The organism is Hyphomonas sp. NPDC076881 (assembly GCF_050269995.1).
Classification (GTDB): domain Bacteria; phylum Pseudomonadota; class Alphaproteobacteria; order Caulobacterales; family Hyphomonadaceae; genus Hyphomonas.
Map to the genome: position 1 here is coordinate 54,854 of NZ_JBNNJJ010000009.1, position 108,809 is coordinate 163,662.

123 protein-coding genes, 1 tRNA gene and 1 riboswitch (2 of these 125 running past the window's edge) are annotated in these 108,809 nt (G+C 61.7%); of the genes, 66 read left to right on the forward strand and 58 right to left on the reverse strand.

Annotated elements, in window-relative coordinates; translation table 11 throughout:
• Positions 1–409 carry the end of a M3 family metallopeptidase gene (locus tag ACQKI2_RS11275; RefSeq protein WP_427379771.1) on the forward strand. Its footprint begins 1,769 nt before the window's first position, so only the last 409 of its 2,178 coding nucleotides appear in the window; the start codon falls outside the window, past its left edge; the stop codon is at positions 407–409.
• Between the two features lie 80 nt (positions 410–489).
• On the opposite strand, the gene ACQKI2_RS11280 is transcribed toward ACQKI2_RS11275, so the two are convergent.
• The 3 genes from ACQKI2_RS11280 to pspF all read right to left on the reverse strand — a co-directional run bounded on the left by ACQKI2_RS11280 (position 490) and on the right by pspF (position 2,841).
• A complete protein-coding gene (locus ACQKI2_RS11280; RefSeq protein WP_427379772.1) occupies positions 490–957 on the reverse strand; it encodes a PTS sugar transporter subunit IIA in 468 nt (155 codons plus the stop codon).
• A gap of 26 nt (positions 958–983) precedes the next feature.
• On the reverse strand, positions 984–1,580 hold the full coding sequence (hpf, locus tag ACQKI2_RS11285; protein WP_427379773.1) for a ribosome hibernation-promoting factor, HPF/YfiA family: 597 nt from the start codon (positions 1,578–1,580) through the stop codon (positions 984–986).
• A 166-nt stretch (positions 1,581–1,746) separates the two neighbouring features.
• Positions 1,747–2,841 carry a phage shock protein operon transcriptional activator gene (pspF, locus tag ACQKI2_RS11290; protein WP_427379774.1) on the reverse strand — a complete coding sequence of 365 codons (1,095 nt, stop codon included), beginning with the start codon at positions 2,839–2,841 and terminating at the stop codon, positions 1,747–1,749.
• Positions 2,842–3,052: 211 nt separating this feature from the next.
• Between pspF and ACQKI2_RS11295 the strand changes: the two genes are divergently transcribed.
• The 5 genes from ACQKI2_RS11295 to ACQKI2_RS11315 all read left to right on the forward strand — a co-directional run bounded on the left by ACQKI2_RS11295 (position 3,053) and on the right by ACQKI2_RS11315 (position 4,922).
• Positions 3,053–3,184, forward strand: coding sequence for a hypothetical protein (locus ACQKI2_RS11295; RefSeq protein WP_255417544.1), 132 nt, complete (start codon positions 3,053–3,055; stop codon positions 3,182–3,184).
• A gap of 25 nt (positions 3,185–3,209) precedes the next feature.
• On the forward strand, positions 3,210–3,890 hold the full coding sequence (gene pspA / locus ACQKI2_RS11300; RefSeq protein WP_427379775.1) for a phage shock protein PspA: 681 nt from the start codon (positions 3,210–3,212) through the stop codon (positions 3,888–3,890).
• A gap of 113 nt (positions 3,891–4,003) precedes the next feature.
• Positions 4,004–4,261 carry an envelope stress response membrane protein PspB gene (gene pspB / locus ACQKI2_RS11305; RefSeq protein ID WP_427379776.1) on the forward strand — a complete coding sequence of 86 codons (258 nt, stop codon included), beginning with the start codon at positions 4,004–4,006 and terminating at the stop codon, positions 4,259–4,261.
• Positions 4,262–4,272: 11 nt separating this feature from the next.
• Positions 4,273–4,689 (forward strand): envelope stress response membrane protein PspC, encoded by a 417-nt coding sequence (gene pspC / locus ACQKI2_RS11310; RefSeq protein ID WP_427379777.1) that lies wholly within the window; start codon positions 4,273–4,275, stop codon positions 4,687–4,689.
• A 47-nt stretch (positions 4,690–4,736) separates the two neighbouring features.
• On the forward strand, positions 4,737–4,922 hold the full coding sequence (locus ACQKI2_RS11315) for a hypothetical protein (protein WP_427379778.1): 186 nt from the start codon (positions 4,737–4,739) through the stop codon (positions 4,920–4,922).
• 3 nt (positions 4,923–4,925) lie between these two features.
• On the opposite strand, the gene mnmC is transcribed toward ACQKI2_RS11315, so the two are convergent.
• Positions 4,926–6,737 carry an FAD-dependent 5-carboxymethylaminomethyl-2-thiouridine(34) oxidoreductase MnmC gene (mnmC, locus tag ACQKI2_RS11320; protein WP_427379779.1) on the reverse strand — a complete coding sequence of 604 codons (1,812 nt, stop codon included), beginning with the start codon at positions 6,735–6,737 and terminating at the stop codon, positions 4,926–4,928.
• Positions 6,738–6,841: 104 nt separating this feature from the next.
• Between mnmC and ACQKI2_RS11325 the strand changes: the two genes are divergently transcribed.
• From ACQKI2_RS11325 to ACQKI2_RS11365, 9 genes are read left to right on the forward strand one after another with little or no spacing between them, the layout of a single operon-like run.
• The gene (locus ACQKI2_RS11325) at positions 6,842–7,129 is read left to right on the forward strand and encodes a GNAT family N-acetyltransferase (RefSeq protein ID WP_035600404.1); all 288 of its coding nucleotides are present in this window, start codon (positions 6,842–6,844) and stop codon (positions 7,127–7,129) included.
• A 27-nt stretch (positions 7,130–7,156) separates the two neighbouring features.
• Positions 7,157–7,402, forward strand: coding sequence for a hypothetical protein (locus tag ACQKI2_RS11330; protein WP_427379780.1), 246 nt, complete (start codon positions 7,157–7,159; stop codon positions 7,400–7,402).
• Positions 7,399–7,677, forward strand: coding sequence for a GNAT family N-acetyltransferase (locus ACQKI2_RS11335; protein WP_427379781.1), 279 nt, complete (start codon positions 7,399–7,401; stop codon positions 7,675–7,677). Before ACQKI2_RS11330 ends, ACQKI2_RS11335 begins: the two co-directional genes overlap by 4 nt.
• Positions 7,678–7,681: 4 nt before the next feature.
• Positions 7,682–8,137 (forward strand): YcgN family cysteine cluster protein, encoded by a 456-nt coding sequence (locus ACQKI2_RS11340; RefSeq protein WP_035600397.1) that lies wholly within the window; start codon positions 7,682–7,684, stop codon positions 8,135–8,137.
• A gap of 53 nt (positions 8,138–8,190) precedes the next feature.
• Entirely contained in the window at positions 8,191–8,511 is a 321-nt protein-coding gene (locus ACQKI2_RS11345; protein WP_427379782.1) for an ArsR/SmtB family transcription factor, read from the forward strand.
• Positions 8,508–8,732: a hypothetical protein gene (locus tag ACQKI2_RS11350; RefSeq protein WP_427379783.1), complete on the forward strand. Its 225-nt coding sequence runs from the start codon at positions 8,508–8,510 to the stop codon at positions 8,730–8,732. The genes ACQKI2_RS11345 and ACQKI2_RS11350 overlap by 4 nt, the downstream gene beginning before the upstream one ends.
• On the forward strand, positions 8,729–9,136 hold the full coding sequence (locus tag ACQKI2_RS11355) for a DUF1801 domain-containing protein (RefSeq protein ID WP_427379784.1): 408 nt from the start codon (positions 8,729–8,731) through the stop codon (positions 9,134–9,136). Before ACQKI2_RS11350 ends, ACQKI2_RS11355 begins: the two co-directional genes overlap by 4 nt.
• 10 nt (positions 9,137–9,146) lie before the next feature.
• The gene (locus tag ACQKI2_RS11360; protein ID WP_427379785.1) at positions 9,147–9,557 is read left to right on the forward strand and encodes an SRPBCC family protein; all 411 of its coding nucleotides are present in this window, start codon (positions 9,147–9,149) and stop codon (positions 9,555–9,557) included.
• Positions 9,558–9,602: 45 nt separating this feature from the next.
• Positions 9,603–10,502, forward strand: coding sequence for a tyrosine recombinase XerC (locus ACQKI2_RS11365; RefSeq protein WP_427379786.1), 900 nt, complete (start codon positions 9,603–9,605; stop codon positions 10,500–10,502).
• Between the two features lie 7 nt (positions 10,503–10,509).
• Here ACQKI2_RS11365 and hemW read toward each other — a convergent pair whose 3' ends face one another.
• On the reverse strand, positions 10,510–11,682 hold the full coding sequence (gene hemW, locus ACQKI2_RS11370) for a radical SAM family heme chaperone HemW (protein ID WP_427379787.1): 1,173 nt from the start codon (positions 11,680–11,682) through the stop codon (positions 10,510–10,512).
• Positions 11,679–12,278: an RdgB/HAM1 family non-canonical purine NTP pyrophosphatase gene (gene rdgB / locus ACQKI2_RS11375; RefSeq protein WP_427379788.1), complete on the reverse strand. Its 600-nt coding sequence runs from the start codon at positions 12,276–12,278 to the stop codon at positions 11,679–11,681. Before rdgB ends, hemW begins: the two co-directional genes overlap by 4 nt.
• 143 nt (positions 12,279–12,421) lie before the next feature.
• On the opposite strand from rdgB, the gene ACQKI2_RS11380 reads away from it, so the two are divergent.
• Positions 12,422–12,952 carry a DUF2975 domain-containing protein gene (locus ACQKI2_RS11380; protein ID WP_291053464.1) on the forward strand — a complete coding sequence of 177 codons (531 nt, stop codon included), beginning with the start codon at positions 12,422–12,424 and terminating at the stop codon, positions 12,950–12,952.
• A gap of 15 nt (positions 12,953–12,967) precedes the next feature.
• Positions 12,968–13,207, forward strand: coding sequence for a helix-turn-helix domain-containing protein (locus ACQKI2_RS11385; protein WP_011648280.1), 240 nt, complete (start codon positions 12,968–12,970; stop codon positions 13,205–13,207).
• 56 nt (positions 13,208–13,263) lie between these two features.
• On the opposite strand, the gene rph is transcribed toward ACQKI2_RS11385, so the two are convergent.
• Complete coding sequence (rph, locus tag ACQKI2_RS11390) at positions 13,264–13,992, reverse strand: ribonuclease PH (RefSeq protein WP_427379789.1); 729 nt, start codon at positions 13,990–13,992, stop codon at positions 13,264–13,266.
• Between the two features lie 89 nt (positions 13,993–14,081).
• On the opposite strand from rph, the gene ACQKI2_RS11395 reads away from it, so the two are divergent.
• From ACQKI2_RS11395 to ACQKI2_RS11415, 5 genes are all read left to right on the forward strand, one after another.
• Positions 14,082–15,752 (forward strand): formate--tetrahydrofolate ligase, encoded by a 1,671-nt coding sequence (locus ACQKI2_RS11395; RefSeq protein WP_427379790.1) that lies wholly within the window; start codon positions 14,082–14,084, stop codon positions 15,750–15,752.
• Between the two features lie 76 nt (positions 15,753–15,828).
• Positions 15,829–16,125, forward strand: a complete 297-nt coding sequence (locus ACQKI2_RS11400; protein WP_427379791.1) for a metalloregulator ArsR/SmtB family transcription factor — start codon at positions 15,829–15,831, stop codon at positions 16,123–16,125.
• Positions 16,122–16,835 (forward strand): SdpI family protein, encoded by a 714-nt coding sequence (locus ACQKI2_RS11405; protein WP_427379792.1) that lies wholly within the window; start codon positions 16,122–16,124, stop codon positions 16,833–16,835. Before ACQKI2_RS11400 ends, ACQKI2_RS11405 begins: the two co-directional genes overlap by 4 nt.
• Before the next feature lie 54 nt (positions 16,836–16,889).
• Entirely contained in the window at positions 16,890–17,978 is a 1,089-nt protein-coding gene (hrcA, locus tag ACQKI2_RS11410) for a heat-inducible transcriptional repressor HrcA (RefSeq protein WP_427379793.1), read from the forward strand.
• Complete coding sequence (locus tag ACQKI2_RS11415; protein WP_427379794.1) at positions 17,978–18,544, forward strand: nucleotide exchange factor GrpE; 567 nt, start codon at positions 17,978–17,980, stop codon at positions 18,542–18,544. Before hrcA ends, ACQKI2_RS11415 begins: the two co-directional genes overlap by 1 nt.
• A 25-nt stretch (positions 18,545–18,569) precedes the next feature.
• Here ACQKI2_RS11415 and ACQKI2_RS11420 read toward each other — a convergent pair whose 3' ends face one another.
• The 4 genes from ACQKI2_RS11420 to ACQKI2_RS11435 all read right to left on the reverse strand — a co-directional run bounded on the left by ACQKI2_RS11420 (position 18,570) and on the right by ACQKI2_RS11435 (position 20,049).
• Positions 18,570–18,698 (reverse strand): hypothetical protein, encoded by a 129-nt coding sequence (locus tag ACQKI2_RS11420; RefSeq protein ID WP_427379795.1) that lies wholly within the window; start codon positions 18,696–18,698, stop codon positions 18,570–18,572.
• A gap of 36 nt (positions 18,699–18,734) precedes the next feature.
• Complete coding sequence (locus ACQKI2_RS11425; RefSeq protein WP_427379796.1) at positions 18,735–18,857, reverse strand: hypothetical protein; 123 nt, start codon at positions 18,855–18,857, stop codon at positions 18,735–18,737.
• 61 nt (positions 18,858–18,918) lie between these two features.
• Positions 18,919–19,764, reverse strand: coding sequence for a sterol desaturase family protein (locus tag ACQKI2_RS11430; RefSeq protein WP_427379797.1), 846 nt, complete (start codon positions 19,762–19,764; stop codon positions 18,919–18,921).
• A 45-nt stretch (positions 19,765–19,809) separates the two neighbouring features.
• Complete coding sequence (locus ACQKI2_RS11435) at positions 19,810–20,049, reverse strand: DUF2061 domain-containing protein (RefSeq protein WP_427379798.1); 240 nt, start codon at positions 20,047–20,049, stop codon at positions 19,810–19,812.
• 288 nt (positions 20,050–20,337) lie between these two features.
• On the opposite strand from ACQKI2_RS11435, the gene dnaK reads away from it, so the two are divergent.
• Entirely contained in the window at positions 20,338–22,233 is a 1,896-nt protein-coding gene (dnaK, locus tag ACQKI2_RS11440) for a molecular chaperone DnaK (RefSeq protein ID WP_427379799.1), read from the forward strand.
• A 224-nt stretch (positions 22,234–22,457) separates the two neighbouring features.
• Here the strand turns inward: dnaK and ACQKI2_RS11445 are convergent, their stop codons facing one another.
• A complete protein-coding gene (locus ACQKI2_RS11445) occupies positions 22,458–23,447 on the reverse strand; it encodes an NADPH:quinone oxidoreductase family protein (RefSeq protein WP_427379800.1) in 990 nt (329 codons plus the stop codon).
• 97 nt (positions 23,448–23,544) lie between these two features.
• Between ACQKI2_RS11445 and ACQKI2_RS11450 the strand changes: the two genes are divergently transcribed.
• Genes ACQKI2_RS11450 through ACQKI2_RS11460 form a run of 3 tightly spaced genes read left to right on the forward strand, consistent with a single transcriptional unit; the run spans position 23,545 to position 25,264 of the window.
• Positions 23,545–24,417, forward strand: coding sequence for an isoaspartyl peptidase/L-asparaginase family protein (locus ACQKI2_RS11450; RefSeq protein WP_427379801.1), 873 nt, complete (start codon positions 23,545–23,547; stop codon positions 24,415–24,417).
• The gene (locus ACQKI2_RS11455) at positions 24,414–24,734 is read left to right on the forward strand and encodes a hypothetical protein (RefSeq protein WP_427379802.1); all 321 of its coding nucleotides are present in this window, start codon (positions 24,414–24,416) and stop codon (positions 24,732–24,734) included. The genes ACQKI2_RS11450 and ACQKI2_RS11455 overlap by 4 nt, the downstream gene beginning before the upstream one ends.
• On the forward strand, positions 24,734–25,264 hold the full coding sequence (locus ACQKI2_RS11460; protein ID WP_427379803.1) for an RNA methyltransferase: 531 nt from the start codon (positions 24,734–24,736) through the stop codon (positions 25,262–25,264). The genes ACQKI2_RS11455 and ACQKI2_RS11460 overlap by 1 nt, the downstream gene beginning before the upstream one ends.
• A gap of 4 nt (positions 25,265–25,268) precedes the next feature.
• Here ACQKI2_RS11460 and ACQKI2_RS11465 read toward each other — a convergent pair whose 3' ends face one another.
• Together ACQKI2_RS11465 and ACQKI2_RS11470 are read right to left on the reverse strand one after the other, a co-directional pair.
• Positions 25,269–25,943, reverse strand: coding sequence for a ChrR family anti-sigma-E factor (locus tag ACQKI2_RS11465; protein WP_427379804.1), 675 nt, complete (start codon positions 25,941–25,943; stop codon positions 25,269–25,271).
• A gap of 90 nt (positions 25,944–26,033) precedes the next feature.
• On the reverse strand, positions 26,034–26,678 hold the full coding sequence (locus ACQKI2_RS11470; RefSeq protein WP_427379805.1) for a sigma-70 family RNA polymerase sigma factor: 645 nt from the start codon (positions 26,676–26,678) through the stop codon (positions 26,034–26,036).
• 108 nt (positions 26,679–26,786) lie between these two features.
• Between ACQKI2_RS11470 and ACQKI2_RS11475 the strand changes: the two genes are divergently transcribed.
• Complete coding sequence (locus tag ACQKI2_RS11475) at positions 26,787–27,302, forward strand: invasion associated locus B family protein (RefSeq protein WP_427379806.1); 516 nt, start codon at positions 26,787–26,789, stop codon at positions 27,300–27,302.
• A gap of 74 nt (positions 27,303–27,376) precedes the next feature.
• Here the strand turns inward: ACQKI2_RS11475 and ACQKI2_RS11480 are convergent, their stop codons facing one another.
• Positions 27,377–28,012 carry an OmpA family protein gene (locus tag ACQKI2_RS11480; RefSeq protein WP_427379807.1) on the reverse strand — a complete coding sequence of 212 codons (636 nt, stop codon included), beginning with the start codon at positions 28,010–28,012 and terminating at the stop codon, positions 27,377–27,379.
• A gap of 188 nt (positions 28,013–28,200) precedes the next feature.
• On the opposite strand from ACQKI2_RS11480, the gene rlmN reads away from it, so the two are divergent.
• On the forward strand, positions 28,201–29,370 hold the full coding sequence (gene rlmN / locus ACQKI2_RS11485) for a 23S rRNA (adenine(2503)-C(2))-methyltransferase RlmN (protein WP_427379808.1): 1,170 nt from the start codon (positions 28,201–28,203) through the stop codon (positions 29,368–29,370).
• Positions 29,371–29,381: 11 nt separating this feature from the next.
• Here rlmN and ACQKI2_RS11490 read toward each other — a convergent pair whose 3' ends face one another.
• Positions 29,382–31,616, reverse strand: a complete 2,235-nt coding sequence (locus tag ACQKI2_RS11490) for a spermidine synthase (RefSeq protein WP_427379809.1) — start codon at positions 31,614–31,616, stop codon at positions 29,382–29,384.
• Between the two features lie 109 nt (positions 31,617–31,725).
• Between ACQKI2_RS11490 and ACQKI2_RS11495 the strand changes: the two genes are divergently transcribed.
• The 4 genes from ACQKI2_RS11495 to ACQKI2_RS11510 all read left to right on the forward strand — a co-directional run bounded on the left by ACQKI2_RS11495 (position 31,726) and on the right by ACQKI2_RS11510 (position 34,138).
• A complete protein-coding gene (locus ACQKI2_RS11495) occupies positions 31,726–32,475 on the forward strand; it encodes a phosphodiester glycosidase family protein (RefSeq protein ID WP_427379810.1) in 750 nt (249 codons plus the stop codon).
• The gene (locus ACQKI2_RS11500; RefSeq protein ID WP_427379811.1) at positions 32,472–32,711 is read left to right on the forward strand and encodes a DUF2164 domain-containing protein; all 240 of its coding nucleotides are present in this window, start codon (positions 32,472–32,474) and stop codon (positions 32,709–32,711) included. The genes ACQKI2_RS11495 and ACQKI2_RS11500 overlap by 4 nt, the downstream gene beginning before the upstream one ends.
• A gap of 99 nt (positions 32,712–32,810) precedes the next feature.
• Positions 32,811–33,152 (forward strand): ArsC/Spx/MgsR family protein, encoded by a 342-nt coding sequence (locus ACQKI2_RS11505; RefSeq protein ID WP_427379812.1) that lies wholly within the window; start codon positions 32,811–32,813, stop codon positions 33,150–33,152.
• A 101-nt stretch (positions 33,153–33,253) separates the two neighbouring features.
• The gene (locus tag ACQKI2_RS11510) at positions 33,254–34,138 is read left to right on the forward strand and encodes an alpha/beta hydrolase family esterase (RefSeq protein ID WP_427379813.1); all 885 of its coding nucleotides are present in this window, start codon (positions 33,254–33,256) and stop codon (positions 34,136–34,138) included.
• Positions 34,139–34,146: 8 nt separating this feature from the next.
• On the opposite strand, the gene ACQKI2_RS11515 is transcribed toward ACQKI2_RS11510, so the two are convergent.
• Entirely contained in the window at positions 34,147–34,377 is a 231-nt protein-coding gene (locus tag ACQKI2_RS11515) for a hypothetical protein (protein WP_427379814.1), read from the reverse strand.
• A 102-nt stretch (positions 34,378–34,479) separates the two neighbouring features.
• Positions 34,480–34,591: riboswitch (TPP riboswitch) on the forward strand.
• Positions 34,592–34,628: 37 nt separating this feature from the next.
• On the opposite strand from ACQKI2_RS11515, the gene thiC reads away from it, so the two are divergent.
• Positions 34,629–36,497 (forward strand): phosphomethylpyrimidine synthase ThiC, encoded by a 1,869-nt coding sequence (gene thiC / locus ACQKI2_RS11520; protein ID WP_427379815.1) that lies wholly within the window; start codon positions 34,629–34,631, stop codon positions 36,495–36,497.
• A gap of 443 nt (positions 36,498–36,940) precedes the next feature.
• On the opposite strand, the gene ACQKI2_RS11525 is transcribed toward thiC, so the two are convergent.
• The 6 genes from ACQKI2_RS11525 to ACQKI2_RS11550 form a co-directional block, all read right to left on the reverse strand.
• The gene (locus ACQKI2_RS11525; RefSeq protein WP_427379816.1) at positions 36,941–37,294 is read right to left on the reverse strand and encodes a hypothetical protein; all 354 of its coding nucleotides are present in this window, start codon (positions 37,292–37,294) and stop codon (positions 36,941–36,943) included.
• A complete protein-coding gene (locus ACQKI2_RS11530) occupies positions 37,291–37,878 on the reverse strand; it encodes a hypothetical protein (RefSeq protein ID WP_427379817.1) in 588 nt (195 codons plus the stop codon). Before ACQKI2_RS11530 ends, ACQKI2_RS11525 begins: the two co-directional genes overlap by 4 nt.
• Positions 37,879–38,081: 203 nt before the next feature.
• Complete coding sequence (locus tag ACQKI2_RS11535; protein WP_427379818.1) at positions 38,082–38,513, reverse strand: YkgJ family cysteine cluster protein; 432 nt, start codon at positions 38,511–38,513, stop codon at positions 38,082–38,084.
• Positions 38,514–38,579: 66 nt separating this feature from the next.
• Positions 38,580–38,951, reverse strand: coding sequence for a DUF4168 domain-containing protein (locus ACQKI2_RS11540; protein WP_427379819.1), 372 nt, complete (start codon positions 38,949–38,951; stop codon positions 38,580–38,582).
• 166 nt (positions 38,952–39,117) lie between these two features.
• A complete protein-coding gene (locus tag ACQKI2_RS11545; RefSeq protein ID WP_427379820.1) occupies positions 39,118–39,942 on the reverse strand; it encodes a TIGR00282 family metallophosphoesterase in 825 nt (274 codons plus the stop codon).
• A 96-nt stretch (positions 39,943–40,038) separates the two neighbouring features.
• Positions 40,039–41,784 (reverse strand): hypothetical protein, encoded by a 1,746-nt coding sequence (locus ACQKI2_RS11550; RefSeq protein WP_427379821.1) that lies wholly within the window; start codon positions 41,782–41,784, stop codon positions 40,039–40,041.
• A gap of 69 nt (positions 41,785–41,853) precedes the next feature.
• Here ACQKI2_RS11550 and ACQKI2_RS11555 point away from each other — a divergent pair, with 69 nt between their 5' ends.
• Positions 41,854–42,573, forward strand: a complete 720-nt coding sequence (locus ACQKI2_RS11555) for a M48 family metallopeptidase (RefSeq protein WP_427379822.1) — start codon at positions 41,854–41,856, stop codon at positions 42,571–42,573.
• A 122-nt stretch (positions 42,574–42,695) separates the two neighbouring features.
• Here ACQKI2_RS11555 and ACQKI2_RS11560 read toward each other — a convergent pair whose 3' ends face one another.
• Together ACQKI2_RS11560 and ACQKI2_RS11565 are read right to left on the reverse strand one after the other, a co-directional pair.
• Positions 42,696–43,226, reverse strand: a complete 531-nt coding sequence (locus ACQKI2_RS11560) for a hypothetical protein (protein WP_427379823.1) — start codon at positions 43,224–43,226, stop codon at positions 42,696–42,698.
• A gap of 71 nt (positions 43,227–43,297) precedes the next feature.
• Positions 43,298–44,176: a motility-associated protein gene (locus ACQKI2_RS11565; protein WP_427379824.1), complete on the reverse strand. Its 879-nt coding sequence runs from the start codon at positions 44,174–44,176 to the stop codon at positions 43,298–43,300.
• 136 nt (positions 44,177–44,312) lie between these two features.
• On the opposite strand from ACQKI2_RS11565, the gene ACQKI2_RS11570 reads away from it, so the two are divergent.
• Entirely contained in the window at positions 44,313–45,584 is a 1,272-nt protein-coding gene (locus tag ACQKI2_RS11570) for an MFS transporter (protein ID WP_427379825.1), read from the forward strand.
• A 21-nt stretch (positions 45,585–45,605) separates the two neighbouring features.
• Here the strand turns inward: ACQKI2_RS11570 and ACQKI2_RS11575 are convergent, their stop codons facing one another.
• On the reverse strand, positions 45,606–46,940 hold the full coding sequence (locus tag ACQKI2_RS11575) for a lytic murein transglycosylase (protein WP_427379826.1): 1,335 nt from the start codon (positions 46,938–46,940) through the stop codon (positions 45,606–45,608).
• A gap of 111 nt (positions 46,941–47,051) precedes the next feature.
• On the opposite strand from ACQKI2_RS11575, the gene ykgO reads away from it, so the two are divergent.
• The 8 genes from ykgO (at position 47,052) to ACQKI2_RS11615 (ending at position 52,391) form a co-directional block, all read left to right on the forward strand.
• On the forward strand, positions 47,052–47,177 hold the full coding sequence (gene ykgO / locus ACQKI2_RS11580) for a type B 50S ribosomal protein L36 (RefSeq protein WP_011648318.1): 126 nt from the start codon (positions 47,052–47,054) through the stop codon (positions 47,175–47,177).
• A gap of 31 nt (positions 47,178–47,208) precedes the next feature.
• Positions 47,209–47,817: an HAD family hydrolase gene (locus tag ACQKI2_RS11585; RefSeq protein ID WP_427379827.1), complete on the forward strand. Its 609-nt coding sequence runs from the start codon at positions 47,209–47,211 to the stop codon at positions 47,815–47,817.
• A gap of 15 nt (positions 47,818–47,832) precedes the next feature.
• A complete protein-coding gene (locus ACQKI2_RS11590; RefSeq protein WP_427379828.1) occupies positions 47,833–48,429 on the forward strand; it encodes a tetratricopeptide repeat protein in 597 nt (198 codons plus the stop codon).
• Between the two features lie 5 nt (positions 48,430–48,434).
• Positions 48,435–49,385, forward strand: a complete 951-nt coding sequence (locus tag ACQKI2_RS11595) for an alpha/beta fold hydrolase (protein WP_427379829.1) — start codon at positions 48,435–48,437, stop codon at positions 49,383–49,385.
• A 101-nt stretch (positions 49,386–49,486) separates the two neighbouring features.
• Positions 49,487–50,578: a Fic family protein gene (locus tag ACQKI2_RS11600; RefSeq protein WP_427379830.1), complete on the forward strand. Its 1,092-nt coding sequence runs from the start codon at positions 49,487–49,489 to the stop codon at positions 50,576–50,578.
• A 94-nt stretch (positions 50,579–50,672) separates the two neighbouring features.
• A complete protein-coding gene (locus ACQKI2_RS11605) occupies positions 50,673–50,936 on the forward strand; it encodes a DUF2312 domain-containing protein (protein WP_199285915.1) in 264 nt (87 codons plus the stop codon).
• Positions 50,937–50,985: 49 nt separating this feature from the next.
• A complete protein-coding gene (locus tag ACQKI2_RS11610; RefSeq protein ID WP_427379831.1) occupies positions 50,986–51,483 on the forward strand; it encodes a hypothetical protein in 498 nt (165 codons plus the stop codon).
• Positions 51,484–51,509: 26 nt separating this feature from the next.
• Entirely contained in the window at positions 51,510–52,391 is an 882-nt protein-coding gene (locus tag ACQKI2_RS11615; RefSeq protein ID WP_427379832.1) for an SDR family oxidoreductase, read from the forward strand.
• Positions 52,392–52,527: 136 nt separating this feature from the next.
• Here ACQKI2_RS11615 and rpoN read toward each other — a convergent pair whose 3' ends face one another.
• The 11 genes from rpoN to ACQKI2_RS11670 all read right to left on the reverse strand — a co-directional run bounded on the left by rpoN (position 52,528) and on the right by ACQKI2_RS11670 (position 60,921).
• Positions 52,528–54,024 carry an RNA polymerase factor sigma-54 gene (gene rpoN / locus ACQKI2_RS11620; RefSeq protein ID WP_427379833.1) on the reverse strand — a complete coding sequence of 499 codons (1,497 nt, stop codon included), beginning with the start codon at positions 54,022–54,024 and terminating at the stop codon, positions 52,528–52,530.
• Between the two features lie 18 nt (positions 54,025–54,042).
• Entirely contained in the window at positions 54,043–54,777 is a 735-nt protein-coding gene (gene lptB, locus ACQKI2_RS11625) for an LPS export ABC transporter ATP-binding protein (RefSeq protein WP_051612506.1), read from the reverse strand.
• Between the two features lie 93 nt (positions 54,778–54,870).
• A complete protein-coding gene (locus tag ACQKI2_RS11630; protein ID WP_427379834.1) occupies positions 54,871–55,401 on the reverse strand; it encodes an LptA/OstA family protein in 531 nt (176 codons plus the stop codon).
• 1 nt (position 55,402) lies between these two features.
• Positions 55,403–56,065: an LPS export ABC transporter periplasmic protein LptC gene (gene lptC, locus ACQKI2_RS11635; RefSeq protein WP_427379835.1), complete on the reverse strand. Its 663-nt coding sequence runs from the start codon at positions 56,063–56,065 to the stop codon at positions 55,403–55,405.
• A 101-nt stretch (positions 56,066–56,166) separates the two neighbouring features.
• Complete coding sequence (locus ACQKI2_RS11640; RefSeq protein WP_427379836.1) at positions 56,167–56,781, reverse strand: ribonuclease D; 615 nt, start codon at positions 56,779–56,781, stop codon at positions 56,167–56,169.
• A 49-nt stretch (positions 56,782–56,830) separates the two neighbouring features.
• Positions 56,831–57,295, reverse strand: coding sequence for a YaiI/YqxD family protein (locus tag ACQKI2_RS11645; protein ID WP_427379837.1), 465 nt, complete (start codon positions 57,293–57,295; stop codon positions 56,831–56,833).
• Positions 57,292–58,326, reverse strand: coding sequence for an SO2930 family diheme c-type cytochrome (locus ACQKI2_RS11650; RefSeq protein WP_427379838.1), 1,035 nt, complete (start codon positions 58,324–58,326; stop codon positions 57,292–57,294). Before ACQKI2_RS11650 ends, ACQKI2_RS11645 begins: the two co-directional genes overlap by 4 nt.
• A gap of 13 nt (positions 58,327–58,339) precedes the next feature.
• A complete protein-coding gene (locus tag ACQKI2_RS11655) occupies positions 58,340–59,587 on the reverse strand; it encodes a parallel beta-helix domain-containing protein (RefSeq protein WP_427379839.1) in 1,248 nt (415 codons plus the stop codon).
• Positions 59,588–59,704: 117 nt separating this feature from the next.
• On the reverse strand, positions 59,705–59,947 hold the full coding sequence (locus ACQKI2_RS11660; RefSeq protein WP_427379840.1) for a DUF1150 family protein: 243 nt from the start codon (positions 59,945–59,947) through the stop codon (positions 59,705–59,707).
• Between the two features lie 325 nt (positions 59,948–60,272).
• Positions 60,273–60,348: transfer RNA gene (locus ACQKI2_RS11665), tRNA-Ala, on the reverse strand.
• A gap of 54 nt (positions 60,349–60,402) precedes the next feature.
• Entirely contained in the window at positions 60,403–60,921 is a 519-nt protein-coding gene (locus tag ACQKI2_RS11670) for a TIGR02300 family protein (RefSeq protein ID WP_427379841.1), read from the reverse strand.
• Positions 60,922–61,050: 129 nt separating this feature from the next.
• On the opposite strand from ACQKI2_RS11670, the gene aroA reads away from it, so the two are divergent.
• The 6 genes from aroA to mscL all read left to right on the forward strand — a co-directional run bounded on the left by aroA (position 61,051) and on the right by mscL (position 67,247).
• On the forward strand, positions 61,051–62,370 hold the full coding sequence (gene aroA / locus ACQKI2_RS11675; protein ID WP_427379842.1) for a 3-phosphoshikimate 1-carboxyvinyltransferase: 1,320 nt from the start codon (positions 61,051–61,053) through the stop codon (positions 62,368–62,370).
• A 54-nt stretch (positions 62,371–62,424) separates the two neighbouring features.
• Positions 62,425–63,516: an NADH:flavin oxidoreductase gene (locus ACQKI2_RS11680; RefSeq protein ID WP_427379843.1), complete on the forward strand. Its 1,092-nt coding sequence runs from the start codon at positions 62,425–62,427 to the stop codon at positions 63,514–63,516.
• 45 nt (positions 63,517–63,561) lie between these two features.
• A complete protein-coding gene (gene cmk, locus ACQKI2_RS11685; RefSeq protein WP_427379844.1) occupies positions 63,562–64,200 on the forward strand; it encodes a (d)CMP kinase in 639 nt (212 codons plus the stop codon).
• A gap of 144 nt (positions 64,201–64,344) precedes the next feature.
• Positions 64,345–66,312 (forward strand): 30S ribosomal protein S1, encoded by a 1,968-nt coding sequence (gene rpsA, locus ACQKI2_RS11690; RefSeq protein ID WP_427379845.1) that lies wholly within the window; start codon positions 64,345–64,347, stop codon positions 66,310–66,312.
• 115 nt (positions 66,313–66,427) lie between these two features.
• Positions 66,428–66,727: an integration host factor subunit beta gene (locus ACQKI2_RS11695; protein ID WP_035597925.1), complete on the forward strand. Its 300-nt coding sequence runs from the start codon at positions 66,428–66,430 to the stop codon at positions 66,725–66,727.
• Positions 66,728–66,833: 106 nt separating this feature from the next.
• Entirely contained in the window at positions 66,834–67,247 is a 414-nt protein-coding gene (gene mscL / locus ACQKI2_RS11700; RefSeq protein ID WP_427379846.1) for a large conductance mechanosensitive channel protein MscL, read from the forward strand.
• A gap of 121 nt (positions 67,248–67,368) precedes the next feature.
• On the opposite strand, the gene ACQKI2_RS11705 is transcribed toward mscL, so the two are convergent.
• The 5 genes from ACQKI2_RS11705 to ACQKI2_RS11725 are packed head-to-tail and all read right to left on the reverse strand — an operon-like array spanning position 67,369 to position 71,387.
• Entirely contained in the window at positions 67,369–68,010 is a 642-nt protein-coding gene (locus ACQKI2_RS11705; protein WP_427379847.1) for an HAD-IA family hydrolase, read from the reverse strand.
• The gene (locus tag ACQKI2_RS11710; protein WP_427379848.1) at positions 68,010–68,735 is read right to left on the reverse strand and encodes a DUF3299 domain-containing protein; all 726 of its coding nucleotides are present in this window, start codon (positions 68,733–68,735) and stop codon (positions 68,010–68,012) included. The genes ACQKI2_RS11705 and ACQKI2_RS11710 overlap by 1 nt, the downstream gene beginning before the upstream one ends.
• 48 nt (positions 68,736–68,783) lie before the next feature.
• Complete coding sequence (locus ACQKI2_RS11715; protein ID WP_427379849.1) at positions 68,784–70,052, reverse strand: ABC transporter permease; 1,269 nt, start codon at positions 70,050–70,052, stop codon at positions 68,784–68,786.
• Positions 70,049–70,744: an ATP-binding cassette domain-containing protein gene (locus ACQKI2_RS11720; RefSeq protein ID WP_427379850.1), complete on the reverse strand. Its 696-nt coding sequence runs from the start codon at positions 70,742–70,744 to the stop codon at positions 70,049–70,051. Before ACQKI2_RS11720 ends, ACQKI2_RS11715 begins: the two co-directional genes overlap by 4 nt.
• Positions 70,745–70,751: 7 nt before the next feature.
• On the reverse strand, positions 70,752–71,387 hold the full coding sequence (locus tag ACQKI2_RS11725; protein WP_427379851.1) for a ZrgA family zinc uptake protein: 636 nt from the start codon (positions 71,385–71,387) through the stop codon (positions 70,752–70,754).
• A gap of 252 nt (positions 71,388–71,639) precedes the next feature.
• Here ACQKI2_RS11725 and ACQKI2_RS11730 point away from each other — a divergent pair, with 252 nt between their 5' ends.
• Positions 71,640–72,395: a ZIP family metal transporter gene (locus ACQKI2_RS11730; RefSeq protein WP_427379852.1), complete on the forward strand. Its 756-nt coding sequence runs from the start codon at positions 71,640–71,642 to the stop codon at positions 72,393–72,395.
• Positions 72,396–72,460: 65 nt separating this feature from the next.
• The gene (locus ACQKI2_RS11735) at positions 72,461–73,312 is read left to right on the forward strand and encodes a hypothetical protein (protein WP_427379853.1); all 852 of its coding nucleotides are present in this window, start codon (positions 72,461–72,463) and stop codon (positions 73,310–73,312) included.
• On the opposite strand, the gene ACQKI2_RS11740 is transcribed toward ACQKI2_RS11735, so the two are convergent.
• Positions 73,309–73,767, reverse strand: coding sequence for an Lrp/AsnC family transcriptional regulator (locus ACQKI2_RS11740; RefSeq protein ID WP_427379854.1), 459 nt, complete (start codon positions 73,765–73,767; stop codon positions 73,309–73,311). The genes ACQKI2_RS11735 and ACQKI2_RS11740 overlap by 4 nt on opposite strands.
• Positions 73,768–73,863: 96 nt before the next feature.
• On the opposite strand from ACQKI2_RS11740, the gene ACQKI2_RS11745 reads away from it, so the two are divergent.
• Positions 73,864–74,937: a PLP-dependent cysteine synthase family protein gene (locus ACQKI2_RS11745; RefSeq protein WP_427379855.1), complete on the forward strand. Its 1,074-nt coding sequence runs from the start codon at positions 73,864–73,866 to the stop codon at positions 74,935–74,937.
• Between the two features lie 11 nt (positions 74,938–74,948).
• Here the strand turns inward: ACQKI2_RS11745 and ACQKI2_RS11750 are convergent, their stop codons facing one another.
• Positions 74,949–76,247: a polyhydroxyalkanoate depolymerase gene (locus ACQKI2_RS11750; protein ID WP_427379856.1), complete on the reverse strand. Its 1,299-nt coding sequence runs from the start codon at positions 76,245–76,247 to the stop codon at positions 74,949–74,951.
• Positions 76,248–76,460: 213 nt separating this feature from the next.
• Here ACQKI2_RS11750 and ACQKI2_RS11755 point away from each other — a divergent pair, with 213 nt between their 5' ends.
• A complete protein-coding gene (locus ACQKI2_RS11755; RefSeq protein ID WP_114106709.1) occupies positions 76,461–76,844 on the forward strand; it encodes a hypothetical protein in 384 nt (127 codons plus the stop codon).
• Here ACQKI2_RS11755 and ACQKI2_RS11760 read toward each other — a convergent pair.
• Complete coding sequence (locus tag ACQKI2_RS11760) at positions 76,841–77,263, reverse strand: hypothetical protein (protein ID WP_427379857.1); 423 nt, start codon at positions 77,261–77,263, stop codon at positions 76,841–76,843. The two genes, ACQKI2_RS11755 and ACQKI2_RS11760, sit on opposite strands and share 4 nt — an antisense overlap.
• Positions 77,264–77,417: 154 nt before the next feature.
• Between ACQKI2_RS11760 and ACQKI2_RS11765 the strand changes: the two genes are divergently transcribed.
• The gene (locus tag ACQKI2_RS11765; RefSeq protein ID WP_427379858.1) at positions 77,418–78,296 is read left to right on the forward strand and encodes a CHAD domain-containing protein; all 879 of its coding nucleotides are present in this window, start codon (positions 77,418–77,420) and stop codon (positions 78,294–78,296) included.
• An 82-nt stretch (positions 78,297–78,378) separates the two neighbouring features.
• Entirely contained in the window at positions 78,379–79,437 is a 1,059-nt protein-coding gene (locus ACQKI2_RS11770; protein WP_427379859.1) for a phytase, read from the forward strand.
• 13 nt (positions 79,438–79,450) lie between these two features.
• Here ACQKI2_RS11770 and ACQKI2_RS11775 read toward each other — a convergent pair whose 3' ends face one another.
• Both ACQKI2_RS11775 and ACQKI2_RS11780 read right to left on the reverse strand, forming a co-directional pair.
• Positions 79,451–80,125 carry a DNA-3-methyladenine glycosylase I gene (locus ACQKI2_RS11775; protein WP_427379860.1) on the reverse strand — a complete coding sequence of 225 codons (675 nt, stop codon included), beginning with the start codon at positions 80,123–80,125 and terminating at the stop codon, positions 79,451–79,453.
• 10 nt (positions 80,126–80,135) lie between these two features.
• Entirely contained in the window at positions 80,136–81,269 is a 1,134-nt protein-coding gene (locus tag ACQKI2_RS11780) for an iron-containing alcohol dehydrogenase (protein ID WP_427379861.1), read from the reverse strand.
• Between the two features lie 286 nt (positions 81,270–81,555).
• On the opposite strand from ACQKI2_RS11780, the gene ACQKI2_RS11785 reads away from it, so the two are divergent.
• The 9 genes from ACQKI2_RS11785 to ACQKI2_RS11825 all read left to right on the forward strand — a co-directional run bounded on the left by ACQKI2_RS11785 (position 81,556) and on the right by ACQKI2_RS11825 (position 94,126).
• Positions 81,556–82,236, forward strand: coding sequence for an OmpW/AlkL family protein (locus ACQKI2_RS11785; RefSeq protein WP_427379862.1), 681 nt, complete (start codon positions 81,556–81,558; stop codon positions 82,234–82,236).
• 168 nt (positions 82,237–82,404) lie between these two features.
• The gene (locus ACQKI2_RS11790; RefSeq protein WP_427379863.1) at positions 82,405–84,240 is read left to right on the forward strand and encodes a dipeptide ABC transporter ATP-binding protein; all 1,836 of its coding nucleotides are present in this window, start codon (positions 82,405–82,407) and stop codon (positions 84,238–84,240) included.
• A gap of 69 nt (positions 84,241–84,309) precedes the next feature.
• Positions 84,310–85,512, forward strand: coding sequence for a threonine ammonia-lyase (locus ACQKI2_RS11795; RefSeq protein ID WP_427379921.1), 1,203 nt, complete (start codon positions 84,310–84,312; stop codon positions 85,510–85,512).
• A gap of 174 nt (positions 85,513–85,686) precedes the next feature.
• Complete coding sequence (locus tag ACQKI2_RS11800; protein ID WP_427379864.1) at positions 85,687–86,487, forward strand: FKBP-type peptidyl-prolyl cis-trans isomerase; 801 nt, start codon at positions 85,687–85,689, stop codon at positions 86,485–86,487.
• Positions 86,488–86,504: 17 nt separating this feature from the next.
• Complete coding sequence (cysQ, locus tag ACQKI2_RS11805; protein ID WP_427379865.1) at positions 86,505–87,293, forward strand: 3'(2'),5'-bisphosphate nucleotidase CysQ; 789 nt, start codon at positions 86,505–86,507, stop codon at positions 87,291–87,293.
• 22 nt (positions 87,294–87,315) lie between these two features.
• Positions 87,316–88,665 carry a phosphoglucosamine mutase gene (gene glmM / locus ACQKI2_RS11810; RefSeq protein ID WP_427379866.1) on the forward strand — a complete coding sequence of 450 codons (1,350 nt, stop codon included), beginning with the start codon at positions 87,316–87,318 and terminating at the stop codon, positions 88,663–88,665.
• Between the two features lie 88 nt (positions 88,666–88,753).
• On the forward strand, positions 88,754–90,607 hold the full coding sequence (locus ACQKI2_RS11815; protein ID WP_427379867.1) for an AMP-binding protein: 1,854 nt from the start codon (positions 88,754–88,756) through the stop codon (positions 90,605–90,607).
• Positions 90,608–90,687: 80 nt separating this feature from the next.
• A complete protein-coding gene (locus tag ACQKI2_RS11820; RefSeq protein WP_427379868.1) occupies positions 90,688–91,644 on the forward strand; it encodes an alpha/beta hydrolase in 957 nt (318 codons plus the stop codon).
• Positions 91,645–91,822: 178 nt separating this feature from the next.
• Positions 91,823–94,126, forward strand: a complete 2,304-nt coding sequence (locus ACQKI2_RS11825) for a TonB-dependent receptor (RefSeq protein WP_427379869.1) — start codon at positions 91,823–91,825, stop codon at positions 94,124–94,126.
• A 134-nt stretch (positions 94,127–94,260) separates the two neighbouring features.
• On the opposite strand, the gene ACQKI2_RS11830 is transcribed toward ACQKI2_RS11825, so the two are convergent.
• A complete protein-coding gene (locus tag ACQKI2_RS11830; protein ID WP_427379870.1) occupies positions 94,261–97,092 on the reverse strand; it encodes a TonB-dependent receptor domain-containing protein in 2,832 nt (943 codons plus the stop codon).
• A gap of 243 nt (positions 97,093–97,335) precedes the next feature.
• Here ACQKI2_RS11830 and ACQKI2_RS11835 point away from each other — a divergent pair, with 243 nt between their 5' ends.
• Both ACQKI2_RS11835 and ACQKI2_RS11840 read left to right on the forward strand, forming a co-directional pair.
• Entirely contained in the window at positions 97,336–98,763 is a 1,428-nt protein-coding gene (locus tag ACQKI2_RS11835) for a protein adenylyltransferase SelO family protein (RefSeq protein ID WP_427379871.1), read from the forward strand.
• Positions 98,764–98,830: 67 nt separating this feature from the next.
• A complete protein-coding gene (locus ACQKI2_RS11840; RefSeq protein WP_427379872.1) occupies positions 98,831–100,006 on the forward strand; it encodes a CaiB/BaiF CoA transferase family protein in 1,176 nt (391 codons plus the stop codon).
• On the opposite strand, the gene ACQKI2_RS11845 is transcribed toward ACQKI2_RS11840, so the two are convergent.
• The 10 genes from ACQKI2_RS11845 to pal all read right to left on the reverse strand — a co-directional run.
• Positions 100,007–100,765 (reverse strand): YebC/PmpR family DNA-binding transcriptional regulator, encoded by a 759-nt coding sequence (locus ACQKI2_RS11845; protein WP_427379873.1) that lies wholly within the window; start codon positions 100,763–100,765, stop codon positions 100,007–100,009.
• A gap of 89 nt (positions 100,766–100,854) precedes the next feature.
• Entirely contained in the window at positions 100,855–101,037 is a 183-nt protein-coding gene (locus tag ACQKI2_RS11850) for a hypothetical protein (RefSeq protein ID WP_427379874.1), read from the reverse strand.
• 181 nt (positions 101,038–101,218) lie between these two features.
• The gene (locus ACQKI2_RS11855; RefSeq protein ID WP_427379875.1) at positions 101,219–101,824 is read right to left on the reverse strand and encodes a hypothetical protein; all 606 of its coding nucleotides are present in this window, start codon (positions 101,822–101,824) and stop codon (positions 101,219–101,221) included.
• 43 nt (positions 101,825–101,867) lie between these two features.
• Positions 101,868–102,671 (reverse strand): hypothetical protein, encoded by an 804-nt coding sequence (locus tag ACQKI2_RS11860; protein ID WP_427379876.1) that lies wholly within the window; start codon positions 102,669–102,671, stop codon positions 101,868–101,870.
• Between the two features lie 126 nt (positions 102,672–102,797).
• Positions 102,798–103,451, reverse strand: coding sequence for a YajG family lipoprotein (locus ACQKI2_RS11865; RefSeq protein ID WP_427379877.1), 654 nt, complete (start codon positions 103,449–103,451; stop codon positions 102,798–102,800).
• A gap of 10 nt (positions 103,452–103,461) precedes the next feature.
• Positions 103,462–104,079 (reverse strand): hypothetical protein, encoded by a 618-nt coding sequence (locus tag ACQKI2_RS11870; RefSeq protein WP_427379878.1) that lies wholly within the window; start codon positions 104,077–104,079, stop codon positions 103,462–103,464.
• Positions 104,080–104,236: 157 nt separating this feature from the next.
• Positions 104,237–106,156 (reverse strand): ATP-dependent zinc metalloprotease FtsH, encoded by a 1,920-nt coding sequence (gene ftsH, locus ACQKI2_RS11875; RefSeq protein ID WP_427379879.1) that lies wholly within the window; start codon positions 106,154–106,156, stop codon positions 104,237–104,239.
• A 47-nt stretch (positions 106,157–106,203) separates the two neighbouring features.
• A complete protein-coding gene (gene tilS, locus ACQKI2_RS11880; RefSeq protein ID WP_427379880.1) occupies positions 106,204–107,304 on the reverse strand; it encodes a tRNA lysidine(34) synthetase TilS in 1,101 nt (366 codons plus the stop codon).
• Positions 107,292–108,245: a tol-pal system protein YbgF gene (gene ybgF / locus ACQKI2_RS11885; RefSeq protein ID WP_427379881.1), complete on the reverse strand. Its 954-nt coding sequence runs from the start codon at positions 108,243–108,245 to the stop codon at positions 107,292–107,294. The genes tilS and ybgF overlap by 13 nt, the downstream gene beginning before the upstream one ends.
• Positions 108,246–108,356: 111 nt before the next feature.
• Positions 108,357–108,809: the 3' portion of a peptidoglycan-associated lipoprotein Pal gene (gene pal, locus ACQKI2_RS11890; protein WP_427379882.1), read on the reverse strand. It continues 93 nt past the right edge of the window; only the last 453 of its 546 coding nucleotides appear in the window; its start codon lies beyond the right edge, outside the window; it ends in the stop codon at positions 108,357–108,359.

Sequence of the window (108,809 nt, forward strand, 5' to 3'; positions counted from 1 at the left end):
TTCGCTGATCGACCTTCACTGGCACATGCTGTCTTCGGAAGAAGCCGCGAAGATCACCAGCGCGCGCGACTTTGAACTGGAAGTTCTCCGCAAGTACAACATTCCCGAAATCATCGAGCCGCGTTACCGCTCGACCTATTTCTCCCACATCTTCGCCGGCGGCTATTCGGCCGGATACTACTCCTACCTGTGGGCAGAAATTCTGGATGCGGACGGCTTTGACGCCTTCAAACAGTCCGGCGACATCTTCAATCCGGAGATCGCCGCGAAGCTGAAACAATGGGTGTTCGAATCCGGCGGCCTGCGCGAGACGGACGAGCTTTACCGCAACTTCCGCGGCTCTGATCCGGGCATTGAGCCGCTGCTGCGCAATCGCGGCTTCGGTGAGCCCTCCCCTGCCGAAGGCTGATCCCGGCGCTCAGCCCGCAAACAAAGAACCCCGCCTCTTCGAGGCGGGGTTTTCTGTATCCGGAACATGGGAAAGACAGGTCAACTGCCTGTGACAGGATCCTTGCAGATCAGCGCCTTGATCTCGTTTTCATTACGCGCCTTGCGCAGGCCGTCGCGCACCGCGCTCTGGCGGAAGAACCGGCTGACCTGGGCCAGGGCACGCAGATGATCTGCCCCCGCTCCATCAGGCGCCAGCAGCATGAAGATGAGATCGCAGGGGCGGTCATCGATCGCTTCGAAATCGACCCCATGAGCGAGCCGCAGGAAGCCGCCGACAGGCGCGGCAAGCCCGGCCAAGCGGGCATGCGGGATGGCAACGCCTTCCCCCACCCCCGTAGAGCCGAGCCGTTCGCGTTCCATCACGGCGTCTTCAATGGCCCGCGCACCGATGCCGGTCGCCTCGCTCAGCGCCTCGCACAGGACGTGGATGGCCTGTTTCCGGCTGGTCGCCTCATGAAAGGGGATGATCACCCCACCTTGCAGCAGAGCACTCAGATCGGTGGCCATCAAACAACTTTCCGTGGCGCGTCGCGTTAATTCCGGGGCGTGTTGGCAGGGTCAACCCAACCAATGTGCCCATCGGGGCGGCGGTAGACCATATTAAGGCCGTCATGGCTAGCATTTCTGAACATCAGCGCCGGAACGTCCTGCAATTCCAACTGCATCACTGCCTCGGAAACGGTCATCGTGCGGATCTGAACCTTGGTTTCTGCAACCGTAAGGGGTGCCTCGCCGATCTCGACTCCCGTATCCACCGAATCTTCGGCGTCGTCGTCAGCGGCTTGGAACAGGATTTCAGGCGCCATTTCCGCCGGCAGGGCGGGCTGGCCATTGGTGTGGTGATCCTTTAGGCGGCGCTTGTAGCGGCGCACCCGCTTTTCCATCTTGTCGAGACTGACTTCCAGCGCCGCATAGGGGTCGTTGGCCTTGCCGGTCGACTGCAGGATGATGCCCGATGGCAGGTGGACATTGCAGTCCACTTCCACAAACGGGCCCTGCTGGGACACGAAGACATTGGCATCGCCGGTGCGGCTGAAATATTTGGAGACGGCCGCTTCAAGCCCTTCTTCGATCCGCCCTCGCAACGCCTCACCCAGTTCCATATGCCGACCGGTGATCTGAATTTGCATGGGCGTCTCCTTTGCTTGTGACCATAAGAGCTATCCTGAAGATAAGTATGCCTCAGGAAGCTGCCAGTGGCGACTCACTTCCGTAATGCGCCGCCACATCTGTCTGAAATCTAATGTGTTAGCGTCGCGCGGCTCTACGCAATTGTCCTGAGCGGGCGATGCCGGCTCATTCGGCGCGGCGGGCATAGCCATGTTTTTTGAGCAGACCGCGCAGCTGGTGATAGGTGAGGCCGAGCGCGTCTGCCGCCCGGCCCTGATGCCCGCCGGCGTCTGCCAGCGCGCCGTCGATCAGCTGCATCTCGAAAAGGCGGACGGCATCCTCAAACCCGCGCGCAGGTGTTGCCGGCCGCTCGGCAGGCTGAAATTCGCCGGGGCCCGCAGGGGTGGAGGTACCGATGAAAACGCCAACACCGTTGGAGTTTTTTGCCCCCTCATTGGAGGAATGGTTGGAGTTTTTCGGCGCCTCCTTCGGCCGCCAGGGAGAGGCAAACGGGTCGAGCGCCGAAGGCTCAAACCGCACCTGTTCCTGCGGGGCCGAAAGCAGCGCGCGATGGGTCAGCCGCTCGGCGAAATTACGCAGCTCGCGTATGTTTCCCGGCCAGTGCCAGGCCTCGATCGCCTCAAGCGCAGAGGGGGCAAAGCCGGGAAAATCCTGAGCCATTTCAACCGCCATGCGCCGGGCGAAGAATTGCGCCAGCAGGGTCTTGTCGCCATGCCGCGCCCGCAGCGGCGGCAGCGTCACCACGTCAAACGAGAGACGGTCCAGCAAGTCCCAGCGGAACGTCCCCGCCTCCGCCAGCGCCGGCAGATCGGCATTCGTCGCCGCCACGATCCGGACATTGGTGGTGAGCACCTTGGAGCCGCCAACCCTTTGAAATTCCCCATATTCCACGATCCGCAGCAGCTTTTCCTGCACCTGCTGCGAGGCTGTGGCGATCTCGTCGAGGAAGATCGTGCCCCCGTCCGCCATCTCGAACCGGCCGCGCCGCATCTCGGTCGCGCCGGTAAAAGCGCCGCGCTCATGGCCAAAAAGCTCTGAATCCAGAAGGGTTTCCGATAGCGCCGCGCAATTGACCTTCACAAACGGGCCTTCCCAGCGCTTGGACAGGAAGTGCAATCGCTCGCCCACCAGTTCCTTGCCGGTGCCGCGCTCCCCGATCACCAGCACCGGCCGGTCCAGCGGAGCGAGCCGGCTCGCCTGCTCAAGCGCGCTGAGCCAGGCGGCAGATTCGCCAATCAGATGCGTTGTGCGCTGCTCCATTTGGTCAAAATAGCCAATATAATTGGCTGTTTCCACCACCTTTTTGGCAAAATAGATCTGGAAACTCTTAAGACAGTAGCGGCAAAAAGATTTTTTAATATAAATATCAAGGCACTATGAAATTAATCCCAAACTGGCACGGCTCTTGAAATGGTATTGGCATCAGGGCGACGGGCGTTGCCAACCACTGAAAACCAAGGACGAACCAGAAATGAGCTACCAGGACGATCCCTACACACCGCGCACCGATGCTGGCCGCTTTGGCCGCTGGCTCGCCTCGCGCCGGGCGGAGACGTGGATGTTCTTTGCCGCAGGCGTGCTGCTCGGCGGCCTCTTCTTCTGATCTCCAGTCACGAAAGGAAATTCCAATGGGTCTCTTCTCCCGTCTCGGCGACATCATCAACTCCAACCTCAATGCGATGCTGGACAGCGCCGAAAACCCCGAAAAAATTGCCCGCCTGATCATCCAGGAAATGGAAGACACGCTGGTGGAAGTGCGCACCGCCGCTGCCCGCGCGATGGCCGACAAGAAAGAAATGGAGCGCGAAATCGCCCACTTCACCGCCACCCGCGACGACTGGGCCGCCAAGGCAGAGCTTGCCATCGACAAGGGCCGTGAAGACCTTGCCCGCGGCGCGCTGATCGCCAAGCAGAAATGCGACACCGAAATCGAGCGCCGTCATCATGCGATGAAAGTCGCCGAGGAAGCCTTCGACCGCCGCCAGGAAGACCTGACGAAGCTGCAGGCCAAACTCGACGAAGCCAAAGCCAAGCATCGCGCCCTGGTGATGCGCCGCGAAGCCGCCGAACAGCGGATCCGCATGCGCAGCCAGATGTATGATGGCCGCGCCGACGAGGCGATCCTCCGCTACAACCAGCTGGAGCGCAAGGTCGATGAGATGGAAGCCTATGCCGACACCATCCGCGGCCGCGAGCCGAGCCTGGAGCAGGAATTTGCCGAGCTTGAGCAGAACGAGTCCATCGAGAAAGAACTCGCCGCGCTGAAAGCCCGCAAAGGTAAAGCACCGGCGAAGAAGTCGGAGGGCTGATCAATGGTCTTTTCACTGGTCTGCCTCTTTGGCTTCCTGGCCGTCATCTGCACGCCGGGCCTGATCGCCCAGGCGCGTGAGGAACGCGCCGCTGCCGGGGGCGATGAGTAAACATGGACGAGAACCTCATCCCTCTGTTTGCCATCATCGCCATCTTTGTGGTGCTGCCGGGCATGGTGTTTCACTACATCACGCTCTGGCGGCGCCAGAAGACCCTGCAGCCGGACGATGAGCGGATGCTCGAGGATCTCTGGCGCTCAGCCAAGGCAATGGAGCGCCGCATCGAGACCCTGGAATCCCTGCTCGAAGCCCGCAACGCAGAAGGCCCTCGCCCACCTCCTCGCCCCCGCCGCACCACCTTTGACGAATAAGGAGACAGGAAATGTCCCGCCCTTACGACCCCTACCACTCCCCGAACCCGAAACGCTTCTACCGTTCCCGCCAGGATAAGGTTATTGCCGGCGTCTGCGGCGGCATCGCCGAGCGCTTCGGCTGGGAACCCATCCTCGTCCGTGTACTGTTTGTCCTGCTGACCCTATTCGGCCTCGGCCCGATCGCCATCGTGACCTATGTTGTCGTCTGGATGATCACGCCACGCATGCCCATCGGGTATGGCTCGATGAGCCCGGATGAAGACGCCTTCTGGCGCGGCGTGCAGGACCGCCCGCGCGCAACCTTCGGCACCATCAAGTATACTTTCATGGACCTCGACGAGCGCCTCAAGAATCTCGAGCGCGCCGTTACCTCGGATGAATGGCGCCTGCGCCAGGAATTCCGCGACCTCGAAAAAGGCAACTGACCGGGCTTATCGCCCACCCACACCTACTCCGTCTAAGGACCGGATCAATGAAACAGGGGCATCTCGTGCATAACAACTGGCTACTCGGCGGACTGGCCGTCGCAATCCTGGCGGCCACCGTCATCCTCAGCTCCCTCGCGGGCAACATGTCACTGGAAGTGGCGGGCCTCTCGGTGAACCTCGAACGCCACGAGAATGGCGGCGTCCGGGTCTTCTTCGTCCAGGCGCCCTGAGGCTCAGCGCGCCTTCTTCAGACGCCGGAGGATCTGCCGCGATGGGTTGACCGCGCTGAGAGAAGGCATATCCGCCGGCGCCGGGCCTCCGCAGAGCGCCGAAACCACAATTCCCGCGGCCCAGGGCGCCCAGGTAAAGCCCCGGCTGCCAAATCCCCCCACCACATGGACACCCGGCAAAACCGGCCAGGCTTCCGGCCCCCTCCCGCCATCCCAGAGCGCTGACATCGCTTCGGCATCCGGCGCCGGGCCAATCAGTGGCAGCCGGTCTGGCGTGGTCGCCCGCACAGAAGCGCGCGACACGGCCCCGCCCCTCTGCGCTTCATGCACCCACCAGGGGGAAAGCGCCTTGATCCCTTCCAGGTTTTCCGCCCGAGCTGCCTCGCTGACGGCAGCGCTGCCGTCTTCTCCGGCCGGCTCGAACGTTGCGCCCCAGAGGCGCTCCTGCCCAAGCGCGATACAGTAGGTGCCCGAAGCAATTGCCGAGGGCGGAGCCTCAACGGCGCCTGTCAGATGCTCCACCTGGCCCTGCCGCCCGGTGAGGTCGATGCCAGGCAGCAGCGTGCGCAGCGCCATACCGCTGGCGATAACGACGGCATCAAACGCCTCACCATTCACGCGCCGCGCGGCAAGGTCCACCTCGGGCGAGGCGCCCAGGCGCAATTCGATTCCCTCCAGCAGCGATGAGACGATCTGCTTTGGACGGAGGATCATCGCGCGCTTGTGCAGCAGACCGCCGCCGGCTATCGCCTCCAGGTCTTCCAGAGGAAAAGGCGGATCGGCCAGCAGCTTCTCAAACCGCTTCACCTCGGTCTCGTTTCGCGGCGGCTGGCGCACATCGGTCAGCGCGGCGCCGGGACGGCCGGAATAGAAATCCCGCGCGGCCAGATAGGCATCGATCAACAGGCGCGCTTCGGCCGTCTCGCCCGCATCCAGGCGCGGCATCATCAGGCCCAGCGGATTGCCGCTTGCCCCTGACGCTGCCTCCGGAGACGGATCAAATACGACAGCCTCAACACCCGCCCGCGCCAGCCGGTGAGCGACGCAGGCCCCCGCAATCCCCGCGCCCAGCACCGCCACCCTTCGCGGCGGGGCCGGCGCGGCCGGCTCACCCGGAAAGAAGGCTTCCAGCCGCTGGCGCTTGCGGCCATGGCCTTCGGCTTTGCGCACCTCAAACCCGGCTGCCGAGAGCCCGCGCCGCACATCGCCCGCCACGGTAAACGTCGCTGCCCGCGCGCCGGGCGCCGAGCGCGCCGCAATCAGCGGAAAAATCTCCTCGGCCCACATGCCGGAATTCTTTGCCGGGCTGAACCCATCGAGGAACCAGGCATCTGCCTGAAAATGGCTGAAAGGCAGCATCTGAGAAATTTCGCTCAGATGCAGGATGAGGTCGATGCCGTCTTCCTCAAAGAGGAGATGGCGCACGCCCCGCACCGGCCCCGGCCAGCGCGCCAGCAACTGATCTGCCAGCGGGCGAAGTTCCGGCCAGGTTTCAAACGCGCGCGCTACGTCTTCGGCTTTCAGGGGGAAGGCTTCAAAGCTGACAAAGCTGAGCCGCGCCTGCGGGTGCGGGCGATGCTGCCGCCAGAGCTGCCAGAGGGCGAGGAAATTGAGGCCGGTGCCAAAGCCGGTTTCGGCCACCGTGAACTGGCGCCGCCCCGCCCAGGCACCGGGCAGGCCGCAGCCTTTCAGAAATACCGCCCGCGTCTCGGAAAGGCCGTCCTCCACCGAGAAATAGACATCTCCGAACGCCGTGGCGACGGGAGTTCCATCCTCCCGCCACTCGATATCCGGATGGGTCAGCAGCCGCGTCATGCCCCTGCCCTAGCCCGCCGGGCCGGAAATGGAAACGGGGCCAGGCATTGCGCTTTTGCCACGCCTGCCCCACCTTCGGCCAAAGCCAGAAAAGGAGCCCCGGCATGAGCGACCTGGATGTCAAACGCGAGGACGGCCCAACCGGCGGGCGTTATCTCGTCACCATCGATGGCCATACCGCCGAGATGACCTATTCCAAGGCTGGCGCCACGCGCCTGATCATTGACCATACCGGCGTTCCCGACGCTCTGCGGGGCAAGGGCGCTGGCCAGGCAATGGTGCAGCGCGCAGTGGAAGACGCCCGCGCGGCCGGCATCAAGATCATTCCCCTCTGCCCCTTCGCCAAGGCGCAGATCGGGAAACACCCCGAATGGCAGGATGTGCTGGCCTAGGCACGCCGGGCTGAGGGAGGTGAAGCGATGGGTGTTCTGTTGAGGATACTGGGCGTGATCTGGATTCTCGCCGGCCTGATCTTTACGGTGGCCGCGGTCATCGGGGTCACGGCGGAGGCAGGCTCCGAGGCGGGTGGCGCCTATATTGTGGGCGCCTTCATTGGGGCGGGGCTGGTGATAACGCCCGTCTGGCTGACTGGCATTGCCTTCTTCCTCCTGCCCGGCTGGATCCGTAAACAGCTAGCCAGCAAACAGACGGATATTTTCGCATGAGCCAGGACATCACCCATGACGCGGCGCGCCAGCGCTACAGCCTGATGGTTGACGGTGTGGAAGCCTACCTCACCTATGAGCGCCGTCAGCCGGGCGTGCGCCACATCACCCACACCATCGTCCCGGATGCCATCGGCGGACGCGGCCTGGGCAAGAAGCTCGTCACCGCCATCATGAACGACATCAAGGCGGGCGGCGAACGTGTCACCTCCACCTGCTGGTATGCCAGCGGCGTGATCGACAAGACGCCCGAATGGGCCGCCCTGAAAGCCTGACGGGATGCCAAGACCCAAACCCTTCTGGAAAACCAAGACCCTGGAGGAAATGACCCCGGAGGAATGGGAAAGCCTGTGCGATGGCTGCGGCAAATGCTGTGTCGTCAAGCTGGAGGATGAAGATACGGGCGCGCTCGCCTATACGCGCCTGCACTGCAAGCTGCTCGACGGCAGCACCTGCCAGTGTTCGGATTACGCCAATCGCAGGCAGCATGTTCCCGACTGTGTGCAGCTCACGCCCGTGGTTGTCGAGCAGGTGGACTGGCTGCCGCGCACCTGTGCCTACCGGCTGATTCAGGAGGGCAAGCCCCTGCCCGCCTGGCACCACCTGGTCTGCGGTGACCGGGAGCGTATCCACGAACTCGGCCATTCCGTCCGTGGTCAGACCGTCTCGGAGGATACCGTCTTCGAGGAAGACGAGATCGACTGGGTGATCGACTGGGAAGGCACCGAGCCATAACTGATTGGCTATGAGTTGTTGACAGACCCATAATCACCTGGTTATGGGTTGATATGGTTGAGCACGGCGACATCTTCCGGGCCTTGTCCGATCCTACCCGCAGGGCGATCTTTGAGCGCCTGTGCCGGGAGGGCGAACAGTCGGTGCATGCGCTCACCGCCGGCGCCGGCATTTCCCAACCGGCAGTGTCCAAGCATCTCAGCGTGCTGCGGCAAGCTGGCCTCGTTTCCGGCCAGCAGGAGGGACGCGAGACGCATTACAGCCCCGAAATCGGCGCGCTGGCATCCCTCATCGACTGGACGCAGGAGATGCGCGCCTTCTGGGAACACCGTTTCGACAATCTCGAAGATCTCCTGAACAGGATGGACCAATGAACTGGAACAAGCTGATCCGGCAGGGGCATCGCTGGGTGTCTATAATCTTTACACTGCTGGTAGCGGGCCTCTTTGCAGCGCAGGGTTTCGGATATCAACCTGCGGAATGGGTTTTCCTAACCCCGCTGGCGCCGCTTGCACTGCTGGTGCTGTCCGGTCTCTATCTTTTCGTCCTGCCCTATGTGATGGGCGGGCGCCGCCGGAAACCTTCTCCGCAATGAGTGGCAAGCCCGCGCTCCTCTCCGGGGGCAATCCACAGATCCCGAAAGGGTTCGGGAACGCGCCGGTGCAGGCCTATATTACCGCCATGCCGGAATGGAAGCGCGGCGTGGGAGAACGGCTCGACGCCCTCATAGAAAAGGCTGTGCCGGGCGTCAGGAAGGCCGTGAAATGGAATTCACCCTTCTATGGGACGGAAGAAGGCAGCTGGTTCCTCAGCTATCACTGTTTCACCAAATACATCAAAGTCACCTTCTTCCGGGGCACGTCGCTGACGCCCATCCCGGGAGGCACGTCAAAACACCCGGAGGTGCGCTATCTCAACATCCATGAAGGCGGTCTCGACGAAGATCAGTTTACGGACTGGGTGAAGCAGGCAAGCCAGCTTCCCGGTGAGAAATTATAGGGCCTCCAATATGACCGAAACGCGCTCCCTCCTTATCGAACGTGACATCGCGCATCCTCCCGGGAAGATCTGGCGGGCGCTGACAACGCCCCACCTGATCGAAGAATGGCTGATGAAAACCGATTTTGTCCCGGCCACTGGACATCAGTTCGAGCTGCGCGCCGGCTGGGGCACCGTGACGTGCAGGATCCTGACCATCGAGCCCGAACGGCAACTGGCCTACACATGGGATGCAGGAGATGACGCCAACGGGCTGCGCAGCACCGTAACCTGGACCCTCACGCCAACGCCCACCGGCACCCGCCTGCGCATGGAACAAAGCGGCTTCCGGAAGGGCCAGCCGCATTATTATGGCGGCGCAATGGCCGGCTGGCCGCGCATGATCGATACGATCGAAGCCATCGCCGCCCGGCCGGACTAGACGCCCCTTCAGCCATCCTTAACGGCGCCGTGGCACTCTCGCGGGATGGACGTTCTGCCCGCCTTCCTCGACCATCTGACCCGTGAGCGCCGCACGGCCGCCAAGACGGTGGAAGCCTATGGCAGCGACCTTTCCTTCTTCCTCGCCTTCCTGCGTGTGCATATGGGCGGAGAGCCATCGCTTGCCATGCTGGCCGATGTACGCGCGCGCGATATCCGCGCCTACCTGGCCGAGCGGCGCCGCGAAGGCCTGTCCGACGCAAGCGTGGCGCGCATCCTCTCCTCCATCAAGGCGCTTTACCGCTGGGTGGACCGTGCCCATGGCATCAACAATGCCGAGGTGGGCTATCTGCAGGGCCCCCGCCGGCCTCAGCGCCTGCCTCGCCCGGTTTCCATTGATGCGGCCCGCGATCTCATCTCCGAAGCCGAGAGTGAGCCCGATCAGGAGCCGTGGATCAGCGCGCGGGACGCCGCGGTACTCTCCCTGCTTTACGGCGCAGGCCTTCGTATCTCAGAAGCCCTCAGCCTGACGGGCGCTGACCTTCCGGCCCCGGAGCGGCTGCGCATCAAGGGCAAAGGCGGCAAGGTGCGGATCGTACCGCTGATCCCTGCGGTGCGCGAAGCGATCCGTTCGTATGCGGAAATCTGCCCCTGGGCGCTGACGCGGGACAAGCCCCTCTTCCGCGGCGCCAAGGGCGGCGCGCTCAACCCCCGCCTGATCCAGGGCCTGATGCAGCGCATGCGCGCCTATCTCGGCCTGCCGGAAACGGCCACGCCCCACGCGCTGCGCCACGCCTTCGCTACGCATCTGTTGGCGAACGGGGCAGACCTGCGCGCGATCCAGACGCTGCTGGGCCATGCCTCCCTCTCCACCACGCAGGTCTATACCGGCATCGACTCCTCGCGCCTGCGCGAAGTTCACGCCGCTGCTCACCCGCGCGCCTGAGGCCGCCTCAGGGCGCGAGCTGCGCGGTCAAAGCGTCCGCCAGCAGCCGCCCGCTCTCGGTGAGGGAAAGCTCCGATCCCTGCATTTTGACCCAGCCCTGCTCGGCAAACACCGCCAGCTTGTCGCGGGGCACCTGTTTGCCGGAAACGAGCTCTACACGGCGCAGATCCACCCCCTCTGCTGCCCGCAGGCCCATGGCCAGCAACTCGCGCGCAATGTCGAGCGGGGGCAGCTTGCCCGCATCCGCCCAGCCTTCCTGCAGCATCTGCACGCCGGCTATATAGGCTTCCGGGCGCCGTTCGGCCTCGGTGGCATAGCGGTTGCCGCTGACCGAGAGACGGCCATGCGCGCCGGGGCCAACCCCGATCCAGTCTCCGCCCCGCCAATAGATGAGGTTATGACGGGACTGATGTGCCGGCGACGCGGCGTGATTTGAGACTTCATAGGCCGGCAGCCCGGCCCGGGCCGTCATCTGCTGGGTGAGTTCATAAAGGTCTGCCTGCGCATCATCCGGCATCGGAACAATATCGCCGCGTGCGGCCGCTTTTCCGAAGGCCGTTGCGGGCTCGAAAGTCAGTTCATAGAGCGACAGGTGGGGCGCGCCTAGCGCGAGCGCGTCGGCAAGTTCTGCCTCCCAGTTGGCGGGCGACTGGCCAGGGCGCGCATAGATGAGATCCATGGAAACGGACTCGAACACTTTCAGCGCCCGCTTCACGGCTTCCGCGCCCGCCTCGGCATCATGATCGCGGCCAAGGAAAGCCAGCGCAGCGTCCCGCATCGATTGCACGCCGATCGACAGGCGCGTCACACCCGCCCGGCGCAGCCCCGGAAGGTCCGCCCTCAGAACATCGTTGGGGTTGGCCTCAAGCGTTATCTCTGCGCCTTCCTTGATGCCGAACGTGTCAGACGCCGCTTTCAGGATTTCGGCCACCTGCTCGGGCCGCAGCAGGGCGGGTGTGCCGCCGCCGAAATACACTGTATCGAGCGCCCCATGCTCGGGCACCTTGCGGCGATGGGCATGAATATCGCCGACGATGGCTGACACCAGCGGCTCGGTTACCCGGTCCTTGGCGGCATAGACATTGAAGTCGCAATACGGGCAGATGCGCGCGCAATAGGGCCAGTGAACGTAGAGGCCAAAACCAAAATGCGGGCCGAACGGGGCAAAAACCTGGGTCATGCGAGCAGCGCGGCCCGGAGTTTTTCAACCGCCCGCGCCCTGTGGCTCATTGCATGTTTCCGCTCGGGCTCCATTTCGCCGAAGGTTTCCGTTTCACCATCGGCCACAAAGACAGGGTCATAACCAAAGCCCCTCTCCCCCCGCGGCGGCCAGACGAGCGTGCCATGCACCTCGCCCTCATAGACAGCTTCCGTGCCATCGGGCCAGGCAACGGCCAGCGCGCAGACGAATTTGGCTGAGCGGTCTGCCGATCCTGAGGCCTTGAGCTCTGCCTCCACCTTTTCCATCGCCCTGTAGAAATCGCGCGGCTCCCCGGCCCAGCGCGCCGAATAGATGCCCGGCTGGCCACCCAGGGCGGTCACCGACAGGCCCGAATCATCCGACAGCGCCGGCAGGCCCGTTGCCTTCATGGCGGCGCGGGCTTTCAGCAGGGCGTTGCCCGGAAAACTATTCTCGGTTTCTTCCGGTTCATCCAGACCGAGTTCCAAAGCAGAAACAACCTCAAAACCATGGGGCGCGAACAGATCTTTCAGTTCGGACACCTTGCCCTTGTTGTGTGTAGCTGCCACGAGTTTTCCGGGCACGAGGCGGGGCATAGCCGTAGCTTTATTCACAGATATGTGGCTCCATTCTTGCTTTATGCGCGAATGCATATATCGTTATTCGGTAATAACGGGACGGCGCACTGGCAAAGTTCCTCTTCATAAACCATCAACCGAACAGGGTGAAAAGGCCGGGTATGACAAAGACAGGCCGGAATTCCATGGCAGAGGCGATGACAGTGCTGGTCACTGTCGCGATGTGGATTGCAGGCGCTTTCGGTGTCATCGGCATTCCCGTACTCGCTCTGGGCCTGATCGCGAGCCTCTCCAATGGCGAAGCCTCCCTGCCCGGCATCGAGGCGCTGGCGGACGGTGTCTCGCCGGGCAGCTTCGTCATCGCGCTGGGCCTGCTCTGCGTCATCGTGCCGGGCGTGATCTTCATCTGCATCCAGATGCGCCGCATCCTGCTGACCCTGGTGGAGGGCGATCCCTTCGTGCCGGAGAATGCCGGGCGCCTGTCGCGCATTGGCATTGCCATTGCAGCGATGGAAATCATCCGGATTGCGACCCTCCTGGTGGTCCGCGCCATGCCCAGCCTCGTCGGAGACGCGCCACCAAAGCTCTCAACCCAGCTCATACTGTGGATTTCCGTGGCGGCGCTGTTCATCCTTTCCCAAGTCTTCCGGGAAGGCACCCGCCTTCGCGACGAAGAAAAAATGACGATCTGAGGAGCACAGACGGACATGACCATTCGCGTGACCCTCGACCGTGTGCTTCTGGAACGCCGCATGTCGCTGACCGAGCTTTCCGAGCGCGTGGGCGTTACCCTCGCCAACCTCTCCATCCTGAAAACCGGTAAGGCCAAGGCCATCCGCTTCTCGACCCTGGAGGCCCTCTGCCGCGAGCTGAAATGCCAGCCGGGCGACCTGCTCGTCTTCGACACCGAAGGCGAAGAAGACGAACGCCAGGTCGCGGCTGAATAGCGATCAATGGAATTAGATTGATTATCCAAAATCAATCTAATTCGGTTGACGCCTGCTTAGAGCCCCAGCGCAGCCCGCTGCGCAGCAAAGAGTTCGCCGCAGCCTTTCTCGGCCAGACGCATCATCTCATCCAGTTCCGGGCGCGACATGGGGCGGGATTCGCCTGTACCCTGGACTTCGATGAAGCCGCCATCAGAACTCATCACGACATTCATATCCGCCTCACCAGCCGAATCCTCGGGGTAATCCACGTCCAGCACCGGCATGTCCTGGAAGAGCCCCACCGAGATCGCGGCGGCCTGTTTCAGGATCGGCTCAGCCTTGATGACGCCTTCGGTCTGAAGATAACGGCAGGCCATGGCGAGGGCCACAAAGCCACCGGTGATCGACGCCGTGCGCGTGCCGCCATCGGCCTGGATCACGTCGCAGTCGATGGTGAGCGTGTTCTCGCCGAGAGCAGCCAGGTTCACCACCGAACGCATGGAACGCCCGATCAGGCGCTGGATTTCCTGCGTGCGGCCAGACTGTTTGCCTGCGGCGGCCTCCCGGCGCCCCCGCGTGTGCGTGGCACGCGGCAGCATGCCGTATTCGCCGGTCACCCAGCCCTCGCCCTTGCCCTTCATCCAGCCGGGCACGCCCTTTTCCCAGCTAGCGGTACATAGCACATGCGTGTGACCGAACTTGGCAAGGCACGATCCTTCGGCATAGCGCGTGACGCCGGTTTCGAGCGAAATCGGGCGCAGCTGGTCAAAAGCGCGGCCCGAGGGGCGAACAAGATTTGGCATCTTCGGGAATCCTTCTAGCTGATGGCCTGATTTGCGGGTTTTGCTGCGCCTGTCTACACCGGCAGCTGTCAACGGAGAGCAGAAGAGCGATGGCCACGGATATCGAGATTGCCCGCGCGGCGAAGAAACTGCCGGTCCAGGACATCGCCGCCCGCATCGGCGCAGCCCCGGAAGACATCATCCCCTACGGCCATGACAAGGCAAAACTCTCGGCAGCCTTCCTGCAGCGCCAGTCCGCCCGGCCGGATGGCAAGCTGATCCTCGTCACTGCCATCAACCCCACCCCCGCCGGCGAAGGCAAGACCACCACCTCCATCGGCCTGGCCGACGCGATGAACCGGATCGGCACGAAGACCCTCCTCTGCCTGCGCGAACCCTCACTCGGCCCCTGTTTCGGCATGAAGGGCGGCGCCACCGGCGGCGGCCTTGCCCAGATCGTGCCGATGGAAGACATCAACCTGCATTTCACCGGCGACTTCCACGCCATCACCTCGGCGCACAATCTCCTCTCCGCCCTCGTCGACAACCACATCCATTGGGGCGGCGAACCAAAGCTCGAAGCCGTGCGAACCAGCTGGCGCCGTGTGATGGACATGAACGACCGTAGCCTGAGGAATATCGTTTCCGGCCTTGGCGGGCCCGGCAATGGCGCCCCTTCCGAAACCGGGTTCGACATCACCGTCGCCTCCGAGGTGATGGCCATCCTCTGCCTCGCCACCGATGCCGAAGATCTGGAGGCCCGCCTCTCCCGTATCATCGTCGGCTACACACGCGAGAAAGAAGCCGTTACCGCCGCTGACATCAAGGCCACCGGCGCCATGATGGCGCTGTTGCGCGACGCGATGCTGCCAAACCTTGTCCAGACGCTGGAGAACAATCCCTGCCTCGTGCATGGCGGCCCCTTCGCCAACATCGCCCATGGCTGCAACTCGGTAATGGCCACAAGGGCTGCGCTGAAAATGGCCGACTATGTTGTCACCGAGGCCGGCTTTGGCGCAGACCTCGGCGCCGAAAAATTTCTCAACATCAAATGCCGCCAGGCCGGCCTTGCGCCCGATGCCGTCGTTCTCGTTGCCACCATCCGTGCCCTGAAGATGCATGGCGGCCTCGCCAAGAATGAGCTGGGCAAGGTCAGCTATGAAGCGCTGGAAAAAGGCCTCGCCAATCTCGCCCGCCATATAGAAAACCTGCGCAGCTTCGGTCTGCCGGTCGTCGTGGCGATCAATCGCTTCACCACCGATACCGAAGGCGAACTCCACGCCCTGCAGGCCTATTGCGAAAAACTCTCCGTACCCGTCGCGCTCTGCACCCACTGGGCCGAAGGCGGCAAAGGCGCCGAAAATCTTGCGCACAGTGTGGTCAAGCTGATCAAAGACGGCACCGCCGATTTCAAGCCGCTTTACCCGGACAATTTCCGCCTGCTGGACAAGATCGAAACCGTGGCGAAATCCATCTACCGGGCAGACCGGGTGGAAGCGACCCGGGCGGTGAAAAACCAGCTCGCGGCCTGGGAAAAGGCCGGCTTTGGCCACCTGCCCGTCTGCATGGCCAAGACGCAGTACAGCTTCTCGACAGACCCTGCCCTTCTGGGCGCCCCGGAAGGCCATGTGGTCCGTCTTCGGGAAGTGCGCCTCGCTGCCGGGGCGGGCTTCGTCGTCGCCATCTGCGGAGACATCATGACCATGCCGGGCCTGCCGCGTCGCCCCGCCGCCGAGCACATCCACCTCAATGCCCACGGCCAGATCGAAGGGCTGAACTGACACGGCCGCAAATCTATTTAGCTAAACCCAAAAATAGCGCTTGACTCGATATTAGCATAATTGCTAATTAGCAGACATGGAAAACAACGTCTTCAAAGCATTGGCCCATCCGGCCCGCAGGCAGCTTCTCGCCCTGCTTCGTAAAGGTCCCCGTCTCGCCGGAGACCTCGCCGCAGAGTTCGAGGCCAGCTGGCCGACGATGAGCCGCCATCTGGCGGTGCTGAAGGAGGCCGAGCTGATCACGGCGGAGCGGCAGGGAAACCAGATCCTCTACCGCGTGAACACAAGCGTTCTGGAAGACGCGGCCACCGCCCTGCTCGGGCTGCTTGGCCGTGACAATGGCGATGACGACCTTAAGGAGGCAGCCGAATGAAACCCTTTATCCGCACCGGCCTGATCGCATCGGCGATTGCGTTTCTGCTAACCTCGGGCATCGCGCTCACCACTTGGAATGCCCTGCCGGAAACCGGCGATATTCCGGTTCATTGGGGCCCGGATGGACAGGCAGATCAGTTTGCGAGCAAGAGCGGGGCATGGGTCTACCTGCTGATCCTTCCAGGCACCGTACTTCTGACCGGCCTCCTCCTCGCGCTCGTCCCGGCGATTGATCCGCGCAAACGCAATATCGATACCGGGCGGCGGGCCTATCTGGCGACATGGATCGGCGTCATGATGCTCTTGACCTTCGTTCAAGGCGGCATCGCCTTCGGCATGTTGGGAACCGGGGAGGAAACCCTTTACTCTGACACGATGGTCCGCCTGGTGATTGCCGCCTGCGGCGCCCTTTTCATCGTTATCGGCAATTACCTGCCGAAAACCCGCTCCAGCTTCATGTTCGGCATCCGCACCCCCTGGACCCTGTCTTCGGACATCGCCTGGGAGAAGACCCACCGCCTGGCGGGCCCATTGTTCATGGCCGCCGGCGCCTTGGGTATGGCGGGCGCCTTCCTCTTCAGCGGCATCTGGCTGGGCCTGCAACTGTCGGTCCTAGTGGTCTCCGCTGCCCTCATCGCCGCCGTCTATTCCTACTTCGTCTGGCGCAAGGCTGACGACCGGGATGCCGGATCCGGCCTCACCATCTAAGGCCGCCCCATCAACACTATTGAACCGCGCATGCACCGCCCTTAATCCAGAGACATGGCGGACCAGTCAGACATCCTCAGCCTCATGCAGCGGCTCGACCAGCGCTCCCGGAACATTTTCCGGGAGATCGTCGAGGGCTATCTGGCAACGGGCGAGCCGGTCGGCTCGCGCACCCTTTCCAAGGCGGGCATTGCCCTCTCCCCGGCCTCCATCCGCAATGTGATGGCAGACCTGACAGACCTCGGCCTGCTCGACGCCCCCCACATCTCTGCCGGCCGCGCGCCCACGCATAAGGGCCTCCGCCTCTTCGTCGACGGCTTTCTCGAATACGGCGACCCTTCCAGGGAAGACAAGAAACAGATCGACGACCGGCTGGCCTCGGCAGGCACTGACCTTGAAGCGGTGCTGGGGGAAGCCTCCGACATCCTCTCCGGCCTTGCCGGGGGGGCAGGACTCGTCGCCTCGCCAAAGCGCGACGCGGCGGTGCGGCATGTCGAATTTGTCCCCCTTGCCGGCGGAGACGCCCTCTGCGTCCTCGTCACCGAAGACGGGGACGTTGAAAACCGCATCCTCAAGGTGCCCGATGGCCTGCCTGCCACCGCGCTGATCGAGGCGGGAAACTATCTCTCCACGCGCCTCAAGGGCCGCACCCTGGCCGAGGCGGCCAGCGAAGTGCGCGCCGAACTGCAGGACCGGCGCGCGGCGCTGGACGCGGCGACCACAGCCCTCGTCGAAGCAGGCCTGGCCGAATGGGGCGGAGACGCGCCGGGCCGCGGCCGCAGCCTGATCGTGCGGGGCCGCGCCAATCTGCTGGAAGATGCCAAGGCCGCCCAGGATCTCGACCGGGTGCGGCAATTGTTCAACGAGCTGGAACGTCAGCAAAGCCTGCTTGAAATTCTTGACACAACGCGCGAAGCGGGCGGCGTGCGCTTGTTCATCGGGTCGGAAAACAGGCTTTTTCCGTTGTCTGGTTCAAGTGTGATCGTGGCACCCTATATGGGCGGCACAAAACATGTGATCGGGGCACTCGGTGTGATCGGGCCAACACGGCTCAATTATGCCAGGGTGATCCCGATGGTCGATTATACCGCAAAGGTCGTGGGGGAGATTCTCTCGTCCCGGCGCGGAAAGGATGGGAAGTGATGAGCGACGAAAACAAACCGGGTGAAGCCGCTGAAATCGACGCCGGTGTAAACCCTGAAGCTAAGGCCGAAGAGGCGGTTACGGCCGAGGAGCTGATTGCCCGCCTCGAGGCAGAGAAGGCCGACATGAACGGTCAGATCCTGCGCCTGCTGGCCGACCTCGACAACACCCGCAAGCGGGCTGACCGCCAGGTCAGCGAAGCCCGCATCTACGCCATCGAGAAATTCGCCGCCGACCTGCTCAGCGTGTCGGACAATCTCGCCCGCGCCCTTGATGCCCTGCCCGAAAGCGAGCGCGGCGGGCTTACCGATGCCGGGAAAAACCTCCTCGGCGGCATTGAGATGACCGCCAAGGAACTCAACACCGCCCTTTCCCGCCACGGCGTTGTACCTGTGGCGGCCGATCCCGGCGCGCCGTTTGATCCCAACGTGCATCAGGCTGTGGCACAGATCCCTTCAGAGCAACCCTCCGGCACCATCGCCCAGCTCTTCCAGCCCGGCTGGCGCATCGGCGAGCGCACCCTGCGCGCCGCCATGGTCGCCGTCAGCACCGGCCCGGCGAACTGAGAGGGATAAGGGCGAGGGTGCGGGATCAGTCCCACACCACCCGCCATGCCGTAATCGTGCCCGGCAGCCAGTTGGGCACGATCACCACATCGCCGAACACTGACAGGTCACTCTGCAGGATGCCGCCGGTCTGCGTATCCAGCAGCGTAGTCACCTGCCCGTCTTCGCTGACATAATGGATCTGCCCCGGCTAGCTCGACACCAGATACCCGCCGCCCGGCACCAGGCCCACACCGTCAGCATCCTTCATGCCGCGCGCCAGGATATCCTCGGCGTCAGCGCTGCGCAGTTCGATCAGATAGCGCTCGGTCATCGTCGTGATCGGGGGCGAGCTAGCCCTGCCCCGAGGGCGAACCCGCCGGCCGGGCGCCGTCTCAGGCTGCCCGGCTGCGGGCCTTGGCGCGCGGGCGCGCCCGATACGCCTTCAGCATCCGCGCCCAGGTCCGAAACGGGTAGAGCGTCTGCGTGACAAAATCATTCGGCGGATTATCGCTGATACCCGTGGGCACATCGATCGCCGAACCGGGATTGTACCAGGTTCCAAAAATCCGGTCGTAGAATGGAAAGATCGACGCAAAATTCTTGTCATACGCCTCAGGCACATTCGCATGGTGCCAACGGTGAAACTGCGGCGAGACGATCACATCGCGGAAGATGCCGTGATCCCAGTCCAGCCGGGAATGAACATAATACTGGTGCAGCCCCTTGATCAGCGCCAGGCCGGCAATCTCTTCCAGCCGGAAGCCCAGCCAGGAGGAGGTAAAGACCAGCGCAGCCGCAATCACCAGCTGCTCGGTGAAATGCCCGCGCGACCAGGACAGGAAGTGCAGCTCCGGATCGGAATGATGCACCGCATGAGAGGGCCAGAGCCAGCTGGTATGCAGGAAGCGGTGCACCCAGTAGATGCCGAAATCATAGACCAGCAGCGCCACAAGCGCTTTCAGCCAGATGGGCTGATCCTGCCACACCTCCGCCTGCAGTACCGGCAGGCCAAGCTGGGCGTAGGCAACGCTCAGCGGCGCGATGAGCACCAGATAGAGGGCGCCATTGAGGCTGGAGAACTGTAGCAGCAGGAAGTTGGTAACCGCCGACTGGCGCATCGATTTGGGCCAGTGCAGCGCGCCCCGCCCCCGAGACAAGAAGGCCAGCGCCGTGAACACGGCCGTCAAAACGGCCAGAAAGCCCACCTGCCAGGCTATCCCCTGCAGATATTGCAACATCTCTTCACCCAGCGGCCGTTTTATTGTTTTCTGCCGCCGGGTGTATCAGGCCGGGCTTAAGATTTCCTGATCCGGGCCAGGGTCCGGCGTGGCCGGCCCTGCAGGACGCTCCGCCTTAGCCCATGCGCGCTCATGCAGTGTATAGGCAACCGTCTGCACCAGCGGCTCGATCATCCCGATCGCCAGCGCGGCGTGCCAGCTGCCGGTCAGGGCAAAAGCGACGGAGATCGCCACGGCAAAGTGCATGGCGCTATAGGTCAGGGTCTTCAGGGCAGGGCGCGGCATGGGGGGAAACCTCATTCTCATGAGAGGACATATGCTCCCTTTGAGAATCATTTTCAAATTGGAACGGGTTGCCCGCGTCATAGAGCGCGCCTATGGGGCAAATCTGTCATGGCCTCTTGAGCCTGCCCCACAGTTCCCCATATCGAGGGCCAAAGAAGCGAGCGGATTTAACCACCCAACTCGCTGCTCAAAAACTGAACCCTTGATAGAGCCATTGGCGGCGCGGGGCTGCTGAGCAGACCGAACCCAAACGAAGCCAGTGGCGGCTGACGAAAGAGAGAGACATATATGAGCAAGATCATCGGTATCGACCTCGGCACCACCAACTCCTGCGTGGCCGTCATGGAAGGCGGCCAGGCCAAGGTTATCGAAAACGCAGAAGGCGCCCGCACAACCCCGTCGGTCGTGGCCTTCACCGAAAGCGGCGAACGCCTCATCGGTATGCCCGCGCGCCGTCAGGCCGTGACCAACCCCGACTTCACCTTCTACGCGATCAAGCGCCTCATCGGCCGCACCTTTGACGACCCCACCGCGCAGAAGGACAAGGAACTGTCCCCCTTCGCCATCGTCAAAGGCCCCGCCGGCGACGCCTGGGTGAAAGGCCGTGACAAGGACTACGCGCCCCAGGAAATCTCCGCCTTCATCCTCACCAAGATGAAAGAGACTGCAGAAGCCTATCTCGGCTCCAAGGTCACCCAGGCGGTGATCACCGTTCCGGCCTACTTCAACGACGCCCAGCGCCAGGCCACCAAGGATGCTGGCCGCATCGCCGGCCTCGAAGTGCTCCGCATCATCAACGAGCCGACCGCCGCAGCCCTCGCCTATGGCCTCGACAAAGGCGGCAACAAGACCATCGCCGTGTATGACCTTGGCGGCGGCACTTTCGACGTCTCGCTGCTCGAAATCGGTGATGGCGTGTTCGAAGTGCTCTCCACCAATGGCGACACCTTCCTCGGCGGGGAAGACTTCGACCTGCGCGTCGTCGATTTCCTGGCTGCCGAGTTCAAGAAGGAACAGGGCATCGACCTGAAGGCTGATAAGCTGGCCCTCCAGCGCCTCAAGGAAGAAGCCGAAAAGGCGAAGAAAGAGCTGTCTTCGGCCAGCCAGTATGAAGTGAACCTGCCTTTCATCACGGCAGACGCCACCGGCCCGAAACACCTCAACATCAAGCTGACCCGCGCCAAGTTCGAAAGCCTGGTCGAAGACCTCGTCCAGCGCACCATTGAGCCGTGCAAGAAAGCTCTGAAGGATGCTGGCAAGTCTGCTTCCGACATTGACGAGGTCGTCCTCGTCGGCGGCATGACGCGCATGCCGGCCGTCCAGGAAGCGGTGAAGAAATTCTTCGGCCGTGAGCCCCATAAGGGCGTCAACCCGGATGAAGTCGTCGCCATCGGCGCCGCGATCCAGGGCGGGATCCTGCAAGGCGACGTGAAAGACGTTGTCCTGCTCGACGTGACCCCGCTCTCGCTCGGCATCGAAACCCTTGGCGGCATCTTCACCCGCCTGATCGAGCGTAACACCACGATCCCGACGAAGAAGTCCCAGGTCTTCTCCACCGCTGAGGACAACCAGCCTGCGGTGACCATCAAGGTTGCCCAGGGCGAGCGCGAAATGGCCGCTGACAACAAGCAGCTCGGCCAGTTCAATCTCGAAGGCATTGCCCCGGCCCCGCGCGGCCTGCCGCAGATCGAGGTCACCTTCGACATCGACGCCAACGGCATCGTCTCGGTCTCGGCCAAGGACAAGGCCACCGGCAAGGAACAGCAGATCACCATCCAGGCAGATGGCGGCCTCTCCGAAGCCGACATCAAGAAGATGATGGCCGAAGCTGAATCCAACGCCGCCGGTGACAAGGCCCGCCGCGAACTGGTCGAAGCCAAGAACCACGCCGAAGCCCTCGTCCACCAGACCGAGAAGCAGATGGTCGAGCATGGCTCGAAAGTCTCCGACGCGGTGAAGGGCGAGATCGAAAAAGCCATCGCTGACCTGAAAGAAGCCGCTGCCGGCGACAACACCGCCGACATCTCGGCCAAGCATCAGGCCCTGATGAACGCCGCGATGAAACTCGGCGAAGCCATCTATGCGGCCCAGGGTGCTGGCGCCGCCGAAGGGGGTGACGCTCCGGCCTCGGGCAATGACGATGTGGTCGATGCCGACTTTGAAGAAGTCGACGAGCGCAAGTAATCCCCGGTCATCCGGTCACAAACAAAACCCCGCCGGAACGCTCCGGCGGGGTTTTTCTTTTCGCCGCTTTCCAGCGGTGGAAGGGCCGGAGGCGAGCGCCGCCTATCCACACCGGGCGGCTGGGTTATGCCTTCACGCCAGACCGCGCGCTCATTCCGTCCCCGGATGATTGGAGATGTGTTTTCCACCGGCCAACCTTGCGCTGCCCTAGGCAAAGCAGCTGGCTACATCGTCACGACGACCTTGCCTTGCGCCTTGCGGTCCTGCAGTTCACGGATGGCATCGGCGGCCCGCTCCATCGGATAGGTGTTGGAAACGTGCGGGCGGATCTTGCCGGCCTTGTAGAGGTCGAACAGTTCCTTCACGTTCTGCTGGTGGGCCTTGGGGTCTCGCGCCACTGCCGCGCCCCAGAACACGCCGCGCACATCGCAGCTTTTCAGAAGCGTCAGGTTCAGCGGCAGTTTCGGAATGCCCGCCGGGAAGCCGATCACCAGGAAGCGTCCTTCCCAGTTCATCGCGCGCACGGCCGGCTCGGCATAATTGCCGCCCACGCCGTCATAGATGATGTCGACCCCGCCGCCGGAAACGGCCTTGATGTCGTCTGAGAATTTCTTCTGCCCGTCCCGGTCCAGTTCGCGCTCATAGACAAGGCCCTTGTCCGCGCCTTTGGACAGGCAGAAATCCACCTTCTCCTGGCTGGAGCACGCTGCGATCACTTCCAGGCCCATGGCCTTGCCAAGTTCCACCGCCGCAATACCCACCCCGCCGGCAGCGCCCAGCACCAGCAGCTTCTCGCCGGGCTTGGGATCGCCCCGGTCCTTGATGGCGTAATAGGAGGTGCCATAGGTCATCAGGAAGGCTGCAGCCTCCTCGAACGGCATCCCTTCCGGGATCGGCATCACGCCATGGGCCGGCGCGAGGCAATATTCGGCCATGCCGCCATTGCCGGTGGAAGCCAGCACCCGGTCGCCCGGCTTCACATGGGCAACGCCCTCGCCCACAGCCGAGACAATCCCGGCCACTTCCCCGCCCGGAGAGAACGGGCGCGGCGGCTTGAACTGGTACATGTCCTGAATGATCAGCACGTCGGGATAGTTCACCCCGCACGCCTTCACCTGCACCAGAACCTGCCCCTTGCCAGGGGTTGGCACCGGCACATCCTCGATCACGAGTGTTTCTGGCCCACCGACCACTTTCGACAGTACGGCTTTCATATGCCTCTCCCTTCAAAGCTTGTTGTTTCGACCTTCAGACGGTAGCCATGCCGCGAGCAGGCGCCAAGCCTTACGCAAGGGGAAAGGACCCGTAACGATGTCGAAAATCTGGGCCATTGCCATCCATGGCGGCGCCGGACCGATCCCCGGCCGCGACTACGCCCCGGAAGAAGCCCACATCGCGGGCCTGCTGAAACGCGGGGCCGAGGCGCTCGCGAGCGGCGAAGCCGCGCTCGATGTCGTCGAAGCCATGGTCATCGATCTGGAAGCCTCTGGTCTCTATGTCGCCGGCAAGGGCGCCAGCCCGAATACGGCAGGCGAGTGGGAACTCGACGCCGCCATCATGGATGGGCGCACGCGCAATGCTGGCGCTGTCGGCGCGCTGCAGGGCTTTGAAAGCCCCATCCGCGCCGCTAGGGTCGTGCTTGGAAAAACCCCCAACGTCCTGATCGTCGGCAAGGGCGCGGCCGCCATCGCCGGCGCCGCAGGCCTTGCCCGCGTCACTGATCCGGCCAACTATTACGGCGCGGTGGATGAAGACACCGTCCAGGATGGCAGCGTCCAGATGGGCACCGTGGGCGCCGTCGCGCTGGATATCTATGGCGATATGGCCGCCGCCACCTCCACCGGCGGTGTTCTCTCCAAGACCCCTGGCCGGATCGGTGACACACCGATCATCGGCGCAGGCACCTGGGCGGACGAACGCTGCGCCATTTCCTGCACCGGCCTTGGCGAATATTTCATCCGGGCGAACGCCGCTGCCGATGTCTCCGCCCGCATCCGCTATGGCGGCGACACGCTCGCCCCTGCCCTCAGGGGGGCGCTTGATGATGTCAAACGTCTCGGCGGCAATGGCGGCATGATCGGCGTCTCCGCCAATGGCGACCTCGCAGCTGGGTTCAATTCCAGCGGACTGAAACGCGGCCTGGCTGACTGGAAAGGCCGTTTTGAAGTGGCAACCTTCCTATGACCGTACTTTTCTGGGCTCTCGCCGTCATCATCATCTTTGCCATCGCGCTGGCCGCGCAGATGCGGATGATGATCTCCATGGTTCTGCGCCGGGCGCTGGCCGCAAAGTTTGGCGGTGGCCCGAACGATGTGGAATACCGCGCAGCCATCCTGTCGCTGGGCCGGGGGCCTGCCGACACCGAAGCGGCAAAATATCTGGAGACGGACTATCCCAAACCGCTTGCCCATATGAAGCTCGCCCGCCGCGTCTCCCTGGCTGGCCCGCTCGCCCTGCTGATTGTTGTCGCGATCGGCCGCTTCTGGCTGGGGGCATTCTGATGCGGGGCTATTTCGCTATCGGCTCCGAGCGCATCTCCAAGCCGATGAACCTCGGCGCGCTGATGCGCACGGCCCATGCCTTTGGCGCGAGCTTCGTGTTCTCGATTGATGCCGAACGCAATCTCAAGGAAGCCTACGCTTCGGACACCTCCAAATCCGCAGGCCAGCTCCCCTATTACCAATGGGACTCGCTGGACGAGATGCAGCTGCCCAAAGGCTGTCAGTTGGTCGGGATCGAGCTGACCGATGACGCCGTGGAGCTGCCGGTCTTCCGGCATCCTCCGCAGGCGGCCTATATTCTGGGGCCGGAAAAGGGAAACCTCTCGGCCGCCGCCCTCGAACGCTGCGCGCATGTGGTGAAGATCCCTACCCGTTTCTGCATCAATGTCAGCCTGGCCGGCGCCCTCGTGATGTATGACCGTCATCTGTCAATGGGCGGTTATGGCCCCAAACCGATCATGCCGGGCGGCCCGGATGGGGGGCGCCGCAAACATGTTCAGGGGCCGGACAGAAAAAAAGCCGGCAGCTGAGCCCTCAGCGGACGCCGAGCAGCTTCTGCACCATGCCCATGACACCGGTGAAACGCAGGCCGCCATCCCGCACGGCAAGAGCGTAGCAAACCTCATCCGCATCCGCGACAGGCTGATGTGTATCGTCGGGGCCCTTCATGCTGACATCACCAGGCCCGTAAGAGCCCCGCTCATCAGAGAAGCCGCCGGCAAGCACCATGGTAAACTCGTTCCCGCCATGCGAATGCCGCGGGATCCTGGAGCCGGCCGCAATCCGGTAAAGCTCCACATCCATGGAAGAGCCCACATCGAGCTTCAGCCGCTTCAGGCCCAGACCCAGCATCTGCCAGCCCTGCCGGCCTGCTGCATCGAGCGCCGCAGACCGCACAGGCTCCGGCAGGCTGAGCAGCTCGTTAATTGCATCACCGGCCGATTTTCCGGCAGCGCGCTGAACCTCAGCCGGAAACTCAAGGGCGTCGATCAGGGCGAGCGTGCGCTCCAGCGCGCCGTCGCTCATCCGGGCCGCAGGCGCCGCTTCAAGGAAGTTGCCAGCGATCATCTCACTGACAGCAACCGAGCTGCGCACATCGGCGCGCATCAGGCTCTGTGCCTCCAGCATCATGGCAAAGGCAGGATCGATACATCCTGCTGCATAGGCGCTGTAAAGTTCGCTGAAGGAGTTTTGCGGGGCAGCGGTCATTGGCGTCAGGGGATCTCTATTCCTTTCAGCAAACATTGTCCGGTTTGATATTTCGTCAAGGAAACACAGCCGGAGATTGCAGTTGCCGGGTCAGATACCGCCTTCCAGTTCTCCTTTCAGCCGCATGAATGCCAGCCGGATACGGGATTTGACCGTGCCCAGCGGTAGATTGAAAGCTCTGGCGATCTCCGAATGGGAGAGACCATCATAAAAGGCGGCCTGAACCAGGATCAGCTGATCCTGCGGCAGGCTGGCCAACCGATGGCGCACGGCGGCGTCCAGCTGCTCGCGGGATACCGTTTCATCTGGGGTCTGGATCTCCGGCGGCTGCAGCACCGGATCGTCTGCATTGAGTTCAGGGCGGCGCTGGCGCCGCTGGGCGTCGATCCGGCGGTTACGCGCAATTCTGAAAATCCACGTGGAAACGGAAGCCTGGTGGCGGTCATACATTCCCGCCTTCTGCCAGACGGTGATCATCACTTCCTGCGCCAGTTCCTCGGCTTCGGCGTCCCCTGCCCCAAGGCGCAGCATGAACGCCTTCACGCGCGGAGCATAGTAGCTGAACAGTTCGGAGAAGGCGTTGCGGCACCGGCGTTCGGCAATGGCAGCCATCTGGTCTGCATGCCGTTCCCGCATGACCGGGTCTGCTATGCGGACGGTATGGTCGAACACGCGCCGGGCCTTTCGGGGATACGAACGCGCATTGTCTGTCTTCAGAAACCGTAAGGCAACCATGGCGCTTGTAATTTCCCTGTTGTGCCCGCGTCAGGTGTTTTGCTTGAGATAGCCCCCGGTGTATGGGTCTGGGAGCGTCGGAGGTAATGTGTGAGTATTTTATCTAACATGCAACAGAAAACGACACGTATCGCGCGGCCTCTCGGTCTCGTGATTCTGATGGCCGCCTTTTCGGGGATCTCGGCGGCCGAGCCAAAAGCGCTCGGACGGTTCAAGGACTGGGCGGTGTTCACCGAGGAAAAAGGCGGTGATCTGATCTGCTATGCCGCCACCGAGGCCAGCTCCAAGGCCCCCTCTTCGGTCAAGCATGGTGATGTCTGGTACTATGTGACCAGCTGGAAGTCCGGCCAGGCCAGGAACCAGCCGAGCTTCCGCGTCACCTATGATCTCAAGGCCGATAAAGCCCCCAAGACCACCATCGGGCGGTCCTCATGGCAGATGTTTGTCGCCGGCCGCGAGAGTTTTGCGGACGATGCCGATGATCCGCGCATTGTCGACGCGCTGAAGAAAGGTTCCAGCCTGACCGTCACCGCCCAGTCGGCGCGCGGAACGAATGTTACGTACCGCTTCTCACTCAGCGGCTCTACCGATGCGATTGCCAAGGCCGAAGAAGCCTGCCGCTGACCGGCCAAACGAAAAGCGGCGGTCTCCCGAAGGAGACCGCCGCCTGACTGCTCAGTTTCCTGAACCTGCTGCGATTACTGGGTAACCGGGGTCAGGATGATCTCAACGCGGCGGTTCTGAGACCGGCCCGCTTCGGTCGAATTGTCAGCCACCGGATAGTCGATGCCCATGCCGATAGCCGACATACGGACAGACTGGACGCCCTGGTTGACGAGGTAGCTGCGCACAGCGTCAGCGCGCTGCTGCGACAGGCGCTGGTTGAAATCGCGGGCGCCTTCCGAGGAGGCGTGGCCACGGATGTCAACGGCGGTCGAGGGGTACTCGTTCAGCGTGGCCGCAACCTGGTTCAGCGTCTGGAAGAAGGCCGGCTGGATTTGAGCGCTGCCCTGCTGGAAAGAGATGCCCGAGGGCATGGTGAGGGCGATCTGGTCGCCCTGACGCTCGACTTCGATGCCGGTGCCCGCGGTCTGCTGACGCAGTTTTTCTTCCTGCTTGTCCATGTAGACGCCAACCGAGGCGCCGGCGATGGCGCCAACAGCGGCGCCGATGGCGGCGTTACGCTTGTCGTCACCGCCTGCCATCATCCCGGCGCCTGCACCGAGGATTGCGCCGGCGGCGCCCGTGGTAAGAACGCGCTGGCTCGGCCCGGTTTCGCAGGCATGAACGATCGGCAGCATCAGTGCAGCCGCGATAAGAACTGATTTCTTCATGAGAAGGACTCCCTGTGGATGAAGTTGCGTTACCGCCTGTGCCATGACCAATATGAACGCTGGCCAACTGGGCGGTGAATTTTCTATTTCCCCTCTGAAATGAAGGGATTTTCGAACTCTGGCGCGTTAAACTCTGTCCATGTTCGCGCCGTTTTCCTTATGCGCCTGCTCATGCTATAGGCCCGCCCATGACAATAACCCTCGACCTCAGCCGCCGTAATAACGCTGTGCCTGGCAAGAAACGCCTGACGGGCCTTTCAGTTCCCGCGCTCAAAGCGGAGCTGGAGGCCCTCGGCCTGGAACCCAAACCCGCCAGCATGCGCGCGCGCCAGCTGCGCCGCTGGATTCACCATTTCGGGGTGACCGACTTTGCGGTGATGACCGACATCGCCAAGGATCTGCGCGCGCAGCTTGCCGAGAAGTTCGAGATCGACCGGCCGGATATTGCCGATCATCAGGTGAGCCGCGATGGCACCCAGAAATGGTTGACCCGCTACGCCCCCGGCATTGAAGGCGAAAGCGTCTATATTCCGGATGTCGGAAAAGCGGGCGCGCTGTGCGTCTCCTCGCAGGTTGGCTGTACGCTGAACTGCACCTTCTGCCATACGGGCACACAAGCTCTGGTGCGCAACCTGACCGCGCAGGAAATCGTCCAGCAGGTCATCATCGCCCGCGATGCCCTCACCGAATGGCCCTCCTCCAATGAAGACCGCCGGCTGACGAATATCGTCTTCATGGGGATGGGCGAGCCGCTCTACAATCTCGACAATGTGGCCGAGGCGATCGACACGATTTCCGATGGCGATGGCATTTCCATCGGCCGGCGCCGGATCACGGTATCGACGGCAGGCGTTGCCCCGAAGATCCCGGAGCTTGGCGCACGCACCGGCGCGATGCTAGCTATCTCGCTGCATGCCACGAATGACGATCTGCGCAACGAACTCGTACCGCTGAACCGGAAATACGACATCAAGACACTGTTCGAAGCGATCCGCGCGTACCCGGACCTTGGCAATTCCAAGCGCGTCACGTTTGAATATGTCATGCTGAAGGGCGTCAACGACACGCTCGCAGAAGCACGCGATCTGGTGAAACTGCTGAAAGGCGTGCCTTCGAAGATTAACCTCATCCCGTTCAATCCCTGGCCAGGCTCGCCCTATGAGTGTTCGGACTGGGAGACGATTGAGGCGTTTGCTGAAGTGCTGAACCGCGCCGGTTATGCTTCCCCCATCCGCACACCGCGCGGCCGGGATATTCTGGCCGCTTGCGGGCAGCTGCGTTCGGAAAGCGTCAAGGTGCGCGCCAGCGAACTGCGCAAGCAGCGCCTGGAGGCCGAAGGCTCAAAAGCGCAGGGCTAGCGCCCGCTGCCTCAGCGATGCCTGTGGGCCAGACGGTCCCAGATGGCACCGGGGATATTGGAATAGTCGTCCGTCCACGCACGGCCCCCATCGCTTTCTAGAACACTCCACGCGCCGGTGGAATCGAGAGGCGCCAGCGCAAGATCATTTCGGGCAATGGCCACCACTGCGCTGGATTGAGCGCGATAGCCCGTTTCCCGTACGGTGTGATATTGCATGCGGGCGGGCACGCCGAGTTCGCCGGCGACGCGGCCAACCACCGTTTCGAGCGCCATGTAGCGGTTGGAAACGTGCAGCAGCAGGACGCCGTCTTCCTTCAGGCGGGACAGATAGAGCGCAATGGCTTCCCGCGTCATCAGATGGGCGGGCACGGAGTCTGATGAGAAGGCGTCGATCAGCAGAATGTCGAACGCGCCTTCCGGCTCTGATGCCAGGGTGAGCCGGCCATCGCCCAAAACAATGTCCGCATCAGGCGTACACTCAGAGAGGTATGTGAAACGGTCCGGATCGCTGGCGAGGCGGGCGACGATGGGGTCGATCTCATAGAAGGTGTAGTGCTGCCCCTCCCCGGCATAGCAGGCCACAGACCCCGCCCCCAGGCCCAGCGCGCCGACCCTGCCGGGGCGCGTATGGCCTGCAAAGACCTGGCCGATGGGTGTTTCCGGCGCATAATAGGTAGCCGGCCGCCAGGCTTCTTCACCAAGAGCCTGCGCGCCGTGCAGCGTGGTGCCATGCACCATGACGCGGTAGCCGTCCCGGTCGTGGATCTTCACTACGCCAAAAAATCCGCGCTCTGAATAAGCGCCAATCGTCGGGCTCGTCGCGGCGGCTATTGCCCAGATTGCAGCGGCGGCGCCGACGCTGGCAAGCCGGGAGCGGCGCACCGCGTAAAGCGCCACGAGCGCCAGGACCAGAAGCACGAAGAAGGATCGCTCCGGTTCCCGCGCCAGCGCCGGGACTTCGTACACATACTGCGCAATGATCGCCAGACCGCCAGTAACCGCCGCCACCACGATCATCCAGGTCGGCCCAAGCCAGTAGCGCTGGGGCATCAGCAGCAGCGCCGCCAACAGCATCAGCGGATATTCGGCGACCGTGGTGAAGATGACAGGCACGAGCAGCGCATTGAACGCGCCGCCCAGGACACCCCCCAGCGACATCAGAAGATAGAACTCGGTGAGGCGGCCAGTCTCCGGCCGGTCATTCGCCAGAAGGCCGTGGCAGGCAACGGCAGCGAAGAACAGGGCCATCAGATGGACGACGAAGCTGAGCAGTGTCGGTACACCCGACACCTTCGTCAGCACAAAGAGGGCAAGCCCCGCGCATACCGGCAGGATGGACATCGCGGCCGGCAAGCTGATCGGTGGCCGCTTGGCGAAGACGACGATGAAACTGCCGATATAGAGCATCAGCGGAGGCGCCCAGAGAAAGGGCGCGCTGGCCACATCCGTAGCGATATGCGTGGTCACGCCAACGAGAAGGCTGGAGGGAACAAAGGCCAGAACAAGCCACCAGAGGCGCTGGCGCCAGAGGTTCCGGACAGGCCCGGCGCTGGCTGCCGTATCGATTGCAGCAGCGGTTGGGGCCCCCTCGGCGGGCGCGCGCATTGTCAGCAGGCCGCAGCCGATCAGCAGCACCAGAAGCACGCCATACCCGGCCGACCAGGCCATCGCCTGCCCCGCCAGCGGCGCGAGCGGCTCCAGCAGCAACGGATAGGCCGCCAGCCCGAGGAGAGAGCCGGCATTGCTGGCGGCATAGAGATGGTAGGGATCGTGGGCATCGTCCCGGCCCGTGCGTGCATACCAGGCCTGGATCAGCGGCGCGGTCGCCGAAATGATCGCGAAGGGCGGCGCAATCGAAACGGCAAAGACACCGATCAGCCAGAGCGCCGGGCGCGCGGGCTCTGGAGCGCCAAAGAGGCCGGTCAGTTCAAACGGCAGAACAAGCGCGGCGACAACGAGCAGCGCGCCATGCACCATCACCTGCCGGGAAAGCGACTTCACCAGATGCGTCAGCAGGTGGGCGTAGGCATATCCCGCCAGTAGCGCGGCCTGGAAACATACCAGCGACACATTCCAGACATTCGGAGACCCGCCCAGCAGCGGCGTTGCCATGCGGGCAAACATCGGCTGGACGAGGAAGACCAGCGCCGCTGACAGAAACACGGTCACGACAAAGGGCAAGCCGGCAAATTTGTGCAGGAGGGGACCGGAGGGCGGCGCGTGGGCGGCGGAAGGCTGGTTCATCGGAGGACCCCTTTAACGCAAGACTATCAAAGGGGGGTAAAGGACAGCTTTCACAGCATAAACACTTGGCGCAGTTGCGAATCCACGGCCGATGATTAACCTGTAGGGGATGCGTTTGCCTCCCTTTCTCCTGGCCCTCTGCGGCGCGGTTCTTTCAGCCTGCGGCAGCGCGGAAGAAGGCCCCTGCAAGACGCAAACCTTTGAAAACCTTCCGTATCTTGTCTGCGAGTTTGATGCCTCGCAGGATACAATCCGGCTTTTCCTGCGGGATGAGACCGGCACGCCCTTCGGCCAGTTTGACCGGCTGGCCAATCACGTTGCCTCTCAGGGGGGCAACCTCGTCTTCGCCATGAATGCCGGCATGTATCATGACGACCGCCGGCCCGTCGGCCTCTATATCGAGGACGGCGAAGCGGAGATGGGTTTGGTACGCTCGGCGGGGCCAGGCAATTTCGGCATGCTGCCCAATGGGGTCTTCTGGATCGATAATGGCCGGGCGGGCGTTTCCGAAACCCTTGTCTTCGATGAGCGGTTCAAGGATGCCCCGCCGCGCTTTGCCACCCAATCCGGCCCGATGCTGGTGATTGATGGCGAGCTTCACCCCGCGCTCAACCCCGACGGCACCAGCCTGCGCCGCCGCAACGGCGTTGGCGTCAGCGCAGATGGCCGTCATGTCTATTTCGTCATCAGCGATGTTTCCGTGAACTTCCATTCTTTCGCCCGCCTCTTCCGGGACGAGCTTGGCACGCCCAACGCGCTCTATCTCGATGGGGCGGTCTCAAAAGTGTATGTGCCAGCACTGGAGCGCGTCGAGACCGGGCTGGACATGGGCCCCATCGTTGGCGTCATCCGGGAATGAAAACGCTGGCCCTCTCGCCGGAACGCCGCCAGCGCCTTGTCGATGAGCTCTGCAAGCTCCTGTCGCAGGATTTTGACATCGCGCTAAGCCCGTTCCAGGCGGGCGAACTGGTGGACCGGATGACCACGCTGATCGGTCCGGCAGTTTACAATGAAGCTGTGCAGGATGTGCGTCTGCATCTGCAGCGCCGTCTTGATGATCTCGATGGCGAGGTTTTCGTGGACGATCCCGCCTGACTGCTAAGTGTTCCTTACAGGTCCGATAAGCCGGTTGCGGATCTGCCGGGACGGCCATATCTGCCTCCCAGAACCCGCACCACGATTGGAAGAGCCCCGATGACGCGCACGCTTTACGGCCTGAAAAACTGCGACACTTGCAAGAAAGCGATCAAGGAACTCGAAGCCTCCGGGAAACCCGCCGAGTTCGTCGATATTCGCGCTGAGGCCGACCTCTCCTCCAAACTGCCGCGCTGGATTGCAGCGGTCGGCGAAAAACTCGTCAATCGCAGCTCCACCACCTGGCGCAGCCTGTCAGACGAGGACAAAGCGCGCGCCTCCGGCGTTACCCTCGAAGGCTTGCTCCTGGGTAACCCCACTCTGATCAAGCGGCCAGTGATCGAGACGGATAATGAGGTGCTTATAGGCTGGACTGCGGAAACCAAGGCAAAGCTCGGCTGACAAGAACAACGAGGGCAAAGCGCCCAAAATTTCGGCCAAACCGCGCGACGGATGATAAAGCCGCCATACGTTGAACACGGACTGGCTGCCGGAGACGTGTGATGCGCCCTTTGATCGCGACCCTGATTTTAAACTGCGTTCTGCTCGGAGGGGTGGCAGCCGCCGCGCCGGGCCCCTCCCCCAAAGCCGAAACCCTTTCGGTGAAGGCAGGCAAGGACCAACGCGAGTTCATTCTCTACACCCCGCAAGACACCCGCCGAGGTATGCCCGTTGTGCTGGTTTTCCATGGCGGCGGCGGGGGCGCAGAATGGATGGCGTCAAAATCCCGCAAGCTGACCCACACCTTCACCGAAGCAGGCTATGCGGTGGTCTATATGAACGGCTCCTCGCGCCGGAATGGCGAAATGCTGCGGACCTGGAACGCCGCCCATTGCTGCGCCTATGCCCAGCGCCAGAACATTGATGAAACCGCCTACATCAATACGGCGATAGACGCGCTCGACCGCAACATAGGAATAGACCGTGCACGGATTTTCCTCGTTGGCCATTCCAATGGCGCGATGCTGTCCTACCGGGTCGCCGGACAGATGAAAGACGCCCCCCGCGCCATTGCCCCTATCAGCGGCGCCATCTTTGCCGACCAGCCCGCCCTTCCCGCGCGCACGTCCATCTTCATGTATCATGCCAAGGATGACGAGGTGCTGAGCTATTCCGGCAACCCCGACGACAAGGCCGAACGCTGGCGCACGGCGCCGCATCTCGGCTTCGAGAAGGCAGAGGCAGAACTGGCCCGCCTCAAAGGGTGCGGCGTGCCGGCAATCGCCTCGCCAGCGCCGGGCCTTACCGAAACACGCCGCATCTGCGCCGGGGGATCAACACTGCTGGCCCTGAGCGCCGAGACGGGCGGACACGAATGGGCTTCCCGCGCTGCGGAGGGCTATCAAATCGAGCAGGCCATGCTCGCCTTCTTTGAAAGCCTCAACTAACCGCAGCGTCAGTTCTCGTCGCGCTCGCTGGCAATATCGGCGGCGATGTCCTCAACCGCCGCGTCTGTCGCTTCCACCACCTCATTAGCCGCCGCGCTCGCTTCGGTCGCCGCCGCGCCCATCATCCGGTCCATCCGCGCGCCGGCAGATTCGAAGGATCCATCCACCAGGCGGAAAATCACCATGATGGCGAAGAACAAGACCAGAATGGCCGTCACAACTGCATGAAACGCTTTCATTGGTGTCAGATGCCCCTGCTCAACCTATTGAATTAACCAATGCGCATCCGCGCCAAAGGTTCCCCGCCCCCCTTTCCCCGGCCGCTCTTCTCCCCTATGGTTCCGCCATCCGAGGGGCGCGCAAGGCAAGCGCTGAGATGGGGCCGATACCGCTCCAGCACCCTTTGAACCTGATCCGGGTCGCGCCGGCGTAGGAACGGAAACCGAGACGCTAAACGCTCCCGGGTCTTCACAGATGTTTGGAGACCCAGATGAACAAGCCCACCAAGCCCGGCGATTTCGACGCCCCCAAAGTGACGACCGGCGCCCTGCCCGCCAGCCGCAAGGTCTACACTCATCCCGCCCCCGGCCTTGCCGTGCCCCACCGCGAGATTGACCTTCATCCCTCCGCCAACGAACCGCCCGTCCGCGTCTATGACACCTCCGGCCCCTATTCCGACCCCGAGGCCATCATCGACGTTGAAAAGGGCCTCCCCCGCGCCCGGCGCGACTGGATTCTCGAGCGCGGCGGCGTGGAGGAATATGAAGGCCGCGATGTGAAGCCGGAGGACAATGGCGGCGCCACCGGCAAATATCTCGCCCGCGAATTCCCCGTAAAGCACAAGCCCCTGCGCGGCCTGCCCGGACAGATGGTCACGCAATATGAATTCGCCCGCGCCGGCATCATCACCAAGGAGATGATCTATGTGGCCGAGCGGGAAAATCTCGGCCGGCAGCAAGCCCTCGAAAACGCCCGCGCGCAGATCGACCAGGGCAATTCCTTCGGCGCGGAGATCCCCGAATTCATCACGCCGGAATTCGTCCGCTCAGAGATCGCCCGTGGCCGCGCGATCATCCCCTCCAATATCAACCATGCCGAGCTCGAGCCCCAGATCATCGGGCGCAACTTCCTTGTGAAGATCAACGCCAATATCGGCAACTCCGCCGTCGCCTCCTCCATCGAGGAAGAGGTTGAGAAAATGGTCTGGGCGACCCGCTGGGGCGCCGACAATGTGATGGACCTCTCCACGGGCCGCAACATTCACAACACCCGCGAATGGATCATCCGCAACAGCCCCGTTCCGATCGGCACCGTGCCGATCTATCAGGCGCTGGAAAAAGTGAACGGCGTCGCCGAAGACCTCACCTGGGACGTCTACCGCGACACGCTGATCGAACAGTGTGAACAGGGCGTCGACTATTTCACCATCCATGCCGGCGTGCGCCTTGCCTATATCCACCTCACCGCCAAGCGCGTCTGCGGCATCGTTTCGCGCGGCGGCTCGATCATGGCGAAATGGATGCTCGCCCATCACAAGGAGAGCTTCCTCTACACTCATTTCGAGGAAATCTGCGACATCATGCGCGCCTATGATGTCTCCTTCTCATTGGGAGATGGCCTGCGCCCCGGCGCAATTGCAGACGCGAACGACGCCGCGCAGTTTGCAGAGCTGGAAACCCTTGGGTCACTGACGAAGATTGCGTGGGCGAAGGGCTGCCAGGTGATGATCGAAGGGCCTGGCCATGTGCCGATGCACAAGATCAAGGTGAACATGGACAAGCAGCTCAAAGCCTGCGGCGAAGCCCCCTTCTACACGCTCGGGCCGCTCGTCACCGACATTGCGCCCGGCTATGACCACATCACCTCCGGTATCGGCGCGGCGATGATCGGCTGGTTTGGGACGTCCATGCTCTGCTATGTGACGCCCAAGGAACATCTCGGCCTGCCCGACCGGAATGATGTGAAGGTCGGCGTGATCACCTACCGCATCGCCGCCCATGCGGCCGACCTCGCCAAGGGCCACCCGGCGGCGCAGCTGCGCGACGATGCCCTCTCCCGCGCCCGGTTCGAATTCCGCTGGGAAGACCAGTTCAACCTGGCGCTGGACCCTGAAACCGCGCGGGACTTCCACGACCAGACCCTGCCGAAAGACGCCCACAAGGTCGCCCACTTCTGCTCCATGTGCGGCCCGAAATTCTGCAGCATGAAGATCACCGCCGAAGTCCGCGACTACGCCGCCGGAATGTCCGAGAACGAACGTCTGGATTTGGAGCGGCAAGCCGCCGAAGCCCGCAAGGGCATGGAGGAAAAGAGCCGCGAGTTCATGGAGAAAGGCGGGGAGATTTATGTGGAGCGATAATGGTCACTTTTGCCGTTTATTTTTATCTGGCAGCAGGCTATATTAAATAGTCTGGAAAAAACTCAACAATAATACGCCTAAGCGTTACCAAGCTACTCGAATTCACACCTCTAGAGACTTTGACAATGTCCGAAGATTTGCAATCAAGGTACTTCGAACTGTCCTCAATCAACGAGTGATCATTTCGCTCGGAAAAGACAATTGCCTTATAGATCTTTGGGTAAATCAGAGCTTCGCCTAGCGAAACGGAGCAATCAAATTTGACCCTGCCAACTCCAAACTCGTAGTCGTCCGGAGCTCGTGTGAATGCCAACCACTTGTTCTGAAGTTTTGCTTTTCGGCTCGACGCTCGATTCCCGTTGCCGTGTGGACGACTAACTCTCTGGAGATACATTCCAGAGCTTAAAAACAAGGGTGCTTCGCGCGCGGAGTCCATAGCATCCCTAATCCAAATCGCTGAATCGAAGATTCGGCCTAGTGCGCCACAAATAGCCTTTGATCTGGTTTCCATTTCGTTTAATCAACACTAGTGCAGCGCGACTAGGTCGATCTGGCGCTTCGAAGTAAATGTCGCAGCCAGCCAACGGACGATTGTGAAGATCGTTGGGATCGCGTCCAGATTGGATATGAAGATAAACACCTCGCATTGCATCGTGAAAGCAATTGCGCTCCTCGACACTGAATTTGTTCAACTTTTCTGCAACAGAACTCAAAACCTCGGTTTGCAGAACCTTGGCTTCATATTCAGTTTGGATGGCAAAAGGTATATTGGACGCCGCGAAGTTCAACTCAATCATTCCTTATGAATACCGTCTGCGGCCTTAACCAAGGCTTCCTGAAGCGCTTCGCCATGCGCTAGCAAATCGGACACCGTAGACGGATTTGCAAGTCTTGTGGTTAGTGCAAATTGGTCAAAGCGCAATTCGGACAACAACGCAAGTTTTGTTTCCAAATCTGCAAGCTCCGGTTGTTCCAAAAACTTAACATGGATGCCTGAGATTTGCATAATCTCTGGAATATCAATGCGATATCGAGCCAAGACGCTTTCCAACGCAGCAGCTACGATTGGCAAGTCGGAATTCGGGCTAGCGCCAAAACGAATTAACTCTGTTTCGAGTTGCCTACCAAAGTCTCTGCATCTTTGACCAATACGGCGTTGGGAGTATCCTAGTGTGGCTAGGAAAGCGTCTCTTTCTTTGCTGGCAGCGTTGGCGGCAGAAAGTGACTGCCTGCGCCGCTCAGCAAACCAAAGTGCGACGGCAATTACCCCAGGAATACTTCCGCCCACGAATGCGGCAAATGGATTTACCCACCAGTGTGGATCTCGCTGAATGCTTGCCAACGGCTCAGCGACTTCTGCCGTAAGGCTGAGTAACGACATCGATCGCTCACTTCAATCCAAGATAAAAAATTACTTTCAGTTTAGAGTTTGTTTAGGCGCACGCAAGGGTTAATCACTGCTTGCCAACATTCGAAGGGCATCAATTTCCGACTGAGTGCAATTTTCTTACCTTCCTATTCGCGATAGATGCGTTTCGCGCTCGTCTTTGGACGACAATTATGAGAGCATTTTCGACCAACCTCCTAAGGACTGCCGGAGTTAATTGACTTTATGCGGCTTGCCGCGCGTGCGCGTCCTGTCCCCATAACCCCATTCGCGCGCCTCGCCTTGATGCATTCAAAGCTCCCGGCACGGAAGGCGCGGCAGGCTTCGGGGCGGTCTTCGTAGACGCTGCAGGCGGCTTTGCCGTTTGAGAGGTCAAGGTGGATGCAGTGGCCGCAGTCGAAGCGCACGAAGGTGCGCCCCTCTTCTGTGAAGAGACTTTCCGGTGGCAGGGAACGGGCGGCGTCCCAGGGGAGGAGTTCGAGATAGCGGGGGTTCCGGCTGAAACAGCAGGCGCCGCAGGACACACAGTCAAACGACACATCGGGCATGGGATTGCGAAAGAAGGCTCCACCGCCCGGCCCGCGCCTCTCGCAGCTCCCGGCAGCGCGGCGCGATTTACGCCAACACATTTTCCCATGCAAGAGGGGCCGCCCCTTCCGGAACGGCCCCTCATAAATGGCTGCTTATCGCCTGCCTCAGCTGCCGAATTCGGCCCGCAGCTTGGCCAGCGTCGCCTCGTCAGTTTCGGCCAGCTGAATAATCTCCGTATACCGCTTGAGCGTGATGCCTTCTGTCTGAATGGCGGCGGTGATCTGCTGCTCGGCCTTGGCCTGAACGGCGGCGGCCTCATCCTCGCTCTTGGCGGCCTGCAGCTCCAGCGTCATCTTGTTGGCCACTTCAGTCACCTTCTTGTTGGCGGCCACGAACTGGGTGGCTTCAGCGTCCGTCATCGGCGCGATGGCAACGGGCGCCGCCTCGGTGCCCTGCGCAATCGCCGCGCCCCCGCCCATGGCGGCCAGCGCCAGCATTGCCGAAACAGTGCGTGCCCGGAATTTCTGTAGAGCCATGATACGTTCTCCTCTCAGGTCTCTCCAAATGTCTGGCGTCAGCCAAACAAAAGCGGGCCATCGGCTCAACCCCTGAGGCGCCTTTCTGAGGGGATTGTAATATAATGCTTTGTCATGACATTCTGGACACGAACGCGCATCCTGAAGCGGCCACAACAGAACAGGCTTAGACCGCCGGCACCTGCGCGCTGAGCCGCCCGCCCATGCGGATCGGCTCCACGCGCAGGGCGAGGCCCGTACGATGATCCGTTTCCACAAAGGTTCCGCACAGCGTGCCCTCGCCGAGGGCTGGCTGGTACCGCTCTCCGGGCAGCTGGGTGGTGAACCGGTAAATCGACATTTCCTTCTGCATACCGATCACCGAATCATAATCCCCGCACATGCCGGCGTCCGTGTGATAGGCCGTGCCGCCATTGAGGATCATCGTGTCGGCGGTGGGCACATGCGTATGGCTGCCCACCACAAGGCTCGCGCGGCCATCGCAATGATGGCCCATGGCCATTTTCTCGCTGGTCGCCTCGCAATGCATGTCCACGATCACGGCATCGGCCACCGCGCCCAGCGGCATCTGGTCGAGCGCCGCATCCGCCGCCGCAAACGGGCAGGCCAGCGCCTGGCGCATGAAGACATTGCCCTGAAGCTGTACCACGCCCACCCGGCGCCCATCCGGCAGCATATAAAGCTCTGCCCCCTTCCCCGGCGCGCCAGCGCCCACGGGATAGTTCAGTGGGCGGAGCAGGCGGGGCTCGCGCTCGATATAGGTGAGCGCTTCGCGCTGGTCCCAGGCATGGTCGCCCAGCGTCAGGCAGTCGGCGCCCGCGCCGAAGAACTCCTCCGCAATCTGACGTGTGAGCCCGAAGCCACCGGCGGCATTCTCGCCATTGACCACGACAAAATCGAGCCGCAGCCGCGCGCGCAGGCCCGGCAGGTGCTCCAGCACCGCCGCCCGGCCGGGCTTGCCAACTACATCTCCAAAAAACGCCAGTCTCATGCGCTCAAGCCTATGACTCCATTGTCCCTCAAAGAAAAGGGCGCGGCAGCCTTCCAGCCCCGCGCCCTTTCCGGTTTTGCCTCAGCCAGCAATCGCTTATTTGTTGCCAGCGGAGAAGCCGAGCTTCGCCTTGTCCAGCTTCTTGGCGGGGTCAGACGGGTTGGAAGCTGCGTCAACGAAGGTCTGCGCCGTCACCGGCGTTTGCGGCGCCATGCTGATCGTCAGGGTCTTGGGATCCTGAACGAAGCTGGAGATCGCTGTTGCCAGTTCGGTAACGACGGCCACATCGATGCCGGTGCTGCCGGCCATCATCGGCGCCATGGCCATCACGCCCGAAATCTGCGCGCGCAGATTGGCCGGGTCTTCGCCCGACTGGGCAGCGTAGGCATTGAGGGCGCGGTTGAAGAAGCCTTTGTCGGCGAACGAGATTTCAAACTGGTGGAAGGCCAGCTTGCTCATCATCGCTTCCATCATCGCGTCCGGATTGGCCTCTAGCTGAGCGGCCGACGAGGCAGCAGCAAGTGCCTTGGAGCCTTCATACTTGGCCGAAACGTCCAGCTTGAAGCCATCATTAAGCTGCCAGTAGTTCTTGCCCTTCGGCAGGGTCACGACGTCCGCGTCCGGATCATACAGCTGCTCGCCGGCGCCGCTCAGCGTCAGCGTCTCATAGCCCAGCGTCGCCAGCGCGCCGGCAAACTGCTCCCCATCGGGATTATCGCGAGCAGCCACTGTCAGCGTGAACGGGTCGGTGGTGATCTTGGTCGCGCGGCCCTGGCCATCGCGGCCAACATAGGAATTGAACGAGGCCATATCGATGCTGGCGCCGACAATGTCTGCCTTCAGGCCCTTCATCAGCGCTGCGTCAAAGCCCGGATTGCCCGGGTCTGCCTGCATCGCCTCGGTCATGGCAGCCGGATCGGCCGAGCTGTTGGCGGCCGCGGCGATCAGGCCGTAGTCGAGACCGGCAAGACCAAAGCCGTCCAGCGTGATGTTCACGTCTCCGGAGGTTTCTTCGCTGAACTGGAAGTTCAGCTTCGACAGGCCAAGCTTGCCGGCCTTCTCTTCCTTCAGCCCGTCGATATAGAACGAGGCCAGCTCAAAGCCGCCCGTCCCGCTTGCGTCAACGATATCGAGGTCAACATCCTTGATTGCCCAACGGTCAAAAGACAGCGCGGCGCCTTCGGGAAGATCGGCCGGCTCGCCCTGCCCGAACAGGCTGGCGACCCAGGCGGCCGTTTCCGGCGACGGGTTGATCAGTTCGATGGTGCCTACCGTGCCCCGGCTTTGATCCTCAGAGCCTTCAACCGGGGTCACGGAAATGTCCGACAGTCGCATCAGCGAGAAGTTTGCCGCGCCATTGATCATGCCGAGGCCATCAAATTCCAGCTTGGCAGCCTTCACCACCGGCGGCGGGCCGGCCGGCTCGGTTGCGTTCATGCTGGCGCTGTACTCCTCCAGCGTCATTTCCGAGCCATCATCGGCAATGCCGTCGCCGTCATAATCCATATAGGAGAAGAGCTCAGCGATCTCTTCTTCGGTATAGAGCGGATCGCTTGAACCCGCGTCCCGGGGGATGGACAGGATCACATTGGTGAAGACCGCCTTGTCGCCATTGATATCCCGGCTATCGAAAGTCAGAATTCCGGATCCGGACTCAGCCAGAGAGAAAGCTGCCAGCGCCTGGGAGGCGGTAGCTGCATCTCCTTTCCGAAGCGAGACATCCGAAAGTTTAGACACATCAAATTCAACTGCCGCGAGAGCAGCCTCACCACTCGGCTTGTCTTTCTGCCCACATGCCGTAAGCAAAGTTATAGCGATCACGCCGGTGAGCAGATACTTCATAAGATGTCCCTCTGGTTTCGGTTTGGGGGGTGCGGTGTGGCCGCTGTGTTTAGTGCGGATTCTTTACACATGCTCTACAACAATGGCCAGACCATGACATTGAAGGCACCCGGCGGACAGCGGGTGAAAGTACGCCTTGAGGTCAATGCCAAGGCCAGGCGGCTGATTATCCGGCTCGACGAGCGCCGCCGGGAAGCTGTGGCGATTGCGCCAAGTCCACGGCAGATGGAAGCCGCCGCCGCTTTCGCGGCTGAGCGCGTGGACTGGATTTCCTCAAGACTTCAGCATCTTCCAGAAATTGTGCGGTTCGAGGAGGGCGCAATTTTCAACTATAAGGGGCATCCCTGCCAGATTTCAGGTGAGGGCGGAGGCCGGCTGGCCAAGCTTTCTGCAGGCGAGCCAAAAATCCTTTCTGTTCCGGGGGATGCCGAAACCATCCACATGCGGGTGGAGCGGTTCCTGAAGAAGCAGGCGCGCGCCGAACTGACACGCGCCGTCAAGCGCCACACAGAGACCCTCGGCGTTGAATATAAAGGAATTTCAGTAAAGGACACGCGCTCCCGCTGGGGATCGTGCACCTCTGATGGACAGCTTTCCTTCTCCTGGCGCCTGATCATGGCCCCGCCGGAAGTCCTCGATTACGTGGCCGCCCACGAATGTGCGCACCTGAAAGAGATGAACCATTCGAACAAATTCTGGTCTCTGGTGGCAAAATGCTGCCCCGACTGGAAGCGCCACAGATCCTGGCTGCGCGTTCATGGGGCAGAACTTCAGGCCGCTGGTGAATAATCCGTGTCAAGACGGATTTTCTGCACAAACCGGAAATAAATTTTCTCCCCAAGAGGGAGAATACCGATTCCATACCGAAGCCCGCCCCGGACACTCTGAGCATCTGGGTGTTTTCTAAGAACTCAGCTTTTGAGCTCAGATTTGGACTCAGGAAGAGAGAACTCAAACCCGATCGCTCGGGCCCCATAGGCCCCTTCACGATAGCGTTCGATGTTCTCTTTGAACCAGTCCTGGATATGGTCGAAGATATGCGCATTGAAGGGCCGGGCATCTTCCTCCGTGATCGGGAGGTGGAACTCGTATTCGGCGCCCTCCTCGATATGCACGATGAAGCTCTCGCCCGCCTTGCGGCAGTGCAGCGCCAGCCGCAACCAGTCCTGCGATTTGGTAACCCGCACGGCCAGGCCAAAAGAGACTGGTCCCAGCGGACGAAAACCGCGCGGCGGGATGGAGAAGGCCTGATCGCCATAGGAGCGCGGCTCAAAGGGACCGGCCGGGGGCACCAGATGCACGCACACGCCATCGCTGGCGCCCAGATAGTCGCAGAGGCCGGAACGGACCTCTTCCGCGAGGCGCCGGATACGGTTGTAGTTCTCCTCCGCCAGGGCCTGATAGACCTCAACAGTGGCGACAAGTTCATCGAAGCGGGACATGGTCAACAGCCTCATTCTGCAGATTGGAGCGGTTCGCTGGCGAGCCTAGCCTCTATGCCTTCCGGCGCCAATCAGGCAGCTGGTCTTCGCGCACCTGCCAGCGGGGTCACTGGCGCCCCGCTCATCCCGGCGACATCCGGCTGCAACGCCAGAGGCAGGGTCGTGCGTGCCATCTCGATGGCGAGCGACGGCGCCGCGCCCTCCCCAAAGCTGCGGAGGAGAACACGGATGGTTTCGAGGAATACGGCTTCCTCCTCGACAATCTGGCCATAGCGCGCGGCAATCGGCCCCACGAGGCCATAGGCCAGGAACACGCCGAGGAAGGTGCCCAGCAGCGCAGCCCCGATCATCGCGCCCAGAATGGCGGGCTCCTGATCAATCGCGCCCATGGTGCGGATGATGCCCAGCACCGCCGCCACAATGCCAAGCGCCGGCAGCGCATCGGCCAGCGTCTGCAGCGCGCCGACTGCCTTGGCCCGCTGCGCCATATGCCCGTCAATGGCCTCCATCATCCGCTGATCCGCCCGCTGAGGATCCGAGAGGTCCAGCGCCATCAGGCGGAAAGCGTCACAGATCAGCGTGCGCGCCGGGGCGTCTTCCAGAATGCGCGGCGCCGCCCGGAAAAGCGCCGACTCCTCCGGCATCTCGATATCGGCTTCGATAGCAACAAAGCCCCGGCGCTTGACAGCCCGCATCAGGGCGCCGGTCAGCGTGAAGAGGTCCGCATAGTCCGCCTTCTTCCAGCGCGCGCCCTTGAAGGCGCGCACAAAGCCGGCAAACGCCTCCCGCGCCACCGCAGGCGAATTTGCCAACATCACCGTGCCAATGGCCGCACCGCCAATCAGCGCCAGCTCAAACGGCAGCGCATGCATGGCGGCCGGCCCGCCCGTCAGCGCCAGGCCGCCTCCCACCAGCAGGAGCACAATGACAAGACCGGCAAGTTGGAGCACCGCGCGTCATTTCCCTTTCAAGACTCAAAAGCTGAGCCTACCCTTCATGCCCGGCGCGTCTTAAAGCCACGTTCACAAGGGGCATATTCGGGCGCACCGCACTCGGCAAAATCCATGGGGAGCGGGAAACATACTCATGCCAGGCACAAATGACCGGCTGCCCGATCAATCCCGCCCGGACCGCCGGGGCGCTTTCATCCTTCTCTTCTTCGCGCTCATGGCCATCGGGGCTGGCAACACCATGCTGCTCGCTGCGGTGCTGCCCCAGCTGACGCGGGAAATGCACATGCCGGACTGGATGGCAGGCGCGGTGTTTTCACTCTCCGCCCTGCTCTGGTCGCTCACTTCCCCCTTCTGGGGTAAGCGCTCCAACATCTGGGGTCGCCGCAAGGTCGCCGCCATTGGCCTGGCAGGCTATGCCGCCTCGATGTTCTTCATCTGGCTGACCGGACGGCTCGCCCTTTCCGGCATCATGACCAACATCATTGCCGTCTTCATTTGCCTCGCGCTGGCCCGCTCTCTGTTTGGCCTGATCGGCTCGGCGGCAAACCCCGCCGCGCAGGCCTATGTGGCTGACCGCACCAGCAAGGCTGAGCGCCAAAGCGAGATTGCGTTCCTTTCCTCCGGCTTCAGCGTAGGCAGCGTCATCGGCCCGGCCTTTGCCGCCGCGCTGGTGGCCTGGGTCGGTATCCTCTCCCCTGCCCTGGTAACCGCGCTGCTGGCGGGCACGATGGCCGCGCTCGTCTGGTGGCGCCTGCCGGAAACCCGCGCGCCGGTGGCCGACGCAGTGAAACTTGAAGCGGAGATCAGCGCCAAGGGCCTCTGGCACTCTGACCGGGTGCTGCCCTTCCTCGTCTATGCCGTAGCCATGTCGCTGGTCACCGGCGTGCTGACCCAGGTGTTCGTCTTCGCCGTGATGGATAAGCTCGGTGTCGCGGGCCGGGAAGCGGCGCAATACACGGGCCCGGCCTTCACCGTGGGCGCGGTAGCCGTGCTGCTCGCCCAGCTCGTGATCATTCCGCGCCTGCATCTGCGCAACAAGACGCTGATGTGGGTGGGCTGTGTGCCGCTGCTGATGGGCACACTGATGATTGTCTTCGCCAATGATTTTGCGAGCCTCATCCTGTCACAATTCCTGATCGGCCTTGGCCAGGGCCTTGCCCGGCCCGGTTTCTCCAGCGGCGCCTCCCTCGCCGTCTCGCCCCAGCTTCAGGGCAATGTCGCCGGCCTCGTCATCTCCGCCAATGGCATGGGCTATATCGTAACGCCCTTTTTCGGTCTGTTCTTCTACGAATATGTCAGCCGCGAGCTGCCGTTCTATCTCTGCGCCGGCATGCTGATCGCAATGTTCCTCTATGCCCGGTTCGGCATGAAAGACGGGCTGGGCGAGATCCGGGAAGACGACTGACGCCGCCCCCGGTGCCCAAGCCTAATTGATGGCCGGCGCGCCTGAGCGGACAGCCGCCAGCATTTCCTTGGTGGGATAGCCATCTGCCAGGAAGCCGCGTGCTTTCTGAAAGTTCTGCAGCGCCGTCTTGGTCCGCCGGCCAGCAATCCCGTCAGCGGTGCCCGCATCATAGCCCAGGGCATTGAGGCCGTCCTGGAGGTCACGGATTTCAACCACCGTCAGCGGCGCCAGATGTTTCGGCCAGGCGGCCACCGGGCCACCCTTGCCGATGATCATGTCCCCGGAAAGCCCCACTGCCAGCGCGTAGGAGTCGGCACGGTTATAGGTCTTGAACACGTTGAAGTTCTTGAACAGCAGGAATTTCGGCCCGCTGGCCCCGGCCGGCAGCCAGAACTCGGCAAAATCGGCCCCTCCGGTGTCGAAAGCGCCGCCCCGGATCGGGGAAAGCCCCGCAGCTACCCAGGTCGCCATCCGGCGCTCACTGCCATCCGCCAGGCTGAAATCAAACCCTTCGGGTGTCAGCACCTCAATTCCCCAAGGCTGGCCCTTCATGTATCCGGAACGGGCAAGATAATTGGCTGCTGAAGCGAGCGCATCTGCCTCGCTTTTCCAGACATCCTTGCGGCCATCACCATCAAAGTCGACCGCGTGGGCCACATAGGTTGACGGCATGAACTGGGTCTGCCCCATCGCCCCGGCCCAGCCGGCGATCAAATCACCCCTGAGAGCATCGCCATCCTTCAGGATTTTCATCAGAGCATAGAGTTCGGATTCGGCAAGACTGCGCCGCCGGCCTTCCACCGCCATGTTGGCCAGCGCGTTGGCCGCGTCATCCCGGCCAATGAAGCCGCCGAAATTCGTCTCCATCCCCCAGATCGCCAGCAGCGCCGAGCGGTCGACCCCATAGGCCGCCTCAATAGCGTCCAGGGTCGCGCGGGTGGAGGCGAGTTTCTGCTGGCCCTGGGTGATCCGGGTATTGCCCAGCGGCGTTGCCAGATAGTCCCAGATCGGCTTGGCAAATTCGGCCTGATCACTCGGCGCCGTCTGGGTCTGCAACGTGTCGGCAGTGCCCAGCCACATCGTGATCGGGCTGATATTCTCCAGCAACGACTTCACGAGTGCCCGATCATTGCCAGCGGCCATCGCACGGGCGGAAAAATCATCCCGCCAGGCATCCATGGCGGCATGGCCGGAAGATTTATAGACAATTGGCCCGGTTTCCGGCGCCGGAGAGGGCGTTCCCGTCACCGGGGGCTTGGGCGAAGGCGCTTGAGGCCCGGCGGCGCAGGAGGCCAGCGCCCCGCAGACAATGGCAATTCCCATCCATTTTGAACGGGCCAGTCCTGTGATAATCATGGCCTTTGCCCCTTTGGCGGCCTTCTCGCCGCAGTTACCGTCCTTGACTCGGCTATCCGGATTCATTACGCGCTCCGCTTTCCCAATTCCTAAACGTTCCAGGCCAGACCCATGAAAGTCCGCTCGTCTCTCAAATCGCTCAAGTCGCGTCACCGCGACTGCAAGATCGTGCGCCGTAAGGGCCGGGTCTATGTGATCAACAAAACCGACCCGCGTTTCAAAGCGAAACAAGGCTGACCCTTAGATGAACAGGGATTGAGGCGGCACCATGACAGCCCGCATCGCCCTGTTTGATTTAGGTGGCGTCCTCCTCGATTGGTCGCCTGCGCGGCTTTATTCCCAGATCTTCAGCAACGCGGCTGAAGCGGACCGGTTCCTTGCCGAAGTATGCACCATGGCGTGGCATACCGAGCATGACCGCGGCGTCAGCTTTGCCGACAATGCCGCCCCGCTGATCGCACAATATCCCCAATACGAATCCCAGATCCGCGCCTGGCACAGCCGCTGGGGCGACATGTTCGGCGGCTATATCACCGGCACCGACCGTCTCGTGGAAATGCTGTTCGGCCGCGAAGTGCCCCTTTATGGGCTCTCCAACATGCCCGCGGAAATCTGGCCCCAGATGTTGGACATGTTTCCGGCCCTTCATCGTTTCCGCGACATCGTGGTTTCCGGCCAGATCGGCCTGATCAAGCCAGACCCGGCCGTCTTCCATTATGCCCGCACCCGCATGGGTGATCCCGATCCCGGTGAGGTGCTGTTCATCGACGACCTGCCCCGGAATATCGCGATGGCAGACGCGCTGGGCTACCAGACCCACCTGTTTACCGGCGCTGCGCGGCTTGAAAGCGAGCTGATCCGCCAGGGACTTCTCTGACCATCAGGGGCTTCCATGACAGTTGATCTGAAGGTGGGCGTTGCCGGCGGCCGCCGGCGCGTCATATTGGAAACCATGATCAAGCAGCTTCTCCCTGCCCTTCTGCTGTTTGCGCTGGCGCCGCTGGCGCAGGCTTTTCCGTCCGACGAGATGTTCGAAAAGCTGAAAGCGGCCGAGGATGAGGCGATCGCGGCCGATGTCGCTGACGATATCTGGGCCAGCTGGCTGGAATCAGGCTCGCCCAGCGCAGATCTCGTGATGCGCCGGGCGGCCGAAGCGCTGGCCTATGGCGAAACGGAGCTTGCGCGCGACCTGCTGGACCGGGTGATCCTCATGCGGCCGGACTTTGCCGAAGCCTGGCACCGGCGCGCGGGCATCTTCCTGTCGGAAGAAAACTATTCCGAAGCGCTGCGGGACCTGAACCAGGCCCTGGAGGCAGAACCCCGGCATTTCGGCGCCTGGCTCGGCATGGGCTTTGTCCTCGAACAACTTGGCGGGGAAGCCGAAGCACTCGACAGCTACCGGGAAGCGCTGAAAATCTATCCGCTGATGCCGCAGGCCAAGGCGGCCGAGGCACGCCTCACGCTGAAGGCCGAAGGCCTGGAGCTTTGAAACCCATGCTCACCGTATCCCTCGTGGCCCTGTCGGGCCTCGGCCTTGGCGCCTGTGTCTCCAGTCTGGCCTATACCTCGAAGGTTGAAGCGGCCTACCCGGCTGAGGGGCAGCTGGTCGAGGTCAAGGGTCACGGTGTTCACGTCATCACACGGGGCCCAGAAACCGCGCCGGTTGTGCTGATGATCCATGGCGCCAGCGCAAATGCCCGCGAATTCACCTGGACGCTGGCCCCGCGCCTGGAAATGGATTTGCGCGTGTTGATGGCAGACCGGCCGGGGCATGGCTATTCCGAACGCTTTGACGGCGCCGATGCCCTTGCCGCCCAGGCAGGCCAGATGGCCGGTCTGCTGGATCAGATGGCACCGGGAGGCAAGGCTACCATCGTGGGCCATTCCTTCGGCGGCGCCGTGGCCCTGCGGCTGGCGCTCGACCGGCCCGACCTTGTCTCCGGCCTGGTGCTGCTGGCGCCCGTCACCCATGACTGGGGCGAAGCTGAAGGCGGCACCGCCTGGTACAATTCCTTCGCCGCCAATCCGGTGTTCGGGCCGGTCTTCTCGCAGCTTGCCCCGATAGCCGGGCCAGCGCAGATGAAAAACGGCATTTCCGGCGTCTTCGCCCCGGCGCCCACCCCGCTTGGATACTTTGAAAACTCCGGCATCGGGCTTTTCCTGCGCCCGCCAAACTTCCGCGCCAATGCCGAGGATATGACCCGGCTGAAGCAGGAACTGGCCGAACAATCCCGGCGCTATGGCGAACTTGCAGTGCCCATCACCGTATTTTCCGGCAGCAAGGATACGGTCGTTTCACCAAAACTTCATACCGCCCGGCTCAAGAAACAGGTTCCCATCGAACTAGTGATCCTGCCAGACGAGGGACATATGCCCCATCATGGCGAAGGCAGCGCTGTAGCCGGCGCCATCCGGCGGCTGGCCTTTAGCAGCTCGACAAGATGACCTGCTCAAGACCGACCCTCTTGTCACCTATTTGGTGATTTTCTTTACCTGACGCACAAATCATGTAAAGAAATCCGGAATTTCTTTACATGAGGTGGCGTGTGCCAAAGCCGACATATCCGCTTCCGGACCTACCCCCGCCCTTCAATTTTGACACAGTTCCGATTTTGCGAGCACTCGCAAAAGCAAACCGCGCACTTGCCGAATTAAAAGGGGCCGCCAAGGCAATCCCCAATCAGGGAATCCTGATCGATACTCTTGTTCTGCAGGAGGCTAAGGCAAGTTCCGAAATAGAGAACATTGTTACAACCCATGATGAACTTTTCAGGGTTGGCTTGTTTCCCGAAACTCCTGGGTCTCCGGCAGCTAAAGAGGTCGCGTTATACAGTGATGCTCTCAAGCGAGGGTACGACAATCTGCTAGAGAATGGTCTTATTACAAACAGATCCCTGATTGAGATGTTTCAACTTCTCAAGGGCAGATCAGACGGATTTCGGGCAACTCCAGGAACAGAACTCCGAAACGAGTTGACGGGACAAACCGTCTACGTTCCCCCACAGTCTCTCGCTGAGATTACGAGACAAATGAAATCCCTTGAATCCTTTATAAACACAGGTGACGGATCGGAGCTGGACCCGCTCATTCGAATGGCTGTCATTCACCACCAGTTCGAGAGCATACACCCTTTTCCAGATGGGAACGGTCGAATAGGGCGCATACTGAACGTACTTTACCTTACGCAGACCGGCTTGCTCGACATCCCTATCCTGTACCTCAGCCGGTACATCACCCGCTCAAAGGGGGAATATTACCGGCTGCTGCAAGCTGTCCGCAATGAAGGCGCATGGCAGGACTGGGTGCTTTATATGCTGCAAGGGGTAGAGAACACCGCCCAAACGACCCTCAAACTTGTGGAGGGGCTGCACCAATTGATGGCCAGCTACAAACAGCGTATCCGAAGCAATCTTCCGAAAATCTATTCGCAGGATCTCTTGAACAATTTGTTCAGGCATCCCTATACGCGGATCGAGTATGTTATGCAGGAGCTGGGCGTCAGCCGGCCTACAGCTACACGATACCTGATGCTTCTCGCCGAGGCTGGATTTGTCTCAAAGCATGAGTCTGGCCGCAATCATTATTACGTGAATCAGCCGCTCGTGGACATGTTCCTGCAAGTATCTGATGGAACATGACTCGCCATCTGCTCTTCACATGCCTGACGGCTGGCCTTTAGCCGCCAGACCCGCTAATAGCCTTCCTTTCGCCTCAGCCCGGAAAGGACACCCCATGGACGACAGCTTTGAGCTGACCAAAATCGACGAAACCACCCGGGAAAAGCTCCGCCAGACCGTCGCCAAGATCGAGCGGCTGGAAGAGGAGAAAAAGGAGGTCGCCGAGCAGATCAAGGAAGTCTATGCCGAGGCCAAGGCGATTGGCTTTGACACCAAGGCCCTGCGCCAGGTGATCCGCCTCCGGAAGATCGAGCGTGCCGAGCGCGAGGAACAGGAAATGATCCTGGAAACCTATCTCATTGCCCTTGGCGAGGCCTGAGACCAGAGGGACAATTGCGGCAACGGGCAAATTCGTCTGATGTGATCGCATGGCCAGAGAAGTCGATGAGCGCAAGAAGCGCGCGGCCCTGAGAAAGCTGCGAAAAGCCGCGATGCTGGCCGAAAAGGGCCTCGGGCCGCCCTTGTCGGACTGGGAACGCGAATTTCTCGAGGAGGTCGAAGGCCGGATCGAGAAATTCGGCTCCGCCTTTGCCGATCCCATGAAGGGCGCCGAAGGCGAGGCCCTCTCCAGCCTGCAGCAGGCAAAACTGCGCGAGATTGACAAGAAAGCCCGTGGCAAGCCCAGCCGCGGCCTGCAGACGCGCAAACCGATGGGCATGAAGCGCAAGCCTTTCCCGCGCGCACGCGACCCTGAAGCTGAAGCCGAAGTGCCTGAAACGGCGCCCGAGCCGCCCGCCAAGCCGAAACCCACCCTCGTGCCCGCCTCCAGCCTGTCCCCGCCAGAGCCCGGCAAGATCACCCGGCTGCGCCAGACAAAGCCCCGCCTGACGGTGATCGAGGGCGGCGCAAAAAAAACTGAAAACTGACCAGCGTTTCAGACGTATAGTCAGGTATGACCGATCTGACCGCACCCGCCCTCCCCCACAGCCTGCTCGTCACCGGCGCCTCTACCGGTATCGGAGAGGCCTGCGCCCGCCACATGGCCGCTAGAGGCTGGACCGTGTTTGCCGGGGTGCGCAGCCAGAAAGACGCGGACGCCTTGAAACAAGGCGCTGCCGGCGATCTGCGCCCGGTCATTCTGGATGTTACCCGGCCTGAACAGGTCGACGCGGCGGCCGGCAAAATCAGCGCCGCCCTTGGTAATCGGCGCCTCTCCGGCCTCGTCAACAATGCCGGCATTGCCAAGATGGGGCCGCTGGCGATCCAGCCGCTGGAGGATTTCGAGGCGCATTTCAACGTCAATGTGTTCGGCCTGCTGCGCGTGACGCAGGCCTTCGTGCCGCTTCTTGGCAGCGATCCGGCGCGCGAAGGCCCGCCCGGCCGGATCGTGACGATCACATCTGTCGGCGGCAGGATCGCCGCGCCTTTTCTCGGCGCTTACACCGCCACCAAACATGCAAATGAGGCGATGACCGACACGCTGCGCCGCGAACTGGCGATCTATGGCATCGATGCCATCGCCGTCGGCCCCGGCTCGGTGCGCACGCCTATCTGGGACAAGGCCGAAAAGGACAATGAAGGCGGCCTCTATTCCGGAAGCGATTGGGAAAAGCCTTTGGAAATTTTCGAAGAGACCATGCTGAAAGGCGGCAAGACGGGCTTGCCGCCTCAGAAGATCGCCAAAGTCGTTGAAGACGCGCTCAGCAATCCCAGGCCCAAGGCCCGCTACGCCCCGGTCCCAGACAAGCTGACCAACTTCACCATCGCAAGCCGCCTGCCCAAACGCTGGCTTGATGCAATTTTCATCAAGCGCTTTGGGCTGAAGAAGAAATAACGCTCCTCTTTTCCACTTCGTGAGAGCGGGGGAGCGGTAAATCCGGCGCTCAAAAAACGCACGCCCCCGGAGCAAAACAAAGACACAGAGGGGCGGCGCCCGAAGGGCTCAGCGACCCGCCGGGCAATTTCCGAAATTAGCCTGCCCTGCCGATGCGGCGGCGTTGGACGCTGGAGGGAATGTTGAGGCTTTCGCGATATTTCGCCACCGTGCGGCGGGCAATTTCGATCCCGAATCCGGTGAGGATTTCCACGATCTGGTCGTCCGAGAGCACATCTTCGGGCGCTTCTTCATCGATCAGTTGCTTGATCCGGTGGCGGACAGCTTCGGCCGAATGGGCCTCCCCGCCGCCGGTCGCAGGGATGGAGGCAGAGAAGAAGTATTTGAATTCGAAAAGGCCCCGCGGGGTGGCCATGTATTTGTTCGTGGTTACCCGGCTGACAGTGGATTCGTGCATCTCGATGGCATCGGCCACCTGTTTGAGATTGAGAGGCCGCAGATGCGCCACGCCATGGGCGAAGAACCCGTCCTGCTGGCGGACAATCTCGCTGGCCACCTTCAGGATCGTGCGGGCACGCTGGTCGAGAGACTTTACCAGCCAGCTGGCCGAAGCGGCACATTCGGAGATGAATTCCTTCTCCTTCTCGCGCATCGGCAAGGCCGTCACCTCAGCATAATAGGCCTTGTCCATCAGCACGCGGGGCAGATTGTCGGAATTGAGTTCGACGGCAAACATGCCATTGGGCAGTTCACGGACATACACATCCGGCGCCACGGCAACGGTTGTGTCGCTGGAAAAACCCGCGCCCGGTTTGGGCGACAGCTGGCGCAGTTCCAGAAGCATGTCCTGGATGTCGGCCTTGTCGACCCCGCAGACGTCCATCAGCGCTTTCATGTCATGCTTGGCAACGAAGTGGAGGTTATCCAGCATCGCCTGCATCGCCGGGTCGAGCCGCCCGCGATCCTTCAGCTGCAGGGCCAGGCATTCAGGCACGGAGCGGGCCATCACGCCGGTCGGGTCAAAGCCCTGGCAAACGGTCAGCACCGCCTCGACATTGGCAATGTCAGCGCCCAGCGCCTTGGCAACATCCTCCAGCGGCGCGCGCAGATAGCCCGTCTCGTCCATCTCATCGATCAGGCGCGCGGCAATCAGCCGGTCAGCTGCCGAAAGGCCCGCAAAGCTGAGCTGGGAATGGAGATGCTCGTGCAGCGTCACATCACCGGAAACATTGGCCGCATAGTCGAATTCTTCAGAGGCCGGACCATTGGAAGCGCCTGACCAGTCGGTGGTGGCAGAAGGCCCGCGCGCATCGGCGGCCAGGCCGGCATCAGAGCCGGTGCCCGGCTCGAACACATCTTCGCCCGGCGCGTCCAGCTGGTCCCGCGCTTCTCCGAGGCCAGAGCGTTCGTCCAGCGTCAGCTGCTCGCGGCTCTTGGGATCGCTCACTTCGGTGGTGGCAGGGCCGCCTTCATCCTCGATCTTCACGAGCAGCGGATTGCGCTCCAGTTCGGCCTCGATGAATTCGGAAAGTTCCTGGTTCGACAGCTGAAGAAGTTTGATCGCCTGCTGAAGCTGCGGCGTCATTACCAGGGACTGGCCCTGGCGCATGTCGAGTGACTGTTTCATGGCCATAGGCCGCGCCCCCTGAGATCAAGCGGCGAACTGCTCACCCAGATAGACCCTGCGCACATCCTCATTCTTCAGCACATCCTCTGGCGTGCCGGTGAACAGAACTTCACCATCATACATGACATAAGCCCGATCGACGATCTGGAGCGTTTCACGCACCTGGTGATCCGTGATCAGAACACCCAGGCCGCGTTGCTTCAGATAGCGGACTAGTTCGGAAATGTCGGAAATGGCGAGCGGGTCGATGCCGGTGAACGGTTCGTCCAGTAGCATGAAGCTTGGACGAGACGCGAGCGCGCGGGCGATCTCCACGCGCCGCCGTTCACCGCCCGACAGGGAGGTGGCTGGCTGGTTGCGCAGATGTTCGACATGCAACTCGCTGAGCAGGCCATCGACCTGTGCCATCCGCGCCGCCCGGTCTTTCTCGACCAGTTCCGCCACGGCGAGCACATTCTCCTCTACAGTCATCCCCCGGAAGATTGACGCTTCCTGCGGAAGATACCCCACGCCCAGACGGGCGCGCTGATACATCGGAAGGCGGGTCACATCCTCGCCATCGATGGAAATGGAACCGGAATCGGCTCCGATCAGCCCCATGATCATGTAGAAGCAGGTGGTCTTGCCGGCCCCGTTGGGTCCAAGCAGGCCGACGACTTCTCCCCGCGCAAGGGAGAGCGAAACATCGCGCACAACCTGACGCTTGCCAAAGGCCTTGGCGAGGTTGCTGACGACAAGGCCTTCGGCCGGTTCGCTCATGATCTGGTCATTCCCTTTACGTGGAGCGGTATCGCCGCCCTCTGCTACCCTAGACCGTCATGCTTAAGATCGGCTTCAGGATTCCGTCAAAATTCACCGGTTCGCCTGTGATTGGGTCTCCGGATCGATCACCATGCGGGTGCGCCCGCCGCCGCCTTCCAGCGTAGTGCGGCGATTGCCGATCTCCATCTTCAGACGCTGGCCCTCGGCCACGTCCCGGTCGCGCATCAGGGCCACATTGCCGGTCATGGTGATGGTATCGGTGGCCAGCTCATAAACCCCGCGGTCACCCTTCGCCTTCAGCTCGGGGGTGACGTAATAGACGTTCCCCTCGGCCACGATCGACTGGACCTCGCCAAAACCGGCCGCCACGCCCTGGGCGCTGGCGCCGGGGGCCGGCTGGCCGGTGAAGAGGATGGTGACGGTATCGGCCCGCAGGCGCGCTGTGCCCTGGCGGATATCGACATTGCCCACCAGCAGCACCTTGCGCTCCCGCTCGAGGCTCTCGGTCCGCTCGGAATTGATATAGATCGGCCCCCCCTCCGAAGAGATCTGCGCATGGGCTGGCACGCCCATCAAAAGGCCAAGCACAAGGCCGATACCGGCTGCCTTAAGGAGTGCCATCTTATTCACCTTCATGCGTTCCTGCCGATGGTTCGGACTTGCTGGGATAAATCACTGTCTGGACATTGCCCATGAAGACGATGCGGTCACCGCCATCAAGGATTTCATACGAGTCTGCCCGGATATCTCCAAGAGGGCCCCTGCCCTGCAAGGGCGAAAGGCCTTCCACACGGTCTTCGGCGACGTGCAGCCGGGCGCCCTGCGAATTGAAAATGTAACCGGCTGCATCCGAGATCCGCACATCTTCATACAGCTCCAGAATGCCGGTATCGCGGTCATAAAAGCCTGACGGGGCCTGAACTTCAGAGCCCTTCGAATCGCGCAGCACCGGGCCGATCAGGTCAACGGCCCCCTCGCGGGAGCGGCGGCGCTTGGCGGCTTCAGCCGTGATCGTGAAGATCTCGCCAGCCGCATCGCGCCCGGTAAAGCGAGGATTGATCATGGTCACGGCCTGGGTGTCGTCTACCGGCGGGGGGCGGCTTTCCTGATTGATGGCGCTGCGCACGATATAGCCGAGGAACAGGCCAATGGAGATGGCGGCAGCCGCCACCAGCACATAACGCAGATACTTCACCCGCGAAGACCGGCGCCGCGCCTGCGCCAGCGTCAGCTGCCGCCTGGGCGCCCAGAGCGAGATCGGATCATTGTGGCGGGTTGCGTCCATGGAGGCGGGCAAAATCCGGCTAAACTGCAGTCAACCGGGAGTCTTACCCGTGATGTCCGCGCTGTGAAAGCACGAGAAGGCAGGTATTGGCGGGACTTTGCTCAGCTGTGAGCAAAAATATCCTCGTCCGGCCATCCTGCCAGGTCGAGCTCGGCCCGCACCGGCAGGAAGGCAAAGCAGGCCTCGGCGAGTTCCTTGCGGCCCTCGCGCTCCAGCATGGCCTCAAGACCCGCCTTGATCTGGTGCAGATACAGCACATCGCTGGCAGCATACTGGATCTGGGCGTCGGTCAGCTTGTCCTGGCCCCAATCGGAGCTCTGCTGGGCCTTGGACATGTCCACGCCCGCCACTTCGCGGGCCACATCCTTCAGGCCATGCTTGTCGGTATAGGTCCGCGCCAGGCGCGAGGCGATCTTGGTACACCAGATCGGCGCGCAGGTGATGCCCATCCAGCGCTTCATCATAACCACATCAAAGCGGGCGAAGTGGAAGATCTTCAGCACCTTGGGATCGGTCAGCAGCGCCTTGAGGTTCGGGCAATCATAATCGCGGCTCAGCTGCACGATGTGCGCCTTGCCGTCGCCGGCCGAAATCTGCACGAGGGTGAGATTATCCCGCAGGGGGTTCAGGCCCATCGCCTCGGTATCGACGGCGATCACGGGGCCAAGGTCGAGACCTTCGGGAAGGTCGCCCTTATGGAGGGTGATCTGATTCATATAGCGGCCCTTATCACGGCGCGCGTTAAGCGCAAGTCAAAGGCGACGCTTACCCCTGCGCGCGCTTCGCCGCCACAATGGCTGCATCCAGCGCCGAAAGGAAGCGGGAACGGTCTGCCTTGCTGAAGGGGGGCGGCCCGCCTGCCCCGATCCCGGCAACGCCCACCCGCCGGTCTGCCATGATCGACCTTGTGGCCATGGCGGTGCCGATGGAGTCGTCCGTAAACGGCTTGCCTGAGGGGCTGATGACACGCGCCCCGGCCTTCAGGCTGCGATCGGCGAGGGGAATGTCCGCCGTCACGACAATCGCGTCCGGTCCGGCCGCCTCGGCGATCCAGTCATCGGCCGCGTCAAACCCGTCACTGACAATCTTGCGGGAGATCAGCTTGTGTTCGGGAATACGCAGATAGGAATTGGCCACGACGGTCACAGCCACCTGATGGCGCAGGGCCACGGTGTAGATCTCGTCCTTCACAGGGCAGGCATCGGCATCGACAAGGATACGAACGGTCATTCGGTCTCCATCGCCGCAATCCACTCCCGGATCAAGGCGAGGCTGTGAGGATCGGTGACGCTGCGGCCAAGCTCTGGCATGGCCACGCCCGGCTCGGTAGAGGCCATCCGGTAAAGCAGGATCGAGGCATCAGGGTCTCCTGGCACGATCACCTGTTTCAAACCGCCCGAGCCGCGCCCGGCGGCCACGGGATGTTTCAGGATACCGATCCGGGCCGGCCCGGTCTCTGTGGACGAAAGCCAGAGTCCGGAATTGGACGCCGATCCGTCCGCCTTGTGACAATGAGCACAGTTCACGTCCAGCCACGCCCGCGCCCGGAGGTCCAGCGGCGCAGACGGATCAAAGGCGGAGGGCTCTCCTGTCACCTCCTCCGGCAATCCGGAAAGGATGCCTGCCGCCGCCCAGCGCGCAAGCTGGTCCTCATAGGCAAGGTGGCGCGCCTTTGGCCCGATAGGGGCGATGTCCTTGCCTGCCTGATGGCAGGTCTTGCACTGGTTCTGATTGGGCACGGCATAGCGAAGCTCAAGCGGCGCCCCATCCGGGCTGATGATCTCGATGCCGATCCGCTTCCCGGCGGGGCTATAGACTGCCTCGGTCTGCGCTTCGTTCCAGATATAGGGATAGGCCACCCAGCCGCCCGCCTTGTGAATGAGCAGCCGCGTCTCAACCCGCCACTGGCCCTCCTCCGGCGCGCGCATGTCCGGGGCGAAGGCAAAGGTCTTCACCAGTACGGAACCAACCGGAAAGTCGAAGACATCGCTTTCCTTATAGGCCGCGCGCGCGCCTCCGGGCACGAACACGAAGCGGTGCTTGGCGGCGTGATCTGTAAACAGCGGATTGATCAGATCGTACGGCAGGACACCTTGCGCAGGCGCGGCCGACGCCATATCGGCAAACAGTCCGTAATCGGAAAGGCTGCGGGCGGGATCTTCCGCCAGGATCACACCAAGATCAGGCCCCGGCGCCCCCTTCCCTGCCGGCGAGCAAGCCGCCAGCAGGAAAAGCGGGGTAAGCAGGACCAGCCATCTCATGAATGCACGCGCCTCAGCGATCCGCGTGCGGCAGAACGATGGCGGCAGGCTCGGCTGCCGGGCTGGCAACCGGGCGCTCCGGGGAGGGCGCCATGGCGGCCGGGTCAATCGGATACCTGCCAAGACCGAAGCTGATGAAACCCACCTCCGGGCCCTCCAGCACGGAAAGGTTCACGGCCTGCGCCGCGCCCTCGCCCCACCGGTCCACCCCATCCCAGACGACTGCCGGCAGCGTGCCGCCCAGTGCGGCAGCCAGCGGCGCAAGGTCTCCCTGCGGATCATTGCCGCCGGCGCCATAGAAATTGTCGCGCAGCACCAGATCGCGCGGCAGCGGATTATACCGCTCATCCGTGAACGGCAGCGAATAGGACATGATCAGCACATGGGCTGAGCGGTTGTCGTCAAACTTGTTGTCGAACACATGCACATTCTGGTTGGCCATCACGATGACACCGGTGCCCGAAGGCACGCTTGCCACGATATTGCCAGCGGGCGCGAAGTTGCGCGTGTTGTTGCTGCTGATCTCATTGTCAAAGATGCGGGTGGAGTTGCCGCCGGTTACCGGAAGGTCGGGCAGGTCGAATACCAGAATGCCGCCGGTATTGTTGCGGGCAATGTTGCCATAGACATCGGCGTTCATCGAATTTTCGATCTCGATGCCGGCAACATTGTATTCGACCACGGAGTTGCGAACGATGATATTATCCGACTGGCCGACATAGATGCCGGCGTCGGAAGCGGCCCGCACGGTGACATTTTCAACCAGCACATTCTTAGACTCGACCGGATAGACACCATAAGCGCCGTTATTCTCGTCCGGCCCGCCGGTCCATTCCACGGTCAGATAGCGGTAGATGATCTGATCGGCGCCCTTGGACTTGATGCCGTCGCCCTTGGTGTTGCGCACGCCGAAATCCATCAGCGTCACATCATCAGAGGTAACCAGCAGGCCCTCGCCCGCACCCTCCTGGCCAGTGAAATCGAGGATGGTCTTCTCCTGACCAGCCCCGCGGAGGGTAACGCCGTCCACATCCAGTGACAGGCCATCGACGAGTTGGAAGGTGCCTTCCGGCAGCAGGATTGTCTCGCCGGGTTTGGCCGCGATCAGCGCCGCCTGCAGCGTTGCGCCGAAGTCGCCTTCGGCAGACAGGGGCGCGGGGACATCATTGATAGCGCCCGCCTTGTCGTTTGTGGCCGGTGTGCAGGCGGCCAGCGCCAGCAGAATGGCAGCAGCGCTCAGTGCGCCCAAGCGAATGGACATGTGTTCCCTCCCAGGAATTGTTATGACGCAAGTGTCATCTTCAATCCGGGGAAAAGCAAGGCCAGCGAATAGCAAAGGTGGGCGCAAAGCAAAACTTCGCGCCCGCCTGTTCCCTACTCAGTGAACGCTGAGCGGGTGGAGGTCATTGGCGTGGCAGGCGGCAAAGGCAGCATCACGCCCTTCCACAATGGCGAGGCGCTGGCCATCGGCGGAGGACACGATGAACAGGTCCTGCGGGTCATCAATGTCCGCGAGCGCGTCAGGCGGCAGAAGGCCGCTTACCTCACCCACATCCATCTGGCGGATATAGACGAAGGATTCGGTCTCGAACGGGTTCGTCTTGTTGAAGTCTGTCGTCATCAGTCCACTCCTTTCCGCGCCCCGGCGGGGTCGCTGGCAGAGGGCTCACTGGCCACCTTGCCATGCTGGAAAGGTGGGCCTGCATTGTGGCCGGTTCAAGCACCTTGATGCGGCATCATAGCGGCAACCCCTTAAGGACCGTTACCGGCCGCGCCATTGCCCGAAATGTGCCCAGCTTGCCCGCCAAACGGTCAGAATTTTCCGGAACTGTCCGGATTTGTCCGAGAATGTCCGGGCCTGGAGTCGGGTATGGCGAAAAACAAAAGGCCGCCCTTGCGGGGCGGCCTTTGCGTTCACTTTTCCGTGTGGTGGAAAAGAGGGGTCCTGGTGGAGCCAAGGGGAGTCGAACCCCTGACCTCTTGCATGCCATGCAAGCGCTCTCCCAACTGAGCTATGGCCCCGGACCGGGAAGCGGATGCACTAGACGAGCGCTGATCCGCTTTCAAGCCCCTTTTTCACCGATCGTCGTCTTCATCATCTGCGATTTCGAGGTCGTCATCACCGTCCTCGTCATCATCGATTTCGAAGTCTTCCTCATCATCGTCTGCGATGATGATATCGTCGTCTTCATCCTCATCGACGCCGTCCTCGGAGAAGCCGGAAGGCACTTTGCCTTCTTCGTCTTCATCTTCAGCGCCTTCCAGAACGATGTCGTCGTCTTCAGCGCCAAGTTCCTTGGCATCTTCCTCGTCGTCCTCGACCTCCTCGTCTGCTTCGACAGCGTCGTCCTCGTCGTCATCCCGGATGACGGCGTCTTCCTCTTCCTCGAGGTCTTCTTCATCCTCGTCTGCCGCTTTCACAGCAGCGCGGGCCGCTTTCGCCTTCACCTTGGTGATGGTCGTGCGGATCACTTCGTCTTCAGGGTCGAACTCGTTGCCGCATTTGGGGCAGACGGCCGGGCGTTTGTTCAGATCATAGAAACGAGACTCGCAGGACGGGCAGACCTGCTTGGTTCCGAGTTTGTCCTTGGACATGGGGCTTGCGCGCTCCTCTTGGGGCAAAAAGCCAATTGGAAGTTGGCGGCGCGCTTGCCATGAACGCCCCGCGCTGTCAAAGCCCCAATTTACATCTGCAACCCGCCTTTCTGACGAGACCTTTCCCCAATGGTATGGACCAGCCACCCGGTCAAACGCCTCGCCGGCGCCATTCGCGCGCCCGGAGACAAATCCTGCAGCCATCGCGCGCTGATCTTTGGCGGCCTTGCCGAGGGTGAAAGCCGCTTCACCGGGCTGCTGGAAGGCGATGACGTGCTGCGCACCGGCCATGCCATGCAGGCGATGGGCGCCACCGTGACACGGACCGGCCCAGGTGCCTGGGAAGTGACAGGCGTGGGCGCAAAGGGCCTCTCCTCCCCCAAAGGTGTTCTGGACTTTGGAAACTCGGGCACCGGCTCTCGCCTGCTGATGGGGGTGATGGCGGGCTATGACCTGACCGCCTCGCTGACGGGCGATGCCTCACTCTGCTCGCGCCCAATGAACCGGGTGCTCAATCCGTTGCGCCAGATGGGCCTGAAAGATACTGCCGGGCCGGATGGTAAACTGCCCTTCACGCTGACGGGGTCGAAATCCCTGAAAGCCATCCGCTATGCCCCGCCCCAGGCGAGCGCGCAGGTGAAATCTGCCGTGCTGCTGGCCGGTCTCAATGCTGAGGGAGAAACCGTCGTGGTGGAAGCCAAAGCGACGCGCGACCATACCGAACGGATGCTGCAGGGCTTTGGCGCCACGCTCTCCTTCACCATGGAACCGGGCGGGGCACATGAGATCGGTCTCAAGGGTGGCCAGCGCCTTCATGGGCTCGACGCCGCCATTCCGGGCGACCCCTCTTCGGCCGCCTTCCTGATCGTGGCGGGCCTCCTCTCGCCTCAGGGCGATGTGACCGTTGAGAATGTAATGTCGAACCCCACCCGGTCCGGCTTCTATGACGCGGTGGACCTGATGGGCGCCGGCCTCGGCGCCGAGGAACGCGGGGAAGCCGCCGGCGAGCGCCTGATCGACCTGCATGCAGGCTATGCTGGCCTGAAGGGCATCGCCGTGCCCGAGCGCCTCGTTGCGTCCATGATCGACGAATTCCCCATTCTCGCCGTGCTGGCCGCCTTTGCCACCGGCGAAACCCGCGTCACCGGCGCCGAAGAACTGCGCGTCAAGGAAAGCGACCGGATCGGCGCGGTTGTCGCCATGCTGCGCGTCAATGGCGTTGAAGTGGAAGAGACCGAAGACGGCTTCATCGTTGAAGGCTGCGGCGGCCCGCCCCCCGGCGGCGGCCTCGTCGAAACCCGCCATGACCACCGCATCGCCATGAGCGCGCTGGTGATGGGCACAGCGGCGCAGAACCCCGTCAGCATCGACGATATTTCGATGATCGACACGAGCTATCCGGAGTTCATGGGCCATATGAAGGCGCTGGGGGCGGACATTCGGGGCTGACCCCTGCCGCGAGGGCAAAATTGACGGATCGGATTCCCGCGCCAAAATCAGCCGATGACAACGCTGTTTGATCCCCTGACCTTCACCCGCGGCCCAGCCATGAAGAACCGCTTCATGCTCGCCCCGCTCACCAACATGCAGAGCCATGCCGATGGCACGCTCAGCGATGACGAGTTTCACTGGCTGGTGAAACGCGCCGAAGGCGGTTTTGGCCTGACGATGACCTGCGCGGCGCATGTCCAGGCCGACGGCCAGGGCTTTCCCGGCCAGCTCGGCGCATTCGATGACAAACACCTGCCGGGCCTCATCCGCCTTGCCAAAGCGCTGAATGATCAGGGCACCCATTCGGTGGTGCAGCTGCACCATGCCGGAATGCGCACCCCGCGCGAATTGATTGGCGGGCGCGCGCCGCTCTGCCCTTCGGGCGACACCGAAACCGGCGCTCGCGCGCTGACGCTGGACGAGGTGCAACAGGTGGCCGCCGATTTCATCGCAGCCGCAAAGCGCTGCGAACAGGCCGGCTTCCACGGCGTGGAGCTGCACGGCGCGCATGGCTACCTGCTCTGCCAGTTCATCAGCGCCGACATCAACAAGCGCGAGGATGAATATGGCGGCTCCTTCGAGAACCGCACCCGGCTGCTCCGGGAAATTATTGCGGGCGTCCGGGCAGGATGTGGGCCGCACTTTTCCCTTGGCGTGCGCCTCTCGCCGGAACGGTTCGGCATGGATATTGGCGAGATCCGCCGCCTTGCCAGCGAACTGATGACCAGCGGTGACATCGATTATCTCGACATGTCGCTGTGGGACACATTCAAGGAACCTGAAGACCCAAGCTTCAAGGGCCGCCCGCTGGTGGAATGGTTCACCGGCCTGCCCCGTGGCAACTGCCGCCTGGGCGCTGCCGGGAAACTCACGACCGGCGAAAGCTGCCGGCGCGCGATGGAGGCCGGGCTCGACTATGTCGTGATCGGGCGCGGCGCGATCCTGCACCATGACTTCCCGAAGAAGGTGGCGGCAGACGCAAACTTCCAGCCGATCGCCCTGCCGGTTCCCGAAGCGCATCTGGTGGCAGAGGGCTTAGGCCCGGTCTTTGTGAATTACATGAAGACCTGGAAGGGCTTTGTGGCCGAAGCGGCCACTGCCTGAGCCATAGCTTGACTTGACGCCGGGCGTGCATCACTCCCCGGCCTTATGATCATCGCAATCGACGGCACGACAGCTTCCGGCAAGGGCACCATCGCGCGGCGCCTCGCCGCCCATTACGGGCTGCCGCACATGGATACAGGCCGGCTTTATCGCGCTGTGGCTGTGGCCGCCCTCAAGCAGGGCGTCCCCCTGGACGCCGCCGGCCCTCTCGCCGACCTTGCCCGGATGCTGGACCTGACCGACTTCGTGGAGCACGAGTTGCGCTCCGCCGAAGCTGGCAAGGCCGCCAGCGTTGTGGCCGCGATCCCTTCCGTGCGTCAGGCTCTGTTCGAACTGCAGCGGGCCTTTGCGACCCGCGAGGGCGGGGCCCTGCTGGATGGACGTGACATCGGCACGGTGATCGCGCCGGACGCGGATGTGAAGCTTTGGGTGGACGCCGATGTGGGCCAACGGGGGGAGCGGCGCTGGAAGGAACTTGTCGGCAATGGCGAGGACGTGACGCTGGATCAAGTCATCGAACAGCTCAAGATCCGCGATGCCCGCGATCAGGGGCGGACCGACGCCCCCGCCGCGATGGCCGCCGATGCCATCTTGATCGATACGACTGATCTCACTATAGACGCGGCTGTGGAAAGGGCGATGGCTGCCGTTGAGGCTGCTCTCGCCAAGGGAAAGACTGCCTGAGGGGCGCCTGCAAAGGGACGCTTCAATCCAAACAGGCGGTGCCCGCTTCAGATACTGAAAGACCACGCGACGGGTCGGATGTGCGCAGGCGGCAATGGTGCCGGTCCTGCCTTTGAACCATTCGGCCCTCCCCCCGGAGACCCCATGACCAACCAAATGAACCCCTCCTCGGCCGATTTCGCCTCGATGTTCGAGTCCTCGGCAGCGGCATCTGCCATGCAGGAAGGCCAGGTTATCCCGGCCACCGTCCTGCGCATCGATAATGACTCCGTCGTCGTCGATATCGGCCTGAAAACTGAAGGCCGCATCCCGACCAAGGAATTCCTGCTTGAAGACAAGCAACCCGCCCCCGGCGACCTGATCGACGTTTACCTCGACCGGATCGAAAACGCGCTGGGCGAAGCCGTTCTTTCGCGCGACAAGGCCCGCCGCGAAGAGCGCTGGGTCAAGCTGGAGCGCAGCTTCTCCAAAGGCGAGCCCGTCAAAGGCGCCATCTCCGGCCGCGTCAAAGGTGGCTTCACCGTCGACCTCGGCGGCGTCAACGCCTTCCTCCCCGGCTCCCAGGTCGATATCCGCCCGGTGCGCGATGTCGGTCCGCTCATGGGCGAAGTTCAGCCGTTCGCTGTTCTCAAACTCGACCGCGTTCGCGGCAACATCGTTGTCTCGCGCCGCGCGATCCTCGAAGAGAGCCGCGCCGAACAGCGCGCCGAGATCGTTTCCGACATGGCTGAAGGCGACGTCCGCAAGGGTATCGTCAAGAACATCACCGATTACGGTGCGTTCGTTGACCTCGGCGGCATCGACGGCCTGCTGCACGTCACCGACATGTCCTACAAGCGCATCAACCACCCCTCGCAGGTGGTCGAAGTGGGCCAGGAAGTCGAAGTCCAGATCATCAAGATCAACCCCGAAACCCAGCGCATCTCGCTCGGCATGAAGCAGCTCGGCACCGATCCGTGGGACAACATCTCGTCCCGCTACCCGGTCGGCGGGCGCCTCAAGGGCACGGTCACCAACATCACCGACTACGGCGCCTTCGTGGAGCTGGAAGATGGTGTGGAAGGCCTGATCCACGTCTCCGAAATGAGCTGGACCAAGAAAAACGTCCACCCCGGCAAGATCCTCTCGACCTCTCAGGAAGTCGATGTGGAAGTGCTGGACGTTGACAGCGAAAAGCGCCGCATCTCGCTTGGCCTCAAGCAGACCATGGACAATCCGTGGAGCGCCTTCCTCGCTGCCAACCCGGTTGGTACCGAAATCGAAGGCGAAGTTCGCGGGATCACCGAGTTCGGCCTCTTCATCGGCCTCGGCCCGGACCTCGACGGCATGGTGCACATCAACGACATCGCCTGGGACAAATCCGGCGACCAGGCGATCGAAGCCTTCACCAAGGGCGACCGTGTCAAAGCGAAGGTTCTCGATGTCGATGTCGATAAAGAGCGCATCTCGCTGGGCATCAAACAGCTTTCCGGGGACCCGATCGAAGCGGCAGCCAGCGAGTCTGGTGGCGGGGGCGGCGGTCTGAAGCGCGGCGCAACCGTGACCTGCACCGTCACGGAAGTGACCTCGGGCGGCATCGAAGTCGAGTTCGGCACTCCGGCAGTGAAGTCCTTCATCCGCCGCTCCGACCTCTCCCGCGACCGCGCCGACCAGCGCCCCGAGCGTTTCGCTGTGGGCGACAAGGTCGACGCCAAGATCGTGACCGTGGACCGCGCAACGCGCCGCGTTTCGCTCTCGATCAAGGCTCTGGAGATCGCCGAAGAAGCCGAAGCCGTTGCACAATACGGCTCTGCAGACGCAGGCGCTTCGCTGGGCGACATTCTGGGCGCTGCGCTTGCCTCGTCGAAAGGCAAGGCGAAAGCCGGCGCAGACACCGGCGCTCTGGACGAGCGCGGCCGTCTGGACGCTCCGCAAGGCGAAGCTGACGACCTCAAAAAGCTGAAAGGCCTCGGCCCGGCTTTCGAGAAGAAGCTGAACGAAGCGGGTATCTACCACTTCTGGCAGATCGCTGCGCTCTCCGACGAGCAGATCGCTGACCTCGAAGAGGAACTGGCAATCCAGGGCCGTTTCGAGCGCGATGGCTGGAAAGATCAGGCTGATTCCCTCGCCTGAGGGTAGCCCATTTGAGGGCTGGCCCGGCTGAAACCGGACCGGCCATCTAAATTTCCCGAAATGTTTGCGGCGGGGGCCTAGCGCTCCCGCCGCAAATGCGTTTATTATCAATGCGATGCTCAAGTCCCAACTCATAGAGAAGCTCGCGGCTGAAAACGCGCACCTGCGTCACGAAGACGTCGAAAAGGTCGTGAACGTTATCCTCAGCGAGATTGGCGAAGCGCTGGCTCGGGGCGACCGGGTTGAACTGCGCGGCTTCGGGGCTTTCTCTGTGCGCAAGCGGGACGCCCGCAAGGGCCGCAATCCCCGCACCGGCGAGCCCGTGAAAGTGCCCGCCAAGGCAGTCCCCTTCTTCAAGGCCGGCAAGGAACTGCGCGCCCGCGTCAATGGCGGCAATGACCCCGAGGCGAGATAGGCAGCGCCTGTTTCGCGCGCCTGATGCAGCGCCTTGACGCTCGGGCCAAACCCCGCGAACTCTAATTCAAACTCTGGCTACATCCTGCCAAAGGGAAGGGGTTAATATGCTTAAGGAATTCAAAGAGTTCGCCCTCAAGGGCAATCTGGTCGATCTGGCCGTCGGCTTTATTCTTGGCGGTGCGTTCGGCACCATCGTCACCTCACTTGTGAACGACATCATGATGCCGCCACTCGGCATGCTGATGGGTGGCGCGGATTTCTCCGACCTCTTCATTTCCCTCAATGGCGAAGCCTACGCCTCTCTGGCCGCCGCATCGGATGCTGGCGCCCCGGTGATCGCCTATGGCAAGTTCATCAACGCGCTCATCTCCTTCACGATCATGGCATTCGCATTATTCTTCGTGGTCAAGGGCATGAACACGCTGAAGAAGAAAGAGGCTGCGGCCCCGCCGCCGGCACCGCCGCGTCAGGAAGTGCTTCTGGAAGAAATCCGCAACCTGCTGGCCAAAAACCAGTAAGGAATCCGCGGAAAACAGGGTTCGCAAAGTATTAAGCAGTCAGCTGCTACTTTGTGGATAGTAGAGTACCGCGTAGAGTGCGGAAGGGCGGCCTGTCGGGTCGCCCTTCTTGCTTTCAGGCTTAGGATGTCTTCTGCAAGCCGAGCGTCTGCTCCAGAAGATCATGCGCGCCCTCGGTGAAATGGAACGCCTGCCAGCCCCGGCGCCGGGCAGCGGCAACATTCTCTTCCATATCGTCCACAAGGAGGAGGCTTTCCGGGGCAACCTTCAACTCCACTTCGATATGGGCGAAATAGTCCGTATCCGGCTTAGCGATCCCCATCCGGCCGGCAGCGAAAATACGCTCCACCCGCTCACCGAAGCCCATTGCGGTTTCGATATAGGACGTACGGTGGATCTCGTTATTGGTCGCCATCACATGGCGTACGCCCCGCGCCTTGAGCGGTTCGAACAGCGCCAGGGTGCGGTGATCGGGCAATGCGTCACGCTCGAACCAGTAATCAAGGATCTCTGCAGCGCGTCCGGCAGCAGCATTGGCTTCAGCCCATTCGGTTACCAGCTCCACCAGGCAGGCCTGCCCTACCATCGCCTTCTGAAACCGGCCCGCGAAGAGGTAACTCGAGAAGGAGTGAAGTGAGAGCCCCAGATCCCGTTCGAAATTGCGGGACCAGGCAAAAACACCCTGTTCGATATTGCTATTGAGAACGCCGTCAAAATCCCAAGCAATGACCTGCACCGCAGCCGGATCGAACGGTGATGTCATCAGTAGGTGTATTCCTCGATGGCGGTCAGCGTGATCGTGTAGGCCGCATCCGCCAGCTCGCTTTCCTGCGTCTGGGTGTGGATAGTGCCTTCAATCCAGACGGCCTGGGCCAGATCCTTCATCTTGATCGGCTTCTCCGACATCACAAACACGGTCTGGTTCGGCGGCGGCGGCGGCGCATGGATACAGGCGCCGAAATAGGGCACGAGCAGGAATTCCTTGATCTGCGCATCGGCGCCATATTCGAACGGCACCGTGTAGCCAGGGATACGGATCTTCTTGCCGTTGAGTTCCTTGACTGTGTTGAATGTCCCGATCTGGACAGCCGTATCGGCCGCAGAGCCTTCGGCAATCCCTGCGCCGGAATAGAGCATGGCCATCTGGGCCTGATACATCTGGGCGAGGCGTTCCTCCTCCCCTTCCGGCATCAGGTCTTCCCAGCCGATCCTTTTCACCCCGCGGGCAGCGAGTTCGGCATCCTTGCGGGCCTGTTCCTCGGCGCGCTTCTTGGCAGCTTCAGCCCGCGCCGCGGCGCGTTCGGCGGCGCTCTGGCCGATCTTGTCGCCAACCTTGGGGCCTTCCGACTTGGCTTCGGCGGGCGCTTCCTTGGCGGGTTTTGCCGGGGCCGCTTCGGCTGTGCCGGAACTGGAGGCGCCGCCACAGGCGGCAGCAAGCGCAAAGGCAACGGTGGCGAAGGCAAAACCGGGGAGGGATGTCGTTTTCATACCTCCTGTTTAAAGCGCCCGCGCCCACAGTTCCAGAGCACAATGCTGTTACAATCGGACGCTGAGCCCGTCTGCCAGAGACCGGCGCATCGCCGCGACGGCCGGCACTGCGCCGATCACGAGGGAGGCGAGCGTGACCGCGCCCAGCACATAAATATCCAGCAGGCCGGGCCCTCCCGCCCCGAAAGCGACGCCGTAGCGGGCCTGCAACATAGGCGCGATCGCTGCGAACACGCCATGGACGATGACGATGCCGATCAAGGCCCCCATGAAGCCAATCAGGCCAGATTCGAGCACGAGCAGGGAAAAGATGTGCCCCGGCCGTGCGCCCGTCGCGCGTAAGATCGACATCTCCCGCCGCCGCTCATTCAGGCTGGTGAGGATAGAGGTAAGGATCGACACAAGGCCGACCGCAATCACGAAACCGGACACCGCCAGCAGGGCGCGCTCGGCAATCGACGTGACGCCCCAAAGCTCGCGCAACGCCTCCCCCGGGATGATCGCCATCAACGGCTCGCCGCGATTGGTGTTGATCTGCCGGCGTGTGGTCAGGATCGTGCCTTTCCGCTCCAGACCCACGAAGATCGCCGTCACAGTCTTGGGGGTAAGGTCGAAGGAGCGGATCATCTCGGTCGGGATGGAATCGGCCAGCGGGTTCTTGGCGCCGGTTTCCCAACCGACATGGATAGCGGTGATGGCTTCGAGCGAAACATGCACGGTCCGGTCGACTGGCGTTCCGGTCGATTTGAGGATGCCCGACACGCGGAAGGGACGATTCTCGTGGCCCGAGCCGAGATCGGCCGCGCCGATGCCGTGGGTGAGAATGAGCGGCGTGCCAATCTCGTATCCGAGTTCACGCGCCACATCCGCGCCGATCACGGCATCAAACAGATCATCGAAGATCGTACCTTCAGCCAATTCGAGCGGCTGCCCGCCGCCATATTTGTAATGCTGGAAATAATCGGTGTTGGTCCCCATCACGCGGTAGCCCCGATGGCTGTCACCCAGGGCGATCGGAACGGCCCAGGCAACATCCGGGCGCTCCGCAATCTGACGATAGGTTGGCCAGGAAACTTCGGCTGTCGCCGAGCCCATGCGGAACACCGAATAGAGCAGGAGATTGACCGTACCCGTCGGCGCACCAACGATCAGGTCCGTTCCGGAAATCGTGTTCTCGAACCCTTCGCGGGCACCGCTGCGGGCCTTTTCGACCCCAAGGAACAGCGCAACGGAAAGCGCCACGGCCACGATGGTTAGGAGTACCGAGCCCTTCCGGTTGAGAAGGCTTGCCCAGGCAAGGGAGAAAAGAGCGGTCATGCTGGCGCCCCTGCCCTGTTTATTGCGGTAAGATCGGCGGCCCGCGTGAACAGACCTGCGAGAGAGGCGTCATGGCTGACGAAGAGAAGGCTAGCGCCAGAGCGCTCGACCTCTTCAGACAGCAGATTGATGAAGCGGTCGCGCGCGTCCGCATCCAGGGCTGAGGTCGGCTCGTCCGCAATCACCAGGCTGGGGCTGCCGATCAGGGCGCGAGCGGCCGCAACGCGCTGTTGCTGACCAACGGAAAGATCCGACACGCGCCGCTCAAGCAAGCTCTCATCCGTCAGGCCAAGCCGGGCAAGCAGGCGGCGTGCCTCCGCCTGCGGATCATTTCCCGCTGCCTTGCGCCGCGCGGGAGAAAAACGCAGGGGCAGCAGGACATTCCCCGTGACCGACAGATAAGGCACCAGATTGAACATCTGGAAGATGACGCCCATCCGGTCCGCCCGCAGACGGTCGCGCCGTGCCGCCGGCAGTTTGCTCATATCCTCGCCCAGAACGCTGATGCGGCCCGCCTGGGGTTGGAGCACGCCGGCAATCAAGCCAAGAAGCGTCGATTTGCCAGAGCCAGACGGCCCCCGCAGAAATACGCGCTCGCCAGCCTCGACGCGGAAAACATCCAAGTCGAGCACTTGCGGGCCGCTCTTCCAAGCAAAGCGCAGCCCTTCGATATCGATTACGGGATCAGCCATACCGTTCTTATTTCAGGGAAAGCTCCGGGGAGGAAGGCGTCAGCTCTGCGGCTTTCTGGGCTGTGTCAGTCACAAATACGGCATTGACCTTCTCGAAGCCGGGAAACGCGCTGAAGCCAGCGAAACGCGCAGCGGTCACGCCGCCCGCATTAGCGCAGGTCCAGGTGAAGTTTACATGGCCATCGGCGTGACCGCTGGATGTGTCTACCTCGGCCGCAGGGGTCTCGGCCGTGCAGTTTCCGCCGGTCAGCGTGATGAAGCCAGGCAGCGCTGCGATCACTTCCGGTGTGAACACACCGTCTGCTTCGGAGAGGCCGAAATTGGCCAGCGGCGAAACCAGTTCTGCCGTCAGCTTGCTGCCCTCTATGACGAAGGCCAGATCCGCAATGCCGTGAACATGAGCCGCTCCGCCTGCATGATCATGGTCGTGATCTTCTCCCTCCTCATGGTCATGGACTTCGCCTTCGGCATGATCTTCTGCGTGCACGTCATGGCTGTCTTCAGCAGAAACTTCTGCCGGCAGCGCAGCGTCCGCCTCGACGGGGCCAGGCGCCGGCGGCGGCGTGCCTGGACCACAGGCTGCGAGCACCGACAGGGCAGCCCCAGCGAGCAATGGCAACGAAACACGGGCAAGATGGGTCATAAACAGCTCCTGATTTTTCCGGACTTGGCGGCGCGGCCCGAAGGAAAACGGCCCCGCGCCGCAAAAATTACTGGCAGGCGGCAGAGTGAAACATTATAACACTTTTCGCAAGGTGCCCGAGCGCACAAGCGCAGCCCTTCTTTAACCTCTGCCCCCTTTTCAGGCCGCAGCAAATCGGACACACGCCGCCGGATGCCCCTCTCTCTTCAGGCGCCAATCCTATTCGGACTCCTCGCAGCTCTGGTCACTTCGTTGGGCCTGATTGCCGTCGCTGTGCGCAGTGAGTGGACCGTGCGCCAATCCGGCCTGTTCTCTCTGGCGGCCGGGGGAATGCTGATCTCCCTGACGCTGCTGCACATCGCGCCGGAAGCCCTGGTGATGAACGCCCGCGCGCCGTATTTCATGCTCGCAGGCTTCTTCGGCGGGTTACTGCTGAGTTCTACGATCAGCACAATCTTCCCGGAGAAAGACGGAGGACGATCCCAGGCCTTGACGCCGTTGCTGGCGGTGGGGCTTCACTCCTTCCTGGACGGGGTGATTTACTCGGTCACGTTTGCAGCGAGTTTCGAGGCAGGCGTCTACGCCTCCACCTCGCTTATCATGCACGAATTTGCTGAAGGGGTGATCGCCTTTGCAATTCTTGCCCGGCACGGCTTCCGGGTTCGGGAGGCGGTGATCTGGGCGTTCCTGGCAGCCGGAGCGACAACCCCGCTGGGGGCATTGGTAAGCGGGCTTTTCCTCAATGGGCTCGGACCGGATGTTGTCGCCGCGCTTTACGCCCTTTCGGCAGGTCTGCTGGTCTATGTGGCGACCGGCCCCCTGATGCAGCCGCTGAAGGAAGAGCCGCCCCTCCGCGGCGTGGCGGCACTGGGCGCGGGCATACTGATTGCCATGCTGCTCTTGCTGACGCCGCTGCATGGCCATGGAGCGCATGATCACACCCATGATCATGATCACGACCACATCCACCTTCTGAAAGACCCTTCCGGCATCCATCCGTCCGACTGAGGGAACCGGCATAGGCCTTGCACCGTTACTCCTCAAACAGCGCCTCAAGGCGCGGGAGGCCGAGTATGGTTAATTTCAATTTCTGGACGAAACTCTCTTCTCTTTTCATGGCCTTGGCGGCGATATCGCTTTCGGCCCAAGCACAGGACGGGTGCGGCCTCAGAGATGTGGCGAGGTTTCAGACAGCCGTTCTCCAACCGGCAGAAGAGGCTACGCCCGCCTATCTAAAACGTACCGCAGAAAGCTTTATTGCCGACTGCCCCGACCGTTTTGAAGCCCGCGACGCTCATCTGATCGCAGCGCGTAGCGCCATGGATGCCGGCATCGCTGCCGATGCAGTGACGCATTACGACCATGCTATTGCCCGAGGCGCGCGTCTGTCCCCCGTTCAGCGGCTGGACCAGTCCGTTGCCTTGCTTGCGGCAGGCGAGGAACGGGAAGCACTTGAAGCGCGCAACCTTGCCATAAGTGAGTGGCTGGAAGCGTTGACCGCGCGCGGGATGACCAATTTTGACATCCGGAAATCACGCGGCGGCGTTATTCTGGCTGTCAGCTTCCCTCAGCAGGATCCCGCCGCCTCCGTGCAAGCGCTCTGGCTGGCTGTGCCCGATGGTCCGGGGTTGCCGGCAGCGGCGGTCCTGCGGCCTGATCCCATGCGCGCCTCATTGAGAGCTTTGCGCACCGGCCGGCCCCCCTCGGCGCTGACCATCCTGGAACAGCGCACCTGCCAAGATGCCCGCATTCTGCGGGAAACGGCGGCGCCCGCCGCTATCGAGAGCTTTGACCGGGCCGCAACCGAGGCTATGCGCAGCTATCTGCGTCAACCTGCGGGGCTGGCGAAAACGGCGCCCGGCGAGCCTTTGCCAAGCTGCCTGATGCCAGAACTTATGCTGCCCGTGCCGGCCGCAGCATACTAGAGCGGCAACTCGGTCGTGTTTTTCAGACACTCCATGGCAAAAGTCGCGCTGACATCCGCCAAGTCGACCTTAGCGATCAGCGCTTTGTAAACGCGGTCATAATCGGCCACGCTGCTGACCTGTACTTTCAGCAAATAATCGACATCCCCCGCCATTCGATAGAATTCGATCACCTCCGGGATAGACTGAACCGCTGTGGCAAAACGCTGGAGCCAGGCCGCAGAGTGATCTCGGGTGCGGATGGCCACGAATACCGTTTGGGCCAGCCCAACCTTTTCAGGATCAATCAGCGCCACCCGCCGGGAAAGGACGCCCGCCTCCTCCAGGCGCTTTACCCGCCGCCAACAGGTATTCACCGAGATGCTGACGCGATCAGCCATCGATTCGAGCGATATGCTGCCGTCTGACTGCAGCAGACGCAGAATAGCCCGATCAGTATCATCAACATTTTCCATAATTGGAGTTATTATTCAAAAATTTTTACCACGCAATGGCTCAGATTGATAGATTGGTGAGATGCATTTCCGCGAGCGCTATGAGATTCTCCTCATATGCCTCAGTCCGCTTCCGCTCTTAAGCAGCCAGCCCTCACGTCTCCCCACGCAGCGCCCGCTTGCCAGGAGGCGCGGCTGAAGGCGCTTTCCGCCCTGATCGGGCGCACGCCGATGCTTTCCATCCGCGTGCGTTTCAGGGGCCGGGAACGGGTGATCCACGCCAAGGCGGAGCACTATAATCTGACAGGATCGATCAAGGACCGGATGGCCCTGTCGATCCTCGCCTGCGCTTATCGCTCCGGCACGCTGAAGCCCGGTGACACGATTGCGGAAGCCACAAGCGGCAATGCGGGCATTGCCCTCACCGCGCTTGGCCGCGCCCTGGGCCATCCGGTTGAGATCTTCATGCCGGACTGGATGAGTAATGAGCGCAAGAACCTGCTGCGCAGTCTGGGGGCGAACCTCAATCTTCTCACTCGCGAGGAAGGCGGCTTCGTCGGCGCGATTGCAGCCACGGAGCAACTCGCCGCCAGCCGGGCCAGCGTGTTTCTCCCCTGCCAGTTTTCCAACGCCGACAATTCCGCCGCGCACACCAACACAACCGCTCGTGAACTGATTAATCAGCTGGCCTGCCTTGACATAGAGCCCGGCGCTTTTGTGGCCGGTGTCGGCACCGGCGGCACCGTGATGGGCGTTGGCCGCGCCCTGAAGGCTGCGTTTCCGAAGGTGAAAATTCACCCGCTGGAACCCCAGGAGTCCCCCACCCTCTCCACCGGCTACAAGGTGGGGCAGCACCGGATACAGGGCATCTCTGATGATTTCATTCCGGCGCTGGTGAAGCTGGATCAGCTTGACGAGGTGATTGCGGTGTCCGATGGCGACGCCATCCGCATGGCACAGCGCCTGGCGCGGGAACTCGGGCTTGGCGTAGGCATTTCATCCGGCGCAAATCTCATCGGCGCCCTGATCGCCGCAGAAAAGCTGGGAGAAGATGTGTGTGTCGCCACCGTCTTCTGCGACGACAACAAAAAATATCTTTCCACCGCGCTGGCCGGCGAAGAGCCCCACAAGGAAGGCCATCTCAGCCCCGAAATCGAATTGCTGGATTTCGAAGCGAATGTCTGCGCCTGAGGGCGCGCCTATTAGCGCTTTGACGCAGCCGGATCCGCAGCGGCTTCTTCCTTTTCCCGCACCGTGAAACGGCGCGTGAACTGAGTGACCCGCGGCGCAATCTCGGTTTCGAACCGGGACCCGTTGAACACGCCATAATGGCCAACGCCCGGCTGAATATAATCCGTACGCATATCTTCCGGGATGTTCTTGCAGATATCATGAGCGGCCTGCGTCTGGCCGATACCTGAAATGTCGTCTTTTTCACCCTCCACGGTCATCAACGCTACCGTGCGGACCGCGTCCGGCTTCACAAGGCGCTCACCACGGTACTTGTAGATACCGCGCGGCAGGTGATGTTCCTGAAATACCCGCTGGATAGTCTGGAGGTAGAACTCTTCCGTCAGATCAAGGACGGAGAGGTATTCATCATAGAACTCGCGGTGCTTGGCGGCGTTGTCGCCATCCCCGCCGACGAGATGATTGAAAAATTTCCAGTGCGCATCGACATGCCGGTCCCAGTTCATGTTCATGAACGAAGCCAGCTGCACAAAGCCCGGATAAACGCGGCGCAGAACACCCGGATAGGGCGCCGGCACGGTGTAGATCATGTTCTGCTCAAACCACTCGAACGGGCGTTCCTCGGCGAGCTTGTTGGGAACCGTCGGCGAACGGCGGGCATCAATCGGTGAGCCCATGAAGGTCATGCTCGCCGGAAGCGCTGGGTCTTCATCCTCGGCCATCATCGAGATGGCGGCCAGCACGGGCGGCCCAGGCTGGCAGACAGCGAGCACATGCGCCCCGCCGCCCAGATGGGTCAGCATCTTGCGGACATGATCGATATAGTCATCCAGATCGAACCGGCCGAGCCAGACCGGCGCCATGCGCGCATCCGTCCAATCGGCGATGTAGACGTCATGCGTCTCAAGGAAACCTTCAACGGTTCCACGCAGCAGCGTTGCATAGTGGCCAGACAGGGGGGCCACGATCAGCAGGCGAGGCAATGGCGCGGCATTCTTGCGGCGCGCCTGCGCCAGCTTCTCCGCATCCTTCTTGAAGTGAACAAGACCGCACCACGGAGACCGCCACGCGATCTGAGGCTCGACCGGGACATCTATGCTGTTGATGCGAACCGACGAGATGCGCCATTCCGGCTTGCCATAATAGCGCGTCGCGCTTTCGAACACGTCCGCCATTGCCGCGAGGGATTTGCCATAGCTGGTGTGGCCCATCGGATTGAATGGAGAGTTCAGCGCCGCGCGCCCAGCTCGCGCGGCAAGCCGCATTGGTGCCATCGCCACCCGGTTCAGTTCAACAAGGGAATAGAGCATCGTCGTTGCAACCCTCTTTGCTGCAGTGCAGCGTACGCCTCAAAAAACACTCCGGCAAATGTTTTCGCCAGCCGCAACTTGTCCCAAGGGAAAGGCGAGGGTTAACTGAAAGTCTTGAAAAATACTGAAACTTCCGGCCTGCGGCCCGTACAGAGTTAACATCCGGCAGGTAGGTATTCTCGTCAGGGGAGAATTCTGCCTGGAGCGTTGCTGATGTTTCTGACCTGCCAGCCCAACCCGCATGACGACGGCCGCATGACCCGGGCCCTCATCTTCGAAAACACGCCAGGCACCCGTTTCGCCATTGATGCCGAAACGCTGCACCGCCACCCGGAACTCCTGAAACCCTTCGGCCGGTGGCTGGACATCCGGCTGCGCATCCTGGACGCGCTGGCATATCTTTCCTGTCTGGTGGGTGTCATTGCCGCCCTGGTCGTCGGCTGGTGGATGGCCGGGCTTGGGCTGGTCATCTGTGTGATGATGCTCGCCGCCAACAGGAAAACGGCCGGCCGTCTGGCAAAATCTGCCGCGCAGCGATCATCGGAAAGCTTCCGGAAGCTGCATGAAATGGGCTGTCTGTGGCTGGTAATGGCTTAGAGGCCGAAAAGTCCCAGCACGGCTGCGGCAACGGCTGCGACCGTGAACATCAACGACAGCATGACCGAACTGCCCCGCTGTTCCTTGCGGCGCGTGCGGACGCCTTTGGGATTCTTGCCTTCCTTCGGCGCGAGCATCATCCGCGTCGAGAAGAACCCGAAGCTGGCCACCAGGGCGACCGTGCCGGCAATCCAGCTGGTGGCGAGCAGGAACAGCGCGCCGGACACCAGCATCATGCCCGCAATCGGCGTCGCCGTCCGGTACAGCAATTCGCGGACATGCGTGTCGGCCCGCGCCCCGGTCAGCTTGTCAAAGCTGCAATTGGGCGAGGCGATCGAGGCTACCCAAGAGGCCCCAATCGCCATGGCGCAGGTTATCAAGGCGATACCGTTGGAAAGGGTCTGAAGGCTTTGAAGCATGATCCCTTATCGCTGGATTCGCGGCAAAGACATGTAGATTTTTGACAAGTTTCTGTAGGATCGCACTCGCCTTGAGGGCGAGCAGATTGGCAGCCTGGCCCAGCTTGTGACAGCTTGCCTTTGCCGAATACGGACGGAGGGCAGATCGCACACCATGGCTTATCGATTGAAGCCCGGCAGTGAGCGCGTTGAAGAGGGCATCCGGCGCATCGCCGGGGAAGAGTTCGCGCGGATGGCGGAGGTTATCGCCGCTGCGGATCTGCCCGCCCCCCGGAAAGTTCACGAGGTGCGCAAGTGCACCAAGCGGTTACGCTCCGTGATCCGCCTCATCGGGCCGGCGTTTGAAGAAGCGCCGATGGAGAATGCAGCCCTGAGAGACGCAGCCCGCCAGCTCTCTGAAGCACGGGACTCAGGCGCCATCCTGGATAGCCTGCGGCGTCTGAAATTGCCGCCCGAAACGCTTGCCGATGCCGAAGCGGCCCTCGCGGGCAATACCGGTGCGCCCGGAGGCGGCGCGGCGACGGCCAGGCTTCTGAAAACCTTCGGCCGCGACATGCGGAGCGCGGCCAAACGCGCCGCCAGCTGGGAGATTCGCACGGAGGGGTTCGCCGCCCTGCAGCCCGGCCTCAAGCGCAGCTACAGGAAGCTGCGGCGAAACTTCTCGGAGGCGATCCGCACCGGGGAGGAAGAAACCATCCATGATTGGCGAAAAAGCGCCAAGAGCCATTGGCACCATACGCTTCTGCTGGGACGTATCTGCCCGGATGCCATGGACGGCCATGCCCGCATGGCAAACCGGCTCTCCGAAAGCCTGGGAGACTGGCGTGACAGCGGGCTGCTTGTGGCCGCGCTGAAAGCCCTGCCTGATGACCGGCTGGACAAGGACACTTTGAAAAAACTCCTCCGCGCGGCCGCACGCGATCAGAAAAGGCTTCTGAAAAAGGCCGAGCGGATCTCGCGTCTGCTGACCGCCGAAAAGCCGGCAGCCCTTGCTGCCAGGTGGGCCGCCTATTGGGAGACCAGCGAGGCCTGAACGCCGATTCGTCGCGATACTGTCATGCAGCAGCGATAAAGAAGGCGTCGAATCGTGTTTTGCCTGCTTTTCAGGAGCCCCCATGTCTTTCTTCCGGCCCGCCCTTGCCCTCTCGCTTGTCCTGACGGTCGGCGCCTGCGCGTCTGCACCTGTGGCTGTAACCGACGGTCAGAAATTCGTTATGGCCAGCATTGAAACAGCCCCTGCCGGCGCCAAAGGCGACGCTGCGGATGATCCGGCCCTTTGGAAACACCCGGCAGATCCCGCACAGTCCCTGATCCTGGGCACCAACAAGAAAGAGGGCCTAGTTGTGTTCGGGCTCGATGGCGCAGAAGTTCAGCGCCTGCCCATCGGCCTGATCAACAATGTGGATGTTCGTCAGTCTACGGACCGGCCGTTCGACATTGCTGTGGCCAGCAATGATCAGGTCAACGCCATCTCCGTCTTCCTGATCGACCGGGTGACCGGAGAGGTGAGCCATCGCGGCGACATTCCGACAAACACAGCAGAGCCCTATGGCATTTGCCAGGCCCGCGAGGGGGAAAGCGATCTCGCAGGCGTGACGTACAAGGACGGCACATTGCAGATCTGGTCGCTTTCGGTCGGCCAGAATGATCTCAGCGGAGACCTTCTGAAATCCGTCAAACTCGAGACGCAGCTTGAGGGCTGCGTCTTCGACGAAGCCAATGACCTCATCTTTGTCGGAGAGGAAGACAGAGGCCTGTGGACGGTCGCCTATCGCGAAGAAGCGCCCCAGCCCATGCTGGTCGACACGGTCGGCGGCGCCGCTGGCCTGGTGGCCGATGTGGAAGGGGTATCGATCTGGAGAGGCGCGAATGGCGCAGGCTGGGTGGTGGCCTCGGCGCAGGCAGCCAACCGCTTCGTAGTTTATGACCGGCAAGCGCCGCACGCGCCGCGCGGCAGCTTTTCAATTATCGCCAATGAAGCGCTGGACATAGATGAAGTAACCCATACAGACGGGCTGGACGTTTTTTCCGGCGCCCTGCCCGGCTTCCCCCGCGGGGTTCTGATCGTGCAGGATGACGGCAATCCTAAGTCTGGAGAGAACCAGAACTTCAAGGTCGTGAACTGGGCAGATGTGGAAGCCGCGCTCGGCCTGCCGGAGTTGGCCGCCGAATAGGCCCGCTACCGTGTCAGCCGGCACTCATCGCGAGAAGCCGGCTGATCTGCGCCCGCGGTAATCCGCTGTCGGAATGAAATTCATTGATCGCTTCCTGCAGGGCGGTGAGATCCCGCTTGCTGGTGGCCACCGGGTGGTCCAGAACACCCTCACGCACCAGAGCGGCGCAGACATCGGGCGACGCAATCCATGCATCCCATCCGGCGAAACGCAGGAAGTACTGTCCCGTCGCCCCGCCAAGGCGCGAGCCACGTTTGCTCAGGAGCGTAAGTAAGCCAAGCTGATCGGTCCCGGGCCAGCTTGCGAGAAAGCGGCCGAAACCGCCCTCCTTATGGTCAACATCTGCAACGAACCTGGCATTCTCCAGCGTTGCCCGGATCTTCTGTCCGTTGCGCACAATCCGCTCGTCCGCCAGCAGACGGTCCATCATCTCGTCACCGAAGAAGGCGAGCTTGCCCGGATCGAACCCCTCAAAGGCCTCCTCAAACCCCGGCCACTTGGCTTCTATGACCTTCCAGTTGAACCCGGCATTGAAGACGCAGCGCGTCATTACCGAGAGAAGCCGGCTGGCCGGCACCTTCTCCAGATGCATGACTGCGTGCGTGTTGCGCGACTTCTCAAGCGCCGCCCGCTCTCCCCCATGATGGCCGCCAGCCATCTTGAGAATCGGAGCAAAGGGGCGCGTCATGGAAGTTTCCTCAGCTTAGCGCGGTCTCATAAACTGCTGCGTAATCGTCGGCGCTCATCGCACGCGGGTTGCCCGCATGGGCAAGATCCACCAGAGCATATTCAACAATCCCCGGTCCATCCGATGCCGTCAGGCCCATGGCGCTCAGCGTGGGCGGAATGCCGATGGCATTGTTGAGATCCTGAATGGCATCGGCCAGATCCGCGCCGGCCTTGAGCCCCATCGCTTCGCGCAGGCGGGCATACTTTTCGTCCGCCGCGCCATTATGGAACCGCAAAATGTGCGGCAGGAAAACGGCGTTCAGCGTGCCATGGTGCAGCTTCTTCTCATGCAGCCGCCCGGCGGCATGGCTGAGCGCATGAACCCCGCCAAGCCCCTTCACGAAGGCAAGCGCCCCTTCATAGCTCGCCATCATCATGTGCCAGCGGGCCTCTTCATCCGAGCCATCCTTGACCGCGCGCTTCAGCATGCCCATCCCGAACGCGCGGTGTGCGCCGTCATAGCCGATAGCTTCCGCAGGCGGATTAATTGCCGGCGTGAGCACAGCTTCGATGCAATGCGTCAGCGCGTCCATACCGGTCGCGGCCGTGAGCCCGGCCGGAAGACCGATGGTAAGGTCCGGATCACAGAGGGCGACAAGCGGAATGAGATTGGGCGAGGCAAAGGTTTCCTTCCGCCCATTCTCCATGATGATGACCATGCCGATGGAGACTTCCGAGCCTGTCCCCGCCGTTGTGGGGATGGCGATCAGCGGCGGAATCTTGCCGACCAGCTTGGAGCCGCCCACGATCGCCGCGAAATTTTCCAGAGGCCCCTCATGGCTCGCCATCAGGCCAATTGCCTTGGCGTGGTCCATGGAAGAGCCGCCGCCCACAGCTATGATCCCGTCAGCGCCGGACTCCTTGTAGAGCGCGGTCGCAATCTTGGTTTGCGCCTCGGTGGGGTTGGGTACGGTTTCAGCAAAGACGCCGGCAGGGGCCACGTCGAGTGCGTCTTCGACCTTTGCAAGGATGCCGGATGCCTTGATGCCCGCATCCGTCACGATGAAGGGGCGCGTGATACCCCGTGCCTTTGCGAGTTTGGAAAGCTGTTTGAGCGCGCCAGAATCGAAGACGCACTGCGTGAGGAAGTTCATAACCGGCATGGGAAGCTCCAGAAGGCGGAAAACGCGCCATGTTCCCAAGTGCGCTGCGTCAAGGCAAGCCTTTCCCTAGGGCAGCACGCTGCTCACAGCGCCGCACCTCCCACGACAGCAGGCCGCAGTTAGTAATCAGCATCGCTGCCCCTGATTTTTATCTCAATACGGACGAGTACCTAAATGAGCGCATGTGACGCGCGGCCCGGAGCCGCGCGGCAAACTGGACAATTTCACCTTTAATTCCAGAGGCTTACCTGTTCCTCATCACTCACAGAAACAGCGGGTTTCGACAATGAAAAAGCTCCTCGCAGCCACCTTGATGGCAGGCACCGCCCTGATGGGATTTGCCGGCACGGCTTCGGCCGATGACAACCCCTGGATGGTGCGCGCCCGCGTCATCGGCGTTCTGCCCGACGAGTCCGGCGCCCTGTCCGTAGGTAACACGCGCCTGCAGGGTGACGTGGACATCGGCGACCAGTACGTCCCGGAACTCGACATCACCTACTTCTTCACCAAGAACATCGCCGCAGAGCTCATCCTCGGGGTGACACCCCATGATGTGAAAGCAACCAGCGTGACGGTGCCGGGCGCCCTGACCAATGCCAATATCGATCTGGGCGATGTCTGGCTTCTGCCGCCGACCCTGACACTGCAATACCATTTCCAGAACGGCACCCGTTTCAAGCCGTATGTGGGCGCCGGGGTCAATGCGACCTTCTTCTTCAATGAAGATGCCGGCCCTGTGGCGGACGGGATCGACTATGATCCGAGCTTCGGCCCTGCTCTTCAGGCCGGGTTCGACTATGATCTCGATGGCAAGGAAGGTGGCTGGGCGCTGAACGCCGACATCAAGAAGGTCTGGATCAACACCGATGTGACAGTCGATTTTACCACGGCTCTCGGTGCCAAGGTGAATGCGGACGTGGACATCAACCCGCTGATCGTGGGCGTGGGCCTCGGCTACAAGTTCTGATCTGGTCACGATCAGATCGGGGCAATACCAGCCTTCCATCCCAACCCCAGACTGGTATTGCCTGAACGAGAGCGCCGCGCCCGCTAATCAGCTGGCGCGGCGTTTTCTGCATCCTGAATCTGCTGCTGCCTCTTGCGCCCCGGCCCCGGCCCGTTACTCGTCATGGTCATGACACTTTTGACTGTGACCGGCCTGAAGGTCGATTTCGAGACGCCCGATGGCACCGTGAACGCCGTGAAGGGAATTTCCTTCGGCGTTTCGCCTGGCGAATGCGTTGGCATCGTGGGCGAAAGCGGGTCTGGCAAGAGCCAGTCCGCCCTGGCGGCCATGGGCCTGCTTGCCGGAAACGGCAGGGCCGAAGGCAGCATCCGGTTTGGTGACACCGAAATGTTGACAGCCTCCGTGGCACAGCTGCGCGATATACGCGGGGCTGAAATGTCGATGATCTTTCAGGATCCTCTGACAAGCCTTACGCCCCACATGACCGTCGGCGCGCAGATGCGCGAGATATTGGCGTTGCATAAGGGCCTCAAGGGCGCAGAAGCCAATGACCGCTGCATCGAGTGGCTGGAGCATGTGCGCATCCCGGAGGCAGCCCGGCGCATGGAACAGTTTCCACATGAACTGTCGGGCGGCATGCGGCAGCGCGTGATGATCGCCATCGCGATGCTCTGCGGGCCGAAGGTCCTGATTGCCGACGAGCCCACCACAGCGCTCGACGTGACCGTCCAGGCCCAGGTTCTGGAACTGATGGACGAGCTCAAGCGCGAAACAGGCACCGGAATTGTTCTGATCACGCACAATATGGGGGTGGTTGCCCGCATGTGTGACCGGGTGATCGTGATGCGCCACGGCGAGATCGTCGAGCAGGGCACAACTGACGAAATCTTCTATTCGCCCAAGCACGACTATACAAAAATGCTACTGGCGGCGGTGCCGCGCCTTGATATGCCGGACCCGCCGGGGCGTCCCCCGCTGTCGGCCCCGCCCGCCGCAGACGCCGCCCCCATCCTGCAGGTCGAGGATATGAAGGTTCACTTCCCAATCCAGATCAAGGGCGGCCTGCTTGGAAAGCGCAAACCCCTCAAGGCCGTGAACGGCGTAAGTTTCGACTTGAAGCCCGGCGAGACTCTGGGCGTGGTCGGAGAATCCGGGTGCGGAAAGTCGACGCTGGCACGGGGTGTGCTGCGCCTCATTCCGCCGACGGCTGGCACGGTTGCCTGGCTCGGCAAGGACATTGCCAAAGCCAGCCGCAGCGAGATGGACGGCCTGCGCGACGACCTTCAGATCGTTTTCCAGGATCCGCTTGCAAGCCTTGATCCCCGGATGACCATCGGCGCCTCAGTGGCCGAGCCTCTGCTGGTGCATGAGCCGGGCCTCTCCCGCGCCGAGCGCGAGGCGAAAGTGCGCGAAATCCTGCCGCGTGTCGGGCTCGATCCAAACCTCATCAACCGCTATCCGCACGAACTCTCCGGCGGCCAGAACCAGCGTGTCGGGATTGCCCGGGCGATGATCCTGAAACCCAGGCTCGTCATTTGTGACGAAGCGGTTTCCGCCTTGGATGTGTCGGTGCAGGCGCAGGTTGTTGATCTGCTGATCGAACTTCAGAAGGAGTTCGGCCTCTCAATGATTTTCATCAGCCACGACCTCGCCGTCGTCCGCCAGATCAGCCATCGGGTGATGGTGCTTTATCTTGGGCGGATTGTCGAACTCGCGGACCGGAACGCAATCTATGAAGATGCCCGCCACCCCTATACGCAGGGCCTGATCGCCGCAGTGCCGAATGCTGATCCGCGCGGCGAGCGCGCCCGGGAGCGTGTAAAACTGACTGGCGATTTGCCCAGCCCCCTCGACAGCCGCGCCGCTCTCCGTTTCCTCAAGTCGAAGCTGGTAGATGATCCGAATGTGGATCAGTACCAGCCACAACTCGTACAGGTGGCGGGCAACCATTGGGTGGCAGAGCACGACCCTGCCCCAGGCGCAGCAGGATTGCTTGTAAATTAATCCCCGCCCGAATAGGGTGCGGCCGCTTTGCCGGAACCCTTGACCATGCCTGATACCCTGACCTCTTCCCTGCCCGTCTCCCTGGCCGACATACAGGCCGCCGCCAAAGTGCTCGAAGGGCAGATTGAGCGGACAGAGCTCTCTCACTCCAAAACCCTCTCGGCGATCACAGGCGCGCAGGTCTGGGTCAAACTCGAAAACCGCCAATTCACCGCCGCCTTCAAGGAGCGCGGCGCCCTGAACAAGCTGGTGAAGCTTTCCGACAAGGAAAAGAAAGCCGGCGTCATTGCCGCCTCAGCTGGCAACCATGCCCAAGGCGTGGCCTATCACGCCCGCCGCCTCGGCATTCCTGCCACCATCGTGATGGCCGAGACCACCCCCTTCAACAAGGTGGAACATACCCGCGACCATGGCGCCCGCGTGGTGTTGGAAGGCATGATCTTTGACGAGGCCAAGGAATACGCCCTGAAGCTGGGTGAGAAAGAAGGCCTGACCTTCATCCACCCTTTCGATGATGCGGACATCATTGCCGGCCAGGGCACCATTGCGCTGGAAATGCTGGCGGACAATCCGGGTCTAGACACGCTCGTGGTTCCAATCGGTGGGGGCGGCCTGATCAGCGGCATCGCCATCGCTGCAAAGGCCCTGAAGCCTGATATCAAGATCATCGGTGTGGAAGCGGCAATGTATCCCTGCATGCATGCAGCGCTGCGCGGCAAGTCGCCCAAAATGGGCGGCGCCACGATCGCCGAGGGCATCGCGGTCAAAGAAGTGGGCCAGCTGACACGCCTGATCGCCCAGGAACTTGTCGATGACATTGTTCTTGTGGAGGAGGAGCATCTGGAGCGGGCGATCACCCTGTTTGTTGAAGTCGAGAAAACCATTGCCGAGGGAGCTGGCGCCGCAGGCCTGGCCGCTCTTCTCGCCCACCCTTCCCGCTTTTACGGGCGGAATGTGGGGCTGGTGCTCTGTGGCGGTAATATCGACACGCGCCTTCTCGCCTCAGTCCTGACGCGCGCGCTCGTCCGCGAGAACCGCCTGGCCCGTATCCGCATCGTTGGGGATGACCGGCCTGGCCTTCTGGCACTGGTGTCCAAGATCATCGGGGATCAGGGCGCCAACATCATGGAAGTGGCGCATAACCGGATCGCGCTGGATGTGCCGGCCAAAGGGGCCGAGTTCGACATTCTCATGGAAACGCGCGACAGCCAGCACACGCAGGAAGTCATCGACGCCCTGGCGCAGGCCGGATACCCGCCCCGCGCCATTTAGGGCACCCGTCCGGATCGCGTGACTAACCCACGAAACCAGCCTAGAGAGCACCCGACAATTCTGCCCTTTCAGGAGGCTAGCGCCATGTTCCGCGCCTTATTCATCGCCGCAGCTCTCAGCGTTTCGCTGGCCGCTTGCGCTCCGCAAACCCAAGGCGCAGCCGAGGAATCCGCTATGACGTCTCCTGTCGACAAATATCTTCCCTGGAACCCTGACGCCAAAGGGATCGTGACGACGGAAAGCGGCGTCCAGTATATTGTCGTGAAAGAAGGCCCCAAGGACGGCAAGAAGCCGGTCTCGTCTGACCGGGTCAGCGTGCATTATGATGGCCGCCTGCCGACCGGGGAAAAATTCGATTCCTCGCTGGATCGGGGCTCACCCGCAGAATTCCGCCTGGACCAGGTCATCCCCGGCTGGACCATCGGCCTTCAGGAGATGAGCGAAGGCGACGAGTTTGTCTTCTACATTCCCAATCGCCTCGCCTACGGCCAGCAGGCACGCGGGAATGTCATCAAGGCCGGAGATGATCTTGTTTTCTACGTGTCGCTTCTCGGCATCGTGGAACCCAAGAAATCAGACGCGGCCGCGTGGGCGAAATACTATCCTTGGAATCCGGAGCTTCCCGAAGTCCAGAAGACCGATAGCGGACTGCAATACATCATTCTGAAAAGCGGAGATGCCGCAGGCCAGCCGCCCGTCGGCGGGCAACTTGTGGTGGTACATTATGAAGGCCGCTTGGCAGACACCGGCGAGTTGTTCGACTCCTCCTATCAGCGCGGCGATCCGGAAGTGTTCCCCTCCAATCAGCTGATCAGCGGCTGGGTCGAGGCCCTGGCTCTGATGAAACCTGGCGACCATTGGATGCTCTACATTCCCTCCGAGCTTGGCTATGGCGAACAGGGCACGCCCGGCGGCCCGATCCCGCCCAACACAGCCCTGCAGTTCGAAGTCGAACTGCTTGATGTGATGCGCTGAAGGCCGTCAGTTCACAGATGTCTCTCAACGCCACCACTCTCGCCGCCATCGCTCTCGCCGCTGGAAAAGAAATCATGCGCGTCTACCGCACGGATTTCAGCGTCAGCCATAAGGATGACCATTCGGTCCTGACAGAAGCCGATGGCCTCGCTGAAGCGGTCATCCTGAAGGGCCTGGCTGAAGCAGATCCCAGCCTGCAGGTCATTGCCGAGGAATCCGTCGCCGGAGGCCATATCCCGGAACATGGCGCCCGCTTTGCGCTCGTCGACCCGCTGGATGGCACCAAGGAGTTCGTCGCCAAGAATGGCGAGTTCACCGTGAACATTGCCATTATCGAGCATGGCCGCCCGGTCATGGGGGTTGTCTATGTGCCCGCGCAGCATCGACTGTTCGTGGCGGAAAGCCCTACACACGCCTGGCAGGCAAAAGCCGCCCCCGACGGCCCAGTTCCCACCGAACGCGCACCGCTGAGAATCCGGCCCGCCCCTGCGGCAGGTCTGACGGCCGTTGCGTCGAAATCCCATCGCAGCCCTGACACGGATGAGTGGCTTTCGCGGTATCCGATTGCCGAAATCAAGGGAGCCGGATCGGCTCTGAAATTCTGTCTCGTGGCAGCCGGGGAAGCGGACGTGTACCCGCGTCTTGGCCGCACGATGGAGTGGGACACTGCCGCTGGCCAGGCCGTTGTGGAAGCTGCCGGCGGGCGTGTCCTGACCATCACTGGCGAGCCCCTTCTTTATGGCAAAAGAGAACGCGGATACGATAATCCCAGTTTTGTCGTCTTTGGAGACGTGACGCCGCGCTGAACGGCCGTCCTCGGAGGAAAGCATGGCACGCCAGTATTTTGGAACGGACGGTATCCGCGGCCGCGTCAACAAGAAACCGATGACCGCCGAAACAGCGCTGCGCCTCTCCATAGCGGCGGCGCGGACCTTCGCGCCGCAAGGCGGGCGCGAAGTGGTGATCGGCCGCGACACGCGCCGGTCCGGCGAAATGATCGAAGCAGCCCTGATCGCCGGATTTACCTCCATGGGTATAACGCCCGTGCGCTTGGGCGTTGTGCCGACACCCGCCGTCGCGTTAATGGCCCGCGAAACCGGGGCCGCCCTCGGCGTAATGGTCTCGGCGAGCCATAACAAATTCGAAGACAATGGCCTCAAGCTCTTCAGTCCCGATGGCGTGAAATTTGATGATGCTGTTGAAGAAGCCCTCGAGGCCAGCATGGGCACAGCGCTCGAGGGAGACTACGCTGCCCCCGCAGAAATCGCCGTCCCCCGCGAACTTGCAGGCGCCCCGGCCCGGTATGTCCGGCGCTGCCTCGACACGCTGACGGGAACGCGGGACTTTTCAAATCTCAAGGTTGTGCTCGATTGCGCGCATGGGGCAGGTTTTGAGACCGCGCCAGCAGCGCTGAGAGAACTTGGCACGCAGCTTACAGTCATCGGCAACGCGCCCGATGGCGTGAATATCAATGCCGGCGTCGGTTCGACGGCAACCGGCGCTCTCAAAGCAGCTGTTCTGGAAACCGGCGCGGATATAGGCATCGCCCTGGACGGCGACGCAGACCGGCTGATCGTGATAGATGAGACAGGCATCGAAGCGGATGGAGACCAGGTAATGGGTCTCATTGCGGGAGAAATGCACCGCACCGGCCGCCTCAAGGGCGGCGGCATGGTCGCGACCGTCATGTCTAATATGGGGCTTTCGGAGTTTCTGAAAGCCAAGGGCCTTACCCTCGCGCGCACGAAGGTCGGCGATCGATACGTGGGCGAGCACATGCGCGCACACGGATTTAATCTCGGGGGCGAACAGTCCGGACACATCATATTGTCAGACGTCTCCACGACAGGAGATGGTCTTCTGGCAGGACTTCAGGTCCTGTCAGTGATCGCCGCCCGCGGCGGCAAGGCATCAGACATGCTGCGCGTCTTCACACCCGCGCCACAGAAGCTCGTTAACATACGCTATTCCGGCGCGAACCCTCTCGAAAGTGATAGGGTCAAGGGCGCGCTGGCAGAGGCAGATGATATGCTCGGCGACCGTGGCCGGATGGTTGTGCGCAAATCCGGAACCGAGCCGCTTATTCGCGTCATGGCCGAAGCATTGGATGAGGCCCTGATGCAAAAAGCGCTCGACCATGCGGTAAGCGCGGTGAAAGCCGAAGACGGCGTCAGCTGACCGCTCTTGGCGCGGCGTCACCTGTTGCGCACGCTCAACAGGAAGTTATCCTCCGGAGAGATAATCCATACTCCCGGAGGAACTCCCAATGGCCGAGGGTCAATCCCTTCCCCCGTTTCGCCCCCTGCCGCAAAAGACACCTGATGTCGAAATGACCCGCAAGGGCGGCGCCATCTATATCAGGTCCCGGCAGGCACCGGGCGCTCGCCCCGCCACCATCCCGCACGCGCTGGACGAACGCGCCATGCTGCATCCCGACAGGGTCTTCATCAAGGAGCGTAATCCGAATACGGATCAATGGGTCGAGGTCACCTACGGCGAGGCAAAGCGGCTGACAGATTCCCTGGCCCAGGCCTTCCTTGATCTGGGCGCCGGCCCGGATGCGCCCGTGATGATCCTTTCGGGCAACTCCATCCGCGCAGCCCTGATCATTCTGGCCGCCCAGAAGATCGGCGCGCCTGCCGCCCCGATCTCCGTTCCCTACTCCACCATGTCCAATGATTTCGACAAGCTCAGGCATTGCTACAACATGGTGAAGCCCGCCATCATCTTTGCTGAGCAGCTTGCCCCCTTCCAGAAAGGCATTGCCGCCCTCGGCGCCCAGAGCTGCACCATTGTCAGCGCCGATCCTGGCGGGGACAATTCCGTGTGCCGGTTTGACGATCTTGTCGCAACCATCCCGACCCCCGCTGTCGCAGATGCTATGGCGACGCTCGGCGACGATACGGTCGCGAAGTATCTGTTCACATCAGGCTCCACAGGTCTGCCCAAACCCGTTCCGCAGACGCAAGGCTCCATGTGCTCCATGATCGCCGGCCAGGAAGGCCTGCGGGATGACGCGCGCGACCCCGACTATGATCCGGACAAGGTCGCCAATGTGCTCGACTGGCTTCCCTGGAACCACATCTCGGGCTCGAATGTGAACTTCAACGGCGCCCTCTGGAATGGCGCCACTTTCTGGATTGATGGCGGCAAACCCACTCCCGCCCTTTTCCATGAAACCCTCCGCAACATCCAGGAATGCAGCCCGTCTACCTTCGGGACCGCGCCAATCGCGCTGGCTATGCTCGCCGAAGCGATGGAGCAGGACGAAACCCTCCTGAAGGCCTTCTTCAAGAACATGCGCTCTATCGGTTATGGCGGCGCCACGCTTTCAGACGACCTCTATGATCGCCTGCAGGCGCTTTCGATCAAGGCGACGGGCCGCCGTATCCCCATCATCACCATGTACGGCGCCACTGAGACACAAGGCATCACCGTGGTTCACTGGGAAGCCGAGCGGGTGGGCCTGGTTGGCCTTCCGCTTCCCGGCACGACCCTCAAGCTGGTCCCGAATGGTGAAAAGCTGGAAGTGCGCGTCAAAGGCCCGAGCGTCATGCCAGGCTATCACAACGATCCGAAGAAAAACGCCGAAGTTTTTGATGAGGAAGGCTTCTACTGCCTCGGAGATGCAGTGAAGTTCGTTGATGAGAACGATCCCAATCAGGGCCTCATCTTCGACGGCCGGGTGGGCGAAGATTTCAAGCTGTCTTCGGGCACATGGGTGTCTGTGGGCACGTTGCGGCCAGACTTCGTTGCTGCCTGCTCTCCGCTCATCTTCGACGCCGTGATCTGCGGCCAGGACAAGGATTACGCCACCGCGCTGGTCTGGCCCTCTCCGGTTACTGCGGAGCAATATGCCAAAGCGGCAGGCGACCCCGCGAAGGGCTTTGCGGCCCTTATGGCAGACCTTGCCCGCAAGGCCGCAGCCTTCAACGCAGGCGAACCGGGCACTTCCCGCCGCATCAAACGGGTCCTTGTCATGACCGAACCGCCAAGCATCGACGCGGGCGAGATCACTGACAAAGGCTATGTGAACCAGCGCCTCGTGATCTCCCGCCGGGCAGCCCTGGTTCAGGCGCTGTATGCAGAACCGCCCGGCCCCGGTGTCATCCTGCTATAAGGGTTCAAGGGCGCCCTGCCCCTTGTTTCATCGCGCATGCGCCATCACATCGCCGGAATTGCCGAGCAGGTGTGTGGCGCATGACATTTGATGATGCCTTCCGCAGTTTCAGAGAAAAGTTGCACCTCCCTGAGATGCAGCCACCTGATCTGCGCCTGCCGATCGAGCGGCTTCGCCAGCAATTCTTCAGGATGGATTATTCCGGAGAGCCCGATGCGCCGGAACTGGCCGAAATAAAGCTGCTCACTGTCCCCGGCCCGTCAGGCCCCCTCAAGGCGCGCCTCTACGTACCTCTGGGCGCGGGCATTCCGCCCGGCCCGGGCATTCTGTTTTTCCATGGCGGCGGCTTTGTATTGGGCGACCTTGAAAGCCATGACATGATTTGCCGCCGGATGGCGGAGGGATCGCGGTGCCGGGTGCTGGCCATCGATTACCGGCTCGCGCCGGAAACCTGTTTTCCCTGCGCGCATGACGACGCGCTCGCCGCCTGGCACTGGATCAGCCATCACGGCGAGGAGATCGGCATCGACCGCCGCCGGATTGCCGTTGCTGGCGACAGCGCCGGCGGGAACCTCGCCGCCTTCATCTGCCAACAGATGAATCGCGAGCGCGGCCCCATGCCGGCGTTCCAGCTGCTACTCTACCCGCTTCTGCAGTTTGCGGACATTCGCAGCAAAAAGATGTCACCGCAGGAAAGCGGCTTCTTCATTTCCGTTGGCCTGTTCGAATTCTTCCGGGGCCATTATTTGCCCGACCCCGAAACCTTCATGGACCCCCGCATATCGCCATTGTTTGCGCCTCCAGAAGAACTTCGGAACCTGCCGCCCGCCCATATCATCGTATGCGGATGGGATCCGCTGCATGATGAAGGTCTAGCCTACGCCGCAAAGCTCCGCGCCATGGGCATTCAGGCGAGCGAGAAGGAATACCCTTCAATGGTACACGGATTTCTGAACCTTACTCACATCTCCGCAACGGCGAGAACAGCCGCGCGCGAAGTCGGGAAAGTAACGGGTGAAGCACTGGGTGCAATTTAAAAATCAACTTGAGTTCCAAAATAGAACTATTGTTTTGCGTGACCCATGGGCAACACTTGGACTCTAAAGCTATTTATTGCACCGCAGCAAATATTTCAAATGCTTGATAACCGTCTATTTAGTTCACAAGGGCCAGACACCGCTGGCACCGAATAAGTACTAGAGGAAACTCCCAGAAATGACGCTCAACAAAATGCTGATGACGTCTGCTTCCGCAGCCCTCATCCTGTTCGCCCCTGCCTATGCTCAGGAAACCCCCGAAGAAACGGCTGCGCGCGAATCCGCAATCGATCGCGTACTCGGCACGGTCACCGTGACTGCCACCAAGAAAGCAAATGTCGAAGACGTGCAGACGGTCGCCGTTGCCATGACGGCATACAACGCGGACACGCTGGACGCCCTCAACGTCACGACTCTCGAAAGCCTGAGCTATTCGGCGCCCAACGTTTCGCTCGACGATGTGGGCACCGCGCGCGGCACGGCCAACTTCGCCATCCGCGGCCTTGGCGTGAACTCCTCCATCCCGTCGATCGACCCGGCCGTCGGCGTTTTCATTGATGGCGTCTATCTCGGCGTCAACAACGGCGTTGTCGTCGACATGTTCGACCTGGACAGCATCGAAGTCCTGCGTGGCCCGCAAGGTCTTCTGTTTGGCCGCAACACCACGGGTGGCGCGATCGTCGTCAATACCGCGAACCCGACTGATGAATTCTCGATGAAGCTCCGCAGCAGCATCGAAAGCCCCATCGACAGCGGCCGCGGCGGCCCCAACAGCAATCTTCAGGCGATCGTCTCAGGCCCCCTGATCGAAAACGTCCTGAACGGCAAGCTTGGCGTCTCCTACAATTACGACGACGGCTACTTCAAGAACCTCTACAATGGCGAGAACCACGGCCAGCTCCGTGCACTGACCTATCGCGGCGCGCTGGAATTCATGCCGACCGACTCGCTGACCTTCCTCGGCAAGCTTGAATACACTGACTCGCGCTCCGATGGTCCTTCGGGCAAAAACCACGCCTATTATGATCGCGACAATTTCGATTTCTCGATCAACAATCCGGGCTTTGGCGATTCTGAGACGATTCAGGGCTCGCTGCGCACCGATCTGGATGTTGGCTTCGGCAACGGCGTGATCACCAACATCTTCGGCTATCGCAAGTATGAGTCGACCTCCTCCAGCGATATCGACTCGACCCCTCTCACCCTGTTCCACTCGAATGCCGAGTTCGATCAGGAGCAGTACTCCAACGAGCTGCGCTATGCTGGCACGTTCGACAAGCTCGACCTCACCGCGGGCCTCTACTACTTCGAGCAGACCCTCGACTACACGGAGATCCGCTTCCTTCCGACCGCTTCAGCCGCAGGCTTCTATGGTGGCGGCACGCTTGATCATACAGTCTGGGGCGCATTCGCCAACATAGACTACTCCATCACCGACAAGCTGATCGGTACCGTGGGTGTCCGCTATTCAGTGGAAGAAAAGGACGCTGCCGTTGTCTACATCCGGCCCCGCCCTGCTTGTAGCGTCATCGAGGGCACCTGCAGCCCCGACGGCACAAATCCATTCATCCCGGGGGAGCCCAACGGCTTCCGTGATGGCAACGAATGGAAGAACTGGACGCCCAAAGTCGGCCTCCAATACTTCTGGAATGACGATGTGCAGACTTATGCGCACTACACCAAGGGCTTCCGCTCGGGCGGCTACAACTTCCGCATCACCGACTATGCCGGCTTCACCAACATCGTGAACCAGACCGGCAGCCTAGGCTTCGACGAGGAAGAAGTGGACTCCTACGAGATCGGCTTCAAAGCTCAGAGCACTGATGGCCGCGTCCAGGTGAACGGCGCCGCGTTCATGACCGAAGTCGGCGATATGCAGCGTGAAGTGAATACCGCCGCTCCGGGCGCTGCTGTTGTGCAGAACATCGTCAACACGGCTGATGCCACGATCTACGGCCTGGAGTTTGACGGCCGCATTGTGCTCACGGACACGCTTCTGGCGTCTTTCAATGTCGGCTTCATGGACGCCAGCTATGACGACGTCTTCTACGACCTGAACAATGACGGCGTTGTCGATCAGGATGATGTCAACCTCGATCTGCCCCGTGTGCCGCCGATCACCTATGGTTTCGGCCTCATGAAGGAGTTTGATCTGGGCACTTCCGGCGCGGTCGTTGCTCGCGCGAACTACCAGTACCGCGACCGTATTGCGTACACGGACAGCAATTTCGGCTGGATCCAGGATGCGAACATGGTCGATGTCAACGTGACCTGGGAAACGCCGGTGCAGGGCCTCTCCGCCTCTCTCTATGGCAAGAACCTGCTCGACGAAGTGCAACTGGGTAACGACACGCAGCTGCCGTTCCCCGGCCCCAACTCGACGGGTCTGAATTATTCCTATCAGGCGCTTCCGGCCGGCGGTACCTTCTCGCCGATGAAGAAAGGCCGCCTGCTCGGCCTGGAACTGACCTACGTCTACTAAGATCACCGGCCATCCGGCCAAGGAACAAAACGGAAGGGCGGCCCACGGGCCGCCCTTTTGCTTTGGTGTGCCACAAAAAAGAACGGCCCCCGATACCGGGGGCCGCCCTGATTTCAAAAGCCGTTTTAGGCCTATCAGCTACCGGCGCCAAAACGCTTGGTCAGGCTGATCTTGTACGTCCTGCCAAAAGGATTGTGCGTATAGGGATCGTAGTTCAGATCAAACGCGGCAAACGGAGGATCCTCATCGGTGACATTGACCACACTGAGGCCAAGGTCGAAATCGAACGGAGCCTTCCAATTGTAGAACAGATCGAACGTGGTTTGAGAATCGATTTTCTCTCCCACGCCGCCCCGCGCGGCCGGAGCCCGCTCATCCTTGTAGCTGTCAATATGGCGCATCACAGCGCGGAAGTTGTGATCTCCCAGCGCATAGTTGGCAAACACATTCGCCTTCCATTGCGGCATCGAGCGGGTAAAGTTCGACCGGTTGAACTGGCCGACATAGTCGCCCCCACCAATCGAAACACCTTCGACAAAGTACGGCGCAACCTTGTACTCTATGATGTAGGTTGCATCGAGACCGACCGAGATCTCGCCGCCCATCGGCGCATCCCCCCAAGTGTTGCTGAGGCGCAGATCGAGGCCTGAGGTCTGGATATTCGGACCATTCACAATCCCTGTCCGTACACGGGCAATATCTGAGCCCGCCGCCGGAGAGCCAGTGCCGGTAATGATATTGTTCGGGTCGTTGAAAGTGATCCGGTTGAGGATTGGCGCGGAAAGATCGCCCGCCCGCAGAGCGGTTACCGCGGCCGCAACAATGTTCGATTGTTCTTCAACGATAATCGGATCGTCAAAGTCGAAATTGTAGTAGTCGAGCGATGCATTGAAACCACCCCGCTCGAACAGGCCACCAAAGTTGAAGCTGAAGGCGGACTCCGGCTTCAGGTCAGGATTGCCGAACTGGTCAATTGCCTTGAAGGCAGACGCCGCAGAGACGAACTGCAAGGTCGTCCCAACACCGCCAAGCTGGTTGAGCGTGGGCCCGCGGAAGGATGTCTGGGCCGACCCGCGCAGAGCGAAGCTATCGTTCACCTGCCATTTGGCTGCGACCTTCGGGTCAAAGGTCGATCCGGTCGATCCGCCATAATCCTCGTAGCGGACGGCAACCTGCATATCGAGATTGTCGAAGAGCGGGACCTGAAGTTCGCCGAAGACAGCGTAAATCGTCTGGTCCCGGTCAGCAGGCACAGTGCCAGCAAGGAAGGAATAGGGTCCCGTACCCCCTGGCCCCGGAGTGACCTCCAGATTCGTCAGATCCGACATGGAGATTTTGTAGCTCTCTCTGCGGACCTGAACCCCAGCTGCCCAACCGATGGCGCCCCCGGAGGCCTGCACATTGCTAAGGCCGGAAAGCACCGCATCAAAAACCAGCAGATCGGTTGTGGCGGTTGTCTCGCTTGCATCTGTCATCCAGTCAGCAAGCTCGGCCGAGTTCTCAAGCCCGGGAACATAGCCAGGGTTTGCCTGCCCGGTGATGGCATTTGTGGCAATTCCGTTCGAGAACGGATTGTAATACTGGCAAGCCCCCTGCCCGGCCACAAGGGATCCGGTGTATCCTGCAGCATACGGAACAGTTCCGGTTGCAGGGTCAAAGCCAGTATTTGGATCGGTACAAACACCGAAACCGCGCAGCGCGGACGTCAGACCGGTGATATAGGTGTCGTTCGTTAACCGATATCCCTCTGTCGTGGAGTAGGACAGCCCGAGATCATAATTGACGTCATTGTCAAAACTCCCCGTCAGAGATCCAGATCCCCGCCAGGTGTTGTAGTCGCGGCTGCCTTCCTGCGCGCCGCCTGTGCCTGGGAAGCCACCCAGACCGAAGGAGCGGCCAATAAACAGCGCCGCAACGGTCCCCGCCGGGAATGCCCCCGGATTGTCGGCCATGTATTGCTGGAACGCCGGATGGCTCGCAAGCACGACCTGGTTGGTGAGCACCTGGGGCGGGTAGGAGGGCGAGGTTTTCCATGTCGGCACATCCGTCTGCGCGTACATGAGCTCCAGATGCAACTCAGCGCCGTTGCCGAGCTGCCTGTTATATTCGGTCAGGAACTGAAACCGCTCTTCTTCTTCCACCAGATTATCAAACTGCGTGAAGTTAAAGACGCATGTTGGCGCCAGCGTTCCGCCGAGTGGTTCGCACCCAACATCATTCACGTTGGCCGCCAGCGGCGTGAGGCCGTTTGCGCCGACCCCGAGCGGGACAAAACGCCCCGGATTCGAAATCGCAGACCAGCCGCCCACCGGATTGTTGGCATAGGGCTGAACGCCCCAATCCTTCTCGTTTACGGCAACCTCACTGCGGAACTGATATCCAACCGACGTGACCCAGTTGAAGTTCGACCCCTGCAAGCCATATGCGGCAGAGATATCATATTCGCCATCAGTACCCTCGAAGGTCTGATAGGAACCACCAATTTCGAAACCGTCGAGATCATCCCGCGTTATGAAATTGACCACGCCGGCAATCGCGTCTGAACCATAAAGCGCCGCCGCGCCGTCCTTCAGAACTTCAATCCGGCTGATGGCGATCGAGGGGATGCTGTTGGTGTCGACAAAAAGCTGGGCCTGCTCACCGATCGAGTAGGGATGAAATGTATGGCGCCGGCCATTGATCAACACGAGCGTCCGCGCGGGCCCCAGGCCGCGCAGGTTCACGTTTGAGGTTCCCTCCAAACCGTTCGAGGCAAACTGGTTCGTCTGCCCGTCCACGCCCGAGGAAACACCAAGGTTCCTGATAAGCTCGGTCACCGATGGCTTGCCCTCGAGAACAAGGTCTGCCGCTGTCAGAACATCCACTGGCAACGCGGCATCCTCCGGGCTACCCTGAATATAGGATCCCGTGACCGTCACCGTGCTGAGTTTTCGTTCGCTGTCGTCCTGTTGAGCCTGGGCCGTCATTGCGCCGCTTAACGCAATTGCTGAGGCGCAAAGAAGCGCTCCTTTGAAATACTTCATTCGTTTCCTCCCGTTTTATGAGGTCCAAGCGCAAGCTTTTGCCGCTTGTCATTAATTGGACTCATCTCACTCTTATGCGGTATTGCCGGGTCGCAAAGGGGTGACTTGTGCTGCAGCGCTGCATACAAAAAAGGAACTTTTCACGCCTTTCAACTTAGTCCGTTCACCCACAAGCTGGTGTATTTCATGCAGAACCCTCCTCCCGAACCATCCGCTTCCCCGCCTCCCCCTTTCCTGCGGATAGCGGATTCTTTCGCGGATGCAGTGGCGTCAGCGGATTTTCCATCCGCCATGTTGCGCTGGCGCAACCAGCGCTGGGCCGCCGAAACCGGGCTCGATAATCTCTCGGAAGATGCGTGGATCCGGCATTTCGCGCGCTTCGACGCCCTGCCGGGAAACCTCCCTGAGCCGCTGGCCATGCGGTATCACGGCCACCAGTTCGGCACCTACAATCCTCAGCTCGGAGATGGCCGCGGCTTCCTCTTCGCGCAACTGCGCGATACGGCCGGGCGCCTGCTCGATCTGGGCACCAAGGGGTCAGGCCAAACGCCCTACTCCCGGCAGGGTGATGGCCGGCTCACGCTCAAAGGAGGTGTACGGGAGATTCTGGCCGCGAGCTATCTGGAAGCCCTCGGCGTCAACACATCCAAGGCCTTCAGCCTCGTCGAGACGGGCGAGCAGCTCAGCCGGAACGACGAGCCCTCGCCCACGCGCGCCTCGGTGCTGGTGCGCCTGTCTCACAGCCATGTCCGCTTCGGCACCTTCCAGCGCTGTGCCTGGCATGAGGACCGGGAGAGCATGGCGCGGCTGGTCGATTATTGCATCGCCGAGTTCTACGCCGCCGCCGATGCGCCCGGGATTGCGGCAAGGACACAAAATCTGCTGGAATCTGTTGCAATCGCCACAGGCCGGATGATTGGCCAGTGGATGGCAGCCGGCTTTGTCCACGGCGTGATGAACACGGACAATTTCAATATCACGGGCGAGACTTTCGACTTTGGCCCCTGGCGCTTTCTGCCGGTATCCGATCCGAATTTCACTGCAGCCTATTTCGACAGCCAGGGGCTTTACCGCTTTGGCCGGCAACCGGTTCAGGGCGGCTGGGCGCTGCAGCAACTCGCCTCCGCCATGCTGCTGCTTGCCGAGGCAGATGACCTTGCCAAGGCGCTCGCGCCTTATGAAGCCGCCTACCGGGAAAGCTTCATCGCCCACACCCATCATCTGTTGGGGCTGGAGCCAGAAAATGACACGGATACTGACATTTCGTTCCTGCAGGCGTTCTATGCCTGGATGACGGAAAGCGGGGCAAGCTGGCCGCAGACTTTCTTCGACTGGTTTGGGGGCAGCGCCAGCGCCTCGCGCGCAGCCTCCTCCCCTCAGGCTAGCCTTTACACCACCGCCGCGTTTGCCCCCGTCCGCACTGCGCTGACAGAGCGGGCCCCGGTGCGCCCAGAACGGCTCGGCCACGCTTATTTCCAGAGAGCGGCCCCCGTGAGCCTTCTCATTGAAGAAGTTGAAGCCTTGTGGGCGCCGATTGCTGAAGCGGACGACTGGTCCCTGTTCCACGCAAAGACGAGCCATATCGAGGAAGCCCGCCTCGCCCTGGCCGTTTAACCTTAGGGAATACCTTGATCTTCGGCCCCCCCTGCGGGCACTTAGCCAAAAAATATGGAGGCCCTTAATGACCGATAAGTCCCGCCCCGGCCCGCTTTCCGGAATCCGCATCATAGACATGAGCTCAGTGGTGCTCGGGCCGTTTGCAACGCTGATCCTTGCCGATCTCGGGGCGGAGGTTATCAAGATTGAGCCTCCCAAAAAGGGCGACACCATGCGGTATGCGGGCGCCTCCCCCACCGGTGATCTCGGCCCGATCTATATGGCGCTCAATCGCAACAAGAAGGCGATGACGCTGGACGCCAAGACGCCGGAGGGCAAAGCCGCCCTGACAGAGCTGCTGAAAACCGCCGATGTATTCTTCCACAATGTCCGCCTCGCCGGCATGGAACGGCTCGGCTTTGGCTATGAGCAGGTCAAGGCGCTGAAGGAAGACATCGTTTATGTCCACTGCGCCGGTTTCGGCAAAGGCGGCGCCTATGAGCGCCGCCAGGCCTATGACGATCTCATTCAGGGCGCGTCGGGCTTTGCCGATCTCAATGCGCTGCGTTCTGGCGGCCGGCCGGAATACGCCCCGTCCCTGGTGGCCGACAAGACCGCCGGCCTCTTCGCCACCTACGCCACCCTGGCGGCACTTTTTCACCGCGCCCGCACCGGCAAGGGCCAGTTCGTGCAGGTGCCCATGCTGGAAAGCTTCACTTTCTTCAACATGGTGGAAAACCTCTACGGAGAGACATTCCTGCCGGGCAATGGCAAGCTCGCCTACACCCGCTCCATCAACCCAAACCGCCGCCCCTACCCCACGAAGGACGGCTTCATCGGCCTTGTTCCGTACTCGGATGAGCAATGGGAGAAGTTCTTCGCCATCGGCGGGATGCCCGAGATCTTCCAGGATCCGCGTTTCTCAACCTATCAGGCCCGCACCGAAAATGTCGGCGCGCTCTACGCCCTGATCGAACAGGTCAGCGCCACCAAGACCACCGGTGAATGGCTGGAGCTGATGGACAAGGCGGACATTCCCGCCATGCGCTACAACACGATGGCCGGCGTGCTAAGCGACCCCCACCTCGTCTCGACCGGCTTCTTCATAGAAGCGGAGCATCCAGAGGCGGGAAAGTATCGCACTATGCGCCATCCGGTCCACTTTTCGGAAACGCCGGCGAGCCTGCGTCTGCCGCCGCCGCGCCCGGGCGCCGATACCGAAAGCATTCTGGAAAGCCTTGGCCTCGGCGCCGAAAGCTGATCAACCCCCGGCCAGGCGCGCCATCTCGTCTTCCGAGAGCTCGGAGTTGTCATAGACGTTCTGAACGTCATCCAGCTCATCAAGGACGTCGAGCAGCTTCATCAACTGGTCGGCGGCGTCGCCGGAAACCGGCGTGGTGACTTTCGGCTTCCAGATGATCTTGGCAGACGTTGGCTCCACCCTGGCGCCAAACGTTTCGGCAAGCGCGCTGGACACGGCCGCAAAGTCTTCCCGCGCCGTATAGATCCAGTGGCCTTCCTCGTCAGATTCCACGTCCTGCGCGCCCGCCATGATGGCCGCTTCCATCACCTCGTCAGCGGTTCCCGCGCTGACGGGATATTCAATCTCGCCCAGCTGATCGAAGTTGAACGACACGGAGCCGGTCGTGCCCAATGCGCCGCCATTCTTCGAGAAGGCCGAGCGGATATCGGTGGCCGAGCGGTTCTTGTTGTCGGTGGACGCCTCGATGATGATGCCCACGCCGCCGGGGCCGACGCCCTCATAGCGGATGTCGGCATAGTCTGCCCCGCCACCGCTCTGGCCCTTGTCGATTGCCCGCTGGATATTGTCCTTGGGCACCGAAACACCCTTGGCGTTGGCGATCGCCAGACGAAGGCGCGGGTTCATGGCCGGGTCCGGCCCGCCCATCTTCGATGCCACGGTGATCTCTTTGGACAGGCGCGCGAACAGCACCGCGCGCTTCTTGTCCTGCTTGCCCTTGCGGTGCTGGATATTGGCCCATTTACTGTGCCCGGCCATGGGAAAACCCCTCGATACTGTCTGGTTTCTGGCTGTGTCGGGCGGTGTCTATCGCGCCAAAACGCGCTTGGGAAGCCGCGCCGGTGCGATCACCTCAAAACCTGTTTCAACGCCTCACCCAGCCGTTTCACAATCTCCTGCCGCACTTTCCAGCTCAGCCAGGCCTTATCCATACGGGAGAGCCAGTGGGAATTGACCGCGCTGAACTCCGCCCCCAGGACCCGCGGGTCCGGCAAAATCTTCTGTCCCAGAACACCGGCAACATGCGCCATCTCTTCCGGGCTCGCAAAATAGAGCTCATGTCCCCGGTGCTCGAGGATCCAGATGGGCCAGCCCTTGCCCGGTTCGGCCGCTGGAAAGGGCGGCTCAAACTTTGTCGCAGAATGAAAGGCCCCGTCCACCGGCCGGTGAACGTATGGGCTGACCGGCGTCCGCACCGGTTGCCCGCGATACTCACATCGGAGGCGCAGGAGGCGCCCAATGCGGCGGCGGGATTTCCACCGGCTTGGAAAGGTCCACTTCGACGCGGAAGAAACGTTCCGGCCTTTTCAGTTCGTAGGCAAACATCTGCTGGCCCGAACGCACTTCCACGGCCCATACATTCGCCTTCGAGACCGGTATGCCCTCACGGTCGAACAGATCCTTTGTGGACTGATCGGCCGGGAATTCCTGACGCGCAGCGGCAGGGTCAGAAATCGAATAGCCGCCATAGCTGGTCAGCGCGTCAAGGCTGCCGTCTTCATGGCGATGGATATGGCGCAGCTCCCAGCCGCCATCCGGCCCTGTGGCCGACAGCACCCAGGTGCGGGAGCGATCTTCGCCCACGCTGAGCGGCAGACGGAATACACCGGGTTCACAGTCGCGCACATGCACGACGAGACGGTTCTCCCGCCACTCGTCATCTGCCGCGTCATGGCTCACCACGCGGCCTTCGAAGGCCTTCCCACATGTGGCGGCAAGGCCTTCCGCAAACGGAAGATCAGGCGGTCCGGCAGGCGCCGTTGCGCAGGCGGCCAGAACAAGGGCGAAAGCGGGGGCAACTGCCAGTCTCAGCATCATGAAAGGCAACCTACCGGTCACCCCCGGAAAGGCAAGTCTTGGCTCAATGGCCTCCCGGCGCGCCGCCCCCAGAGGCCGGCGCGATGCTGTGGGCTTTCACGGCAAGTTGCTCGAGAGCGCCGTGAAGTTCGCCGGCCAGCTCCAGCACCGCCTTGGCAGATGCGTCCTTCATCATGTCCTGCCGCACCTGCCAGGAGTTGATGGTGCGCGAGAGGCCCTTCTTGTCCGCAAATGCCGTCAGCGTGGCATAGGGATAGCCATTGCGCACATCGATCAGGATACCGCTTGCAGCAGCCTCAGCCTCAACGCTTCGTCCCGGCAGCACAAACATGCCAATCACTGTGAGGTCGGCAAAGGAAAGCGCGCTGCCTTTGCTCCGATTATTCGTGGAAACCTCATAGGCCAGCACATAATCGAGATGCTGGCGCGCCGCGCCCCGGCGGATTTCAGCAATCGTGTCGGCGGCTGTGTAGGAATAGCGGGGCTTGTCATTCTCCGGCGCCACCATCGCGGCGATCAGCGGGCTGACGGGTACGAACTCGCCATAAAGGCCGTCAAGCTCGTCAGTGAGGGCGGCCCACGCCTCCCCTTCCCGCTCGGGGATCGCCGCAAGATGCCCCCGCTCGATCCGGGCGAGCCCGATGCGCGCCGGAAATCTGATGTCAGGCTCCACAGCGGCAATCTGGCGAACCTGGGCATCCACTTCCGAACCAGCCGCGCCCGCTGCGGGCGTGTAGCTGCCGTCATACCGCGCCAGATAATCCGCCCCCGACGTTGTCTGCACATGTGTTGCGCAGGCCGTCACAATCAGCAGGACCAAGCCCGCAGCCACCAGATTGAACCGCATCCCTCAAGCCTCCTTGCCGGTTTATCAGAAGGCAGATTACCGGAAATTCAGACAAAAATGCGCCCACAAAAAGAAAAAACCCTCCCGGTAGTCCGGGAGGGTTTGTGTGATACTTCGTCCACTGGTTCAGCTTGTGGGCTCTGCCACGGATGCAGCTGCCGCCGGCATCGCTGCGGAAGCGGATTCGAGCACTTCAGCGAGTTCCTGGGACAGGCTGATCTCACGGGAAAGGTCTGCGAGCGCCGCGTCCATTACACGGGTCCAGGTCTTGCTGAGCCCGCCCCCGGTCTTGTCCGAATAATAGCCCTTGAAAGTTTCCTCAAACAGCGTCGAACCCGTTGCCTGATCGATGATCTTGAGAGCTACCTGCACATCCCCGAAAAACTCGACAGTGACTAAGCCCGTTTTATAGTCGAACCAGAAGCGTTTGACATCAGCCTCAACCTTCAGATTGCTGGCTGCGGTATCGCTGACGAGCTGATGACCGTTTGCAGAAAGCGTCTTGGTCAAGGTGTCGGTGACCAGGGCTGTGACGGGCTGGGTCGTCCCGACGGCCCCCATGACCATGCCATAGCCATTCCGCTTGTTTCCAATACGGTCGGCTTCCCCGGCGGGACGGGAATCGGTCACTTCGGCAAGATAGAGCGAGCTGGCCGGAACTTCTGAAAGCAAACCAGGCTTCACCGCCTCCTCGCTCAGCCCCAGCGTCAGATTGGTGGTACCGGTGGCGCATGCCGTAAGGCACATGGCGCTTGCCAGAATAATCAGTAGGCGTTTCATTTGCACTCCCTCAGCGATAGATGATCTCGAAAGCGATGCGCTTGCCTGTTTTATTGGCCAGCGCCGTTATTTGTTCGGCGAATTCCTCGCTGGAGATGTCTGCAAGCAGAGCCGCCTGCGATCCGGATTCCTTCATGTGCGTATCCCAAACCACCTTGCGGCCATCGCGCATCACGACATGAACCTTCATGAAAACCGAGGCTTGCGGCTGGTGAAAGGAAATTCGGGCGAGTCCCCAATCCTTTACCTCGACAGTAAGCTGGTGGCTGCCCTGATCCGACAAGGAAAAGTTCCGCTTCTCAAGCGTCTCGATGATGGCCTTTTCCAGGATTGAACCAAGCTGTAACTGACCGGCTGCCGCGCGATAGCGATCTGCCTTGTCCTCATCTTCATTTGCATTGACTGCAGAGCTTACGGCCGCGCCGATCACCCCTGCAAAGACGGCAGCAGTGCTCGTTTCCGTCATTCTGGAATCGATCACCATGAAGTTTCCGGCCGAAGGATTTGAAGCGACGCTCAACGCTGTTATGTCGATTGGACCAAGAGTTTCCAACTCGTCTGCGCAAGCGCTGCCAAAGCAAAAAACAACAGCGGCGGCCGCAAGCCCGCAATAAGATCTTGATTTCACCAGACACCCCCCGTTCCGCCACACATCAAGCGCGCCGCGGGGCACCCGTCAAGATAGAAACATTGCATCTCCGCAATCTTTTATGAGCGCATGAAAAAAGGGCGCCGCATCTGCGGCGCCCTTATGGGAATGGGAATGGGAATGGGAATGGTTATCGTCAGGCCGGATTGGGCTCAACGTCGCCGATACCGTCATCCTTGGGCTTTTTGCGCTTGCCGATGACGGGCACAGCGGAGGCGGGCCCGGCATCATCATCCGAGATATCCGGACGGCTGGGCGGGGTGCCTTTCAGCAGGTTGGCAATCTCTTCGCCCGACAGCGTCTCGAATTCGAGCAGGCCGGTGGCAATCGCCTCCCATTCATTGCGGTATTTCGTCATGATCTCGCGGGCATCTTCCTTGCCCTTTTCGATCAGCTTACGGACTTCTTCCTCGATCTTGCGCGAGGTTTCTTCCGAAATATGGCTGGACTGCATCAACTGCTGGCCCAGGAACACATCGCCCTGATCCGAACCATAATCGACCGGTCCAATAATGTCCGAATAGCCCCAGCGGGTGACCATGGCGCGGGCAAGACGGGTGGCCTGCTGAATGTCAGAAGCTGCCCCGGCGGTGACATTGTCATCACCAAATTTCAGCTCCTCGGCCACACGGCCGCCCATGATGATGGCTAGGCGTGAGGTCATCTCGACCCTGGACATCGACAGCTTGTCGTCTTCAGGCAGCTGCATGACCATACCCAGCGCGCGGCCGCGCGGGATGATCGTTGCCTTGTGAACCGGATCGGCGGCGGGCACCTTCATGGCAACCACGGCGTGGCCAGCTTCGTGCCAGGCGGTGAGGATCTTTTCCTTCTCCGACATGACCATGGAGCGGCGCTCCGGTCCCATCAGAACCTTGTCCTTGGCGTCCTCGAATTCCTGCATCGCCACGACGCGCTTACCGCGGCGGGCCGCCAGAAGCGCCGCTTCGTTGACGAGGTTGGCAAGGTCCGCGCCGGAGAAGCCCGGTGTCCCGCGCGCAATCGTCTTGGAATCCACATCCTTGGCGAGGGGCACATTGCGCATGTGAACGCGCAGGATTTTTTCACGCCCGATGATGTCCGGATTGCCGACCGTCACCTGGCGGTCAAACCGGCCGGGACGCAGCAAGGCGGGGTCGAGCACGTCCGGACGGTTGGTGGCCGCCATGATGATGATGCCTTCGTTTGCTTCGAAGCCATCCATCTCGACCAGCAGCTGGTTGAGCGTTTGCTCACGTTCGTCATTGCCGCCGCCGAGGCCCGCGCCGCGCGAGCGGCCGACCGCGTCGATCTCGTCAATGAAGATGATGCAGGGCGCAGAGCGTTTGGCCTGCTCGAACATGTCACGCACGCGGGATGCGCCGACGCCGACAAACATTTCAACGAAGTCAGACCCCGAAATCGTGAAGAAGGGCACGCCGGCTTCACCGGCAACGGCGCGGGCGAGCAGCGTCTTGCCGGTGCCGGGCGGGCCGACCAGCAGCGCGCCTTTCGGGATCTTGCCGCCCAGGCGCTGGAATTTGGAGGGGTCTTGCAGGAATTCGACGATCTCCTGCAGTTCTTCCTTGGCTTCATCAACACCGGCAACGTCATCAAAGGTGACACGGCCCTGCTTCTCCGTGAGGAGGCGGGCGCGGGATTTGCCGAAGCTCATCGCGCCGCGGGTGCCCCCGCCCTGCATCTGGCGCATCATGAAGAACACAAAGCCGACGATCAGCAGGATCGGCAGAAGCGACAGGAGCACCGAAGCCACATTGTTGCGGCCGGTATCGGGCTTCACCGAGAAGGGAACATTGTTTTGAGTGAGAATGTCCTCGGTTTTCATGTCGAGGGCGCGCAGCTCGCTTTTCAGCGTCCGCCCATCCGTCGTCTTGGCGATGATGGTGGTATCCCCCAGCGTCGCATCGGCAATCTTGCCCTGTTCTGCGAGCTGATAGATCTCGGATAGCTTTGTGGGCTGGGCACGGGCAACCTCGGGGTTGCCGCCCATCATCACAGCCATACCGATTACGAGCAGGGCGAGCGCGCCCCAGATCGCCAAATTACGGACGTTCATAGCAAGGTTCCGTCAGAGACTATTCGATCAACCATACGGGATTGAGTTTAGAAGATAGGCACCAAATCCTCTAAAAACGACTCCTTTCCTGCTGCTGCGGCAATTTCATGCGTGTTGCCGGAAAGGATGGCCTGATGCGCTGCGAGGCGGGCCGCGATGCCGGGGATGGGCTGGCCGGCTTCGGAGACAAGCTGCAGGCGGCCCCAGCGGGGGCGGATCTGGCAGCCGCCCAGAGTGGCGCCGCGAAAATCTTGTTCTGAAACAATGCGCTCCACAAGGCGCGCGAGGCTTTCACCGCGGGGCGGGGCCTCTCTGCCGGCCGCAATCTGGATCAGCAGACCCAAGGCGCGGGCGGCCCTTTCGGGTGGCAACAGGGTGAGGGAAGCCACCTCGATCCCCCCCTCCGAAACGCTGACATTTGCAGTCATCCAGCGCCAGAGAGCGGCATCCTCAATCATTCTTAATGTCTGAAACCGGTCAATCACGGACAGGATCTGGACAAATCCGGACATTTTCGGACAGAGCAGCCGGCGCATGCGCACCCGCTCGAAAGCCGGATTCTCGTTGGACGGGTCGTCCACCCAGCGGACGCCTTCGGCCCGGAGGAACACGCGAAGTTCCTGCCGGCGGGCGCCAAGCAGAGGCCGGGCGATGAACACCCCCTGCCCCTCCGGCCAGACCGGCGAGAGCGAGAGCGGGCGCATCCCGGCCAGCCCATACCAGCCCGAGCCCTGCCGGGCGCGCATCAGGAAAGTCTCCGCCTGGTCGTCTGCGGTATGGCCTGTCAGCAGGAGACGGCTGCCCCTCTGCCGGGCAGCACGCGCGAGGGCGGCGTGGCGGCCCCGGCGCAGCGACGCCTGGCGCGGGGCAGCGCCCTCAAGGCGCAGTGTTTCATGGGCAAGTCCCAACTGCCGGCACAGCGCGGCAACCGCTTCGGCCTCGGCGCGGGCTTCCAGGCGCAGGCCATGATCGACGGTGAGGACAAAAAGCGTTCGCCCCTGCCCGGCCGCCCAGCGCTGGGCGAGGATCAGAAGCGCCAGGGAATCCCCGCCGCCGGAAACGGCAACCCCGATGGGCGCGTCCAGCAGGCAAGCAGGCAGCGCGGCGAGCGCTGCCTCAAACGCCGGTTGTGGCCCTAGCTCTTGCATCCGGAACGGGTGCGCTCAACGGCGGCCAGATCGCGCACGACCTTGGAGGCGTTGGGATAGCGCTTGGGCAAGGTGTCGAGGGCCTGACAGGCCTTCTCCGTATCCCCGATGAGACGCATCGAACGGGCGAGGCGGGCCAGCGCATCCGGCGCGCGCTGATCATCCGGGAAGGATCGGATCATCGTGGTATAGGCCTGTCCGCTTTCGGCATAGGCATTCTGCTGATGCAGCGTTTCGCCAAGCCAGAAATAGGCTTCGCCTGCCTGCGGATCGTTGCCGAACTTGGTGACGAATTCCTGGAACGCCTCTTGCGCGCCGGCATAGTCAAGCGCCAGCAGGCGCTGGCGGGCGACGGCAAAAAGCGGGCCGGCCTCACCCGGAAGCTGGCTGGCCGAGATCGTGCCGAGCGAGCCTTCCGGCAGGCCGCCTTGCGCGTTGCGCGCCGGGGTCAGCACGGAGGGGCCGCCACTGGAACCAGGCTGCGTGTTGGGCGACGGGCCCACGGGAAGCTGCGCCGAGGCCGACGGCAGCGGCCCGGCGGCCGCCGGGCCCGAGCCGGTATCGAGCATTTCGGTGGCCTCGATGCCCACAACCATCTGCAGCGCGGTGATGGCGCGCGCCTGAGCCTGGAGCTGCTGGCGAAGCTCTGCGTTTTCCTGCGCGAGCGTTTCATTATCCAGCATCTGCTGCTGGGCGCCATCGCGCGTGCGGGAGAGTTCGTATTCGAGCGTTTCAATCCGGCCATTGAGCTGGTTGATCCGTTCGGCATTGCGATTGATTTCGAGCATCAGATCTGCCGTCTGCTGACGGGTCTGATCGACCTGCTGGGAGAGGTCGCCGGTGGTAACGCCCTTCACAATCGGGGCGCCGCGCGTCTGCGCGAAGGCAGGCGTTGCGAGAAGTCCAAGGGCAGCAAGACCAGTAAGGGAGGCTTTCAGCATGACGGGTACTCCGGGGTGCGGGGGCAGACTTCAGCCCGGTGGAATAAAAGAAACAGCCGGGGCCAAATTATGGCACCCGGCTGTCCTTTTCATCACGTAAACGCAGTCAGCTTAGCTGGTTGCGCCAGAAACGATCTGGGTCCAGGCGTTCCGGTTCATAGCCCAGGACTCTTCGTTCGAGCCGCCAGCGATCGGACGCTCTTTGCCGTAGGAGACGGTGTCGATGCGCGAAGCGCTGACGCCGAGGCTGACGAGGTAGTCTTTCGCTGCCGAAGCGCGGCGCTCGCCAAGGGCGAGGTTGTATTCGCGCGTGCCGCGCTCGTCAGCGTTGCCGGCGACGAGAACGCGAACGTTCGGATAGGCGTTCAGCCAGGCAGCCTGACGCTTCAGGATTTCCTGATCGTCGGAGTCAAGGCGGTACTGGTCGAGATCGAAATAGACGCGCTCGCCAACGTTCACGCGGAAGTCTTCCAGCGAGCCCGGGGTGATCGTCGATTGCTGAACCGGCTGGGTGCGCACGGTTTCAGTTTCCGTCACGGTCTCCTGGACCAGCGGAGGGGTGAC

Coding starts and splice junctions, on each gene's coding strand:
- ACQKI2_RS11280 (WP_427379772.1), bottom strand. CDS start 957: ATGGCCACCGATCTGAGTGCTCTGCTGCAAGGTGGGGTGATCATCCCC.
- hpf (WP_427379773.1), bottom strand. CDS start 1,580: ATGCAAATTCAGATCACCGGTCGGCATATGGAACTGGGTGAGGCGTTG.
- pspF (WP_427379774.1), bottom strand. CDS start 2,841: ATGGAGCAGCGCACAACGCATCTGATTGGCGAATCTGCCGCCTGGCTC.
- ACQKI2_RS11295 (WP_255417544.1), top strand. CDS start 3,053: ATGAGCTACCAGGACGATCCCTACACACCGCGCACCGATGCTGGCCGC.
- pspA (WP_427379775.1), top strand. CDS start 3,210: ATGGGTCTCTTCTCCCGTCTCGGCGACATCATCAACTCCAACCTCAAT.
- pspB (WP_427379776.1), top strand. CDS start 4,004: ATGGACGAGAACCTCATCCCTCTGTTTGCCATCATCGCCATCTTTGTG.
- pspC (WP_427379777.1), top strand. CDS start 4,273: ATGTCCCGCCCTTACGACCCCTACCACTCCCCGAACCCGAAACGCTTC.
- ACQKI2_RS11315 (WP_427379778.1), top strand. CDS start 4,737: ATGAAACAGGGGCATCTCGTGCATAACAACTGGCTACTCGGCGGACTG.
- mnmC (WP_427379779.1), bottom strand. CDS start 6,737: ATGACGCGGCTGCTGACCCATCCGGATATCGAGTGGCGGGAGGATGGA.
- ACQKI2_RS11325 (WP_035600404.1), top strand. CDS start 6,842: ATGAGCGACCTGGATGTCAAACGCGAGGACGGCCCAACCGGCGGGCGT.
- ACQKI2_RS11330 (WP_427379780.1), top strand. CDS start 7,157: ATGGGTGTTCTGTTGAGGATACTGGGCGTGATCTGGATTCTCGCCGGC.
- ACQKI2_RS11335 (WP_427379781.1), top strand. CDS start 7,399: ATGAGCCAGGACATCACCCATGACGCGGCGCGCCAGCGCTACAGCCTG.
- ACQKI2_RS11340 (WP_035600397.1), top strand. CDS start 7,682: ATGCCAAGACCCAAACCCTTCTGGAAAACCAAGACCCTGGAGGAAATG.
- ACQKI2_RS11345 (WP_427379782.1), top strand. CDS start 8,191: ATGGTTGAGCACGGCGACATCTTCCGGGCCTTGTCCGATCCTACCCGC.
- ACQKI2_RS11350 (WP_427379783.1), top strand. CDS start 8,508: ATGAACTGGAACAAGCTGATCCGGCAGGGGCATCGCTGGGTGTCTATA.
- ACQKI2_RS11355 (WP_427379784.1), top strand. CDS start 8,729: ATGAGTGGCAAGCCCGCGCTCCTCTCCGGGGGCAATCCACAGATCCCG.
- ACQKI2_RS11360 (WP_427379785.1), top strand. CDS start 9,147: ATGACCGAAACGCGCTCCCTCCTTATCGAACGTGACATCGCGCATCCT.
- ACQKI2_RS11365 (WP_427379786.1), top strand. CDS start 9,603: ATGGACGTTCTGCCCGCCTTCCTCGACCATCTGACCCGTGAGCGCCGC.
- hemW (WP_427379787.1), bottom strand. CDS start 11,682: ATGACCCAGGTTTTTGCCCCGTTCGGCCCGCATTTTGGTTTTGGCCTC.
- rdgB (WP_427379788.1), bottom strand. CDS start 12,278: ATGCCCCGCCTCGTGCCCGGAAAACTCGTGGCAGCTACACACAACAAG.
- ACQKI2_RS11380 (WP_291053464.1), top strand. CDS start 12,422: ATGACAAAGACAGGCCGGAATTCCATGGCAGAGGCGATGACAGTGCTG.
- ACQKI2_RS11385 (WP_011648280.1), top strand. CDS start 12,968: ATGACCATTCGCGTGACCCTCGACCGTGTGCTTCTGGAACGCCGCATG.
- rph (WP_427379789.1), bottom strand. CDS start 13,992: ATGCCAAATCTTGTTCGCCCCTCGGGCCGCGCTTTTGACCAGCTGCGC.
- ACQKI2_RS11395 (WP_427379790.1), top strand. CDS start 14,082: ATGGCCACGGATATCGAGATTGCCCGCGCGGCGAAGAAACTGCCGGTC.
- ACQKI2_RS11400 (WP_427379791.1), top strand. CDS start 15,829: ATGGAAAACAACGTCTTCAAAGCATTGGCCCATCCGGCCCGCAGGCAG.
- ACQKI2_RS11405 (WP_427379792.1), top strand. CDS start 16,122: ATGAAACCCTTTATCCGCACCGGCCTGATCGCATCGGCGATTGCGTTT.
- hrcA (WP_427379793.1), top strand. CDS start 16,890: ATGGCGGACCAGTCAGACATCCTCAGCCTCATGCAGCGGCTCGACCAG.
- ACQKI2_RS11415 (WP_427379794.1), top strand. CDS start 17,978: ATGAGCGACGAAAACAAACCGGGTGAAGCCGCTGAAATCGACGCCGGT.
- ACQKI2_RS11425 (WP_427379796.1), bottom strand. CDS start 18,857: ATGACCGAGCGCTATCTGATCGAACTGCGCAGCGCTGACGCCGAGGAT.
- ACQKI2_RS11430 (WP_427379797.1), bottom strand. CDS start 19,764: ATGTTGCAATATCTGCAGGGGATAGCCTGGCAGGTGGGCTTTCTGGCC.
- ACQKI2_RS11435 (WP_427379798.1), bottom strand. CDS start 20,049: ATGCCGCGCCCTGCCCTGAAGACCCTGACCTATAGCGCCATGCACTTT.
- dnaK (WP_427379799.1), top strand. CDS start 20,338: ATGAGCAAGATCATCGGTATCGACCTCGGCACCACCAACTCCTGCGTG.
- ACQKI2_RS11445 (WP_427379800.1), bottom strand. CDS start 23,447: ATGAAAGCCGTACTGTCGAAAGTGGTCGGTGGGCCAGAAACACTCGTG.
- ACQKI2_RS11450 (WP_427379801.1), top strand. CDS start 23,545: ATGTCGAAAATCTGGGCCATTGCCATCCATGGCGGCGCCGGACCGATC.
- ACQKI2_RS11455 (WP_427379802.1), top strand. CDS start 24,414: ATGACCGTACTTTTCTGGGCTCTCGCCGTCATCATCATCTTTGCCATC.
- ACQKI2_RS11460 (WP_427379803.1), top strand. CDS start 24,734: ATGCGGGGCTATTTCGCTATCGGCTCCGAGCGCATCTCCAAGCCGATG.
- ACQKI2_RS11465 (WP_427379804.1), bottom strand. CDS start 25,943: ATGACCGCTGCCCCGCAAAACTCCTTCAGCGAACTTTACAGCGCCTAT.
- ACQKI2_RS11470 (WP_427379805.1), bottom strand. CDS start 26,678: ATGGTTGCCTTACGGTTTCTGAAGACAGACAATGCGCGTTCGTATCCC.
- ACQKI2_RS11475 (WP_427379806.1), top strand. CDS start 26,787: ATGCAACAGAAAACGACACGTATCGCGCGGCCTCTCGGTCTCGTGATT.
- ACQKI2_RS11480 (WP_427379807.1), bottom strand. CDS start 28,012: ATGAAGAAATCAGTTCTTATCGCGGCTGCACTGATGCTGCCGATCGTT.
- rlmN (WP_427379808.1), top strand. CDS start 28,201: ATGACAATAACCCTCGACCTCAGCCGCCGTAATAACGCTGTGCCTGGC.
- ACQKI2_RS11490 (WP_427379809.1), bottom strand. CDS start 31,616: ATGAACCAGCCTTCCGCCGCCCACGCGCCGCCCTCCGGTCCCCTCCTG.
- ACQKI2_RS11495 (WP_427379810.1), top strand. CDS start 31,726: ATGCGTTTGCCTCCCTTTCTCCTGGCCCTCTGCGGCGCGGTTCTTTCA.
- ACQKI2_RS11500 (WP_427379811.1), top strand. CDS start 32,472: ATGAAAACGCTGGCCCTCTCGCCGGAACGCCGCCAGCGCCTTGTCGAT.
- ACQKI2_RS11505 (WP_427379812.1), top strand. CDS start 32,811: ATGACGCGCACGCTTTACGGCCTGAAAAACTGCGACACTTGCAAGAAA.
- ACQKI2_RS11510 (WP_427379813.1), top strand. CDS start 33,254: ATGCGCCCTTTGATCGCGACCCTGATTTTAAACTGCGTTCTGCTCGGA.
- ACQKI2_RS11515 (WP_427379814.1), bottom strand. CDS start 34,377: ATGAAAGCGTTTCATGCAGTTGTGACGGCCATTCTGGTCTTGTTCTTC.
- thiC (WP_427379815.1), top strand. CDS start 34,629: ATGAACAAGCCCACCAAGCCCGGCGATTTCGACGCCCCCAAAGTGACG.
- ACQKI2_RS11525 (WP_427379816.1), bottom strand. CDS start 37,294: ATGATTGAGTTGAACTTCGCGGCGTCCAATATACCTTTTGCCATCCAA.
- ACQKI2_RS11530 (WP_427379817.1), bottom strand. CDS start 37,878: ATGTCGTTACTCAGCCTTACGGCAGAAGTCGCTGAGCCGTTGGCAAGC.
- ACQKI2_RS11535 (WP_427379818.1), bottom strand. CDS start 38,513: ATGTGTTGGCGTAAATCGCGCCGCGCTGCCGGGAGCTGCGAGAGGCGC.
- ACQKI2_RS11540 (WP_427379819.1), bottom strand. CDS start 38,951: ATGGCTCTACAGAAATTCCGGGCACGCACTGTTTCGGCAATGCTGGCG.
- ACQKI2_RS11545 (WP_427379820.1), bottom strand. CDS start 39,942: ATGAGACTGGCGTTTTTTGGAGATGTAGTTGGCAAGCCCGGCCGGGCG.
- ACQKI2_RS11550 (WP_427379821.1), bottom strand. CDS start 41,784: ATGAAGTATCTGCTCACCGGCGTGATCGCTATAACTTTGCTTACGGCA.
- ACQKI2_RS11555 (WP_427379822.1), top strand. CDS start 41,854: ATGCTCTACAACAATGGCCAGACCATGACATTGAAGGCACCCGGCGGA.
- ACQKI2_RS11560 (WP_427379823.1), bottom strand. CDS start 43,226: ATGTCCCGCTTCGATGAACTTGTCGCCACTGTTGAGGTCTATCAGGCC.
- ACQKI2_RS11570 (WP_427379825.1), top strand. CDS start 44,313: ATGCCAGGCACAAATGACCGGCTGCCCGATCAATCCCGCCCGGACCGC.
- ACQKI2_RS11575 (WP_427379826.1), bottom strand. CDS start 46,940: ATGATTATCACAGGACTGGCCCGTTCAAAATGGATGGGAATTGCCATT.
- ykgO (WP_011648318.1), top strand. CDS start 47,052: ATGAAAGTCCGCTCGTCTCTCAAATCGCTCAAGTCGCGTCACCGCGAC.
- ACQKI2_RS11585 (WP_427379827.1), top strand. CDS start 47,209: ATGACAGCCCGCATCGCCCTGTTTGATTTAGGTGGCGTCCTCCTCGAT.
- ACQKI2_RS11590 (WP_427379828.1), top strand. CDS start 47,833: ATGACAGTTGATCTGAAGGTGGGCGTTGCCGGCGGCCGCCGGCGCGTC.
- ACQKI2_RS11595 (WP_427379829.1), top strand. CDS start 48,435: ATGCTCACCGTATCCCTCGTGGCCCTGTCGGGCCTCGGCCTTGGCGCC.
- ACQKI2_RS11605 (WP_199285915.1), top strand. CDS start 50,673: ATGGACGACAGCTTTGAGCTGACCAAAATCGACGAAACCACCCGGGAA.
- ACQKI2_RS11610 (WP_427379831.1), top strand. CDS start 50,986: ATGGCCAGAGAAGTCGATGAGCGCAAGAAGCGCGCGGCCCTGAGAAAG.
- ACQKI2_RS11615 (WP_427379832.1), top strand. CDS start 51,510: ATGACCGATCTGACCGCACCCGCCCTCCCCCACAGCCTGCTCGTCACC.
- rpoN (WP_427379833.1), bottom strand. CDS start 54,024: ATGGCCATGAAACAGTCACTCGACATGCGCCAGGGCCAGTCCCTGGTA.
- lptB (WP_051612506.1), bottom strand. CDS start 54,777: ATGAGCGAACCGGCCGAAGGCCTTGTCGTCAGCAACCTCGCCAAGGCC.
- ACQKI2_RS11630 (WP_427379834.1), bottom strand. CDS start 55,401: ATGGCACTCCTTAAGGCAGCCGGTATCGGCCTTGTGCTTGGCCTTTTG.
- lptC (WP_427379835.1), bottom strand. CDS start 56,065: ATGGACGCAACCCGCCACAATGATCCGATCTCGCTCTGGGCGCCCAGG.
- ACQKI2_RS11640 (WP_427379836.1), bottom strand. CDS start 56,781: ATGAATCAGATCACCCTCCATAAGGGCGACCTTCCCGAAGGTCTCGAC.
- ACQKI2_RS11645 (WP_427379837.1), bottom strand. CDS start 57,295: ATGACCGTTCGTATCCTTGTCGATGCCGATGCCTGCCCTGTGAAGGAC.
- ACQKI2_RS11650 (WP_427379838.1), bottom strand. CDS start 58,326: ATGAGATGGCTGGTCCTGCTTACCCCGCTTTTCCTGCTGGCGGCTTGC.
- ACQKI2_RS11655 (WP_427379839.1), bottom strand. CDS start 59,587: ATGTCCATTCGCTTGGGCGCACTGAGCGCTGCTGCCATTCTGCTGGCG.
- ACQKI2_RS11660 (WP_427379840.1), bottom strand. CDS start 59,947: ATGACGACAGACTTCAACAAGACGAACCCGTTCGAGACCGAATCCTTC.
- ACQKI2_RS11670 (WP_427379841.1), bottom strand. CDS start 60,921: ATGTCCAAGGACAAACTCGGAACCAAGCAGGTCTGCCCGTCCTGCGAG.
- aroA (WP_427379842.1), top strand. CDS start 61,051: ATGGTATGGACCAGCCACCCGGTCAAACGCCTCGCCGGCGCCATTCGC.
- ACQKI2_RS11680 (WP_427379843.1), top strand. CDS start 62,425: ATGACAACGCTGTTTGATCCCCTGACCTTCACCCGCGGCCCAGCCATG.
- cmk (WP_427379844.1), top strand. CDS start 63,562: ATGATCATCGCAATCGACGGCACGACAGCTTCCGGCAAGGGCACCATC.
- rpsA (WP_427379845.1), top strand. CDS start 64,345: ATGACCAACCAAATGAACCCCTCCTCGGCCGATTTCGCCTCGATGTTC.
- ACQKI2_RS11695 (WP_035597925.1), top strand. CDS start 66,428: ATGCTCAAGTCCCAACTCATAGAGAAGCTCGCGGCTGAAAACGCGCAC.
- mscL (WP_427379846.1), top strand. CDS start 66,834: ATGCTTAAGGAATTCAAAGAGTTCGCCCTCAAGGGCAATCTGGTCGAT.
- ACQKI2_RS11705 (WP_427379847.1), bottom strand. CDS start 68,010: ATGACATCACCGTTCGATCCGGCTGCGGTGCAGGTCATTGCTTGGGAT.
- ACQKI2_RS11710 (WP_427379848.1), bottom strand. CDS start 68,735: ATGAAAACGACATCCCTCCCCGGTTTTGCCTTCGCCACCGTTGCCTTT.
- ACQKI2_RS11715 (WP_427379849.1), bottom strand. CDS start 70,052: ATGACCGCTCTTTTCTCCCTTGCCTGGGCAAGCCTTCTCAACCGGAAG.
- ACQKI2_RS11720 (WP_427379850.1), bottom strand. CDS start 70,744: ATGGCTGATCCCGTAATCGATATCGAAGGGCTGCGCTTTGCTTGGAAG.
- ACQKI2_RS11725 (WP_427379851.1), bottom strand. CDS start 71,387: ATGACCCATCTTGCCCGTGTTTCGTTGCCATTGCTCGCTGGGGCTGCC.
- ACQKI2_RS11735 (WP_427379853.1), top strand. CDS start 72,461: ATGGTTAATTTCAATTTCTGGACGAAACTCTCTTCTCTTTTCATGGCC.
- ACQKI2_RS11740 (WP_427379854.1), bottom strand. CDS start 73,767: ATGGAAAATGTTGATGATACTGATCGGGCTATTCTGCGTCTGCTGCAG.
- ACQKI2_RS11745 (WP_427379855.1), top strand. CDS start 73,864: ATGCCTCAGTCCGCTTCCGCTCTTAAGCAGCCAGCCCTCACGTCTCCC.
- ACQKI2_RS11750 (WP_427379856.1), bottom strand. CDS start 76,247: ATGCTCTATTCCCTTGTTGAACTGAACCGGGTGGCGATGGCACCAATG.
- ACQKI2_RS11755 (WP_114106709.1), top strand. CDS start 76,461: ATGTTTCTGACCTGCCAGCCCAACCCGCATGACGACGGCCGCATGACC.
- ACQKI2_RS11760 (WP_427379857.1), bottom strand. CDS start 77,263: ATGCTTCAAAGCCTTCAGACCCTTTCCAACGGTATCGCCTTGATAACC.
- ACQKI2_RS11765 (WP_427379858.1), top strand. CDS start 77,418: ATGGCTTATCGATTGAAGCCCGGCAGTGAGCGCGTTGAAGAGGGCATC.
- ACQKI2_RS11770 (WP_427379859.1), top strand. CDS start 78,379: ATGTCTTTCTTCCGGCCCGCCCTTGCCCTCTCGCTTGTCCTGACGGTC.
- ACQKI2_RS11775 (WP_427379860.1), bottom strand. CDS start 80,125: ATGACGCGCCCCTTTGCTCCGATTCTCAAGATGGCTGGCGGCCATCAT.
- ACQKI2_RS11780 (WP_427379861.1), bottom strand. CDS start 81,269: ATGCCGGTTATGAACTTCCTCACGCAGTGCGTCTTCGATTCTGGCGCG.
- ACQKI2_RS11785 (WP_427379862.1), top strand. CDS start 81,556: ATGAAAAAGCTCCTCGCAGCCACCTTGATGGCAGGCACCGCCCTGATG.
- ACQKI2_RS11790 (WP_427379863.1), top strand. CDS start 82,405: ATGACACTTTTGACTGTGACCGGCCTGAAGGTCGATTTCGAGACGCCC.
- ACQKI2_RS11800 (WP_427379864.1), top strand. CDS start 85,687: ATGACGTCTCCTGTCGACAAATATCTTCCCTGGAACCCTGACGCCAAA.
- cysQ (WP_427379865.1), top strand. CDS start 86,505: ATGTCTCTCAACGCCACCACTCTCGCCGCCATCGCTCTCGCCGCTGGA.
- glmM (WP_427379866.1), top strand. CDS start 87,316: ATGGCACGCCAGTATTTTGGAACGGACGGTATCCGCGGCCGCGTCAAC.
- ACQKI2_RS11815 (WP_427379867.1), top strand. CDS start 88,754: ATGGCCGAGGGTCAATCCCTTCCCCCGTTTCGCCCCCTGCCGCAAAAG.
- ACQKI2_RS11820 (WP_427379868.1), top strand. CDS start 90,688: ATGACATTTGATGATGCCTTCCGCAGTTTCAGAGAAAAGTTGCACCTC.
- ACQKI2_RS11825 (WP_427379869.1), top strand. CDS start 91,823: ATGACGCTCAACAAAATGCTGATGACGTCTGCTTCCGCAGCCCTCATC.
- ACQKI2_RS11830 (WP_427379870.1), bottom strand. CDS start 97,092: ATGACGGCCCAGGCTCAACAGGACGACAGCGAACGAAAACTCAGCACG.
- ACQKI2_RS11835 (WP_427379871.1), top strand. CDS start 97,336: ATGCAGAACCCTCCTCCCGAACCATCCGCTTCCCCGCCTCCCCCTTTC.
- ACQKI2_RS11840 (WP_427379872.1), top strand. CDS start 98,831: ATGACCGATAAGTCCCGCCCCGGCCCGCTTTCCGGAATCCGCATCATA.
- ACQKI2_RS11845 (WP_427379873.1), bottom strand. CDS start 100,765: ATGGCCGGGCACAGTAAATGGGCCAATATCCAGCACCGCAAGGGCAAG.
- ACQKI2_RS11850 (WP_427379874.1), bottom strand. CDS start 101,037: ATGGCGCATGTTGCCGGTGTTCTGGGACAGAAGATTTTGCCGGACCCG.
- ACQKI2_RS11855 (WP_427379875.1), bottom strand. CDS start 101,824: ATGATGCTGAGACTGGCAGTTGCCCCCGCTTTCGCCCTTGTTCTGGCC.
- ACQKI2_RS11860 (WP_427379876.1), bottom strand. CDS start 102,671: ATGCGGTTCAATCTGGTGGCTGCGGGCTTGGTCCTGCTGATTGTGACG.
- ACQKI2_RS11865 (WP_427379877.1), bottom strand. CDS start 103,451: ATGAAACGCCTACTGATTATTCTGGCAAGCGCCATGTGCCTTACGGCA.
- ftsH (WP_427379879.1), bottom strand. CDS start 106,156: ATGAACGTCCGTAATTTGGCGATCTGGGGCGCGCTCGCCCTGCTCGTA.
- tilS (WP_427379880.1), bottom strand. CDS start 107,304: ATGCAAGAGCTAGGGCCACAACCGGCGTTTGAGGCAGCGCTCGCCGCG.
- ybgF (WP_427379881.1), bottom strand. CDS start 108,245: ATGCTGAAAGCCTCCCTTACTGGTCTTGCTGCCCTTGGACTTCTCGCA.